The sequence below is a fragment of the Acidipila sp. EB88 genome (genome assembly GCF_003858395.1).
GTDB lineage: Bacteria > Acidobacteriota > Terriglobia > Terriglobales > Acidobacteriaceae > EB88.
In genome coordinates this window covers 1,903,159-2,017,342 of record NZ_QWEV01000005.1, presented here as the reverse complement: position 1 = coordinate 2,017,342, position 114,184 = coordinate 1,903,159, and the positions used below count along the sequence as shown (strand labels likewise).

Sequence of the window (114,184 nt, the reverse complement as noted above, 5' to 3'; positions counted from 1 at the left end):
CGTGGCGTTGCCGGCTTGAACACCCCGGTCCCAAGACGAGCCTCCGCGACGCGCACCACGGCGCCGGCCAGCGGATGCTCGCTGGCGGCTTCGAGCGCGGCAGCCGCGCGTAGCACCGCAGCCTCGTCAAAGCCAGGAGCCACGGTGAAGGAGCCGATTGATGGCCGTCCCTCGGTCAGGGTGCCGGTCTTGTCGAGCAGGACCGTGTCCACGAGCCGCAGCTGCTCCAGTGCCTCGGCCGAGCGAAACAGCAGGCCCATGCGCGCGCCGCGGCCGGTCGCGACCATGAGCGCCGCGGGTACGGCCAGACCCATCGCGCAGGGGCAGGCGATCACCAGCACCGCGACGGTGGCGGCGAATGCGTGGGGCAGCGAGGCAGCGCCACCCAGCCACAGCCACGCTGCGAAGGTAGCCCCGGCGATACCGACGATGACCGGGACGAACACGCGGCTGACCCGATCGGCGAGTTGCTGCATGGGGGCATGTGTGCCCTGCGCCTCGCGCAGAAGCTTGTGGATCTCGGCCAGTGTGCCCTGGCCTGCGCGCCGCAGCACCCGCATGCGCAGGGCGCCGCTGGTGTTGACGGTGCCGCCGGTGAGCCGGTCGCCTGCCGCCTTGTCGACCGGCATGGGCTCCCCCGTGAGCATGGATTCGTCCACGGCGGAGGCTCCGTCGACCACTTCGCCATCGACGGGGATGCGACCGCCGGGGCGCACCAGCACGAGATCGCCCGGGGCCAGCGCTTCGAGTGCGACGTCCGCGAGCGAGCCATCTGGTTCGACGCGGACAGCTACGCGCGGAGCCAACGCCAGCAGCCCGTGCAGGGCGCTCACGGTCTGTCGCTTGGCGCGTGCTTCAAGCACGTTGCCGAGCAGCACAAAGCCCAGGATCAGCAGCGCCGCGTCGTAGTAGACGTCAAGTGGCACGCCGTGCGCGGTGAACCAGCGGGGCCACAGCGTCACGGCAGAGGAGTAGCCGAAGGCAGCGCCGGTACCCAGGGCGACCAGGGTGCTCATGTCCGCGTTGCCATGCCGGAGCCCTGCCCAGGCCTTGCGGAAGAACCGGCGGCCGGCCGTGGCGAGCAGTGCGGCGGTGACGAGCAGCAGCACCGCGCGCAGTTGCTGCGCGGGAACGGAAAACAACCAGGGGAGCAGGCGCTGCGTGGCGGAGTTGATCGCGTCCATCGTGGAGGACGCGCTGATGGACAGCGCGAAGGCGAACCAGCCGGGCGAAGCCACGACCTTTTGGAATGGCGGGTGCGCGCCCATGAGCGGGATAGACACGAGCATGCTGGCGCAGCCGCAGGCCAGAGTGGCCACGGCTTGCCACCGCAAAAGGCGGTAGGCGGTCTGTTCCTGCTGCTCGGCTCGCGCCCGCTGGTCGAAAGCGCCAAGGGTTTCGCTGGAATCCGCGGAGCTATCCTCCGAGGGGGAGGCGGCAGGTGGTTCCGCGTCGTAACCGCTTGCGCGGACGGTTGCGATCAGGTCGTCAATGGACGTGTTGCCGGCGTCGAAGGCCACCGTTGCTTCGTGCAGAAGCAGGTTCACATTGGCCTGCAGCACGCCGGGCTGTTGTTGCAGGCGCCGCTCGACAAAACCCTGGCAGGCGGCGCAGCTCATCCCCTTCACCGCGAAGGTGACGGAGACCGGCTCAGCTGGAGGCATGAAGATCCGTGACATTGAAGCCGGCAGAGGCGATCGCCCCCCGGATCTCCTCGTCACACGCGGGCTCGGCCAGCACGCGCGCCTCGCCGATCTTTACCGACTCCACGCGCACGCCGGGAAGGCTGCCAAGGGCCTGGGTGACGCGACGCACGCAGGCGTCGCAGTGCATGCCATCGATCGCAAGCACCTGCACTTTGAATTCACTGGTTTCCATGAGGTGTTCTCCCCTCTGTAAGACGCTAGCATCATGAGCCCGGGTAGCGCGTGCATGCAAGTACCAACTGCAGCAGGCAGGCGGAAGCCGAAATCAGCACCCAGAGATGCCGGTGCCGGCTCTCGAGGCCATCGGCAACCACGCCGGCTATGAACAACAGCGGGTACGGCAGGAGCCACAATGGTTGCGCGGCGAAGTACGCCACCCCGAGCAACACCACAGAGGCTGCCAGCGGCGCGGTGTTGCCGAAGTAGCGAGAACGGCGTGAGACAGCCCAGAGAGCCGTCGAGGCAGCAAGCGCCAGCAGGGTGCCGGCACTGTGGAGCAGCCAGGGCCGCTGCGCAGGTGTCCAGACAATCGGTTGCGCATGCAGGAGCCCGGCGGGTGCAAGCGTGCGCAGGGCGCAGGCAAGCGCAGCCACGCCGATCCACAAGGCAAACAATGCGGGAAGCAGCGACCGGCGACCCTCCGCAAGGTACAGCATGCTGCATAGCGCCAGCGCCAGCCCCACGGCGCAGGCAAGCGGCGAGGCGGCCGCGGTAAAGGCAGCCAGCAGGGCCATGAGCACGATGCGCTTAGGCCACTTGCGGCGCGGACCCTGCAGGGCATGCGCGACGCCGATCGCGGTATAGAGCATGGCGAACAGGCCCAGCGCGGCATAGGGAGACGAGCCGGCGAAGACGAGGCGCGGCGCGGCGGCGTACAGCAGCAGCGCCACCGCAGCACCTGCCCCGCCGACTTGCCGCTTGCAGACCCACCAGAGCGAGCCGCCCAGCAGCAGGCTTGCCACCATGGCTGCGAGAGAGGCGAGCAGTGCCGTGCCGCCCTGGGCATAGGGCGCGCGCGCCAGCAGCCGCGTGGCCAGCAGGAGCAGCAGCAGCAGGCCTGCCGCCTGCGAACGTACTGGGGCTCTATGCACGCCGCGGTCCCGGGCGTGCAAGCGGGGCGTAGCTATGCGGCACTGCGTTCGATCTGCCCACCCGGTGCCCGGCTGCGCGGGTCATCCGGCGGGCTGCAGCGAGCGCAGGCGTCCGCCCACGGAGGCGATCGCGTCCTGCACCTGCTGGGAGCCGCGCTGCAGATCCTCGTCGCGCAGGGTGCGCTCGGCAGACTGAAACGTGGTGCGCAGCAGCAGCGAGTACTCTGCTGGGGCGCCCGGGGCGGCGGCGGGCTGCTCGCGGATCTCGGCCGGCTCGAACGACTGGAGATCGGGGATGCGCAGAGCCCGAACCGCCTCGGCGATGGCGCCGTACTCGACGGTCGCGGGGAGCAGAAAGGAGAAGTCGCGGCGCACGGGCTGGAAGCGCGAAAGCTCGCGCGGCATGGGGTGGCGCAGGCCGAGTTGCAGCAGGCGGTCGATGCGGAGTTCGCCAAGCACGACTGTGTGCTTGAGTTTGCGGGCGGCGGCTTCATCCGGGTGCAGCTGGCCAAAGAACCCGATGGTCGAGCCGTCGACAACCAGGCGCGCCGAGCGGCCAGGGTGCAGCCACGCCGGCAGGAGGCCGGACTCGGGCGGAAAGCGGTCGAAGTAGACGAGGCGGGTGGTGAACTGCGCGGCCAGGGCTTCCACGATGCCCTTGGCGGTATAGAAGTCGACGGGCTGGTTGTGGAGTGTGCCGATCGCGCCAAAGGCAAGCGAGGGGCGCTCGGCGACGCGGTCCGTAGGCTGGTCGGTTGCCGTCGCGGCCGTGCCGGTGAACACGGTGCCGAGTTCGAAGAGGGCGGCGTGCTCGACGCCGCGATGGAGGTTGTGGGCCAGCATGGTGAGCATGCCGGGCACGAGCGAAGGGCGCAGCATGCCGGCTTCTTCGCTGAGCGGGTTCTCCATGGGGACGGCGGTGTTGGGCTGTGCCGCGAACACCCCTGCGTCCTGCGCCGAGACAAAGGTGCTGGAGATGGCCTCGGACCAGCCGGCGCCGAGCAGGGTTTTGCGGAGAACGCGGAAAGCAGGGGCCGACGGGAGTTCGCGGACCGAGCCGGTGAACGCCGGGAGCGTGTTGAGGAAGCGGTTATAGCCGTGCACCCGGGCAATCTCTTCAAGGAGGTCGATTTCGCGTTCGAGGTCGAGCCGCCAGGAGGGCAGGGTGACCTGGAACCGTTCGACCTGGAACTGTTCTGGAGTAGACCGGACGGCGGGTGTTTCGTGGGCGGGGTCGGCAACCTCCAGCGCGCGGGCCGGGTTGGGCGACGGCACGAACACAGCGGGATCGGAGGCTGATTTCGCGGCTGCGTGCGGCCGGTCGCCGTGGCCCGGCAGTTCGCTCGCTTGCGTGGGCAAGGCCGTGTCCGCAGGCTCGTCGCCCAGGGGCAACGTGGGCTCAAAGCGGGACAAAACGGCTGGCACCGGCACCAGCATCGGCGCGGTGTGTGTGCCTTCGCTGGCCGGGGCGCCCGGCTGTTCCAGGGAGGATGGAGCAGCGGTGACCTCGCAGCCCAGGCCGGAAAGGATGGTGTGCACGGCGGCGGCAGGGATGCCCATGGGGTCGTCCGTGGGGCCAAGGATGCGGCGCACTTCGCGCATCTGCAGCGATACCGCGGCGCGCGACGCGGTACGGGCCAGCGCTGCCGGCTGCTGGATGTCGACGAACGGGCCATGGATTGCGCCGCCGGACTGGAGCAGGATGCGGCTGACCATTGCCGAGGCGGCAGGGGCAGCGTTGAAGTCCGCGCCGCGCTCGAAGCGGTGTGAAGCGTCGGTATGGAGGCCGTGCCGCTTGGAGGAGCGGCGGACTGACGCGGGGTCGAACCAGGCGGCTTCGACCAGCACGTTGCGGGTCGCGGGGGTAATCATGGAGTCCCAGCCGCCCATGACGCCGGCGATGCCGAGGGCTTTTTCTTCGTCGGCGATAACCAGATCGTCGGGATCGAGCGTGCGCTCGACACCGTCGAGCGTCCGGAGGCGCTCACCCTTATGTGCGCGGCGCACCACGATGCCGCCCTGAAGGGTGTCGAGGTCGAAGGCGTGCGTGGGCTGGCCGATCGCCTGGGTGACGTAGTTGGTGGCATCGACCGCGTTTGAGATCTGCTTCTGCTCAAGCAGGCGGAAGCGCCGGGCGACCTCGCCGGTGGAGGGCGCGATGGTGATGCCGCGGAGCACGCGCGCGGTGAAGCGGCCGCAGAGCTCCGGCGCTTCCACGCGCACGGGGAACGCTTCGCCGGGCAGCTCAGCCGGCAGGGTGAGATCGAGCGGCGCAAGCGGGATGCCATAGATCACGGCAGCCTCGCGCGCGATGCCGTAGTGGTTCATGGCGTCGACGCGGTTGGTGGTGATGTCCATCTCGAACAGCGAGCCGGCGTCAGCCCCGTGCTGCGGGGTGAGGTCGAAGACACCTTCCACCGCGATGCCGCGCAGGGTGAGATCTTCGGCGAGCTGCGCGTCGGTGGCAGTGAGGCCGGGGAGGTAGGAGCGGAGCCAGGTGGTGAGGATTTTCATAGAGTCCGATCTGTTGGTGGACGGAGGGCCCGCACTCGGAGGGCAATCGCAGCAAGAAGGCTGAACAGAAACACGTCGACCACGCCGCCAGCGCGGGCACTGGGAAGTGTTTTCGGCGTGAGCTCGTGAAATGGAAGGCTTGTTCGCTCAGGCGGCGCTCCGGTCTACGACTTCGAGCCGGGTGCCGTCTATCTTTTGCAAGTAAGCAACAATCTCAAACAGGTTCTTCGCCTGCGGATTGCCTGCCTCGGAGAACATGCGCATCAGGGCTTTTGGTGAGCGATCCAGGGCGGTTCCAAGCTGCACGAAACCCACTGTGCCGTTGATGTACTGGCGCAGCACAGACTTGCCGGTGTCCACGTCACCGGCAAGCATGGCACCGATTGCCTCGCGCAACAGAGCCCGGCGGAAATCGGGGCTGCTTTCCAGGTCGGCTTTGACTGTCTCCTTGAAGCTTCTCGTCAGTGGCATGTGCTATTCCCCTTTGCGCTGCCTGTATTCGCGCCAGAGTGCCTGCGCTCGTTCAATGTCGGCGGACTGTCGGCGCTTGGTGCCCCCAGCCAGCAATATCACCAGCGCGCCGCCATCCCGTGCGAAGTACACCCGGTAACCTGGGCCGAACGCCAGGCGCAGTTCCTGCACTCCTTCACCGACACCCTTGGCCGGAAGCGCGTTGCGGCTGAGGCGATCAAGTGCCACGGCGATGCGTGCGCGGACGGCCGGCTCGAGTGCGCTGTACCAGCGCCCAAAAGCGCTCCGGCCGCGTACATCGACATACTCAAGGAGCTCAACCACGCGTCATGGTACCACTAAAGATACCATTGCGATTCACGCGGTGATGGTACTGCAACGCAGAGCAGTACGCGCGTAGTGCAGCCGCGCTTCGCCCCCGGATCATATCGCCACGTTACCGAAACTGCTCCAGGAACCGCGCATCGCCGCCGTACAGCAAACCGATATCCGTGATGCCGTACTTCATCATGGCGATGCGATCGACGCCCATGCCGAAGGCGAAGCCCGAGATCTTCGCCGGGTCGTACGCGGGCTGCTTGCCCTGCACCGAGCGGAAGACCTCCGGGTGGACCATGCCGCAGCCCAGCAGCTCGATCCAGCCAGAGTGCTTGCACTTGCGGCAGCCCTTGCCACCGCAAAATGGGCAGGAGATCTGCACGTCGGCGCTCGGCTCGGTGAACGGAAAGAACGACGGGAAGAAGCGCGTGCGCACGGAGGGGCCGAAGAACTCGCGCATGGCGTGGTCGAGCGTGCCCTTGAGGTCGGCAAAGGTGATGTTGGTGTCCACGCACAGGCCCTCGATCTGGTGAAAGACCGGGGAGTGCGTCGCGTCGGACTCGTCGTTGCGGTGCACCTTGCCGGGGATCACGAGGCGGATGGGCGGCGGCTGCTGTTCCATGGAGCGGATCTGCACGGGCGAGGTGTGGGTGCGCATGAGCAGGCGCTCGCGGCCGGGTTTGCGCTCCTGGTTGGCGATCACGAGGGTGTCCTGGGTGTCGCGCGCGGGATGGCCGGGCGGGAAGTTGAGCGCTTCGAAGTTGTAGAAGTCGGTCTCGACCTCGGGGCCGACGCCGACCGAGTAGCCCATGCGCTCGAAGACCGCGATCATTTCGTGCATGGTCTTGATGAGCGGGTGCTCGGCGCCGAGGCGCGCCTGGGTGCCGGGCAGGGTGATGTCGATGGACTCGGCGGCCAGCGACGTGGCGCTGCCGCGGCTTTCGGCCAGGGTCAGCGCGCTTTCTATCGCGGTCTTGAGTTCGTTGAAGCGCTGACCGACCGAGCGCTTGGCATCAGAGGGAGCAGCCTTGAGCCAGGCTTCAGAGAGCGCCTTGAGACGGCCCTGCTTGCGGCCCAGCCACTCCAGACGAAACTGCTCCGCGGCGTCCGCGCCATGGAGGCGGCTGGCAGCGCTCTCAACTTCCCCGTGGAGCGTTTGGAACGCCTGCTCCAGTGCCTGTGGGGAGAAATCCGTTGGGCGCAGGGGCTGTCCCTGGGGATTTGCGGGGGTTCCGACGCTTGTGGGGTGTGCCGTGCCGGGCTGGGCGACCTCGTTCATACAGGCCAGAATAGCGCACAACGGCGGCCCGACAGAGGGTGGACGCAGCGAGGCCTTGTTGCCGCCGAAGTGTCGGGTATACTTGGAAGACCTGGTCAACGTGCGATCCACGCACCGGGTGGGCCTGTCAGGCAGGAATTGGGGTGTATTGATTTGGCAGAGGTTCGCGTGCAGGAAGGCGAGCCGCTTGAAAATGCCCTTCGTCGCTTTAAGCGCAAGGTGCAGACCGAGGACATCATTAAGGAAGTGAAGCGTCACAGCTTCTACCTGAAACCCGGTGAGAAGCGCCGCGTGAAAGAAGCGCTGGCGCGCAAGCGGAACCGCAAGAAGGCAAGAAAAGAACAGGACTAGTTTCCTGGTTCACAGCAAAGGCCCGGCGCAAGCCGGGCCTTTGCTGTGTCCTTGAGGCAGGAGCTGACCTGACTTCAGAAGTAAAAAGCAGAAGTGTCGACGTCTTAGGCTTCGCTGACCACTGCCTGCACTCCGCTGGTCATGATCCGAGACCAGAATTCTCTGAGTTCAGAGGAGTCGTGTGCCCTTTTTCCTAAGCTGTTACGGCTGTACACATAGTGCCCGCTTGGTTGCGCGGGAAATGATAACGACTGTTGCCTCGCGGATCACCGGCCGCCAGATGGCACAGTGGTTGGATCGCTTAGCACAGCTGGGTCGGAGAGAGGGACAGATGCACCGGCAGGGCGGATAAAGCTGCCGGCTCGGCCGTCAGAAACCTCGATCGCCACTGGGCCCATGGGAAAGTCAGCGCCACGTGGGAAGTACAGAATGTAGCGATCGCGCAGGAGGTCTATAAAGCGAGCCATGGTTTTAGGCAGCTGTGTCGCCCCGGAGCGAAGGACCATGCCTCCCGTAAGCTCGGTGACTACAGGCAGGTAGGATTGGATGACAGTGCTGCCGAAGAACCCATCTAGGCCCTCAAGCCCGAGCGGAAAATTCGATTCATGGACGCTGCCGCCAGGCAGCGCAGTGTGCTGATCGACCAGCCCGAAGAGGGTCACACTGTGATAGTTGGCGTACCGGCGGAGGTCGGGCCAGCGCACCGAGCTGCCACTGTCGTAACCATCGGTAAGTGCAAGCAGTACAGGACGATGGCCCGGAGGAGCGGTGATCTCCTGGCTAACGACGACCAGGGCATCCCACAGATGGACCGGTTGTGCACAGGGTGTAAGAAGGCCGGAACCACTCTCGGCCCGGTCAAGGACGTTCCGCAGGGCGATCGTAAGAGCTTGCGGATCAGGTACAGGCGAGACGACTCTGGTCCGCCAGAGCTTGCAGCCCATGCCGTAGAAGACGACACGATCCTGAGGCTGCAGCAATGGATAGATGGCCGAGATCGCCTCGTCCAGGCCGTGGAGAAAGCTGGATCGGTTTCGTGCTACGTCGATAAAAATGCCGAGTGTGATGGGATCGGCGCCTTCGCGCCGCACATAGCGCGGATGGATGATCGGACTCCCGTTAAGGCGAACACCAAACTTCTCAGGCCCGATAGGCGGTAGCGCTTTGTGTGCGCGGCTGAGCACGAGAACCGGGAGTTCGATCAGGTTGGTATAGGCATGGAGCGTAAGGGGAAGCGAGACCGCGTCCGGCGGTGGGGGAGGTACAGGAGCGGAGAGTTTAGTGGCGGACGCGTTCTGGTCAGGTTGCGAGCCAAGCGGATTGCTGCTTTGTGCCGCGAGTACAAATGAAGTCATCAGCGGGACGAGCGCGAACAGGATCAGCAGTTCCTGTCTGAGCCGGAATCTCTGACGCAGGCACGATGCTCCCGGTGCGCTTCCTTTACCGGAACTGCGGGCAGAAGCCTGCAGCGCTGTGTACAGAGATGCAATGCAGGCAGTTACTCCTGCAACTCCGAGGTAGTCCCCGCACATCATTCTGGCCCCACCTTAGCTGGGCAGAGCGAGCTTAGCAGATCGCCAGCTCATTTAACAGAAAGGCCGACGCTTGGCATTGCATCTTGCTCTTTGCGACTATGGCAGACGCAAAAAGGGACGGCCAAGGCCGCCCCCTTTTCTCCAGGCCACACCTTCTTAGAAGATGATCTTGCCACCGAACTGCAGAGTACGGTTGGTACCAGTGTTGTAGTACGTCTGCTGGAAGGAAGGATCTTCAATCTCGGGATCCGGCGTGCCGTAGAACTGCTGGTTCAGGACGTTCAGGGCCGTGAACTGCAGCTGAAGCGAAACATTCTCACGAATGGGTGTGGTCTTGAAGAGGCTCACATCAAGATCGCTGAAGTGTGTAGCTCGCAAGGTGCTGCGGCTAACACCGGCGAAGGGGTTTGTGGAACCAATGGCTGCAATGTCCGACTGGTCGTTGTGCAGCCAGCGAACCGCCTGCGGGCCGGAGATGGGTGCACCGGTGATGTAGTTGTACCAGCCGACCGGCAGTCCGACAGAGGGTGCATTCGCCGGCGAAAGGTAGTAGCCTACCGTGCCGACTGGCGCACTCGGGTTTGAAACCAACGGGCGGCAGGAATCAATCGAGCTTGAGAAAGCCGCCTGGAAGCCGCTGTCGCAATAGCTCGTCTCGTCGGTGTTCTGGTTGAAATAAAGCTGGTACGGGGTGGCAGGCTGGCCGGAATCAAACTCGTAGATACCGTTCAACTCATATCCACCGAATACCCTGCCGGCCAGGGAGTTGACGTTCTGTTTGTAGAACGGCAGGACATATGTCCCAGCGGCAGAGAACACATGAGGCACAGAGACGCCGCTCTCGCCGCGTTCCGGGATATCTGTCGAAAAGGGGTTCGGAGCGTAGGTTTCACTGTTGCCACCACCAAAGGTGCTGAACACATCCGAGGTGTTGTCGATGGTACGGCTGTAGGTGTAGTTCGCGAATCCGCTGAAACCGTGGAAGTCCTGGAGCTTTGCCTGCAGTTGCAGCCCGTTGTAGATAGAGAACGCGGTGTTGGCGAACTCACGCACAGTAGTCTGATTGCAATTTGGGCGCCCAATCCCAACCGCCGTGGTGTCCTGGCAGAACACGGAAGGAGCAATCGTATTTGGGAAAGCCTGTGCGGTCGCCAGAAGGTTGGGATTGGCGTTCAGAGCCTGAAACTGGTCAATCGAATGGTTGCCGACATAGAGAGCCGAGACCATTGCGTTGCGGCCAACTTGATAGTTCACGCCCAGGTTGAAGTTTTCGGCGTAAGGATTCTTGAAGTCCTTCGGGAAAAATGTCTGGTTGCGCTGGTTCGGGTTGGCGCCGGTCGGGAAAAGCGGCAATGCGAGCGCTCGTGTCGCCGAGCCGAGTGCTCCGGAAGGAGACTGACAGACAACCGTCGTGCCATTGCAATTGATGGTGCCCGCATCCGCTACAGGAGCTTCCTCCGCTGCGTCGATGAACATGTTGTAGAACGCAGGATCGAAGTTGATAGCGAACCCCCCGTGAATCACGAGGTGGCGATTGAAGTCAGGGTTGTAGGCGAAGCCGACACGCGGTTCGAAGTTCTTGTAGTTCGATTCTGTGGACGGGAACGTGCGCTCAGATAACGGCAGCGTCTGATCCCATAAAGCTGTCGCTGGGTTCGATTCCCGGGCCACCGTCTCGCTGTGCAGAAGGTTTCCAGCCTGGCCAAAGTACTCCCAACGAAGACCCATGTTGAGCGTCAGGCTTGGCGTCGCCTTGTAGTCATCCTGAAAATAAAGAGCGTAGTCGCTCTCCTGGAAAGGAATGGTGTAGCTGCCGTTCGTGATGTTCAGCGTCGAGGTGCCGTTGATCACGTCGCCAAAGTTGCCGTAGGTGTAGGTACCGTTGTAATTCGGCAGAAAGCCATTCGGAGAGTTCTGCTTATCGAACTCACCGCCAAACAGGATAGTGTGCTTGCCGGCTGTCCAGGTCGCATTGTCCTGCACCTGGTTGACCTTCACTACGCGTCCCTGCGGGATGTTATCCGCGTAGCCGAGTGTCAGATTGCTGTAGGAGCCATCTCCCAGATTGCCTTGGATAGCGATGGAAGAAGTACAGTCGCCGGGCGTATTGATGGTGCAATTAGAGAGCGCGCCGCTCTGGAAGGTAAGGCTGGTCTGCTGAAAGCTGTACCGGATCTGATCAGACCAGTTCGGCGAGAAAACATGAGTCCAGTCAGCACCGATCGAGTGCGCCGTGTCTGGCACGTTGTACCAGGAACCCGCAGCAATCTGCGCTGCGGTGCCATCAGTGATTGATGGATCGTCCTGGTAGAAGTAGCGAAGGTAAAGATGATCCTTGCTGGTAGGTTGCCAGTCGAGCCTGCCAAGGACCTCCTCATCATTCGTCGATGAAGCAACACTGCGCTCGACGGCCTGGAACGGGATCAAGGCGGACGTGCCGTTCAACGTCACAGTTTCATTAACGACGGGCCCATAGGCTGTTGGATTGCCTGTTGTGACTGCGTACGGCCCCGCGCTCGTAAGCGCCGCTACACCGGGGTTGTTCGGGAAGGCCGCGCTCAAAGCAGCCAGACCGGCAGGATTCGGTGTCAGGTCTGTACCGCTGACAGAGTTTCCACCGCCGAAGTGATTGCGATCGAAGTAGGCACTTCCGAAGAAAAAGAGCCGGTCCTTCAGGATCGGGCCGCCGATGGTGCCCCCAAATTTGTTCTCTACGTCGCGCGGGAGAACTACCGGGGCGCAGCCATCCGTCGCTGCATTCTGCCCAGGGGTGCAATAACCCAACAGGGGGTTCTTTTGACTATTCTCGAGCGACTGCCCGAATGAACCCTGGTAAAACTCGAAAGCTGATCCATGAAATGCGTTCGAACCGGCCTTGGTGATGTAGTTGACGACCGTGCCCATGTTGCGCCCGTACTGCGCGCTGAAGCTGTTGCTGATGACCTGAATTTCCTGGATCGCGTCTTGATTGCCGAAAAATAGTTGCGGGCCGCCGACGGAATTGTCGTTGTTTGCCTGGCCATCAAGTTCGAAATTGTTGGATCGACCACGCTGACCGTTCGCCGAGAAGCTCGCGCCATTGTTGTTCGAGAAGCTGTTGTCGTGTGTCTGTACAACGCCGGGGATTAGCAGGGCGACACGATCGAAGCCATTGTTAAGCGGGAGGTTTTCAAGCTGCTGCGTTGAAAACGTGCTCGAGACTTGAGCCTGGGTCGTATCCATCAAGGCAGTCGCTGCGCTTACCGTAACTTCCTGAGTCGAGCCGCCTGTGGTGAGAGTGGCCTTGCCAAGGTTGAGGGTGTTGCCCGAGGTAATTGCGGCATTCTGCGCGGTGAAGTCACTGAAGCCCGACGCGGAGATCGTGATCGCATACACACCGACCGGCACGTTGGTAAACGTGAAATCGCCATCTCCCTTAGAGATCGTTTCCAGCTTGATGCCCGTTGCAGCGGCAACTGCCGTAACGCGAGCTCCTGGCACGACAGCACCAGACGAATCAGTGACCGCGCCGCTGATTGTTCCAGTCGTGATGCCTTGGCCATACGCGGGAAAGAAGGATGGCAGTGGAGCGGTGGCTGCAAGCAGCAGGCCAGCGCTTACCAACAAAGTCTTAGTGGGGATACGAAGCGGGTTGCTTGGCATGTGTCTCCGGGAAGGCCACCCTGAGCCTGATTGGGCTTGCTCAGGGAGGTGAGCCTGATATGCGGAGAGTTGCTGCAATTTACTGGCCAAACTCGATTTCGAGAGATACTGCCGCATTACTGTTGATGTGGCGGCCCAGGCTACTTTGGGCTCCGTGTACCTGCATCCAGCAATATATGCGCAATAAGATAAATACAAATATTCATAGCAGAAGACCAAGCAGCTTCGAATGCGCCAAGCGCAAAGAGCCAACTAGTCCCGGCTCGGAGCACCTTTAGCTGGACGGGATACCGCAGTGTCCGCGATGCGCCCTGCACCATGTTCAGCGACACCTTCCAGACCATTCTCTGCTCCGCTCATTGTCGCGTTGGCGGCCTTGGCCTTCTTCGCTTCATGGCTGGCGAGCAGCGCTTCGAGCTGGGTAAGCAGATCGTGGGTGTTCATGGGTTTGACCAGCATCTTGTCGGCGCCTTCTTCTTCCCACTCCGAGCCGGGCAGCGGAAAGGCCGTGAGCATGGCGACAGCGGGCTGGTAAGGCGCCTTCTTGGCGGCCTGCACTACTTCCAGGCCGGCTACGTCACTTTCCATGCGCATGTCGGTGATGACCATGTCGTAGGTGTGGGCGCGGATCTTGGAGCGGCCTTCCCGGGCCGAGGCCGCGGTCTCCACGTCGAAGCCGCTGATTTCGAGCACGGCCTTCAGGGTCAGGAGGATGGTCAACTCATCGTCCACAAGCAGTATGCGGCGCTTGGTCTTTGTCTTCATAGGTTTATCCGTTTCGCGGCATGTCACAGCATCCATGAGTTTAGCAGGCACTCTCGCGGGATCCGGCGTGGCGACCATGCCGTGGAACGTACACTCGGGACATGGGCGGCTACGCCATTCACAACTTTGGGTGCCGCGCCAACGCGGCCGATGGAGACGCGATCGCCACCCTGCTGGAGCAGGCGGGAGCCGCGGCGGCCTCCTCGCGCGACACCGCGGGGGTGGTGGTGATCAACACCTGCTCGGTCACGGCCGAGGGCGAACGCAATGCCCGCGCGCTGATTCGCAGGGTGCAGCGGGAAAATGCCGCGACTCGGATCGTGGTCACAGGGTGCTACGCCCAACGCGCGCCCGGAGAACTGGCGGCTCTGCCAGGCGTGTTTGCGGTAGTGGGAAACAGCCACAAGGGCGAGGTGGCGACAGTGGCGCTTGCGGCGCTAGGACGAGCAGATGCCGATCTCACCCTGGAACGGTCTGGCCGAAAGATAAATCCCGTCGATGACCGAAGTCACCCGCTAGCCGATGCAAAACCATATATAGGTCCATCGGTCGGGATAACCGCGAGCACCCTGCCGGGGCTGGAAGTGCCGGGGAGCGACGAGCGGGAGCCGGACGAAGTTGCCCGCGGCTCGAACGGGTTCGTGCCGGTGGAGCGCCTGCTGCAGCCAGTGCATGCGCCATTTGTCATGCGCGCTGTCTCGGCCGAGCGGGCGCCCGGCCCGGAGTTGCCGCTGATCGTTGCCCAGGCCGGGGCGTTTCGCTCGCGACCTGTGCTGAAGGTGCAGGATGGCTGCGGCAACCGGTGCTCGTTTTGCGTGATCCCGGAGACGCGGGGCCCCAGCCGGTCGGTGACGCTCGAGGAGGCGCTCGCGGCCACACGCCGGTTTGCCGAACAGGGCGGGCAGGAGCTGGTGCTTTCGGGCATCAACCTGGGGCGGTGGGGACGCGACCTCGAGAAGCGCCGCAGCCTGCCGGAGCTGGTGCGGGCACTGCTGGAGGAGACGGCGCTGCCGAGTCTGCGCATCTCATCGGTGGAGCCGATGGACTGGGGCAGCGAGCTGCTGGCGCTGTATGCACGCTATGGGCAGTCAGGTGGAGGAAGCCATGCGCGGCTGGCTCCCCATGCACATCTTCCGCTGCAGTCGGGCGCGGACACGGTGCTGCGCCGCATGCACCGACGCTACCGGCCCTGGCATTACGCGGAAAAGGTCCAGCAGCTCCGCGCGCTGCTGCCGGATGCCGCGATCGGCGCGGATGTGATGGTGGGTTTTCCCGGGGAGACCGACGCGCTGTTCGAGGAGAGTCGGGCGTTTATCGCGGCACAGCCGTTTACGTATCTGCACCTGTTCCCTTTTTCACCCCGCCCCAACACGGAGGCGGAGACCTGGCACCGTGCGATGCCGGTCGAGTCTGCCCGGGTACGGCAAAGGATGAAGGCGCTTGAGGATTGGGCGGCCGCGGCCCGGCAGCGATTCGCTGGGCGGTTTGTGGGGCAGGTGCGTACTGCAGTCAGGCTGGAGGGCGGCACGGCGCTAACGGATAACTTCATCCCGGTGACCCTGCCGGGGCCGGCGGTGGCTGGTCAACGCATCGAGGTACGGATCGTATCTATAAAGGATGGCGCGATGCATGGAGTGCAGCACGTCGAAGCGGGACGAGGCGAGCTGCGGGTCGGGCAGGACTGAACCAGTTGGGGATCAGCATCTTGGAACTGAATGGTATGATGGATGCGGGGCAGTACGTCCCGTATCCAACCGGAGGCAGTCATCGATAAACGTTCGGCCAAGCAGTTCATTCGGATCAACGACAAGATCCGTGCGCGCGAAGTGCGCGTGATCGACGAAAACGGCGAGCAGCTCGGGATTCTTGTTCCCTTCGAAGCGCTCAAGCTTGCGCGCGAACGCGGCCTTGACCTGGTCGAAGTATCGCCGAGCGCGGTTCCGCCCGTGTGCCGCATCCAGGATTACGGCAAGTTCCTGTACGAGAAGGACAAGAGCGACCGCGCGGCACGCAAGAAGCAGAAGATCATCGTCATCAAGGAAGTAAAGTTCTCGGTCACGGTGGACGAGCACGATTACCAGACCAAGAAGAACCAGGCGGTCCGCTTTCTGAGTGAAGGCGACAAGGTCAAGGCCAGCCTGCGCTTCCGTGGTCGGCAGATGGCTCATCGTGATCTTGGATATAACATCATCCACCGCCTGATCACCGACATCGGCGACACCGGCACGGTGGAGTTCATGCCGCGCATGGAAGGCACCACTCTGCACGCCATCCTGGCGCCTGGCAAGAAGGTTCAGGCGGAAAAGGAAGCAGCGGCCAAGAAGGCAGCAGCGGCGATGCCGGCTCCCGCGAAGCAGCCCGAAACAGCCGAGCCAGTCGCCAACTAGGGTCTTCGGACCCGGTTTGCAGCCGCGCGGTGCAGCCAAGCCAGCGAGCCACGCTGCACTGCAAGCTGTGCTGCGTGCGCCTGCAGCCTGCATGGCTCGCGCTTAAACCGCACTTCAGGAACAAAGCCTCAAGACAGAGCGTTCAAGTGGCTATCATGCGCAAAGCTCGCTTTGTGCTGCCGCGGCCCTTGTTCTGTGCAATTCCGGGGGCGAACTGCGTTAGACTGAGCGCCTGCTGTATGCGCTGGAGGACTCACCTTGCGGTCGATTGTGATGTTGATGATTGAAACAGAACAGCCCGAAGGATTGTCCGCGCGCAAACTGGTGGTGGAGACGGCGAGGCACAATGTCCTGACCGCCTACAACAGCAAGGAAGGCCTGGACCTCCTGCACCGCTTCCCCAAGGTCGATGCGGTGCTGGTGCATGCTCAGCTGGCCAAGTGTGAAGAGATGATTGCGGAGATCCGTCGCACGCATCCCGAGATGCCGATCATCGTGGCGAGTCCCATGCTGAACGCTCACTATCCGGGGGCAACCTTTGTGATTCCCAGTCACGAGCCCGCTGCGCTGCTCGATGTGTTGAGCAAGGGACTGCACCTTTCCATCAAGAACTAGCGGGGAAGATCAGTACGAGCGGGAAAGGTGGCCTGCGCAGGTGCCGCTCGCCGGCTCCTCGTACGGGTGATCGCTTCGGGATCGCCCAATCGCTGTGTATACTGGCTGATGTTGCACCCAGCACGATTCCAAGCAGGATACCCATGCCAAAACTGAAGACCCACAAGGGCGCCGCGAAGCGCTTCTCGAAGACTGGCACCGGCAAGATCAAGCGCGGCCAGGCCAAGATGCGCCACATCCTGACGTCCAAGGCGACCAAGACCAAGCGCAAGCTGGCACACAGCACGCTGGTTTCGGATGCCGATCACGCCAAGGTCTCCCGGATGATCCCCTACGCCTGAGTCCACCTGCCCCTAGCGGGCAAGTGAGGGAGGCGCCGCGTATGCGCCGACCCCGCGTTCTCCTTTTGAGAGAGCGCGAGAGACACACAGGAAGCAGCGTGTGAAGAGGCAAAACCTGCCTCCAGCCGCGAACACCAAGACGCCTTACAAAAGGAGCACAGTATGCCACGCGTAAAACGTGGAACAAAACGCAACGACCGCCGCAAAAAGATTCTCAAGCGCGCGAGTGGTTATTTCCTCACAAAGTCAAAGCTGTACCAGGCAGCCCAGGAAGCCGTCGAGCGCGGCCTGAAGTTTGCCTACAGCGGCCGCAAGCAGAAGAAGCGGCAATACCGTTCGCTCTGGATCGTGCGCATCAATGCCGCGGCCAAGATCAACGGCATCTCGTATTCGCAGTTGATCCACGGCCTGAAGCTGGCGGCAATCGACCTGGATCGCAAGATCCTGGCGGACATGGCAGTGCGGGATGAGCAGGGCTTTGCCGCGCTGGTTGTGCAGGCGAAGGCAGCTCTCGGCACCAAGACCGCAGCCTAGCTCCACGCTGTTCGACCCAAAAGGCGCGTTCCCGCGAGGGGCGCGCCTTTGCTGTTCATGGCGACAGGTGTGGCTCGGTGCGTAGGTGCGACCAGACCGGGGAGCACGCAGGCGCAACGCCTGCCGGCAGGCTGGCATCTGTGTTGATGAGGTGTTTGACTGGCATGGCAAACGACGACAAGGTAATCAGGAATCTTATTGCGGTGTTGCGGGACGGGGAAAAGGGCTTTGCGGACATCGGCGAGCACCTGAAGCACCCGGAACACAGGTCCTTTTTTCTCGAGGAGTCGCGTGTGCGTGGGGCTTACGCGCTGGATCTGGAGCGTCACGTGAACCGCGTTTCGGATGCCGAGATCCACGAGACGGGTACGGCAGCCGGGGCGCTGCACCGCGCCTGGGGAGACCTGAAGGCGAAGCTGGGCGGCGACGATCATGCGCTGCTTGAGACCGCGGAGCAGGGCGAGGATGCGGCCAAGAAGGCGTACCAGGATGCACTGGCTGATGTGGCGATCTCGGACACGGTGCGTGCGCTGATTGCGCAGCAGTCAGAGCATGTGCAGCGCTCGCACGATCTGGTTCGCGATTTCCGCAACGCCAGCAAGGTCTAACGGCGCCACAACGATGGAATGATGAGCGCGCTTCGGCGCGCTCTCGCCATTTGGGCTCAAGCTTCAGGAGTGAAGGAGTGCTGCACATGCCCGAGTACCAGACGCTGAACGGCAGGGTTGCGACAGAGCAGGAAGCCGAGGCGCAGACGGTGATCTTCTTCGTGCCGGAGCAGCGCAGCGAGCCGTACAGCTTTGCGCATGCGCTGCCGCTGATCGCGCGTATGGCTTTGAGCGATCCCCGCGAGGGCTTCCCCCCGGTTGGTGCGCCGGTCGAGATCATCCAGGCAGAACTTGTAGATGGCAAGGATGTGGTGCTTGGGTTTCTCTACCAGGGTGAGCCAGGCCTGTGCATGCTGCAGGACGTTAACGTGGATGATGGCGTGGATGTGCCTGCAATGAAGGCCGGCGCTGCTCCAGGGAAATAACCGAAACACCTTGCTGCATACTGGTGCTGTGCTGAGGTGCTCGCAATGATCCGCTCCTACAACGGCTGCACGCCGACCATTCCGGAGAGTTGTTACATTGATCCTTCCGCGCAGGTGGTGGGCGACGTGGTGCTGGGCGAGCAGGCGAGTATCTGGATGAACGCCGTGGTGCGTGGCGACGTGCATTCGATCCGGATCGGGGCGCGCTCCAACGTGCAGGACTGCGCGGTGCTGCACGGCATGCGGCACCTGTACCCGGTGCACGTGGGCGAAGGAGTCTCGATCGGCCACAATGCCACCGTGCACGGATGCGTGGTGGAGGATCACTGCCTGATCGGGATTGGCGCGATCGTGCTGAACAATGCGCGCATCGGAGAAGGATCGATCATCGCCGCGGGAGCGGTTGTGCCGGAAGGCACGGTGATCCCTGCGCGGTCGTTGGTGGTTGGTATTCCAGGAAAGGTGCGCCGCGCCACCACCGCCGAGGATGAGGCGCTGATCGCGATGTACGCCGGGAACTACCTGGACTACTCAGCGCAGTACAAGCGCGGGTAAGTAGCTCGGGCGTTGACACCGCTGCGGCAGGGGCGCAGCCCCGGGACTAGACGCCGGCCCTGAGGTTCTCCTGGTGCGCTGACCAGCAGCCCCAGATGATGCACATGGGGTGGAGCACAAATAGTGCGATCCCGGCAGTGAGGATGCCGAGCGTGATGTAGAGGACGCCCATCACCACTGCGCCGATGATCGTGCTGTACAGCATGCCAAATGGACCCAGGAACGAAGTGAGTACCAGCGCGAGGATGACGCTCTTGCGACCTTGCATAACTGTCGGCGCCTCCGTGCGCACTGCCTTTCCAGATGGCGCGCATGCGGTCGAGGTTGCCGGCAGGGCGAAGCGCTTTTTTGACGGCTGCTAAACTGGCGGTTACACCCTCATGAGCACTTTGAAAGCAGTACGGGGCACACGCGATCTGCTGCCCCCCGAAACCGAACTCTGGAACCACGTGGAATCCACCGCGCGGCGCATTTTTGCGCGCTACAACTTTGGCGAGATCCGCACTCCCATCTTTGAAGATACGACCCTGTTCGCGCGCGGCATCGGCGAGGAAACCGACGTGGTCTCGAAAGAGATGTACACGTGGGAGGATCGCGCCCGCGCCGCGAGCGAGAAGGCGCAGTCGCTGACGCTGCGGCCCGAGAACACCGCCGGCGTGGTGCGCGCCTACATCGAGCACAAGCTGGGCGAGACCGGCCTGCTGCAGAAGCTGTTCTACATCGGCCCGCAGTTTCGACGCGAGCGCCCGCAGAAGGGCCGCTACCGGCAGTTCTTCCAGATCGGCGCGGAGGTGATCGGCCCGGCAACTGCCGGCTCGGAAAGCCCCTTGCGCGATGCGGAAGTGCTGGAGATGCTGGCTGCGTTCCTGCTGGAACTAGGGCTGCCACCGGCGAACGCCGTGGCCCCGGGCTGGCGGCTCGCGATCAACTCTGTCGGCTCGGCCGCGGACCGGCCGCGTTACGTGGCTGCGCTGCGCGAAGCCCTGCGAGAGATTGCGCCGACGATGTGCGAGGACTGCCAGCGCCGCGCCGACACCAATCCCCTGCGCGTGCTGGACTGCAAGGTGCCGGAAGACCAGCCCAAGATCGACGCGCTGCCCAAAATCGCGGACTATCTCGATGACGCCTCCACGGCGCACTTCACTGCCGTGCGTGCAGCGCTCGACGCGTGTGGTATGGCGTACACGGTGAACCCGAGGCTGGTACGCGGGCTCGATTACTACACGCGCACGACGTTTGAGTTTACGCATGACGCCGGGCTCGGCACGCAGAACGCGTTGCTGGGCGGCGGGCGGTATGACGGCTTGTCCGAGATGCTGGGTGGGCCGCGAGCGCCGGGCATCGGGTTTGCCATCGGCGCGGACCGTCTGGTGTTGACCCTGCAGTCGCAGGCTGCCGGCAGCGCAGTGGGCAGCAAGGCCGATGTCTTCATTGCGCCGGTGGGCGACGCGCAAAACCCTGCCGCGTTGAAGCTCGCGCAGGAGCTGCGCGCGCAGGGAATGCGGGTCGAGGTCGGCGACGGCACGTTCCGGGTAAAGAAGTCGTTCGAGGTTGCGGATAAGCTTGCGCGGAAGATCGTGCTGCTGGGTGAGGACGAAGTCGCGAGCGGTGTGCTGACGGTGAAGGATTTCGCGAGCGGCGAGCAGCGCAAGATGACGCAGGTGGAGTTGCTGGCGACCGCGCGGTAAGCGTGGGCGATCCAGGTGCGAGCTGGCTCCCCACGACCGCTGAAAGGCTGCCGGGAGTTGATCGGAAGAAGATTTGTTTAGGCTGCAGGACGAGGGAAGAAACGCATTGCTTGACCACTTAGGAACGCTGGAACGTACGCACACCAGTGGCGCTTTGCGCGCTGCTGACGCTGGCCAGGAAGTCACCCTGCTGGGCTGGGTGAATCGCCGGCGCGACCATGGCAACCTGATCTTTCTGGACCTGCGCGACCGATACGGCATTACACAGATCGTGCTCGACAAGGACCTGTGCCCCGAAGGCCACGCCAAGGCCGAGCATGTACGACCTGAGTACGTGGTCGCGGTGCGCGGCACGGTGCGCCTGCGTGGCGTGGGCAGCACCAATCCCAACATGGCGACGGGCGAGATCGAGATCGTTGCGCGCGAACTGCTGGTGCTGAACGATGCGAAGCTCGCACCGTTCTCGCCGGCGGAAGACGCGATCGCGAACGAGGAAGTTCGGCTCAAGTACCGCTACATTGACCTGCGCCGCGCAGAGATGCAACGCAACTTCCTGGTGCGTCACAAGGTTGCGCTCGCGGTACGCGAGAACCTCGCCGCGCAGGGTTTTCTCGAGGTCGAGACACCGTTCATGACGCGGTCGACACCCGAGGGCGCGCGCGATTACCTGGTGCCAAGCCGCGTACACGCGGGCGAGTTCTACGCGCTGCCGCAGTCGCCGCAGTTGTTCAAGCAGATCCTGATGATCTCGGGCTTCGATCGCTACTTCCAGATCGCACGCTGCTTCCGCGATGAAGACCTCCGCGCGGACCGCCAGCCGGAGTTTACGCAGATCGATCTGGAGATGGCTTACCCGCAGCAGGAGACGATCTTCCGCGTGGTCGAGGGGTTCCTCTCGGCGGCGTTTCGCGCGGTCGGCATCGAGCTGCCGACACCGTTTCCGCAGATTACGTACGACGAGTCGATGCGGCGGTTCGGCATCGACAAGCCGGACCTGCGGCTGCCCGGCCTCACCGATGTGAAGGAAGCATTCACAGCTGAGCAGCTGGGCACGCTCGCCATTACGGCAGACCTGCCGGTGATCGCGTTGCGCATCCCCAACGTGGGCGAGCTTTCGCGCAAGGATCGCGACGAGAATAAGCCGCTGTTCGATGGGCGCAAGGGCGCCGTGAAGTACATCGACGATCTGAAGCGCCTGGAAAAAGGCTTCCCTGAGGCTGCGGCGCAGGTGCGTGCGCTGGTCGGCGGCGAGGCCCAGGACCTGGTGGTGATCGTGGCGGGCGACGCTACGAAGCCGGCGGAGGGTTCGGAAACGAAATCCGAAGGCAGGCTGTCGGAGCGGGAGATACAGGTGTATTCGGCGGCGGGCGCGTTCCGTGTGGAGCTGGCGCGCAAGTACGCGGACCGGCACGGTGCGTTTGCCGAGACCGACCGCGTTGTGGCCGCTGCGGCCGCAGGCATGACGCAGACGCTGGACGGGGGCACTTCGGCCACCCACCTTGCGAGCGGCACGGCTTTCCAGCCAATCTGGGTGACGGACTTCCCCATGTTCGAGCAGGACGCGGAGACTGGCCGCTGGCTGCCTTCGCATCATCCGTTTACCTCGCCGCACGAGGCGGATATGGACCGGCTCACGAGTGACCCCGCGTCGGTGCGGGCGCAGTATTACGACCTCGCCATGAACGGGCTCGAGCTTGGTTCGGGTTCCATCCGTATTCATCGGCAGGATGTACAAGCCAAGATCTTCGAAGCGTTGGGCATGAGCGCGGAAGAGGCGAAGGAGCGGTTCGGCTTCTTTCTGGAAGCCCTGGAGTATGGCACCCCACCGCATGGAGGCATTGCATTGGGTCTCGACCGGATCGTGATGATCCTCGCTGGGGCCGGAAGCCTGCGCGAGGTGATTGCTTTCCCCAAGACGGCCAAGGCCATCGACCTGATGGTAGATGCACCGACGCCGGTGGCCCCGAACCAGCTGCGCGATCTGCATATCCGCACGGTTCTGAAGGGCTAAGCGGAGGGCGTGGGCGGAGTGGATTCCGCGCTGCTCACGCCTTCCGCGTTCTGGCTACTGCCGCAGCATCGCCGCGAGCGCCAGCACCGTTTTCCAGTTCCGAATTGTCGGGGAACCAGGCATGCTTCCAGCCGTGCACGCCGTTGCCAGCTTTGACCGGCCGGCGCCGTTCGGCAGGTACAGCAGGAGTTCCCGCGCAGAAGCTGCAATCGCTTCACCACCCACGCAGAGCGCGTTGAGCTTCTCGCGCTGCGCCGAGGCAAGCGGGTCGCGTAGGAACACGCAGTGAAGCGTTTCAAGCGCTCGGCCTGCCGGCACGAACGGATTGGTCTCGACCAGCGTGGTGATCTCAGGCAGGGTTCGCATGGTGATGGGCACGGCAAAGCCGAACAGCCGCTCGATAGCTGCCGCCAGCATGGACGAGGAGAACGCTGCCGAAACTGTGACGACGAGGTTGCCGCTCTGGATGTAGCTCACCACATCGTGGCAGCCCTGTTCCTCGGCAAGCCGGCGCAACGCGGCCATCGGCACAGGGTGCCGGCCACCGACGTTGATGCCTCGCAGCAGGATCACGGCCCGCAGCGACATGGTCCGGGAAGAAGAGTCGGGGAGCGAAACGGGGGAGGATGGCTCGCGCATGCTCACTCCCCCGGTGTGCCTTACTTGCGGCGGCCGATCTTGTAGACGATGCCGACCGCGCCGAAGAACTCGTTCTGGTTCAGGCTGGCGTAGTGTGTCGGCTGGTAGTCGGCGGTGAAGCGTACCGCGAAGCGGGGACGCACCTTGTAGTCAGCCCAGCCGCCCACCGCGTATGCAAAGGCAAGCTGGTTGTTGTACACGCCCACCTGGAAGGGCTGCACGCCTGTTCCATGAAAACCCTGATCGAAGGCGCCGTAGGCGCCGCCGACCAGCAGGTGCATGCCGGCCGCAGCCTTGGGCGACTCGTACAAGCGTGCCGACGGCCCGAACAGGAACAGGTGCTCGGACATCGAGGAGTTCACTGCGGGCACGTTGAAGCTGTTCGCCGGGATCTCGTAGGTGCCGTACAGTCCGCGTGCCGTGGCCTCGATGCCGATGGACTTGGAGATCCAGCCGGTGGCCGAACCCTGCCAGCCGAGCAGGTTAACGGCGCGTACCTGGTGGGCATAACCGGGGTTGAAGTGCGAGTAGGCAGCGCCGCCAAGGATGTCAAAGCGTTCATCCTCGGTGGTGCCAACCACGGCAGGCGCCGTGGCGGTGACCTGCGCATGGAGCAGAGAGCAGCAGTGCGTGGCACTGAAGAAAGCGCATGCGGCCAGCGTGGCCGCGCGCAAAAAAGGGTTCCGGAACGTCAACGTCGTCTCCTGAAGAACGGGCGCCCACCGTGGGCGGCAGCGTCCGTTCCAGAATACCGTGCGCAGCGTGTCTGCGCTCCCGGGTGTGCGGCGTTCTTATGCGCGAACTGCTCCCGCAGGAGCCTCTTTACAGGGTGGAGGAGGCAGCGTACTGCTGGTTCGCCACTACTCCGTCTTAATTCATCCAGGAACGATCCTTAGGATCGCGCCTGGCCCGGTTGCCGCCCGGTCGCCCCTCAGTGTCCGGGTCGACATAGCGCCCGTCACTGTCAAAGTGAACATCGCGATTCTGCTTGCGCATGTAGACCTCGAACTTTTTGGCGGCGTTGCGGCGCTTCCAGCGGTAATAGTCGTTGCGGAGGTTGAAGTAGCGCTGCGACGTGGCAGCCGTAAAGCCGCGGCGGGGAGCCGCCTTGATGTAGAGGTAGCCCGCCAGTGCACCGCCAAGCTGGCCCAGCGCATACACCCGGTTCTGGCCAAACAGCTGCGCCAGCGCAAAAAGGATGTACACGGCCACAAGGTACTTGGCCTTCATGGCAACGGGGAGAGGAAACAGTGTGAACTGCATCTCCCCGTACAGCACGCCAAAAGCTATCAGCAGGCCAAAGATGCCGCCGAATGCGCCGGTGAGCGCGCCCACATTAAGACCGCCGCTGTCTGCCGTGGCATAGGCCAGGGCGACCGTGGCGATTGCCGCACCCAGCACAGAGGCGAAGAACAGCTCGCCGACCCAGCGGCTGCCATGGTTGGCCTCGAGAAACGCCCCCAGGAACCAGAGCGAAAGCAGCTCCAGCGCGGTGCCCAGCAGGCCCGCATGCAGGAAGCAGTAGCTGACGAGCTGCCAGAGGTAGCCGTGGGTGACCAGCACCGGGGTGAGCGAAAACAGCAGCACCACATGCTGCGCCACGGCGGGAGCGGCTAGTTGCAGCAGGAGCAGGCCGAAGTAGATGCCGACATTCCAGATGACCAGTGTCCGCGTGAACCCGCGAAATTCGGGAAAGGCAAGCATTCCGGAAGAACGAAATGGCGGCATATACCGGTATTGTCGCAGGTCCTGGAGTGGACTTCACGAGCGATCCGCAGCGTGCAATCGCCCGGTCACCACGGGGCTCAGTTTGGCACCCGGATGCCATTCCCGGGAGCGAGTTCCGGGCGGAGCAGGCGAGCAGCCGTGCTTCTGAGAAGCGCGGCTGCTCGCCTGGTTCCTCCTTAGGCTGCGGGCGGGCAGTGGTTCGCTAGCGGACCGGGTATGGCACCACGGCGAGGCTGGCGTGGCCGGCCGTATCCACCGAACGGATGCCGAAGATCACGTTGTCCTTGGAGACCGGGAGGGTCGCGGTGCCTGCGCTGCCGAACTTTGCCGCCTCGGCGTGGTGCTGCCACTCGCTCGAGGAAAGCTCGCGCCAAAGCACCTGGTAGTGTGTGCCGGCCGGCGCGCTCGCTGCCGGGGTCCAGCGCAGGGTCGTGTTGTTGTCGAGGTTGCTGGTGACGATTTTGGGATCAGCCGGGGGCGCGGGCGCGGCGGCCAGCGTCGCAAGTGTGGCAGCGTTGAGGCGCGCGACGTTGGCTGCGTAGTCCATGTCGACGTACTGGATCAGGTCGCCGAACTGCACGCCGTTCTCAACACGCAGGTTCTGGTGCTGGTGGTTGAAGTCTTCGCGCCACTCGGTGAAGCGGATCGCGGTAAAGCCTTCGCCGTTGAACGAGGTGTGGTCGCCGCCGCGCAGAAACCGGTCGCGCCGCAGCTCAAGCACGGGATGAAAGTAGGGCAGGCTGCCACTGCCGGCGACCGGCGATGCACCGTGCCCGAAGTAGGTCGCGTCCACATCCGTGACGGCGCGGGCGAGTTCGCGCGAGGGTGAGTCGCTTTCGTAGCCAAGCAGCTCGACCGTCTTGACCTGGTCGGGCGTGGCCGTGGCAGGGATGCCTTCCGAGAAGATGCGCACAGCGTGCTTGTCCTGCAGGGTGTCGCCGGGGGTGGTGTTGCCGCCGACGATGTCGTTGTTGAGCACGCCTTCGAGCTCCACCTGCGCGGCTTTGAGCGTCTGGGCCAGGTGGCGGCTGCCGTTCAAGCCCTGCTCCTCCCCGGCGACTGCCGCGAAGATGATGGTGGCGGGGAAGCGCATCTTCGACAGCGCGCGTGCGGACTCGATCGAGACAGCTACGCCCGAGGCGTCGTCATTGGCGCCCGGCGCTTCGTCGGTGGTGTTCTCGTTGGTGGAGTTGCGCGAGTCGTAGTGGCCGGTGACGAGCACGGTGCGGTTGCCACCTTCCGTTCCCTTGAGCACGGCATATACGTTGGTGATCGTGGTCGGCACCGGGATGCGGCTCATGGGCTGCTCGGTAAAGGTGTCGCGCTTGACCTCGAGGCAGCCGCCGCACTCCCGGCTGATGGTGGAATACTGCGCGAAAACCCAGTCAGCGGCTGCGGTTGCGCCGGTGCCGGGCGGCAGGTTGGGCGTCATGCTCGACAGGGTGGAGCGGTTCCGGAACGCGACCAGCGCCGCGATATCGGCGCGGATGGCTCCGGGCTGGATGGTCGCGATCGCGGCCGCGATGCGTGGATCTGCCGGCAGTGCAGCGATGTGCTCGCCGCTGGCATCCAGATCGCTTGTTCCGCCGTCAGAGAGGGCATGCGCTGGGAATGCGGTGCCTGCGGAGGCGAGCAGGACCAGGCCGGCCAGAACATGCTGAAGGTTGAGACGGTTCTGCATTTGTGAAAACTCTCCTGGAGATTGTGTGTGGGAATCTTTAATGCGATCAGGAGCCGTCCCCGCGCATCTTTAGCCTGAAAGGCCGTCTCGCAAGGGGCTGCCCGGGAAGTTTCCGTACACGCGCAGCAGGGCGCGGCCATGCGACTGAATGGTCGGCACTGTTGCTCACAACCTTACACCCCACTTTGGATACCGGAGGAACTTCCATGCTTTGCGCCGAATGCGATAACCCACTGGACATTGATACTGAAGATATCGAGGAAGGCGACTCGGTCACCTGCGACGAGTGCGGCACTGAGTATGAGATCGTAGCGACAGAACCTCTCGAGTTGGCGCGCGTGGATGAAGAGATCGACGAAGACGAGCCCAAGACCACCGAAGAGGAAGAAGACTAGTGAGGGAAGCGATGCGCGAAACAACAACGAACCATCCAGAGCTGTGGGCGCGAGCAGCCCGGTCCTCTGCCCTGCTGCTGTGTTCCTTCGTGATGGCGGGGTTGTTTGTTTCTGCCATCGCAACCCCGAGTGCCTCGGCACAGGTGCAGGCCAAGGTACTCGAAGGCAAGGTGCTGGATGCCGGAACCGCGCCGCTCCCGGGCGGGATCGTATACCTGCAGGACCAGAAGACCAACGTGGTGAAAACCTTCATCGCAACCGCCGATGGCTCGTACCGTTTCGGACAGCTGCCGGCGGACACCGATTACAAAATCTGGGCGGAGTACAAGGGTGAGAAAAGCAAGGCCAAGCTCATCAGCTCCTTCGATACCAAGATGAATGTCACGGTGGACTTTCACATCGCGAAATAAGGTATGCTGCGAGCTGCGAGAAACAAAAAGGGGAGGGCCAAGCGGCTCTCCCCTTCTTTGTGGGTCGGTAGTCCGGAAACAGCAAGGGCGCTGCCTCGCGGCAGCGCCCTTGCTTGTGTTGCAGAGAAGCAGACTTAGTTGCTGTCGCGCTTCCAGTTCATCAGGTCGCCGAGAGTGGTCGTCGAGCTTGATACGGGAGCCTTGTAGGCTTCCACATCGGCGCGGCTGCCTTCTTCTCCGATTGCGCGGAGCGACAGGCCGACCTTCTTCTCTTCCGGGTTCATCTTGATGATCTTGAACTCGTGCTCCTGGCCAGCCTCGAGCGCTGCCGGCGAACCGGTGGCGTCCGTTGCTTCTGAGATGTGGCAGAGTCCTTCCACACCTTCCGCGATCTCGACGAATGCGCCGAACTGCGCGGTGCGCAGAACCTTGCCGTGCACCACATCGCCTGCGCGGTGCTGTGCAAAGAAGGTCTCCCAGACATCGGGCTCCAGCTGCTTGATGCCGAGCGAGAGGCGACGGTTCTCAGGCTCAACGCCCAGAACAACGGCGCGGAGCTTTTCGCCCTTCTTCAGCACTTCCGAAGGATGCTTGACGCGCTTGGTCCAGCTCAGGTTCGAGACGTGGACGAGGCCGTCGATGCCGTCTTCGATCTCGATGAATGCGCCGAAGTCCGTGAGGTTGCGCACGCGGCCTTCGACCACGGCACCGGTCGGATAACGCTCCGACAGGTTTTCCCACGGGTTCTCGAGCAGCTGTTTCATACCGAGCGAAATGCGGCGGTCGTTGGGGTTGACGCTGATCACGATCGTCTCGACTTCGTCGCCTGGCTTGAGCATCTTCGAGGGATGCTTCATGCGCTTGGACCAGGTCATTTCCGAAACGTGAACCAGGCCTTCGATGCCCTGCTCGAGCTCGACGAATGCACCGTAGTCGGTAACCGAGAGAACGCGGCCGCGGACGCGAGCGCCCACCGGGTAACGTTCCACGGCATCGAGCCACGGGTCAGGCGTCAGCTGCTTGAAACCGAGCGAGACGCGCTGCTTGTCCTTGTCGAACTTGAGCACCTTGACCTGGATCTCGTCGCCAACATTGACGAGGTCGCGCGGGTGGGTCAGGCGTCCCCAGCTCATGTCGGTAATGTGCAGCAGGCCATCGATGCCGCCCATGTCGACGAATGCACCGTAGTCGGTGAGGTTCTTGACCACGCCGGTGAGGATGGAACCCTCTTCGAGGTGCTCAAGCGTCTCGCCGCGCTTGGCGTTCTGCTCTTCTTCGAGCAGTTCCTTGCGGGACACAACGACATTGCCGCGCTTCTTGTTCAGCTTGATGATGCGGACCTGGATCTGGGTGCCGATGTAAGCATCGAGATTGCGGACCGGACGGATTTCGAGCTGCGAGCCAGGCAGGAACGCCTTGATGCCCACGTCGACCGTCACACCACCCTTGACGCGACCGAGAACGGTGCCAAGCACCGGGGTTTTGTCGTTTGCGGCCTTTTCGATCACGTCCCAGACACGGTGGCGCAGCGCCTTTTCGTAGCTCAGCAGGTAGCCGCCTTCGGCTTCCTCCCGCTCTACCACGACTTCGACAGAGTCGCCCGGGTTCAGCTTCGACACGCCGTTCACATCGGTGACCTGCTCGAGCGGGATACGGCCTTCGCTCTTGAGGCCAACATCGACGATCACGTCCTTGTCGGTCAGCTTGACCACGGTGCCGGTGACGATGTTGTCGTCGAACTGCAATGCAGCAGCCTCGGCTGCCTGCTCGCGATCGAAGCTCTCGAGCGCGGCGGCAAAGTCGGTAAAGTCGTCGCTCTCGCCCGTGTTTTCGTCCAGGGCAGGCGAAGAGGTCTGCGCGGTCGCTGTGTGTACAACTTCAGCAGCTTCCGGGTTATGGGTGGTTTCGATCGACTGGGCGTCCTGCTCAGTCGCGGCGGTTTCAAGGGTAGGGGTTTCGAGTTCAGTAGTCAGCGGAGTGCTCTCGGAGTAAGTGGGATTTGGGACGTCGGCCATGACAGTCGGTTCCGGGGGTGATGCCTTTACAACATGGGCAGTGCGTAAAAGCACTGCACATCGCGCACCGGGGGATCTACGTAAGTGGTGGGCGCTTTACGTATCTGATTCAACTCGGTGCCGGGTGGATGCGGAGATCACAGCCTGTGCTTGCCAGGAGCCGGAGAAGGCGGGCCCGAACCTTTGTACCTGGAGGAAGCGTACGGGTTCGAACGCGGGGTCGTGCCGGAAGATGGAAGAGGAGGCGAGCATTCTCGCAGTAGCCCGTGATGTTGGGCATGAACAGCTTATCGCCGCAGGCCCACTAAAAAGATGATAGGTCCGCCGACATAGGGTGTCAACGAAGCACAGGGTTTGCGGCCCACTCTCCACACAGTATTCATAAAGCAGGATGAAAAACGGGACAGCTAGCGGACCGCGGCGCAGATGCCCAGGATGCCCTCGCCGAACTTCGTGATCTTGGCTGGCCCCAGGCCCGCGATGGCCAGCAGGTCATCCTCCGAGCGCGGCTGCTCCTCCGCAATGGCGCGCAGGGTCTTATCCGGAAAAATGCAGAATGCCGGCTGGCCGAGCTTTTGCGCTTCCGCCTTGCGCCAGGCGCGCAAACGCTCTTCGAGCGCAGCCGCAGCGCCCGAGAGGGGTGCGTCTTCCCGGGCGCTGCCGCGGGAGTTGCCTGCCGCAGGTTTGCGCGTGCGCTTTCCTGCCGGTGCCGCGGCAGCCGAAGCACTGCCGTTCAGCTCGCGCAGCATCACGGTCTCGGCGTCGCGATCGCTGAAGGTACCGCCCTCGTGGGTGAGGCTTGCTTTGCGATAGGGGATGGTACGGCCATCCTTTTCGAAGCTCGTCTCCTCGATCCGCAGAAAGCCGGCCGCGGCCAGTGCGTTGAGCAGGTCTTCGAAGGAGTCGCGGGTCATGCCGTTTTTGGCACACAGCTCGGAATGCAGCTTGCCGGTGGACTTGGACCCGCCACCGTAGCCGCCGCCGGCGAGCGCGCCTACCACCTGGTGTGCCAGGCGCAGCTCCGACGCGTCGAGTGGGCGCGCGGTTTGCGTGAGCGAGGAGCCCGGGGCGCACACATCGCAGATGCCGCAGCCGGCGAGGCCGTCCTCGGTGTCGCCGAAGTGGCGCACCAGTTGCGTCATGCGGCAGTCGCCTGATTCGGTAAAGCGGATCACGCGATCCAACTGCGAGCCGCGATGGGTGCTCTGCACCAGGTAGGGCTTGCGCCAGTTGCCATGGCCGAGGGTGACGAACCCTTCGTAGTCGAGCACCGCGCCGCCGTGGATCAACAGCTTCTCCAGCGCCTTGTCGAGCTCTTCCTGCTCCAGGCGCATCTTGGCTCGCTTGAGCAGGTCGGGCAGTTTTTCGCGATGGATGGGGTCTTCGCCGAGCACCTTGTAGATCGCGTCGAGCCGCTCTACCGGCGGGTAGTCGCGCTCGAAAAAGAAGTCATGCTGCTTGCGATCGGCGAACGAGTGCATCAGGATGGTGCGCGATGGCAGGCCATCCCGGCCAGCGCGGCCGATCTCCTGGTAGTAGCCTTCGAGCGTGCTGGGCAGCGCAATGTGCAGCACCGTGCGGACGTTGGCCTTGTCGATGCCCATGCCGAAGGCGATGGTCGCAACCACGATCTCAAGCTCACCTGCCAGGAACGCCCGCTGCACGCGCTCGCGATGGTCGGGCTCGAGACCCGCATGGTAAGCGGCCGCCCGGAACGAGCGACCCAGTTCCCCAGCCAGCATCTCCGCATCCTTGCGCGTGGGGGCGTAGACGATCGCGGGACGCGCGGCGGGGTCGGCCAGCAGCTCGGAGGCAAACGCCGGGCGCTTGGGCTTCGGCACCTCCACGACCTCGATGGCGAGATTGTCGCGGCGAAAGCCATGGATAAATACAGCGGGCTCCCGGCCGCCGTGGCCTAGCCCAAGCTGCGCGACAATGTCGTGCTGTACCTGGGTGGTGGCCGTGGCGGTCAGCGCAATCACGGGCGAAGGCCGCAGGTTCTGCAGGTGCTGGCCGAGCATGCGGTAGTCCGGCCGGAAGTCATGGCCCCACTGCGAGATACAGTGCGCTTCATCGATGGCGATCAGCCCCGGCTTGCGCTTGGCCAGCATCTCGGGAAAACCGGGAACGCGCAGACGCTCCGGCGCGATAAACAGGAAGTCGAGCGTGCCATCGAGGTAGCCGCGGCAGGCTTCGCGGGCAGACTCACGCGAAAGACCGGAATGGATCCTGGCGACGTTGAGCCCCAATGCTTCGAGCTTGGCCGCCTGATCATCCATCAGGGCGATCAGGGGCGAGATCACGAGTGCCGTGCCGCCGCGCGCAAGCGCAGGCAGCTGGTAACAGAGCGACTTGCCGGCCCCGGTCGGCATCACCAGCAACACATCCGCACCCTCAACCGCGGCGCGGCACACGGCTTCCTGGTTAGCGCGAAAGGCACGAAAGCCGAATCGCTGCTCCAGCAGGACATGCAGGGGCAGTACGTGGGGGGATGTTGCTGCGGGCATATCTCAACTATAAGACCCTCGGGAAGAAAAGACGAAGACCGCCTGCTGGCGCATAGCGCTATTGCGGCTGGCGGTCTCCTCGAGACAAATATTTGGTAAGTACCAGAGCTTTGCTCTTGCGGCTGCCCGCCACGAAGTGGCCGCCAGCCGCGCAGGCGGCTTGTGCCCTTTCTGTCGATATACTCGCGGCATGGAACACCTTTGGACCCCTTGGCGATACAGCTACATCACCGGCGAAAAGCATGAGGACCACCGCAAGGGTGTGCCGCCGGAGCTGCGGAGCTGGCCGGGCGACCTGGACTGCGTGTTCTGCAACCTCCTGGGCTCGGTGGATCACGCGATGGGGCACGGCATGGCAGTGGACGAGGCCGAGCAGGCGGCGTTGCTGGTGTGCCGGGGCGAGCGGGTGTTCGTCTGCCTGAACCGGTTTCCGTACAACTCCGGCCACGTGATGGTTGTGCCGTATGTGCATGGCGCGTCGCTGGCCGAGCTGCCCGCTGACACCGCGGCCGATCTGATGCACTGGGGACAGGCTGCGGAACGGGCGCTGGGTGCGACGTACCATCCCGACGGCTACAACCTTGGTTTGAACCTGGGAGCGGCGGCCGGGGCGGGCGTGGCGGGACATCTGCACCTGCATGCGGTGCCCCGATGGGTCGGGGATACCAGCTTCCTCTCCACCCTGGGCGAAACCCGCACCCTGCCGGAGCCCTTGACCGTGACATGGAAGCGGCTGCGGGAAGCCTTTGCCGCGGAGCGTCCCCTCGCGTGAGGCGGGGCGCATCCTATCGACGAACCGAGTCGCTCGACCGAGTGCTCGATAGAGGGAGAGTTTCACCATGAGCGAGATCAAACCGCAGGCAGGCACACAGCACTCACTCGACAAGACGCCGGAGCACGAGAACCACGCAGCAAGCGCGCAGGCCGCGCCCACCAGCGTGGAGCCGGTAGCGCCGCAGAACACGCAGGCCGCCGGGGCATCCGAGGGCGAGCAGCGCGCCCTGCTGCATGGCAACGTCAGCGGCTCCGAGCAGAAAGGCAACGCCGAGAAGGCGAATGACCTGGCGGAGTCCATGCCTGGCGGCACGCAAGCGGGGTACCACTCCACCGGCAGCTACGCCGGCGCGGCAGATACCGAGAAGAAGTAAATCCGCACGCGTATTCATTGTTAGCCGGACTACTTTATTACCGCTGGAAGAGCCGTGGTGTCATCGCGCACGATCTTCCAGCCGGTGCCCGTGTGCTCCAGCACCAGCAGAAAGTAGCCGTCCGCGTTGCCGCCACCCTCGGCGGTGCGCTCCAGGTGGAAGTGACCCGTGGTGGTCGCAAACCGCGCGTCGAGCGGCTGCACGGCGAGCGCGGTGAAGGTGAGCGCTCCCATCTTTGCGCGGGTGCCGTAGGCCTGGCGGTACCGGGCCAGCATCGCGGCATAACCAATCCGCACATCCTTGCCGATAAACAGGATGTCTGGAGAGTTCTTGTACCCGGTGGCGAACGCGTCCAGGTCGCCGCGGTTCCAGTCTGCGGCCTGCTTTTGCAGCATCGCCTGGATCTGCCCGGCGGCAGGGCCGGACGAAGGCGCTTGAGCCTGAGCGAGCAGCGTTGCCGGGGATGCCACACAGAAGGCGAGCGCGGCGCCAAGTATGGCGAGTAGAGCGTGGCGCATGGGATTCATTCGGAGTCCTCCTGCTTCTGGGCAGCGGCAGCCAGCAGGGGCAGGTTCGCATCCGCGCCGCCGTCCTGCTCGTCTTCCAAGTCATCATCCATCTGAAAACCGGCAGGCATTTTCTTTGCCGTGCGCAGGCCCAGCTGTTTGAGCTTGCTGATGCGGCCGAGCACGTGTCCTGTGCCGCGCGCCAATTGGTTGAGCGCCTTCTCGTACGACGCATTCGCTGCGCCGATCCGCTTACCAACATCCTCAAAGCTCTCGGCAAAGGTTGCGACCTTGTCGTACAGTCCGCCAGCCTGCTTCAGGATCTCCTCCACGTTGCGCGTCTGCCGCTCCTGCTGCCAGATGTGCGCGATGGTGCGGATCACCGGAAACAGCGTGCCCGGGCTGACCAGCAGGACGTTCTTGTTCCAGGCCCGCTGCCACAGGCCGCCGTCATGCGCCAGCGCCAGCAGGTAGGCGGGCTCGATCGGCACGAACATCACCACGAAGTCGATGGACTGCAACTGGTGCAGTGTCTGGTAGCGCTTCAAAGACAGGCCGTCGATGTGGTTCTGGAGCGAGCGCGCATGCCGCTCCAGGAAGCCCTGCCGGCTGGCATCGTCGTCGCAGGCGCAGTACTCGGTGTAGCTGGTGAGCGACACCTTGGAGTCAATGACCAGGTGCTTTTCGCCGGGCAGGTTGAGGATCACGTCCGGCCGCGCCTGCCTTCCCTCTTCATTGGTGAATGAGGCCTGCACGCGGAACTGCTTGCCGTCCTGCAGGCCTGCCTCCTTGAGCATGTCGATCAGGATCAGTTCGCCCCAGTCGCCCTGCTGCTTGGACGAACCCTTGAGCGCCTTGACCAGGTTGTTGGCGTCGGCGGAGAGCTTCTCGTTCATGGTGCGCAGCGCTTCGATCTGCGACTTGAGCTCGGTGCGGCCCACCAGCCCGTCGGCCTGCAGGCCTTCGACCTTGAGCTGGAACTCGCCCAGCTTTTCCCGGAGCGGGTGCAGCACCTGCTCGATGTTGACGCGGTTGTGGTCGGTGAAGCGCTTGCTCTTGTCTTCCAGGATGCTGGCGGCGAGCTTCTCAAAGGAGTTCGCCATGTCGGCGCGGGCGCCGGCAAACAGCTCGATCCGCTCAGCATCGGCGCGGCGCATGGTCTCAATGCGCTCCGCCCCGGCAGCGCGTTCAGCGTCGAGCTCGGCTGCCAGCCGCACCCGCTCGGCATGGGCCTCGGTGAGCTGATGGCGAAGCCGGTCGGCGGTCTCGGTGGCGGTTTCGGCGTGGGCGCGCTCGCGCTGTTCGGTCCTGACGCATTGCGCCTCGAGCGCCTCGATCCGGGTGCGCAGCCCGCTGGCCTCGGCAGTGGCTACGCCCAGAGCTGCCTGCGAGTCCTCGCGAAGCCGGCGCTGCCGGAGGAGCTCTTCGGACTGCAGGGAGTGCGCCTGCTCCAACGCCTCGGCGCGGGTCACGGCCTGGGCACGTGCCGAGCGCTCGGCACCGAGCTGGCGTTCCGCTTCGAGCCGTTCCGCGCCGCGGGCTGCTTCGCCGGCACCGTGGGCAGCACGCATTCCATTGGAGCGCCCCAGCAGAAAACCGGCCAGGGCGCCGAGCAAAAGGCTGATGAGGGCAAGCAGCCAGCAAACAGGAGTCATGCTTTCGAGTGTGCCACCGGAGGGGAACAAAAGGCGAGCATGAGGGCTCTGCTGTTAGGGGCCGGCTGCCCGGGCAAGCCCGGCGAAACAGGGCTATTGCCGCGTTTCCGGGTCAGAGCAGGCCTGCGTGCGGCCCGGTCGCAGGTGTGCCGACAGGGCCCGTACGGGTGGGTGTGGGAGTGAGGCAAAGTGTGGCATTGCGGACAACATTCGGCGAATCTCCGTGGACAGGGTGCGATGCGCTTTACACCTCTTTCCACCCTCAGTAGACTTGGAGATTCGTGGGCTTGGCCGGATCTCCTCTCGCAAGGGGCTGGCATTGCAGCCACGTGACGGTTTGTTTGAGTTCAGGAACCACACACGAGGAGATGGCATGGCGGCGGTTGAAGAGAAAGTCAAGCAGATCATTGTTGAGCAGCTGCAGGTAGATGAAGCAGAAGTGACGCCCAGCGCATCGTTCCAGGAAGACCTGGGCGCTGACTCGCTCGACGTGGTTGAGCTCGTCATGCAGTTTGAGGAAGCATTCGACCTCGAGATCCCGGATGAAGACGCCGAGAAGATCAAGACGGTCAAGGATGCGACGGAGTACATCGAAAAGCATGCAAAAGGTGGCAAGTAGTTTTGCCCTGGCAACCGCGAAGAGTTGTGATCACAGGCGTTGGCCTGATCTGCGCCGTGGGCAATACCGCACCTGAGGTATGGAGAAGCCTGGAGGCAGGGCGCAGCGGCGTTGGGCCGATCACTGCGTTCGATACAACCGGCTTCTCCGTCACCTTTGCTGCGGAGGTCAAGGGGTTTGATCCCCTGGCGTTTGTGGACAAGAAGGAATCCCGCAAGATGTCGCGCTTCATCCACCTGGGTGTAGCCGCGGCAGCCGAAGCGGTCGAGCACTCCGGACTCAAGATCACCGACGATATTGCCGAGCAGGTCGGGGTGCACATCGGTTCCGGCATCGGCGGCTTCGACATCATCGAACGCGAGCATGGTGCCTACCTCCAGGGCGGCCAGCGCAAGATTTCCCCATTTTTTATCCCGGCGACGATCGCCAACCTGGCTGCGGGGCACGTGTCGATCCGCCACAATGCCAAGGGACCCAACCAGACCGCCTCGACCGCCTGCACCTCCGGCGCGCACTCCATAGGGGACTCGTTCCGCATCATTGAGCGCGGCGACGCCGATGTGATGATCGCGGGAGGCGCGGAAGCTGCCATCACGCCTATGTCGGTGGGCGGATTCGCGGCCATGCGTGCGCTCTCAACCCGAAATGACGACCCCGCGACGGCGTGCCGCCCGTGGGACAAGGATCGCGACGGCTTCGTCGTCGGCGAAGGCGCGGGCATCCTGATACTGGAAGAGCTCGAGTTTGCCAGGGCACGCGGCGCGAAGATCCTGGCCGAGGTAGTGGGTTACGGCATGAGCGGTGACGCTTTTCATATCACCGGGATGGCGCCGGAAGGCGATGGCTGCATGCGCGCCATGCGTGCCTCGCTCAAGAGCGCGGGTCTCAAGCCGGAGCAGATCGGCTACCTGAACGCGCACGCGACCAGCACGCCGCTGGGCGATGTGAGCGAAAGCACGGCGATTGCGAACCTGTTCGGCGAGCATGCCCGCAACCACACGCTGCGCGTGAGCTCGACCAAGTCAATGACGGGCCACCTGCTGGGTGGCGCGGGCGGACTCGAGGCAGGCATCACGATCTGCGCATTGCAGCACCAGACCGCGCCGCCGACGGCGAACCTGGTGACACCGGACGAAGGCTGCGACCTGAACTACGTCATGCACGGTGCGGAGAAGCTGCCGATCGAGTATGCCCTGTCGAACTCCTTCGGCTTCGGCGGCACCAATGCCTCGCTGATCTTCAAGCGCTGGACGGAGTAGCTCGCAGGCTGCGCCTGCACTGGGCCTATCAAGGGGAAGGCTTCGGCCTTCCCTTTTCCTTTCAGGTGAAGAGTGCGCCCGCGGTACCCAGCAGGATCGACACCAGGGTCCAGCCCAGCACGACCAAGGCAGCGCGGCTGCGGGAAATGCGTGCAACAACAGCGCAACCGATAATCAGCAGCCAGATCTGCCAGATCAGGAACACGTCCAGCCAGCTCAGCAGGGAAAGCGCCCAGTGCGGCAGCCCGGAACCCTGCAGGTAGTAGGCCGGGTTGCTGCCAAGCGGATTGTTGATCTGGAAGGTGTCGACGCCTGCCGTGAGGGCAAGTGTTACGGCCTCCAGCAGGCCCTTGAGCACCATAGGCAATGAAGAGAAAAAGTACACCGCAAACAGAGGCGCGAAATGCACCTGCGCCCCCAGGCCAAATCGAAAGGTCGCGAGAAACACTCCGCTGATCAGCGCCCCGGCGATCAGCGGAGCAATGACCGGGCTGATGAAGGCGATGGTGCGCGTGATACGGGCTGTAAGCGCAAGTTGCTGTTGCTGCTGCTCTGCGGGCAGAGCATCCAGGCGGGCCTGCTGCTTGGGCGACGCGGCCAGGTTGTTCTTCGCCACGGTGTCCCAGCTCACCTTTGCCCCGATCATGGAGATGGCGCCGAACCCTACGATCATCATGATGAGATACGGCAGCCACCAGCTTGTGGCCAGGCGGGGGCCGGCGAACGCCCGCGAGGGCGTGGAGAACACAAGCAGCACGCGCTGCAGAGGACTGGGATCCGGTTGCTCTTCAAATGCGGAACTTGCTTGCACGGCAGAACTCATGGGTCATCCACCTCATTGCAACTTTGCGCAAGAAGTGTAGTCGTGAGCCGCTCAGCTGGCTACTGCAAAAAACCGCGGTCTTGATTCAGAACGCGCCTTCTTACTTGCGTAATTCCGCCGAAGGCCTGCACACCCGGCAACGCAAACAGAACTGCTACCTTGGCGTTGCTTCTTTGCGACCAGAAAGGTTCTGCGTGCCTTCTTCGAAAGCTGTTTGTTCGTTGCTTTGTTTCAGTTCCATGCTGTTGTGCAACACTTTTGGCCTGGCGCAGACGGCAGCGCCCCAGCCGATCAAGGCCGCCGTACCCGCGCAGGCCGCGTCCGCTCCGGCACCCGACACACTGCTGGACGGCACCCCGGTAAAGCTCCGGCTTTCCGATACTGTATCCTCCGCAACCGCGAAGACAGGGCAGCAGATCCCGTTTGAGGTGGTGGAGGATGTGCAGGTGCAGGGCGTAACGGTGATCGCCAAGGGCGCGACCGCTCTGGCAACGGTTACCGATGCCGAGCACAAGAAGACAATGGGACGTGGCGGCAGGCTGGACCTGAACGTAGACAGCGTGCGGCTGGTCGACAACGAAAAGGCGCAGCTGCGGGCCACCGCAGGTGGCAAAGCGGGCGGACATACAGGAGCGATGACCGGGGCCATGGTTGCTACCGGTATCCTGTTTTTTCCAGCGGCGCCACTGTTCCTGTTCATCCATGGCAAAGACCTGACGCTGCCCAAGGGGCTTGAAACAACCGCCTTCGTGGATGGAGACATGCACCTGAAGCTGGCGGCGCTTACGGCGCCGGCGGCCGATACGACCCGCGCCAGCGCGGCCGCCGGGATGTCCCAGGTTTCCATTGACGCCAGCGTCCCGAACTGTGACGTGTTGATCGACGGGGCGTTTGCCGGCAACACGCCATCCGAGCTGTCGCTCACGAGCGGGAAGCACGAAGTGACGGTGCGCAAGCACGGCTATGCCGACTGGACCCGTACGCTTGCGGCCTCCGGGACGGCTGTTCGGCTGCATGCGGAACTGGAAGCCCAGGCGACCCAGGCCGTGCAGAAATAAGCGCCGGGGATGGAGAACGGGTGCCCCAGGGGGCACCCGTTTCTGCCGTCCTCAAGAACCAAAGAACCTACTTCTTGGCAGGCTCCATCATGCCCTTGTGCATGGCCGACTGCAGTGCTTCCGGCACAAGACCCATCAACGCGCCTTCGATCTTGGTGGTGAGCGACGAGGCGTACACATGCTCCTCGCCGGCGAACAGCGCCTTGAGACCCTGGCGCGCCACTTCGTCGGGCTGGTTCTGCTCCTTGCCCTCGGTCCCCACCTTGGTATCGCCCGCACCGGAAGCGTTGAAGAAATTAGTCGCGGTGGGGCCAGGCTGCAGTGCTGTCACGGTGATGCCTGTGTCCTTGAGCTCGTAACGGAGGCTCTTGGCGAAGTGGAAGACGAAGGCCTTGGACGCGGCGTAAACCGCTTCGCCCGGGGCGATCATCTCGCTCACGATGGAAGCCGTGAACAGGATGCGGCCGCCGCCGGAACCACGCATCTGCTTCACCACGTGCTTGGCCATGTGCACGGTTGCGCCGCAGTTCAGGTTGACGATTTCCAGCTCCTGCGTAAGCGGCGTGTCGGCAAACATGCCGCCCTGGCCGAGGCCGGCATTGATGCAGGCAATGGCGAGTGGCTGTCCGGCCGCTTCCACGGTATGCCACAGGTCCATGTTGCTCTGGAACTGCGTGAGATCGCCCACGTACGAGGTGACGTTGACGCCAAGCGCCTTGAAGTCTGCCGAGGCCTTTCCGGTAAGTCCCTGCTCCTCGCCGGAGATGACGAGATCGTACCCGTCCTCGGCGAGCTGCTTTGCGAGGTGGTAGCCGATGCCGCTTGATGCGCCGGTGACGAGTGCCAGTCCTTTGGAAGTCATAAGTGTTCTCCTGAAAGTGCGAAACTGTTGCGCTTAGCGAAGCCTGTTCGCGCTCATCTTTAAGATGCGGCTTCAGCATGCGCTCTCGTCCAAAGGAGAACTGGCTTGCGCCTGCTGAAAGTCGGCAGAGCCGGGGCAGGGCTCCGACACGGTGGGGCGGCCTCAAGGGAGAGACAGGCAGACGCAGCAAGGGCGCGGAAGCTTCCGCGCCCTTGCTGTGTGCCGATCCTGCGTCGTGTCGCAGCGCTTACTGCAGCAGCGGTGGCAGATCGTCCTTCAGCTCTTCCGGAGGAATGACCACGGCAGCGGCCACCTTGTCTTCCGGATCGAGGTTGAGCAGCTTGACGCCCTGGGTCGAGCGGCCGGCCGCGCGGATGGTCTTGGTGTCGATGCGGATGATCTTGCCGTACTGCGAGATCACCATCAGCTCCGAAGTTTCATCCACCAGCTGGATGGCGTTGACAGTGCCATTCTTGGTGCTGGTCTTGAGGTTGATGACACCCTTACCGCCACGGGTCTGCAGACGGTACTCGTCCACATCGGTCCGCTTGCCGTATCCGTTCGAGGTCACCGTGAGGATCAGCGAGGCGTCGCGCTTGCCGTCTTCGCCCGTGGTGCGCTCGGCAGGTGTCGCCGCCAGGCCTACCACGTAATCCTTCTTCTGGATGTCGATGCCGCGTACCCCGTAGGCAGGACGGCCCATGGAGCGGACACCGTCTTCGGGGAAGCGGATCGCGAGACCCTCATGCGTGGCCAGGAAGATGATCTGCTTGCCATCGGTGATGCGCACGCCGATCAGCTCATCGTCATCGTCGATACCGATGGCGATGATGCCGCGCGACTGCACGTTGCAGAAGTCCTTGAGCGGGGTCTTCTTGACGGTGCCCTTGCGGGTCGCGAAGAAGATGAACTTGCCGTCTTCCTCGAGGTTGCGCACCGCGAGAATGTTGCGTACCTGCTCACCGGGCTGCAGGTTCAGCAGGCTGGCCATGGACTTACCGCGACCTGCCGCACCGACGTCGGGGATCTCGTAGATCTTGAGCCAGTACATGCGGCCGGTGTTGGTGAAGCAGAGCAGGAAGGCGTGCGTGGAGTTGACGATGAGCTGCTGCACAAAGTCTTCTTCGCGCGTCTTCATGCCGATGCGGCCCACACCGCCGCGACGCTGCTGGCGATAGATCGAGATCGGCGTCCGCTTGAGGTACTGCGAGTGCGAAACGGTAACGGCAACCTGCTCGTCAGCGATCAGGTCTTCCAGCTGCAGCTCGGCGGTCTCGTCGAGGATGTGGGTGCGGCGCGCGTCGCCGTACTGATCGCGCACTGCTTCCAATTCCTTGACGATAACGTCGCGCAGCTTCTTCTCGCTGGCAAGTATCGATTCGAACTCCGCGATGTTGCCGCGGACTTCGTTGAGCTCGCGCATGATCTCGTCGATCGAGATCTGCGTGAGGCGATAGAGCTGCAGTTCCAGGATCGTGTCAATCTGACGGTAGCTCAGCACCAGCGTTGCCGGCAGGATAGTGATGCCGTCGTTGAGATACTTTGCCGGGTCGAGCGTGACGCCTTCCATGGCATTGCCGCGCACGGTGATGGTGCGGCCGGAGAAGAACTGGAAGAGGTTCTCGCGGGCATCCGGGCGGGAGGAGCTGCCGCGGATAATCCGGATCACGCTGTCGAGATGGTCGAGCGCGATCTGGTAGCCGAGCAGAACGTGTTCACGGTCACGCGCCTTACGCAACAGGAAGGCGGTACGGCGGCGCACCACGTCCACGCGGTGATCGATAAAGTGGTGAATCGCTTCGTGCAGGGGCAGCTCGCGCGGCTGGTTGTTGACCACCGCGAGAAAAATCATCGAGAAGCTTTCCTGCATTTGCGTGTGTTTGTAGAGCTGGTTCAGCACGATCTGCGACTCGGTGCCGCGCTTGAGCTCGATCACGATACGCATGCCGTCGCGATCGCTTTCATCACGCACGTCGCTGATGTCGTCAATGACCTTCTCGTGGACAAGATCCGCCACGCGCTCGATCAGCTTGGACTTGTTCACCTGGTACGGAATCTCGGTGACGATGATGGCCTGGCGTCCGCCGGAGATGTTTTCCGTGCCGACCTTGGCGCGCATCAGGAAGCGGCCGCGGCCAGTGCGATATGCGTTGGCGATGCCGCTCTTGCCGTAGATGAAGCCGCCGGTTGGGAAGTCCGGGCCCTGTACGTGCTGGAGCACTTCGGCCAGGCCGCCCTGCGGGTTCTGCACCAGTTCGATCGTCGCGTTGACGACCTCGGTCAGGTTGTGAGGCGGGATGTTGGTCGCCATGCCGACGGCGATGCCGCCCGAACCATTGACGATGAGATTGGGAATGCGTGCCGGCAGCACGGTCGGCTCCAGCGTGGACTCGTCATAGTTCGGCGTAAAGTCCACCGTCTCCATGTCGATGTCAGCAAGCATCTCGCCTGCGATGCGCATCATGCGCGCCTCGGTGTACCGCATGGCGGCTGGCGGATCGCCGTCGACCGAGCCGAAGTTGCCCTGGCCATCGATCAGCGGGTAGCGCAGCGAGAAGGGCTGCGCCAGGCGTACGAGGGTGTCGTAGATGGCGGAGTCGCCGTGGGGATGGTACTGCCCCATGGCCTGCCCGACTACCTTGGCGCATTTGGTGTACTTCTTGTTGTACTGCAGGCCCATTTCATGCAGCGTGTACAGGATGCGACGATGCACCGGCTTGAGCCCGTCACGCACCTCGGGCAGCGCGCGGCCGATGATCACCGACATCGAGTAATCGAGATACGAACGCCGCATCTCATCTTCGATATTGATCGAGATCAGTGAAGCGGCACCGGGTGCGCCCGGCGCGTTGATGCCGGAGGGTGGATCGCCAGTGCCGTTGGAGCTGTCGCCCTCGAGGGGAAGTTGCGGGTTTTCTTCGTCTGCCATAGGTAGGTCGCGTTCCGCGCGAGTCTCCCCGAAGGGTTTCCCGGGCTCAGGACGCTAACTCCATTTTAACCGACGGAAGCCCCGCAAAGTAGCACTCCGCCAAGCACTTATGGCATGCTCGCGGCCTATGCTGCGCAAAGAGGCGCGTTATACTTTGGTGGGAGATTTTGTCAATGTCAACAGCCCCTCAGATGCATGCGGAAGAGCACGACCAGGCGGATGGTTTCGGCGCGCTTGAAGAGCGCGTGATGCGGATGGTGGAGCTGGTGCGGACGGAGCGACGCGAGCGGCAGCGGGCCGAGGAAACAGCCGCGGCCCTTCAGCAACTGCTCGACGAACAAGGCGCCCAGCTGGGACAGACGCAGGATGAATTGAAGGCATTGAGCCAGGAGCGCGACCTTGTGCGTGGTCGCGTGGAGCGGCTTTTGAAACAACTGGACGACCTAGGCTAGTTTCATCCCACGCGAGAGACCAATGAGCGGGCAAAATACCAGGAACGATGGCGACTTCGTCACTGTCTCCATCTACGACCAGACCTACCACCTGCGCGGGCACGACGCTGCGTACATCGAGCGGCTCGCCCTGCTGGTAGATGGCAAGATGCGTGCAGTAGCCTCGCATGGCACCACGGTGGACTCGCTGCGTGTGGCCGTACTGGCCGCGCTCAATATCGCGGACGAACTGATGCTGACGAATGCGCGCCTCGACGCGCTGACCGGAGCCGAGCAGTCGCATCGGAGCCGGGCCCACTCGCTGAGCGGCCTGCTCGATGAAGTGCTCGAGGATAAACGCCGCACCGGTTAATGCTGTGCACCGTGCCCGGAGTTTGCTGACTGATGGTACCCAAACTTCTGCAACCAGGACCAGAATGGCGCGTCTGATGAAAAGTGGTTGCAGCGAAGGCTTTTGTGGACTTGCAAACGGACGAGCTGCGATCTAGCATCCGAGAAGCATGACTGGCCTGCAAAGCAGGTATGTTTGGTCACGCCGGTTGAACCTATAATTCATTGAACAAGGGAGCTCGACTCGACAATCGGCTCGGTGCGCAGTGTCCGCCAGTTCGGAATGCCTAAAGAGCCGCGGAGAGTTCCCACCGTCTTAGGACGGGTTCACCGGCAAGCCAGCGTACGGCCCCGCGGGTCAGTTCTGCCCTCTTCTCCAGCCCGTGCCCGGGCTTCAGACCTCGAGGTCTGACTGTGTTTCCTTTCCTCCCTTTTCCCTTCTTTTCCATCTCCATCCAGAGCCTGCTGATCGGGCTGGGCGTGCTTGCCGCGCTGCGAACAGCCGAGCGGCTGGCCTGGCGGCTGGGCCTCGCGGCGCACCCGGTCTCGACCGCTGCGCTGCTCGCAGGGGCCGGCCTGATCCTGGGTCCGCGGCTGATCCTTCTGATCGCAGGCTGGCGCGACTTCGTGGCGCATCCGTCCTGGATGCTCAGCCTGTTCCATGTGGAGGATCCACGACTTCTCTATGCGGGGGCCGTGATAGGCCTGATCGTGGCGACAGGATCGCTCATGCGCGCCCGGGTGAACGTGCTGCTTGCCGCGAACGCCCTGTTGCCCTGTGTAACGTTGCTGCTCGCGTTTGTGCACGCGGGCTATTTTGCCGAGGGCGCAGAGCCGGGGCGGATAGTCGCGGCCAGGTGGGGCGTCATCTGCACAAGGCACCTGGCCCGCACCCTGTATGGAACACCTCTGGATGTTCCGCTTGTTCCAGTGGCAGCGTACGGGTCGGCGGGTTTCGCCCTGCTTGCGCTGGGCACCGTCTGGATGGCTGCCCGGGACGAGCCACCGCCGGCACGGTGCTGCTACTCGCGGGCGTGTTGCAGGTCATCCTTGGGCAAGGGGAGCTACGCTGGGCAGGCGAACCGATGCTGCTCGGTGCATTTACCTGGGCGCAGACGGCAGGGGCGGTGAGCGCATTGTGCGGCTCGCTGCTCCTGCTGTTTCGACAGAACGAGTTTCGCTAGAACGTAGTCAGCCGCACGCGCAGAACCTGCGCGGCGCTGGTGAAGTTCAAACCATAGTCGGTCTGGTCGCCGTTCCACAGGCGGGTGCCCTTCCACTTACCCTGCTCATAGCTGCCTTCTTCCACCGAGAGCCACATGCGCTGCGACTTCTGCTCGTTCGCGGGCACAAGAGCGTTGAAGTCGACACGCGCGTGCACGCCCGTGACGAGGAACTCGTCAGGGCCAAGCTGCACCACGAGCGCTTCGCCCTCGGGCTTCGCATTGCCCGGCGCGGGTTTTGACGAGTAGAAGGTGGGCATGCCGTAGGAGACAGTGGCAGACCACCGCGCGGGCTGGCCGTCGACGGGCGCGAAGTGCAGCGTCTCGGTGTGCACATCCGGATTTTCTGCCGAACCGCGCACGCGGTCTTCACGGTTCCACTGCGCCAGTTCGCGCTGCATGGGCGCGACGATGCGGTAGTTGAGAGCAAAGGGTGCGAGGGTTTCGGTATCAATTTTTTCTGCCCCGATCGGCGCGTTGGAGTAGCCGGTCTGATCCATGCCGAACGGCGACCAGCCAAAGGCTCCGTGGCCGAGCGCGGCAAAGAAGTAGTGCGCGTACGCAGGGGCATTGCCGGTCTCGGGCACAAAGAACGGGTTCCAAGGCAGCGCGTACTGCGTGAGCACGGCCGTGTAGCTGGCATGGTCGGGCAGGTAAATATCGGGCTCGATCGCGTCGATCGCTGGACACATCGCGTGCCAGATCGGCAAGGCGTCGGCTACGGCGGCGCCACTCTCGAAGCTGCCCGGAGTGGCCTTGTGCAAGGGGTCGCTCACCGCCGCATTGACGTATAGCGGCAGTGGATACACGCGCCTGCCGGCCTCGGCTACCTGGTTGATGTAGCGGCTAACCGCCCAGGCGTGAAAGTATCCGTCGGCATCCGCGCCGAAGACCTCGCTCCAGTTGCCATGCGCGTCGGCTTTGCCCATCGCGGTGAGCACCGCCTTTGGCACGGGCTGCTCAAAAAGCCTGTTTGCCTGCGGAGAAAAATCACGCGTGTTGCCCCACATGCCTGCTTCGTTCTCGACCTGCACCATCAGCACCGTGTGCTGCGGGTCGGCCTCTTTGAGGTGCTGCATCAGCGTCGTGAAGGCCCGGGTGTCGGCGGCAAGCGTAGCCGGGGCGAATGGCGACATGGAGAAAGACTGCCGGCCATCTTTGCTGACTGCGAGTGGAAAGCGCTTTCCGTCGAGCTTGACCCACTCGGGCGCGTACCCGGGGCTGCCGTTCTTCCAGGTGCCGAACCACAGCAGGACGAGGTGCACGTTGTGCGTGCGAGCCTGCGCCAGCAGCAGGTCGATGGAAGAAGGATCGAAGCTACCCTCGGTCGGCTCGAACTTTTCCCAGTAGATCGGGGCTTCCACGGTGTTGACGCCAAGCTCTTCCATCGCGGGCCACACCCTGGGTAGCGTCGCGGTGAATGCGGAGGAATTGTTCATCTGCGCGCCCAGCATTAGAAATGGCGCGCCGTCGACGATCAACGCGGGATGGGCGCCGGTGCGGTCGATGTGCGGCAGGATGGAATCCACAGAAGTCTGTGCTGCAAGCGAAGAGGCAAGAACAGCAGGAAAAAGCACGGCGCAGCGCGCAAAACCAAGCATGCGCCCCAGCATAGCAGCGGGGCGCATGCGCTTGTTGCGGCGACAAGATGCCGGAGTTGAGAGAGCGTTACAGCCCGGTCAGTTGCGCGTCCAGAGTGCTGCCCGCGTTCTCTGCGCCGGCGACGATGCGCGCTGGCATGACCTGCTCAGCGAAGCGCTCCATTTCTTCGAGTTGCGGCGAGCTTTGCAGCAGCAACAGGTCCACACCGACTTCGGCAAACGCAGCAATCTGTTCCTTAACCTGGTCCGGTGAGCCGACCAGGCCGGAGCGCAGCCCGCGGTTCGAAACCGAGTAGTCCTCGAGTGAGATCTTCTGCTCAAGCTTGGAGCCGGTGACCCACTGCTGGTAGTTCTTATAGCCCTGCGCGGACTGCTGCACGTCGGTGATGCGGATGACTTCCTTGCGGGCCTGTTCGGGAGTGTCACGCACCACCGCATACCCGGCCACGCCGAACACCATCGGGCCGAGCCCGGCGCGTTCACGACGCTCGCGCATATCCGCGATCTTCTCGCCGACACGCGCCGGCGAGTCGCCATGCATCAGGTACGCGTCGCACTTGCCTGCGATGAGGTTCTTCGCCGTCTCGGACTCGCCACCCGCGTAGAGCGTGGGGCGCGGCTTGCGTACGGGCTTGGGTGAAAGCACATTGTCAGCAACGTTGTAGAACTTGCCTTCGTACGAGAAGCCCTGCTGCGACCAGCAGCCGTTGAGCACATCAAGCCACTCGTTGGTGCGCGCGTAGCGGTCGTCGTGCTGGTCAAAGTGCAGGCCGTACTTGGTCGCCTCATCGGCCCACCAGCTCGAGACGACGTTCAACGTCAGTCGCCCGTTTGAGATGTGGTCGATGTTGGCGGCCTGCTTGGCCAGCAGCGCGGGGTTGTGGAAGGTAGGCCGGACGGCCACCATGATCTCGAGCTTCTCGGTCACCGCAGCCAGCGCGGCGGCAGTGGACCAGGCATCGAGAGAGGGCGCTTCCACACCCTTGATGTCATTGAGATTGAGCTCGGCGATGAGCGACAGGTCGTAGCCGAGCTGCTCGGCACGCTGGGCGAGCCGCCTGGTGTAAGCCCAGCTCGCTTCCATATTCTCGTCGTCCACATTGCGCAGCCAGCCGCCGAAGACGGGCATCCAGAAGCCGTACCGCATCAGCGCACCCCGGCTGTCAGGGCAGCCGCAGCCTGCCCGATGCCCAGCTCGGCATCATGCTCAGAATGCCACTGCTTTGCGTCTGCCTTGGTGGCTTCAAGGCTGAGCCAGTCAACCAGTCGTGCGAATGGATCGAAGCCAACCACATTGACGCCATCGGCGACGAAGTTGGAAAGCGCGTTGACGTCGTAGAAGAGCGGAACGCCAGCCGCGCCATCGCGCTCGTCGATCATGTACTCCACGCCGCCAAGCTCCACGCCGGCCGCGGCCATGATGCGTTCCACATCGGCAATCACGGAGGAGGGCGGATCATAGCCTTCGACGCGGATGCCGGACTTGGGTGCATCGATGGCGCAGGCCGCCCGGTTCAGGTCGACACCGCTGGTGGTGCGGCAGATGTCGGCGGGGCACAGGTCGAAGGTCTCGCCGGTGGTGTGCACCTTGATGGCATAGAGGAACTTGCCGTCCAGCACCTCGCAGCGGACGATGTAGCCCCCTGCGGCCGGGATGAACTCCTGCACCAGTGCGGTGGAGTCGAGGCCGAACATGAGCTCACCCGCCTCGGCGGCCGCGGCGAGCTGTTCACGCGAGTCGAAGCGCTTTACCCCGGCACCGGAACCACCGATGTTGGGCTTGACCACGACCGGGAAGCGCAAACCTTCGGTCGCGTCAGCGGCCTGGGACGGCCGATGGATCACACGCGCTTTGGGGTAGGGGATGCCGAGCTCGTCCAGCATGGAGAGCTGCGAAGCCTTGGACAGTTCGGAGCGAAACGCCTCGGAGCCGTTGATCACGCGCACACCGCGTGCGGCCAGGTGGTCAAGGTAGCCCAGCGTGTAGAAGATGGTGTCGCCATGCTCGCGATTCCAGGCAGATGGGCTCATCCGGTTCACCACGAGTGAGTAGCGCTGCTCCGGCCGGTCCTCGATCGCGTAGCGATGGGAGACGGCATCCAGCTTCTCGTACGGGAGGTTGCGACGCTCAAGCTCGGCAAATAGTGGCTTGAACCAGTGCGGCTGCTCGTAATAGATGGCAATCGGCTTGGGCATGGGGTGCTGCTCCTCGGGGACCGGACCTGAGTCCGGTGCATCCACAGACTCGCAACCGAAGCACCGCGAGATCCGGAATGGAGAACGCCACCTCTCAGCGAACAAGAGGCGGCGGGATTGGAACTATGGGGCTTGAGATGCAGAAAAGCCGCCTGCTCGGAGCAGGCGGCTTTCGGGTTATGCGGCGGGCGCGTCGCCCTTGATCACAACCTTGACGTGCGCACTGACCTCGCGGTGCAGCTTCACCGGCACCAGGAACTCACCAAGCTGCTTGAGCGGTTCGGGCAGGTGGATCTTACGGCGATCCGTGGTCAGGCCCTTGGCCTCGAGCTCGTGGGCGATATCCGACGAGGTCACGGAGCCGAACAGGTGTTCGCCTTCGCCAACCTTGCGGGTGAACTCGAGCTCCACAGCGTCGTACTGCGCGACGAGCTGCTCGGCCTCGGCCTTTTCCTTGGCCGAGCGGCGGACCGCAGATTCCTTCATCTGCTCAATCACAGCCTTGTTGGCCGCAGTCGCCTGCATGGCGAGCTTACGCGGCAGCAGATAGTTCCGGCCGAAGCCGTCGGCCACCTTGACAACGTCGCCACGCTGTCCGAGGTGATCTACATCTTCCTTGAGAATGACTTCCATGGTGCGGGTCTCCTGAGTTTCGAAACGACTAGTAGCGGGCTGCGAACGGCAGCAGCGCGATGTTGCGAGCCTGCTTGATGGCGCGCGTGAGGCGACGCTGGTGCGTGGTGCAGACACCGGTCAGGCGACGGGGCGTGATCTTGCCGCGCTCCGCTACGAACTGCTGCAGCAGACGGACATCGCGGTACGGGATCGCCTCGATCTTCTCAACGCAGAACTTGCAGACCTTCTTACGACGGAAGAACTTGCGGCCACCACCGCCTGCGGGACGCGGGGGACGCGGGCCGCCGGAGGATGGTCCACCAGAAGACGGACGTGGTGCCTCGGAGGGGGAAGAAGTTGCTGTGATTTCGTCTGCCATGAATGCTGTTCCCTTCTTGCCAGCGCCTGAGCGCGGCGGCGGTTCCTGAAACTGAATCTACGGGTTAGGCCAGAGCCGGGGCTTCGGTCGCTGCGGGTGCCGGGGCGGCGGCGGGTGCTGCCGGGGCCGGGGCGGCCTGAGCGGCTTCTGCCGAGGCGCTGGGCTGGGCAGAGCGCTTGGTCTTGCTGGCACGCAGTGCGCGAACCTTCTCGAGACGCTTTTCTTCCTCGTCCATGCGCACCGTGAGGAACTTGATCACAGGCTCGGAGACGCGAAGACGACGCTCGAGCTCGGCGACCAGCTTGCCATCGGCATCGATCGTGAACAGGACGTAGTTGCCGTCGTTGAACTTGCGAACCGTGTAGGCCAGCTTGCGACGGCCCATCTTCTCGATCGAGCGCATGTTGCCGCCGCCACTGGTGACGGTGGTCTCGAAACCCGAGATGAGCTTATCCATATCTTCTTCCGACGCATCGGGACGGATGATGAACATTACTTCGTAGAAACGACCTGCGACTTCAGCCATATGTTTGCCTCGCTCCTGCCCCGCCGACTGCGCGGGGACGTGTTTCTCATGTCGTGCTGCTGCCTGGCTACTGCGCGTTCTGCTGCACTTTCGGTTGGTCCGTGCCAAGCGGCTCGCGCGGGTTGATCTTGTTCATCGCGGCTGCCACCCCTTCGGTGGCCACGATCGCGACGGCCTGGGCAGCACGGTCAAGCGCCTCGCCAAGCAGGTTGAGCTCCATTCGACGCATGGGTTGCAGCAGATAATCTGCACCCCGGCGCCCCTTGCCGATCTCTCCGTCCGGACCTACCCCGATCCGGATCCGCGCCCACCGCTCTGTACCGACCAGCGCGTTGATACTCTTGGCGCCGTTGTGGCCGCCGGACGAACCACCCGGGCGGACCCGCACCGTACCCAGTGGCAGGGCAAGCTCGTCATACAACACGAGCAGGTCCTGCTCCGGCTTTGCGTCCAACTCGCGCAACAGCGCGGCCACCGATTCGCCGCTGAGGTTCATCCAGGTTTCCGGCTTGGCGAGAACAACCTCGCGGCCACCTACCTGAACCCTGGCGGTCAATGCCCGCCCGCGCCGATTGCTGATCGGGATCCCGGCCGCTTCCGCAATGCGGTCCACGGCCAGAAACCCGGCATTGTGCGGTGTCCACTGGTACTCCGGGCCAGGATTGCCCAGCCCGACCACCAGCAACGTCGCCACGTGCTGTTACTTCTTTGCCGGGGCTGCAGGAGCAGCTGCTTCGTCGCCCTTGCCCTTCTTTGCGACTTCCGGCTCCGCGGCTGCGGCCAGTGCATCGGCCGTCGCTTCGTCTTCCTTCACGATCGCCAGATGAGCCACGGTCGCGTCTTCGTCGGTGATGAACTTGAACTTGCCGCCGTGCGGCAGGTCGGCCACGCGGATCACGTCGCCCACCTTGAGGTGGGTGACATCCACTTCAATCGAGCTCGGGATGTCGCCCGGGAGGCACTCGATCTCGACTTCACGCAGTACCTGGTCGAGCAGGCCGCCCTCGTTCTTGACGCCGAACGCGGTGCCGACAAGCACAACCGGCACTTCCGCATGCATGGCCACGTCAAGCGCAATGCGCTTCAGGTCCACATGGATCAGGCGGTCACGGATGGGCTCAAACTGCCAGTCGACGATCATGGCCTTGGCCTTGGCGCCCGCAACGTCCAGGTCGAAGATGGTGTTGTGTCCAGTATCCGAGTGCAGGATGCGCAGCATCTGCTTGGGGTCGAGCTCCACGGCCACGGCCGCTTCCTTGGCGCCGTACACCACGCCGGGCAGCTTGCCCGCTACCCGTACACGCCGTGCTGCATTCTTGTTGAACTTGCCTTCGCGGACTACTGCGGTTACCACTTCGTTCGCTGCCATGCTTGCCTTCCCTGTCCTTTCGGGCACAGTGCCCGGGCTTCATGCCCGGGCTTGCCGCTCCCTTTGTTCGACGTCAGCCGAGTACTGCTTCAGCCATGCAACGCGGTGCGTTGTTAGCTGAACAGCGTGCTGACGCTGGTTTCCATGTGAATGCTTTCAATCGCCGCACCCAGAAGCCCGGCAATGGAACGCACCTTGATCTTGTTCTGCGCCTGCGCGTTCTCCGACAGCGGAATCGAGTCACTCACCACCAGCTCCTTCAACCGGGAGTTGGCGATGCGCTCGACCGCGGGGCCGGAAAGCACGGCATGCGACGCACAGGCATAGACCGCAACCGCACCCTGCGCGAGCAGTGCATCTACTGTCTTGACCAGCGTGCCCGCGGTGTCCACGATGTCGTCGATGATCAGGCAGGTCTGCCCGCGTACATCGCCGATGACATGCATCACCTCGGTCACGTTGATATCGGTGCGCCGCTTGTCCACAATGGCCAGCGGCGCTCCCATCTTGGTCGCGAAAAAGCGCGCCCTCTCCACACCACCTGCATCCGGAGACACCACTGTCAGATTTGGCAGCTGGAGCTCGCGGAAATAACTGACCATCACCGGGCTGGCAAACAGGTGATCCACGGGGATGTTGAAGAACCCCTGGATCTGCGCGGCATGGAGATCCATGAGCAGCGCACGGTTTGCACCGGCTGTTGTCACAAGGTCGGCAACGAGCTTGGACGAGATGGCAACGCGCGGGCGGTCTTTTCTGTCCTGCCGTGCGTAGCCGTAATACGGAACCACCACGGTGATGCGCCCTGCGGAGGCACGCTTCAACGCGTCGATCATGATGAGCAGCTCTACCAGGTGGCGATCCACCGGATTCGAAGTAGGCTGCACCAGAAAAACATCCGCGCCGCGGACGTTTTCCAGAAGCTGGAAGTGCATTTCGCCATCGGCAAAGCGCTGGATCCGGGTTTCCCCGAGTGGCACCCCGATGTGTTCGCAGATTTTGGCTGCGAGCTCGGGATTGGCGCTGCCGGAAAAGATCCGGAAACGCTTGTCTTCGCGAAGGCGGGAACCTCGTTTGCGATCCCCCGCAGCCTTGTGGCTGCCATGTCCGTCACGCCCCGTGGTTTCGGGCGCGTGCATTCCATCCTCTGCTTTTGCTGACTCCACGCTCTGCTTCATGCAATCACCCTGTCGCGAGGCTGGTTATCCTCGCTCGCTGGCTATCCACTTCACCATCCCGGGGAACCGGCCGCTTTGCCGTTGCCCGCCATGGCGCTGTTGCTGTGTGTTCCTCTGACAGCTCCAGATTGCTTCTGTTGCTTCCGTCGCTTTTCTGGTACATCCGAGTTGCTGTTCCCAAACTGGCTGGGCGACTAGGATTCGAACCTAGACAAAGTGCGTCAAAGGCACTTGACCTACCATTAGTCGATCGCCCAAAAAACCTACCCGCCTGTTTATGCGGGGCAAATCCTCTTAGCCGTAGCCTGTTGCCTTACTCTGTCGCTCTACTCTTCGTGCACCACCATGCCTGACCAGTACTCGGCGCGCCCCAGAGTGCGCGTGCGCAGAGCACGAATGCCAAGCCGATTGAGTCGCCCGGCTGCCGCATCTGCCGCATCCGGCGAAGCGTACAGACCGAACACAGCCGACCCCGAACCCGAAAGCGCGCAGTACACTGCTTCGCTTGCTGATGCCGCGGCGTCGAACTGCCCGTTCGCAGGAGTGCCTGCGATCACACGCTTGATTTGTTCAAGAAGGGGATGCTGCCGGAAGACGACCTGTTCAAAGTCGTTTAGGAGTATCCCGGTCTGGACAAGCGTGGAAAGCAAGGTTCCCGCTAGGTCTCTGCTCCCTGGTGCAACCATGCCGGGCGATGCCGGGGACTGCGGATGGGGAGAAAAAACACCGGTTGCGTGCTGCTCACACCATGCTGCTGCGAGAGCTCGACTCAACTCCTTGAGTCTATCGGCGATCTGGGCTGCGGTCAAACCCTGGGCTGCGAGGCCTTCGTCCCAGGCGCGAAATGCCGCGGGCGTCGAGACCCCTTCCGCAGGCAGCGCCACCACTGCCGGGAGGTCGCCGGCGTCGGGCAGCGGTACAACTTCTTCGCCGCGGCCGACCCCGAGCACCGTGCCGCCCAGCAGGAACAGCGGCACATCGGAGCCGACTTCCTCGGCGAGGCGGAGGCGGTCGCGTCCGGCAAGCGGTGCAGCAAGCCCCTGCCGCTGCAGTTCGCGCTCCAGGCCAACCAGCGCGGCGGCGGCATTGCCGGAGCCGCCACCAAGGCCGCCCTGGATTGGCAGGCGCTTGTCGATATGCACCCTCACGGTAAGGCCTTCGCGCCCGGGGAAGGCAAGGGCCGCCGTGAGCATCCTCGCGACTGTGTTGCGGCCGTCGAGCGGGATGCGCCGGTCCGTGGCGGTGAGCCGGACTGGGTTGGCACCCTTTCCGTCACGCGTGACGGAAAGAGTCAACAGGTCATGCGCTTCGATCGTCTGGTACAGCGTCGCAAGCGCGTGGAAGCCGTCGGGCCGGGTGGGTCCGATGGCCAGCCCCAGGTTGACCTTGGCATGGGAACGAAGTGTGACCGGCATCGCCACAGTGTAGCGGGCGAGGCTGCGGATCGTGCCCGCATGCAGGCCCGGCGCCCGAGCTCCCGCGAGCACGCGGGGAGCTCTGGCCGGGTCGAGATGCGCCACCTGGTGGCGAAAACGAAGATCCAGGCCGCCATGCCAGCTTGGTTGCCGCTACACTGCCTCGTATCTGACGACCGTTGCGGCCGCCGGCTCTCACCGTGCGGGTATCTGCCCGGAAGCAGTCGCGGTCAGCGGCCTCAGCTTGCGGAGGACGGCGGGACGACTGGCGATATCTTGGAAAGGCTGCAGGCTGCTCCCCATGACCCAAAACGGAAAGCAACCCACTCATGCCACGCTGTGCCAGGCGCTCGCTGGCCTGGAGGAGCGGCTCCTCGACCCGGCGGTGCGCAAGCAGCGAAGCGCGGTGACGGCGCTGCTGACCGAGGAGTTCCGGGAGGTGGGCCGGAGCGGACGCGTGTACACTCGCGATCAGATTCTGGACCTGCTGGAGCAGGAGGCGCCCGCAAGCATCCGCATGGAGCAGTTCGCCGCCACCCCTCTGGGACCGGAAGCAGCGCTGGCTACCTACGTGAGTATCGCGAAGGATGGCACAAGAACCCACCGGTCTTCCGTGTGGCTTTACCGTGAAGGTCGCTGGCAGATGCTCTTTCACCAGGGCACGCCCGGCGCGTAGTGCGCCGCATCGAGTGCTGGCCCGCCCCCTTCCGCCACGCGATGAAGTGAAAAGTGGTTCCATGAACGGTCTCGGATGGTTGCGGGCGCTGCAACCCGGGATGAGAAGATAGGGGCGGGACTTCCTTCCGACTCATGCTGAAAGTAATTTCGACACACGTTTTTCTTCGTTCACGGCTGCATCCTGGCCTTCTCGACACGCTGGCCCGCACCGGCACCGCCGGCATCGAGATCTTCGCCGCCCGTGAACACTTCGACTACACCGACCCGTCTTCCCTCCGCGAGATCGGCGACTGGTTTCGCGCCAACCCCGTGGAGCTGTTCTCCATGCACGCGCCGCTGTACAGCGACCGCGACTCCGGACGGGGCGGTGAGCCGTCCGTCAATGTCGTGCACCAGGACAAATCGCGCCGGATCGACGCGATGGACGAAGTCAAGCGGGCACTTGAAGTCGCCGAGCAGATTCCGTTCAAGCACCTGGTGCTGCACCTGGGCGACCGCGGGGATAGCTGGAGCGCGCGCACCCTCGAAGATGCCCTGACGGCGCTTGAGCACCTGCAGACCTATGCACGCCCACTGGGCGTTCGCCTGCTCGTCGAGAACATCCAGAATGAAGTGACCACGCCCGCACACCTGCTGGAGATCCTGAACGTAGGGCACCTGGACGACATTGGCGTCTGCCTGGACGTAGGGCACGCGCACCTTGGCGACGGCGTTGCCCAGGCCATTGAGACGTTGAGCCCGCGCATCCGCACGGCGCACCTGCACGACAACAAGGGCGAGCGCGACGAGCATCTCTGGCCCGGGGACGGCACCATCGACTTCGCAGCCGCGCTGGCAGGGCTTGCCAAAGCACAGCAGCAGCCGGCCGGCATCCTTGAGATCCACCATGGTTACGGCACGGATGTCGCGCTGGTTGTGGAACGGGCCAAGGCTGCCTTTGCTGCTTTTGATGGCGCGGCCCAGCACTAGCCCCCAGGAGAGGACAGCAGCATGACAGAGCAAGACAAGGCGCTGACGGCGGATACGCAGGAGAGCACGGCAGCAGGCGCATCGGCGCAGCTGAGCACGATCGCTGCAATCGGGCGGCATGAGGGCGAAACAGTGACCCTGCGCGGGTGGCTGTACAACCTGCGCGAAAGCGGCAAGCTGCTGTTCCCGATCTTTCGCGATGGCTCCGGGACCATCCAGGGCATCGTGCCCAAGGCCGCGGTTCGTCCGGAGGTGTTCGAGGCGATCAAGGGACTGACCCAGGAATCAAGCGTGATTGTGCGCGGCAAGGTGCGCGCCGACAAGCGGGCTCCCGGTGGCTTCGAGCTGGACGTCGAGGATATCGAGGTCCAGCAGCGCGTGGCCGAGGATGCACCCTTTCCCATCTCGCTCAAGGAGCATGGTGTCGACTTCCTGATGGAGAATCGGCACCTGTGGATCCGCACGCCGCGCCAGTCGGCGATCCTGCGCATTCGTGCAGAGATCATCAAGGCAGCGCGTGATTTCCTGGACGAGCAGGGATTCACACTTACCGACCCGCCGATCCTGACGCCGGCGGCATGCGAAGGCACCAGCACGCTCTTCCCGGTGGAGTACTTCGGCGACGAAGCGTTTCTGACGCAGAGCGGCCAGCTGTATATCGAGAGCACGGCGCTCGCGCTGGGTAAGGTCTACTCCTTTGGACCGACTTTTCGCGCGGAGAAGTCGAAGACACGGCGGCACCTTACCGAGTTCTGGATGGTGGAACCGGAGATGGCCTACGCCGGCCTGGATGAACTGATGGAGCTGGCAGAGAACTTCATCTCCTTTATTGTCGATCGGGTGCTTACGCGCCGCCATGCCGACCTTGTGCTGACAGGCCGCGACGTGACCAAGCTCGCAACGATCAAGGCTCCCTTTCCGCGCCTGCGCTATGACGAAGCTGTGCGCATGCTGAACGAGGCGCATGCTCGCGGTGAGCTCGAGCAGCCGTTCGAGTATGGCAATGATTTTGGTTCGCCTGACGAGACATGGCTTTCCGCGCAGTTTGATCGACCGGTCATGGTGCATCGCTACCCTGCTGCGGTGAAAGCGTTCTACATGCAGCCCGACCCGGAAGACCCACGGTATGCCCTGTGCGTGGACGTGCTTGCTCCGGAGGGCTACGGCGAGGTGATTGGCGGCTCCGAGCGCATTGCAAGCTATGACCTGCTGAAGCAACGCATTGAAGAACACAACCTGCCCCTCGATGCGTTCCAGTGGTATCTCGATCTGCGCCGGTACGGCTCTGTGCAGCACGCAGGGTTCGGCATGGGTATTGAGCGCGCGGTGGCGTGGATCTGCGGGCTGGATCACGTGCGGGAGACGATCCCTTTTGCGCGCACCCTCAACCGGATGTATCCGTAAAAAGTGTGGGAACAGAAAAGGCCGGCTGCTCGCGCAGCCGGCCTTTTCTTTGCCTGCCTACTGTTTTGTCACTGTGAGTGTGGCAGTTGCTGTTTGTGTTGTGCCCGCGCTTTCCATGGTGATCACGAGGGGGTAGGTCTGCGGCGTGTCAACGGTTCGCGTCTCTGCGGAAAAACCGCAGCCAGTCAGAAAGCTGGTTGCCGAGAACGCCCCGGCAAGAAGCAGCGCGGTCAGTACCAGGCCGCGTCCCGCCTTGCGAAGCCGGGTTGCGCCCACCAGAGGAAGAAGCATCAGCGCCATGGCCGCCCCTGCCATCCGGATGGATCCTGGCTGCGTCGGCAGAGGCTTCTGCAGCGAGGAGACAGTGAGGGTGTGGCCGGGCATCTGCACGACCAGAGAAACTGCGTGTTCCCCGCCATCTGCCGGCAGCGTTGCCGGCGAGAAGACGCCGGTGGCACCCTGCGGCAAACCAGACACGGAAAAGGTGACGACCCCTGGGTAGATGCCGGCGGTGCCCGGGCCAGCCATGAAGGACAGGTTCACCGAGCCGCCGCTCGCCACCTGGGGCGCCGCTGTGTTGGGCATCGGCTTCAACCAGAAGCCCGCGGTGCTGAGCGCCAGCGGCAGTTCATCCGAAGAGCTGGGCAGGAAGTTGCTGTCGCCCTGGTACACGGCAACCAATGGGTTGGCTGCGTTCCAGTACGCGGGCAGTGCTGTGAGTTGAGCGACGCCGCTGGTGATCGCAGTTTCCCCGAGCAGCGTTTTGCCGTCGTAGAAGCGAACCAACCCCGTGGGAGTGCCGGTGGTAGAGGAGGCGACCTGGGCCGTCAGCAGGATGGAGCCATCCTGCGCCGCGGTGTTTGGCGCCTCGTGCATGGTGGTGGCGGTGGCTGCCTTGGCAATGGTGATGGTGCTGGGCACGATGCTCACGGTGTAGTTGTTGAGCGCACTGCCCTGCGCCGTGGCGATGATGGGATACTGACCCACCGGTTCACTCGCGCTGGCCGGAGTGCTGTATATCACCTGCACTGCTTCATTGTTGACCAGCCCGCTGACGCTGCCTGTGAGCTGAGGATTGGCGGCACCGTACGTCCTCGCAGCGGGTGCTACCTGTACCTGCAGGGGAGCAGGCGTGATCACGAGCTGCCCGCTTACAGGAGTCACCTGGTAATCCTGCAGAGTGTTGCCATGCGCGGCAGGGAGGATCGGGTAAGAGCCGACGCCGGATTGTGCCGTCGCGGACGTGGTGAAGGTCTCGGTGAAGCTGTCACCATTGGCCGCACCGACCACCGTTCCACTGAAGGCGGGATTTGCTGAGCCATAGACACGGGTCGCGTCAGCGGCTGTCACCGTGAGGGGCGGAGCCGTGATGGTGAGCACGCCATTTGAAATTGCGACCTGGTAATTGGCGCCGGCGTCACCCACGAGCGTGGGCACAATCGAATACGTCCCGGGCGCCGTGGCAGTGGTGGCAGTGGTGGCGAACTGTTCCGACAAAGCATCGCCGGCCACAGCGCCGATGATCTTGCCGGTGAAGCCTGGGTTGGGCGTGCCGTAAGCGCGGCTCACACTGTCGGCGGTGATCTGCAGAGCGGCAGCTGTGATGGTGAGACGCCCGGGCTGGACCGTTGAAGTGTAGTTTGCAATCGCTGCGCCGCTTACCGAGGGCGTGATGCTGTACGTTCCCACGGGTGAGGCCTGCGTTGCCGGCGTCGAGTAGCTTTCCGTCAGCACGTCTCCGCCAACCAGCCCCTTGATGGTGCCGGTAAGTACGGGGTTCGGGGTGCCATAGACGCGACTCACGTCGTCCGCTTCAAGCGCCAGTGCGGCGGGCGAAACAGTCAGCGTTCCATTGGTGATCGACTGGGAATAGTTCGCGAGGTTGGCTCCCGCGGCACTCGGCACAATCGCGTAGGTTGCCACCGGCGACCCCGCTGTTGCCGCGGTGGTGAAGGAGGGCGTGAAGCTATCTCCGTTCACAGCGCCCGTGATCGAGCCAGTAAACGTGGGGTTGGCAGCGCCATACGTGCGCGTCGCATCGCTGGCTTTCAGTGCCAGGGCCGCAGGCGAAACGGTGAGCGTTCCGTTGGTGACTGTCTGGGTGTAGTTTGCGGCTCCAGGTCCGCTCGCGCTGGGTACGATCGGGTACGTCGCGACCGGGGAAGAAGCCGTCGCCGTGGTGGTGAACGAAGTGGTGAAGGCGTCTCCGTTCACTGCTCCGCTGACAGCGCCGGTGAAGACGGGATTGGGCGAGCCGTAAGTGCGCGTGGCGTCGTTGGCGCTCACAGCAAGGGAAGCAGGAGATACCGTCAACGCGCCATTCACAACGGTCTGCGTGTAGTTTGCTGCGCTGGCGCCCGAAGCGTTCGGAACGATCGGATACGTCGAGACGGGGGATGCCGCGGTAGCGGGCGTGGTGAAGGACTCTGTCAGGACGTCGCCATTTACGGCACCTGTAATAGACCCCGAGAACTGCGGATTGGTCGCTCCGTAGGTCCGCGTCGCATTGTTGGCGGTGACGGTCAACCCTGCGGGTGTGACCTGGAGCACTCCGTTCTGAATGTTCTGGGCGTAGTTCGCCAGGTTAGCGCCCGAAGCAGAGGGAACAATCTTGTAACTCGCCACTGCGGAGGCAGCCGTGGCCGGAGTCTGGAACGCCTCGGTGAAGCTGTCACCAGCGACAGCCCCGGTGATGGAGCCGGCAAACTGCGGGTTTGCCGCGCCATAGGTGCGCGTTGCATTAATGGCAGCGACGTTGAGCGGCGCAGCCGTGATCTTGATGGTGGTTTGCGCCGAGGCCTTGGTGTCGTTGCTGGATGCCGGCGTGTAATTGCCGAACAGTGTGAAGCTACCCACAGCCGGCGCAAGGTAGGACTGGGTGGCGGTTCCATTGCTTACCGTCTGCGTGCCGAAGGGGCTGGTCTGGTCCGCGAAAGCCACGCTGCCACCACTTAATGAGCCCTGCGATGAGCCTGCCTGCAGCGAGGCGACCACCTGCACGGGATTGCCGTAAGTGGCCGTGGTTGGAGCAGACAGGGCAAGCGTAACCGGCACCGCCGTTGCCGTGCCCGTAAGCGTTAGGGCCTGGAGGGACGCGACAGCATTCAGGCTGGTGTCGCTGACCACCAGGTTGCCCTGCAGGGCGCCCGTTGCAGTGGGTGCAAAGTACATCGTCAGGCTGCAGGAGTCGCCCTGGTCGAGCGAGAGCTTGTTGCTGACGCACTCGTTGCCAGGGCTGCTGTCGATCGAAAAGTTGGCAGAGATGGCAGGGTTGGAACCGGAAGAGGGCTCGGGGAACTGCAGGGTGCTGTTGCCTATATTTTGCAGCGACACCGCCTGGTCAGCGCTGCTCTGGCCCACCGTGGTGCTGGGGAACTGCAACGATGGACTGTCCGCCATGTCCAGCTTGAGGATGTTGCCTGCCGTTGTGTCTGTGAAGTACACATTGCCGTTTTGATCTATAGCTACTGAGTCCAGCTCGCCGCCAGTCTTATAGAGAACAGATTCGGAGTACGCGCCATTCACAAGGGACTCTTTCAAGAGGCGATTGTGCTGGGCATCCGCAAGGTACAAGCTGCCACTTGCATCAACAACAACTTCGCGCGGAAAGTTAAGGGCACTGGTCGGAACAACGCTCTGCGTGTACACGCCGGCAAGCAGCGTCTCTTTCAGGATGCGGTTATTGCCGGTATCCGCGATATAGAGGTTGCCTTGGCCATCGACCGCGATGCCGTGGTGCTGAACAAGGCCGGAGAACGGAAGCTGGGTCAGGGTGTAACTGCCAGTGCCAGTGGGCGTCTCAAGCAGGACGTGACCGCTGCCGGTATCGGCGATGTACACACGCCCGGCACCATCCACAGCGAGCCCTTCGGGATAGTCCAGCCCCTGGGAGATCACTACGCTTTCCTGGTAGGAGCCGTTCAGCGGGACTTCTTTCAGAATGCGGCTGTGATACGTGTCATCGATGTAGACATTCCCGGCACCATCCACAGCGATGCCGAGCGGCCAATCGAGTGTGCTTTGGTTGATCAGCGTTGCGGCGGCTGCCCCTGAAGCCGACAGCTTGACCGCCTGCATGTTGTCCGTGTTCAGGATGTACAGATTACCAGCGCCATCGGAGGCAATGCCGCGCGGGTTGATCAGTCCCTTCAACACGGTCGAAACCGTACCAGGAGAAAAGCTGACCTTGGGTGCAACCCCGTTGCCTTGCACATAGCCTGTCGCCACAAGCGCGCCTGCGCTGGTGCGGAGGGTTGCCGCCCCAAAACGATCTCCAGGGGCGCCGGGGGTGAAGCTTACATCTACGGTGCAACTCTCCCCAACGGCGTACGTGTGCGTGGTCCCGTTGGTTGTGCACGTGCCGCTCTTTGCATCGGCGAAGTCCAGGCCGGGCGTGCCCTGGGTCAAGACTGCAGGTGCGCTGCCCAGCGTGCCGGCGGCGGTAAAAGTGAAGGCGAGCGAAACCGATCCAGCTGACTTGCTGCCCACAGCGATCGGGCCGAAATTGCCGCCCGGCGGCATGACCTGCTTCAACACCGCTGAGCTAACATCCGTGACGTACACGTTGCCGCTGAGATCCAGCGCCATGCCACCCGGGGCGGAGAAGCCGACGCCTACAGTCTTGAAGGTCGTGTAGCCGCCCGACGCAAACACCTCCTTCACGAGGTGGTTGGCGCAATCCGCCACGTAGAAGTTGTTGCTGCTATCCAGCACGATGCCGAGCGGCAGAGAAAAGCCGCTGCCCACGGTTTTCACCGTCGTATAGCCACCAGCCGCCATCACCTCCTTGACCACGTTGTTGCCGGAGTCCGCGACAAACAGGTTGCCGCTTGTGTCCAGCGCGATACCCGCCGGATTCTTGAAGCCACTGCCGACCGTGTTCACTGTCTTGTAACTGCTGGCGGCGGTGATCTCCTTGACCGTGCTGGCGCTGTAGTCCGCGACAAAGATGTCTCCGCTCGCATTCAAGGCAACACCTGCAGGAAGAGTGAAGCCGGTGGCCAGAGACTTGATCGTGGTGTACCCGCCGCTGGCCAGCACCTCCTTGACTGCGTGATTGCCTGAGTCGGCGATGTACAGGTTGCCGCTGTTGTCGATGGCGATGCCGGTGGGTCCGCTAAAGCCGGTACCAATATTGATCATTGTGGTGTACCCGCCCGCGGCAACAATCTCCTTCACCACGTTGTTCCTGGTGTCCGGGAGGAAGACGTTGCCGCTTGCATCGACGGCCAGGCCGTAGGGATTGCTGATGCCGGTGGCGAGAGTCTGGATAGCCCCGCTGAAGCTTGCGGTCTGGGCCTGTGCCGTCAGGGCGGCCGTTCCAAGCAACAGCGTGAGCTGCATCCCCGATGCCGCACCCCGCGCGCGCAACGAGGCGAAGCGGCTCCGCCAATCGCTGGAGATGGTCGGGAAGCGCGGCGGTGTCAATGGCAACGCGCCGCGAAGACGCGGAAGAAGGGCAAGCGTGAGGATGAAAGCAAGAAGAGCAAAGGAAGCCATGACACCCGTCCGGCAATGAGATTGTCCGCAGCAACGTCCCGGCGTCCGGCGCCGGAAGCTACTCGTTCGGGCTTAGTATCGGCAGCAGCAGCCATCTGCACCCAGGGCTTAAGGCGCTATTTCTCTGTGCGGCCGCGCGCCCTGTTCCAATTCGCTCCGCAGTACCGAAGCGGGAATCAGGCTTGCACATGCTTTCTCGGAGTGCGCACCGCGGGCCATGCGCATGCAAAGCTACTATCGAAGAGGTATGAAGAAACTGCGCGTAGGTGTTTTGTTCGGCGGCAAGAGTGGAGAACATGAAGTCTCCCTGCTCTCGGCTGCTTCCGTTCTGAAAGCGATCGATCGCGACAAGTACGAGGTGGTGCCGCTGGGCATCACGAAGCAGGGGCACTGGCTGACGGCCGGTGCGGCTGAGCGCCTCCTCGATGCCGGACCTGCCGATGCGCCGGACGCGGGCGAAGCCGCCAACGTGGAGCAATCGCTTCCAGTCACCTCGCTGGGCGCAGGGCTGCAACCATTCGGCGCGCGATCAACAGGCGCAGACGACGCCGCGGACGATGCTTCAACGCTGGACGTAGTCCTGCCGGTGCTGCACGGCACGTTCGGGGAGGACGGCACGATGCAGGGCCTGCTGGAGCTTGCGGGGATACCGTACGCCGGCTCGGGCGTGCTTGGCTCGGCAGTCGGCATGGACAAGGACATCATGAAGCGACTGTTCGCCTCGGCAGGGTTGCCGATCCCGCGGCACGTCTCCGTTCTGCGTTCCGAGTGGCAGACCCGGCCCGACGATGCTCTCGCGAAGATTCAAACAGCTCTGCGCTACCCCTTGTTTGTGAAGCCGGCGAATGGCGGCTCTTCGGTCGGCATCAGCAAGGCGCATGACCGCGCCGAGCTCGAAACGGCGCTGACCCTGGCCGCGCGCTTTGACCGCAAACTCGTGGTTGAAGAAGGAGTGGGCGGGGGTGCCGACGGCACCGGCAAAGCACGCGAACTCGAGGTTGCGATCCTGGGCAATGACGCCCCGGAAGCCTCGGTAGTGGGCGAGATCGTCCCGGGCAAAGAGTTCTACGACTACGAAGCCAAGTACCTGAGCGCCGGCTCGGAAGCAGTGATACCAGCGGAACTTTCCCCGGAACACTCCAACGCGATCCGTGCCATGGCGATCCGGGCTTTTCAGGCCTGCGACTGCTCGGGGCTGGCCAGGGTGGACTTCCTGATGGAGGGCGACCGGATCGTGCTGAACGAGATCAACACGCTGCCGGGCTTTACGGCAATCAGCATGTACCCGAAGCTGTGGGCTGCGAGCGGCCTGCCGTATCCCGCGTTGATTGACCGGCTGATCACCCTGGCGCTGGAGCGGGCAGAAGAAAAGGCAATAACCAGCTACAGCCTTTGACAAGCAAGGTTTCCCGCGTGGGGAACCTGGAGCCGACTCAAGGTGTCTACACTGCTAGACAGTTACAGGAGACCGTACCGCAATGACCCTGCTGGACGCCCCTCGCTATGACCCTCGTCACGCTCGCATCATTCGCAACAGCATCCTGATCACTATCGGCGTGCTTTTGCTGGGTGCCCTGCTCACCTTTCTTTTCTGGGATTTTCCGGAGCAGCACCGCGTCAACCACTTCTTCTCGCTCGTAGAGAAGGGCAAGATGGACGATGCGTATGCCTACTGGAACAACGATCCGGAGTGGCGACAGCACGACGATCGTTACACCGGTTACAAGTTCACCGACTTTGAGAAAGACTGGGGACCCTCCAGCGACTACGGCGTCATTCACGGGCACAAGATCGAGATCACCAAGACGGTCGGCAACGGCGTGGTCATGGGCGTCAGCATCAACAACAGCAAGACGCCACTGTTTCTGCGGGTAGACCACAAAACCAGGGAGATCGGTTTTTCGCCGGTAGAGCTGTACGTGGGACCAGACTGAGCAGCGGTACATGTCGCACCTGCTGAGATTTCAAACAAGAGAGGGGCGCATAGTGCGCCCCTCTTTTTGCTTACTGCGCTGCCAGGGCCGGGAGCGTCGCACGCACGCTGCGGGCGGCCTCGGTCATGTTACGCAGTGCAGTGCGCACCTCGGGCCAGCCGCGGGTTTTCAATCCGCAGTCGGGATTGACCCAGAGCTGGTCCGGGGTGAGCACCTCGGCGGCGATGCGGAGCTGCTGCTCCATCTCGGCCTCGGGCGGAACGCGGGGCGAATGGATATCCCACACGCCGGGACCTATGCCGTTGGGATAGCTCGCGTTGCCGAAAGCATGCAATAGCTCTCCCTTGGACCGCGCCGATTCCATCGAGATCACATCCGCATCGAGCGCCGCGATCGAGGGCAGGATCGACTCGAACTCGCAGTAGCACATGTGGGTATGGATCTGCGTTTCGTCGCGCACCGCGGAGGTGGCAAGCCGGAAGGCCTGCACGGCCCAGTCGAGGTAGCTTTCCCAGCCGCTCGAGCGCAGGGGCAGGCCTTCGCGCAGGGCGGGCTCGTCAAGCTGGATGGCGCGAATACCAGCCGCTTCCAGGTCACGCACCTCGTCACGCAGCGCCAGAGCGATCTGGTGTGTGACTTCGCTGCGCGCAATGTCGTCGCGCACGAACGACCACTGCAAGATCGTCACCGGACCGGTCAGCATGCCCTTGACCGGTCGCGTCGTCTGCGACTGCGCAAAGCCGCTCCAGCGGACGGTCATTGGGCCGCGGCGCCGCACGTCACCGTAGATCACCGGCGGTTTCACGCAACGCGAGCCGTAGCTTTGGACCCAGCCGTTCTGCGTGAAGGCAAAGCCTTCCAGCTGTTCGCCGAAGTACTCCACCATGTCGTTGCGCTCGAACTCGCCATGCACGAGCAGGTCCAGACCGGCTTCTTCCTGCTCACGCAGGCAGCGCACGGTTTCCTGCTCCAGGAACAGGTCGTAGTCGGCCTGCGACAGGTTGCCGCTGCGCCATGCGGCACGCTGCTTGCGCACCTCTGCCGTCTGCGGGAAGGAGCCGATCGTGGTGGTCGGCAGCAGGGGCAGTCCAAGCGCGGCGTTCTGCTGCTTGATGCGCACGGCATACGGCGTCGCGCGTTTGAAGTCCTTCGCAGCAAGCGCTCCCAGGGCCGCACGCACGGTCTCGTTGCGGCTTGACTCGGCGCCGGCCCGGGAGGCGATGGCCGCACGATTGATCGCGTGCTCCGCGGCTGCCTGGTCTGCGCCGCTCGCGAGAGCGCGCAGCTCGTCGAGCTTTTGCACGGCAAACGCTAGCCAGGATTGCACCACCGGCTGCAGGCGCGATTCGCCACGCGCATCCACGGGCACGTGCAGCAGGGAGCAAGAAGGAGCAAGCACCACGCGCTCCGCACCCAGGGTCGAGACCGCGGCCTCGATCAGCGCGCGCGAACGCTCAAAATCGTTAACCCAGATGTTGCGGCCGTCCACCAGGCCGAGCGAGAGCGCCTGCCGGGGTCCCACGAGCGCCAGGGCGGTGACAAGCTGCTCGGGCGCACGCACCAGATCCAGGTGCATACTCGCGACCGGCAACGAAAAGGCAAGCGGGAGGTTTTCTTCAAGCGCGGCGAAGTAAGTGGTGAGGTGCAGAGGCAGACCCACCGCGGCCAGGTGCGCGAACGCATCGGCGTAATGCGCAGCGATGCCCAGCGGAAGGTCCGTGGACAGGCATGGCTCATCGATCTGCACACTCTCCGCACCGGCAGCCTTGAGCGCGGCAAGCAGTTCCACATAGGCACTCAGCAGCTTGGGCAGCAGCGACCACACGTCGAAAGCCGGGTCCGCAGGCTTGCCCAGCAGCAACAGCGTGCATGGCCCGATCAGCACCGGACGCGTGCGGATGCCGAGCGCCGCCGCTTCCTTGAACTCGCGCACGGCCTTGCCAGGGTCTGCCTTGAACGAAAGCCCGGCAGACCACTCCGGCACCAGGTAGTGGTAGTTGGTGTCGAACCACTTGGTCATTTCCATGGCGGTCTGTTCCTGGCTGTTGCGCGCCATGGAGAAGTAGCTCGCCAGGCTCACGGCACCCGCGCCAAACCGCTCGGGCGTGGCGCCGAGCGCGACCAGCATGTCGAGCACGTGGTCGTACAAGGAGAAATCATTCGAAGGGATATGCGTGATGCCGGCGGCCTGCTGCAGCTGCCAGTGGCGCGCGCGCAGGGTGGCAGCCGTGGCAGCGAGATCGTCCTCGCTGCGGTCTCCACGCCAGAAGCCTTCCAGCGCGAACTTGAGCTCGCGCTGGGCACCCATGCGTGGGAAACCAAGCGCGCTGATTTGTAACTCTGTGTTGGACATAGATATGGGTTCCCTGTCTGTAAGTCGAGACGCAAGAAGGAACCACCCGTGCGCAGGCTTTTTCACGTGAACTGGCGCGAAAAAGCATCAAGTCACGGCCCAATCCACGAGGCGCGAGGCTCACTCAGGCGCACACCCGCAGCATCTGCGTTGGCGGCGGCAGGCCGGTATTCGGACTTTGGGCGACCTACTGGCGGACCGCTTCCCACCCTTGTTCCGGGCAGTGCGTGAGGCTCCTGCCTCGTGCCGCGTTCGTTCCCATCACCGCTGCGGGACAGTGCCGGATGTACGCCGGCTTCCCGTTTAACGACGCCCGTAGGCGCCGCACCTGCACCCCTAAAGTGTAGCCTACCCCGCGGCCTCGCCGGGCCCAGCGTCAGCCGTGTACCAGCCAGTCATACTGCTCATCGCTCAGTGGCACAACGGACAAGCGGAACTGCCGGAACAGGATGGAGTCTGCAAACACTCCGGCGTCGCGCATCTGCTGCAGGCTGCGGCCCGCTTTGAAGCGCTTGCCCGGCTTGATGCGCACCAGCGGATTCTTCTTGTCGCTGCCATCGACCGAGACGACCGAAGCAGTGCCGACTGCTTCCTTGCCGACGTTGGAGTGGTAGATCACCAGCTTCTCGCCCTTGTGCATGCTGGCGAGATAGTTGAGCGCCTGGGCATTCTTGATGCCATCCCACACGGTCTCGCCATCGCGCACAAGGTCGTCGTAGGAGTACTTGTCCGGCTCACTCTTCAACAGGTACGGCATACTTGCTCCTTGTGGCAGCGCTCTGCTTTGGTTAGGCGTGATACCACCGGCTGAAGCCATACGTGCCGTACAGCAGGAGCAGGAGGCCTACGGCAATGACGATGCCACGGCGGGTGCGCGTTGCCTGCGCCTTGCGTCGTTCGATCTCGATCGGCGCAACCCCGGCCTCATGCACAAAGACCCGGCTGGTAAAGCCCATGACCATCAGGTAGATACCGGCCACAACATACACCAGGTTGGACATGGGCTCTCATTTCCGCCCGCCGGGCAGCTCACAGCGCGTACGGCTAGCGCAGGCCCACGATCTCACCCTGCGCATCCACGTCGATGCCCATGGCGCGCGAGGCCTTGGGCAGCCCCGGCATGAGCATCATGTTGCCGGCGATGAGCACCACGAATCCCGCGCCCGCGGAGAGCACGGCGTTGTTGATCTTGAGCCGCCAGCCGGTGGGCGCACCCGCGAGCTTGGGGTCATCCGAGAGCGAGTACTGGGTCTTGGCGATGCATACCGGCACCTTGCCGAAGCCCCACTTCTCGAACCGGGCCAGTGCCGCCTTTGCCGTGTCGGAGTAGTCCACACCTTCGGCGCCATACACCCGCATGGCCACGGCTTCGATCTTCTCCTCGAGCGTGCTGTCGAGCGAGTAGGTGGGCGTGAGCTTCGGCGCGTCGCCATCGGTGGCTGCGAGCACAGCGCGGGCCAGGTCGGCCGCCCCTTCGGCTCCGCGGGTAAACGCCTCGGTAAAGGCATTGGGCAGCCCGTTCTGATCGCACCACCCTTTGAGGCGTGCCAGCTCCTCGTCGGTGTCCTTGGGGAAGTGGTTGATGCCGACCACAACAGGAAGACCGAAGCCACGCAGGATCGAGACGTGCTTGGCCAGGTTGGTGAAGCCGCGCTCCAGTTCGTCCTTGCCCTGCTCTTCCGGCATGGCCTGGCCCTGATTTTTCAGGCTTTGCGCGGTGGTCACCAGCACTGCCGCAGAAGGCGCAATACCGGAGATGCGCGTCACGATGTCCATGTACTTCTCAAGGCCGAGATCGGACGCGAAGCCGCACTCGTTGACCGCGTAGTCGGCGAGTCGAAGTGCGATCTCCTGCGACACGATGCTGGAGGTGCCGTGCGCAATATTGGCGAACGGCCCCGCGTGCACAAACGCGGGCGTGCCGGAGGTCGTCTGCACCAGGTTGGGCTCGATCGCCTCGGCCAGCAGGGCCATCATCGGGCCCACGGCATCGAGGTCGCGCGCACGCACGGGCTCGCCCGTTTTTGTCTCGGCGACGATGATGGCGCTGATGCGTTCGCGGAGGTTTTCACGGTCTGTCGCCAGCGCCAGGATCGCCATGATCTCGGAAGCGGCCGTGATCACGAATCCCGAGTTCTGGTTGGAGCCTTCGCGGGGCGCGGAGCCGTCCTTCTTGGGTCCGGCGACGTTGGTGGTGATGCGGCGCAGGCCGCGATCGTTCATGTCCAGTGCGCGGGGCCACGTCACGGTTGCCGGGTCGATGCCGAGATCGTTGCCGTGGAAGATGTGCGCATCGAGCAGGGCGGCGAGCAGGTTGTGCGCCGAGGTGATCGCGTGAAAGTCGCCGTGGAAGTGGAGGTTGATCTTCTCGCTCGGCTCAACCTGCGAAAGGCCGCCGCCTGCCGCGCCGCCCTTCATGCCGAAGACCGGGCCAAGCGAAGGCTCGCGCGAGGTGAGCACCACGCGCTTGCCCGTGCCCTGCAGAACATGCTCCAGCCCCTGGGTCAGGCCGATCGACGTAACGGTTTTGCCTTCGCCCGAGACCGTGGGCGTGGTGGCGGTGACGAGGATGAGCTTGCCCTTGCGCGGGAATGCCGGGTCGTCCAGCAGCCCGAGCTTGACCTTGCCACCGTAACGGCCAACCTGCTCGAAGTACTGTTCGGGAACGCCAAGCTTTGCGGCAACTTCGGCAATCGGGAGGAGTTGGGGCTTCATCGGAACTCTCTTTCTCGGTATCTGTTGGTTGTCGCGGCTATTGTTCGAGCGAGGCAAGGCTCTTGGCAAGGCTGGCGGAGTCTTCCACGTTGAGCACGCTCAGCGAGCGGTCGATCTGCCGGAGCAAACCACCCAGCACCTTGCCGGGACCCACCTCGATCCACTGCACAGGCGCGAACCGGGTTTGGACGGCTTCCATGCATTCCACCCAGCGCACGGCGCCCGTGACCTGCTGGACCAGGGCTCGGCGCAAAGCATCGCCCTGTTGTTCCGGCTGTGCCAGCACGTTGGGCACCACCGGTACCTGGGCATCCTGAAATGGCAACCCGGCGAGCAAGGGCGCAAGCCGATCCTGCGCGGGCTGCATCAATGCGCAGTGAAAAGGGGCGCTTACGGGAAGCGGCACCACGCGCTTGGCGCCGGCTTCCTTTGCCAAGGCACCAGCCTGGGCGACGCCGTTCACGGTGCCCGAGATGACAATCTGCGTCGGGGCGTTCAGGTTGGCAGCGGAAACAGTCTCGCCGGTCGCGGCAGAAGTAGCCGCGCATGCCTCGATTACGGCTGCGGCTTCCAGACCGAGCACGGCAGCCATGGCTCCCTGCCCTGCCGGCACCGCTTCCTGCATGTACGTGCCGCGCGCGTGCACGGCCTGGACAGCATCCCGAAACGTGAGCACTCCGGCTGAAACCAGCGCCGCGTATTCGCCGAGCGAGTGCCCTGCCACCACTGCAGGCTGGATACCATGCTCGCGCAACACCCGGTCGGCTGCCACAGACACCGTCACGATTGCCGGCTGGGTGAAAGCGGTCAGCCGCAGCCGGTCTTCCGGTCCATCGAAGCAGAGCGAGGAGAGCCGGAAGCCCAGAGCCTCGTCGGCTTCCTCAAACACGGCGCGGACCGCAGCGAAGTTGTCGTTGAGTTCGCGGCCCATGCCGACCGCCTGCGAACCTTGTCCTGGGAAAAGAAATGCAAATGCTTGCGTACTCATGCCCCTCTATCTGAACCGATCACACCCGGCGATGCAAGGCAGGGGCGTCCAGGGGCGCTCCACCATGCGTGCCAGGGCGTCCCCGCGCGTGCCAGAGAGCGCCTTCCAAGGGATCGACCGCGCTTTGCTGCAGCACGATTCCGGGGAACTCTGCGGCCAGCGAACGATGCATCGCGTCGCGCACCTCGGCGATGTGGCTTAGGATTCCTCCCACGAACGCCACTTCCGGAGCGCGAAAGGGAACGCGGTCGGCAGCCTCCAGCGCCTCGACCTTGCGGATCACCGCGGCCACCAGCGCCGCGGCATCTTCACCTGCCCGCTGCAGCACCGCGCCGGCCAGCGCGTCGCCGGAGCGTGCGGCGGCCACTGTTGCCGGCACCAGTGCAGCCGAGTGGAAGGTGAGGCTGTTGGCGGCGCCGATGATGTCTTCCAGATCGCGCAGTTCCAGCGTCTCGAGAAACCGCTGCAGCAGCGAAGGCAGGTGCTCCCTGGTGATCGGGATCGGCACGCCATGGGGGCTGACGGCGTCAGCGCTGGAAGGTTTTGCCGCGTCGATCGCGCGGAAGCAGGCGCGCAATGCCTCGGTGCCGATCCAATGGCCGGAGCCTTCGTCGGACAGCGCCGGACCCCATCCCCCGGCGTGCACCATCGCGCCCGAGCGGGCACGCCCCACCATGTTGGAGCCGGTGCCGGCGATCGCGAGCACACCGCGCGCGCCCTGAAAGGCCGCGTCCAGCGCAATCACTTCATCCCCCAGCAGCACGGTTTCGCCGCCAACCACTTCGCGAAAGGAAGAAAGCAGCCAGTCGCGAACCACGGGCGCGGAGATGCCGGAGGTACCGATACAGGTGCACGCCACGTTGCCATGCAGGGTCCGTCCGCTCGCCGCCTTAAGGGCAGCAAGCAGAGCCTGCAGGTTGGCCATGGCTTCCTCGGGTGGCACGCGCAGCGTCTTGATACTGCCGGCGGTGGTACGTGCAAGAACCTGATTTTCGTCGGCCACCAGCGCAGCCGTCTTGGTACCACCAACATCAAACGCAAGGTACAGAGCCATAAAGCCAGTATGCCCGCGCGGGCATCGATTGCACAGGCAGTCCACGGCAATCGCGCGGAAGGCGGCTGATGCAGAAGGAGTAACAATCGTGAAAAGTAAGCCCCACTTGGCATTTTTACTCGCCCTTGCAGCTCTTCCAACGATGGCCGGAGCACAGGACCCGAAGCAGGACCCAAACGCGGCTGCCATGAACACTACGCAGCTGAAGCAGCAGGCCGCCCAGAACAAGGAGCAGGCGAAAACAGCGAAAAACCAGCAGAAGCTCAGCAAAAAAGCCGCCAAGCAAAGTGACAAGGCAGCCAAGAAGGAAGGCAAGGCCGCGAAAGATCAGCAGAAGGCTGCCAATGCCAACGCGGCTGCACAGCAGCCCCAGTAAAGACACGAGCAGTTATGGCGGAAACAGAAAGGCCGCGCATAAGCGCGGCCTTTTCTACAGCAGGAGAGTCATCAGACGGCCAGCCCGGCTTCGATCAGACCGTTCAGCCCAGCCTGGGCAAACTCCGCGGCTACCCGGATCCCGTTCTTGATGGCGACATCGTTGGAAGAACCGTGCCCGACGATACACACGCCACGCACCCCCAGCAGTGGTACGCCGCCGTACTCGGATGGATCCATCTTGCGCTTAAAGGTGGCAAATGCCTTGCGCGAGAGCAGCGCGCCTACCTGGGCGGTCACGGTCTTGCGCAGGGATTCCCGAAGCATGTCGCGTACCAGCCGGCTTAAACCTTCACTGGTCTTCAGGGCAACGTTGCCGATGAAGCCATCGCACACGATCACATCGGCATGGCCGTTGTAAATGTCGCGTCCTTCCACGTTGCCGGTGAAGTGCAGAGGCAGCGCCTTGAGCAGCGGGAAGGCCTCGCTGGTCAGCTCATTGCCCTTGCCTTCTTCTTCCCCGATCGACAGCAGGCCAACACGCGGACGCGCGATTTTGAGCACGGTTCGCGCATACAGCTCGCCCATCACGGCGAACTGGGCGAGATTCTGCGGTTTGCAGTCGACATTGGCTCCTACGTCCACGAGCACGCAAGGGGTTCCGGCCGCCGTCGGGAGGATGGCGGCAAGCGCGGGACGATCTACTCCAGGCAGGGTGCCGAGCACCATCTTGGCCGTGGCCATGGCGGCGCCGGTATTGCCGGCAGTCAGAAAGCCGGCGGCCTTGCCCTCGCGGACGAGCTTAAGCCCGACCCGCATGGAGCTGTCTTTCTTGTTGCGCACAGCCTGCGCGGCTTTTTCGTCCATGGCGATATGCTCGCTCGCATGAACGATCTGGATCGGCAGCCGTTCGCCCCGAAGCGCCTGTTTAAGGAGCGGTTCGAGGCGGTCCTCAGGACCTACCAGAAAGATCTGGACTGGCAGGTCGCGGGCAGCCTGAATGGCACCGGCAATTTCAGGATCCGGAGCCTTGTCGGCTCCCATGGCATCGACGGCGATGTCGGTCAGCATGTATAGGGTGGCTTAGCTGGCTTCCTTGACTTCAATCACGGCGCGGCCCTTGTACGTACCGCATTTGGCACAGACGCGGTGGGGCAGTTTGCGCTCGTGACAGTTCGGGCACTCGGAGAGGCCGGTTGCGGTCAGGAAGTCATGGGAGCGACGCTTGGAAGAGCGGGCCTTGGAATGGCGGCGTTTCGGATTAGGCACGGCGAGATCCTTTCACAATCCAACTCACACAGCAGGCGCACACATGACCGCTCACAGTACAAGGAGCGGCATGGTTCAGCGCTGCTGCAGGCGCTGGTACTACTTTAAGAGGTCTTAATCCGGCTGCGCAGGTCCCCGAGCGCTGTCTACCGTGGATCTGCAGGTAATTCCTCGCAGGAGCAGGGGGCAGTGTTTCGGTTAGCGCCGCAGCGCGGGCAGATTCCTTTGCAATCTTCGCGGCAGAGTGTCCGTGCCGGCAGGGAAAGCAGCACCTGTTCGCGCAGAACATCCTCGAGCAAAAGACTACCGTCCTGATAATAGCCGATTTCGGTCTCGGATGCCCCGATGGAGTGCTCCCGGTCATCCCCATCTACACCGAGCGGCCGAAAAAGCACATCGTACCGGCCCTTCAGGTGGTGCTCCACGGGATCGAGACAGCGTGCGCAGGGCACCTCAAATAGCCCCTCGTAGGTGCCGCGCAGCCGAATATCCTGCACGATCTCCTTGGGTCCGCGATGTTCTTCGAGCAGCTCGGCAAGCCCGGCGGCCTGGAACGGCCCCTTCTGCTCAACATCCTCGCCGAAATCCATGCCTGCGGGTGAAAACGACGTGTCGTATTGAAGCGGCTCGCGCTCAAGATCGGAAACAGTGATCAACATAAGGCGCCCCAGACAAACTTAAACGTACCTCTTAAGCCTATGGCCCCCTGCCACCGTGGTCAAACACGGCCCCCTGTGCCACGGGTCATGCCCGCTCACCGCCCTTGCTGTTGCTCCTGACTACCTTGCCCTCAAAGTAGGAGGCATTCGCCATGTGGCAGGCCGTGGCGGCGTGGTGGCCGAACACCACGTCCTCCACGGGCGGCGTGCGCGTACGCACCGAGCTGAAGAAGTTCTGAAGGTGCGGGTGCAGGTCGTCCCAGCTTTGCCCATGCCAGACAGTGGTTTCGTTTGCGACATGCGCTGTCAGTTCCGGGTCGTGCTCGGCATGCCACTGCCGCTCGTACTCGGCATGCATGGCGGCCGGCCATCCATTCAGGCCGTAGTCCGGCGAGGTATCCACGCCAGACTGGGGCGAGAGACTGACGGCGCTGCCCGATACTTCCAGCACGCCTTTCGAACCCAGGATGCGCGTCACTTCGGGCGTCTCGGTACCCTGGCTCAGCCGGATCGAGACCGGCACCTCGCCGTAGGAGAACGTGGTGGTCTGCACATCCGGCATGTCGCGGCCGTCTTTCCAGCGCCGGATCCCGCCGATGCTGTGCGCCTGGTCGGGCGCCGCGTTGATGCCGGTGATGCACTGCATGCCGCTGAGCAGGTGCACCATCAGGTCGCCCGCCATGCCCGTGCCATAGGCGCGGAAGCAGCGCCAGCGCGAGAAAGCTACCGGGTCGAAGGGCCGCTTCGGCACGGCGCCCTGCCACGCTGCCCAGTCGAGGGTCTGCGCCGACAGGTCGGGCGGGATCGGGTACTGCCACGCGCCGCCGGGCGAGTTGCGGCCCAGCTGGAGCTCCACCTGGAGCAGGTCGCCGACGGCGCCCTCCCGAAACAACGATTGCGCCTTGAGGAACAGCGCCGACGAAACCCGCTGCGACCCCACCTGCACAAAGTGCCTGCTGTCCGTCACGGCCTGGACCATCGCCTGCCCGTCGGCGATGGAGTGCGACATGGGCTTTTCGCAATACACGTCTTTTCCCGCTGCCAGCGCATCCACGGTGACCTGCCGGTGTGCGTGGTCAGGCACTGCCACGATCACACATTCGATGGTCCTGTCGTCGAGCAGTTCGTGATAGCTGCGCGTGGTGCGCGTGCCGGCGCCGGCGATCTCGCGCGCGAGGGTGTGGCGGCCGTCATACAGGTCAGCCACCGCGACACACTGCGCCTGGGGCATGCTCATCGCCGCGCGCAGCAGAGAAGAGCCCTGGATGCCGAGGCCGATGCTGGCGAATCGCACCGGGTTGCCGGCGGGCACAGATGGAGGCACAGGCTGCTGTGCGAGCACGAAGTGGCGGCCCGGCAACACGGAGGCGAGCGCTGTGCCGCCTCCTGCCTGGAGAAAGCTTCTACGGGAAACCTGGGGCACCGGGGCCTCTTCTTTAAGCGGGGATGGAATGCGCATGCGGTTGGCGGCTTCAGCGTTCCCAGCCGGACAATCGCGATCACTATAAAGCACAGAAGCAGGCGCCCGCTGCGCCGCGCGCGAGGCCCGACGCTCCCGGCAGTGACGGAGGCATGCCAAATCGCTTCGCAATCCGGGGCAGCTGCGCTATGTTGGCGCATGAGTCTCTCCCGGCTGCTCCCTGTTCGCTGTGCCGCGGCACTTGCGCTTTCTTTCCTGCTTACCCCCGTGGTGCTTCCTCCTGCGCTGGCGCAGGAGCATCCTGACGCCCCCGCAAAGTCCGCGCCTGCTCCAGACGCGAAGGACGCCAAAACCGATGCACTGCCACCCCTGCCGGCGGACGCCTCGGTCGCGCAGACCGTGACAGTCGGCGGCAGGACACTGCACTACACGGCCACGGTGGGCATCATCCCGGTCTACAGCCGTCTCGATCCGGCTAAGCCCGAGACCAAGACCGGCGAGGTTGTGGTTACCTCCTACCTACTCGATGGCGCAGGCGACAGGATGGACCGGCCCGTGACCTTTGCCATGAACGGCGGCCCGGGCGCATCGTCCGTGTACCTCAACCTCGGCGCCATCGGCCCCAAGCACATCCAGTTTGCGGAGCAGGGCGACAGCCCGTCGGATCCGGCTCGGCTCACCGACAATCCCGGCACCTGGCTGCCCTTCTCGGACATGGTGTTTATCGACCCGATCGGCACGGGCTTTTCCCGCTCGCTCGTCTCCGCGGCGGACACCCGGAAGCTCTTCTACTCGACCACGCCGGACATCGAGTACCTGTCGCGCGTGATCTACGACTGGCTGGTCAAGAACGGCCGTCTGCAATCGCGCAAGTACCTGATCGGGGAAAGCTATGGCGGGTATCGCGGACCGCGCGTCACCCACTACCTGCAGGCACAGCTGGGCGTCGCGATGAACGGGGTCGTGCTGGTTTCGCCGTACCTCAATCCGTGGATCGAAGGCAATGGCGAGATTTCGCCGCTGCCCTGGATGATGAGCCTGCCTTCCATCGCCGCGGCGCACCTGGAGCGCGAGCACCAGCTCACCCCTGAGCACATGGCCGACGTCATCGCGTACACGCGCGGCGAGTATGCGACCGACCTGATGGCAGGCCGTTCCAATCCGGAAGCGACACCGCGCATCATCCGCAAGGTCACGGACATGACGGGCCTCGATCCCGCATTTGTGAAGCACTCCGGGGGCCGCATTGAAATTGGCGCCTACCTGCGCGAGGTGCATCGCGAGAAGGGTGAAATCGGCTCGGTGTACGACTCCAACGTGACCTCGCCCGATCCCTTCCCGTTTTCGCCGGACCAGGATTCAAATGACCCCATCCTGGAGTCGATCATCGCGCCGACCACCACCGCCATGGTGGACTGGGTGACACGCGTGGTTGGCTGGAAGACCACGGCCCGCTATAACGCGCTCTCCTACGACGTAGGCGAAAACTGGGATCGCGACCGCGTGCTGGAGCGCGGCTCCACGCACGACCTGCGTGAGGCCGTGGCCGCAGACCCGAAGCTGCGGGTGCTGATCGCGCATGGCTGGGACGACCTGAGCTGCCCATTCATGGGCTCGGTGCTGACGGTGGACGAGCTGCCCGCGGCGATGGTGGAAGCCGGAGGCGACCCGACCCGCGTGGCAGTGCATGAGTACCCGGGCGGGCACATGTTCTACACCCGTCACGACAGCCAGGCTGCGTTCGGCAAGGATGTGGAAGCGATGTTCGCGGCACACTAAGGCCGGGATTGCAGTGGCGGCCGACGGTTCGGATCAGCAGCAGGAGGCTGCTTCCGGAATGGTGGCCGCCCTGCATCGACTCTCAACGCGCGCGTGCACTGGCCGGGTGCGGGCGCTTACCGGCCGGGTCTCACTGCAGGCTCTTGAGGCGCTGCCACTCCTGCTCTGCGTGCGACGGAACCGGGCTGGACTGGAAGATCCGGATTCCGGCGACGCCCGCGGCGCCAGCTTCAACACAGGCCGGAGCATTGCGGGTGGTGACCCCGCCCAGGGCAAACACCGGCATCGACGCAGCCGCTAAGCAGGCACGCTGGAGCGCAGCCAGCCCGGTGCCTGGTTGCACCATGGCTCCATGCATCGTCTTTCCAAACACAGGCGCCCACAGCGCCGCAGCCGCCCCGGCATCGCGCGCCGCTTCGATCTCGCTGAGCGTATGGCAGCTCACCGTCACGATCGCTCCCAGGGCAAGCGCGGCCTCGATGCCGGGGCTTGTGGTGCTGCCCGGCAGGTGCACACCGTCGGCCCCGCAGCCAAGCGCCTCCCGGGCGGGCATGCTGTTGATGACGAGCTTCGTTCCGGAGCCGCCCGCCCGATCGGCCACCCTGCGCGCCAGGAGGCGCATGTGCTCCGCGGCAAGGTCCTTCTCCCGAAGCTGGATCCACTCAATCCCGGCTTCGACCCACTGCACGACCTGGGCCAGGAGCGCCTGCTCCCTCTCTGGTTCGGTTGAGCCCAGCATCGAGCGGTCGGTGATGGCATAGCGTTGCATGCTGCTATCCAAACAGAAAAGCCCCGCCGGGGTTGATCGGGATGCGATCAGGGGCGGGGCTTTGTCACAGGGGTGGAGCTTACAGAGAAGCGGCTACTTGTACGACCGCTGGTAGGTCCGGGTCATGCGGTCGTGCCAGCCCAGCTTGTCCTCGTCCAGAATGGCCCACAGAACACCGAGCCCGAGGGGCAGAAGTGCCAGAGCAGTCGCCGGGACACGGCGGCGCAGGGAACGGCGGGTGGGGTTTTCATCACTGAACGTGCACAGAGCGATGTGCGCGTACCGCATGCCCGGGGTGCTGCCACCGCCGAAGCTCATGAACAGCCAGCCGTAGAACGCTGCCAGCGTTCCCAGCACTACGAGGCCCGCGACCACAGCGGCCTTGCCGGTGGGGGCGTGCACGGTGCAGAGGCTGAACACCAGCATCGAAATCAGGAAGCAGACCGAGACAATGGCGCCATCGATCAGGGCTGCCATCAGGCGATCCGTCAGCGGCGCCAGGTCGTGCAGGGGCGGCGCTGCCTCGGCTTCGTACCCGTGTTCGGGGCGGCGACCAGCCGGCTGGGATGTGGGCTGCGGCTCATCCTGCTGCGGATGCTGGCCCAGACGGATGGACTGCCAGCCGCTTTCACTTGCGGTCGCACGCCGGGTAGCCGTGGCTTCCCGCGTGCCCGGGGACCTGCCTGCCGCGTCGGCGTACGCATCCGCATAACGGTCTGCCTGGAAACCAGCCCGGCGCCGCGAGGTATCCCGCGCCTGGTCATCGTCTAAACGGTGGTCCGGCTCTCGCTCCATGGCGGCATAGATGCCTGGCGCGCCGGACGGAGTCTCATTGCGCATGCGCGTTTCCGCAGAATCTTCCGCGAGGAGCAGCGTGTCGACTTCAAAGATGCGCAGACGGCCGCCGGCGGGCTCCTGTTCCGACAAGGGACCCTCAGCAAGGCGGGGGCGCTGCTTGCGCGGTGCGATCAGCTCGCGAGGGAACTCGATCAACTTGGCCGGTAGACTTTGCGCCGCGGGCACCACCGCCTCGGCGAAGGCGTCCACCAGCGAGCGCGCACGCTCCCCCATGATGGAGCGCGTTGCGGTACGAGAGGGTGCGGCCATGCGCTCCGGCAGCGGGGTATGGTGCTCCACGCCTGCGGCGACGGGCCGGGGGCTCGCATAAACATTGCCGGGGAATTGCGACGGCACGGCCGCGCCTGCATGCGGGGCAGCATCGGTTGCAAGCAGCGCCGGGCTCGTCGCGGTAAAGAAGGAATCGGCACAGATATCTCTGCCGCTGCGTGCAGGAGAACTGGAGGTTGCGTCGGCTTCGGCGCTGCGCTCTGCTTCATCCGCAGCATGGAGCGCGACCTGAAGTGTGACCTGGCGAACCATTGCCTGGTGGTTTTCCCAGCCGACCAGGGCTGCCTCGGCCGCGGCTTGAGCTTCCACTGCAGCGGTCGCTGCCGATTGGGCTGCAGCCGCGGCGGCCGTGGCACTGGCGGCCAGCAGGTCCTGGTACGACGGCGCGTTGTTGTAGCGGGCGGCGACCCGTGCCGCTACTCGCGAAGCAGCCGAACCTGCTGTGCCTGTGGTCGCCGGGTTGTGGCGTGCGCTGCCTTGCGAGGCGTCTGCTTCTCCCCGTCGCTCGCGGTGCTCGCGCAGGCGGGCGTTGATCTCGGCCTTCCAGTCGGGCACGGCGTTAAGCGAGGGAGGCAGGCCGGAAGCAGGGACGGCAGAGTGCAGCAACGATGCAGGGGTGCTCACGAGTAGGATCCTTCTTCCTTAACCCTGTGCCGAACAGGAGCACAAGAACAGGCAGCGCCAGGTTGAAGACATGGAAAGCGAGAGGTTAAGTCGCGGACAAATCCCACCGGTTGCGCCGGCGCTACTGCCGGAACGGCCTGCAACGAGTTGTCCAACCAGAGCCCTGCAGCTTCGCAGTGCCGCTGCCCGTCCTTAGCGTTTGCTATGCTGAGGATGCCTGCCGCAATGAGAACCCGCACAATCTGGTGTATCACGCTGATTTTGCTGTGTCACCACTCCCTGTTCGCCGAGGGAGTGACCACGCAGCTACCCCCCGATTCACCTCGCGGCGCTGGATACGAGCAGCAAGCCGGGGCGGTCCCCCAGGCCACCGCCGCACCCGATCCCCAGGCCACTCCTCAGTCCAAGCCCTCCCCGGTCCTGCCAGGCGCGATGCCTGACACCCCGCTGAGCCCTTCCACCGACCCGGCCTTTGCACCGCCTGCGTGGCAGGAGCTGCCGGACGTGCCTGACGCCGCAGCGGTCGGGATTACGGACGCGGTGGAACCAGACCCGACTCCCTTGCCGCCGCCCCCTCCGCCTTCGCTCGCGAGCGACGTCATCGACACCGGCATTGCCGTGCCCATTGATGCGCCGCCCCCTGGCACCCCGGTGCATATCGAGGCCAATCAGCAGAGCAAGACCGGTGACGTGTACGCGCTGGATGGCGACATCCTGATCCTGTACAAGAGCTACCGCATCCGCGCCGACCATGCGACCTACAACCGGGCGACCTCGACCGTGGACGCGCGCGGACATGTCACGGTCGACGGTGGGCCCTCCGATGAACACCTGGTTGCCGATCACGGCACCATGAACCTGGAGCAGCACACCGCGCACTTCTACGACGCGGTGGGCACCCTTGGCGTCCGCTCGATTACGCATGGCCGCTACACCTTCACAGCGCCCAACCCGTTTGCGCTCACAGGGCGCGAGCTCCTCGAGCTGGGCCCGGGGCGCTACCAGGTGTTGCGCGGCACGCTGACCAGCTGCCGCCTGCCCAACCCGGACTGGCTGCTGATTGCCCGAAGCATCCTGGTCGACAACAACACGGCGCACACACGCAACGCCACCTTCACCCTGTTCCACCTGCCCCTGTTCTTTCTGCCCTACGCCTCGCACCCCGTGGAGCAGCAGCATCGGCAGTCCGGCATCCTGCTGCCGGTGTTCGGCAACAACACGCAGAAGGGCTTCATCCTGGGCGAGTCGGTGTACCTCGTGCTGGGGCGCAGTGCCGATGCCACCATCGGCGCCGAGTACTTCTCACGTCGTGGCTACGCGCCGTTCGGCCAGATCCGGTATCGCGGCGCCGGTGAGGACTTCGCCAGCATGCGCTACCGGGCCCTGCTGGACCGGTTGCCCGGCACCGAGAACCAGGGCGGCGTAGACGTGGTCGCCGACGCGCGCAGAAAGCTGGACGATCACACCCGAGCCGTAGTGGACATGGAGTACCTGAGCTCGTACGTGTACCGCGAGGCCTTCGAGGAGAACTACTCCAACGCCATCAACTCCGAGGCCAAGTCGTCGGCGTACGTGACGCGCGAGGAGAACGGGCTGGCGGCGAGCGGGCGCTTCGAGCGCTACCAGAACTTTCGCAGCGCCACGTCCGGCGACGAGATCCGCGTTCTGCATGTGCCGGAGCTTCACTTCGACATGCTGGACCATCCCCTTGGACGAACCCCGCTGTTGCTCGGTGGCGAAGCTTCTGCGACGGCGCTTTCCCGCTCCGAGCCGGGCTTCCAGACAAGCCGCCTGCTGCCCAGGCTCGACCTGTATCCACACCTTGCGCTTCCGCTGAGCAGCGGCGGCTGGACGCTGCGCGCCGAGGCGGGCGGACGCGATACCTTCTACGGCAAAACGCAGGAGCCCGGGCTCCCGGGCAATGTGCCTGTGGCAGAGCTGGGTCAGACCCTGAACCGCGCCGCGTTCACCAGCGATGTCACCTTCCGGCCGCCGGTGCTCGAGCGGGATTTCAGCAGCCGGCTGCTGCAGCGGCTTTTCGGGGACATGAACGGCACGGGCAGCGGCGTTGAGCTTCGCCACACCATCGAGCCCGAGCTCTCCTACCACTACGTCACCGGCGTGCACCACTTTGCCAGTACCATTCGCTTCGACTCCACGGACATCCTGGCTGATACGAACGAGCTCGAATACGGGCTTACCCAGCGGCTCTTTCTGCGGCACCTGCACCAGCACCCCTGCAAGGGCGATGAAGCACTGGGACCGAACAAGATGTGCGGTGGCGGCACCTCCGACTGGCTGACCTGGACAGTGCTGCAGCGGCACTACTACAACACCAACTTCGGCGGAGCGGTGGTTCCGAATGAGCGCAACGTGTTCGCATCCACGCTGGATCTCAGCGCGGTCGCCTTCATCACGTCGCCCCGTAACAACTCACCGATCATTTCGCGGCTGCGGCTACGGACCACCAGCGCGACGGACCTGCAGTGGGACGTGGACTACGACGCGCGCACCGGGCGGCTGCAGTCGAGCAACCTGTTTGCCACCTACCGGCTAAAGCAGTACTTCTTTTCCGTCGGCGATTCGCGGCTGTTCAACCTGATCCAGAACCCCACGACACTGCCGGATGCGCCCACGCCCAATCCGAACGCAACCAGCGCCCTGCCGAACTTCAACCAGCTGCACCTGGCCGCTACCTATGGTTCGCCCACCAAGCATGGCCTGTCTGCCGGCATGAACCTGGGCTACGACCTGACCCTGCAGGAGACGCAGTATCTGGGCGCGCAGGCCGGCTACAACCGGGACTGCTGCGGCTTCGCATTTGAGATGCGCCGCTACTCGCTGGGCACTGTCCGCGACGACACCCAGTACCTGTTCTCCTTTACGCTTGCAGGCGTAGGCTCGGCAGGTTCCCTGAACCCGGTCAACCGCGTTTTCTAGCCGCTACGCGTACTGCTCGCGGCTTCTGCTTTCCCGGGCTGCTCCCTGGCGGCTCCTTTCTTCATCCAACAAAAGGAAAAGGAGTTGTTTTCTCTATGGAAAAGCGCGCTATTGGACAATCGCCCCTGCAGGTCACCCCGCTGATGCTGGGCGGGAATGTATTTGGCTGGACCGCGGACGAGCAGACGTCGTTCCGGATCCTGGACCGGTTTGTGGATGCAGGCGGCAACTTCATCGATACGGCGGACGTGTACTCGCGCTGGGCCGAAGGGCATACAGGCGGCGAGTCGGAGCGCATCCTGGGCAAGTGGTTCCGGCAGAGCGGCAAGCGCGACAAGGTTGTGCTCGCAACCAAGGTCGGCATGGACATGGGCGACGGCAAGCAGGGGCTGAAGCCGGCGTACATCCGGCAGGCGATCGAGGCTTCGCTGGAGCGGCTCCAGACCGACCGCATCGAGCTGTACCAGTCGCACAAGGATGATGAGGCGACCCCTTTGCCTGACACCCTTGCCGCCTATGGCGAACTGATCGCCGAAGGCAAGGTCATCGCCATTGGTGCGTCAAACTACAAGGCGGATCGCCTGCGTGCCGCGCTCGAGCTGGCCAGCACCCGTGGCCTGCCTCGTTATGAGAGCCTGCAGCCGCACTACAACTTGCTCGAACGCGGCGAGTACGAGAACACGCTTGCGCCCGTGGTGAACGAGTTCGGCATCGCTGTGGTTCCTTACTTCTCACTGGCGGCCGGTTTTTTGACTGGCAAGTACCGCTCTGCTGCCGACGTGGAAGGCAAGGCTCGCGGCAAGATGGTCGGCAAGTATGCCAATGAGCATGGCTTCGGCGTGGTCAAGGCATTGGACGAGGTAGCCAGCGAAGTAGGTGGCAACCCAACGCAGGTGGCACTTGCCTGGCTGATGGCGCGTCCCGGCATCACGGCTCCGATCGCCAGCGCTACGAGTCTTGAGCAACTCGAGGACCTGCTGAAGGCGGTGGAACTGAAGCTGCCGACCGAGGCCATCGAGAAGCTCAACGAAGTGAGCCAGCCGGCGGTTGTTGCGTAAGAAACATCCTGGCAGCCAGCCGTAGGCAAATGCGGCTGGCTGCGGGACGCATTGGGAGTTACGTTGCGTGCACCGCGCGGACGTGGTGCCTGTGGTGCAGGCTGAGGCGAGTCCGGTCAGGCGAATGCCTGCTTTGCGGCCCCGGCTCCTGCATTTACGACGCCTGTCCGCGCTGTTCTGCCCCGCAAAGGCACCCATGCGGTCCCTGGGAGATTACCTGCACTGCAACCGTCGCCACGTGCTCCTGGCGCACGTCACCGGGTCCTGGCCCCGCCGGGACTGCGCAACTGCAGTGCGATAATCAAAAGACGTCTTTGAAGGGGCTATCCCATACTGTTCTCCAGCTATCGCTCGCATTTCACCCATTTGCTACTCGCGACCTTGTGTCTTGTTCCCGTGGCCGGCTGTCGCGCGCAGGCAGCAGCCGGCAGTGCGCTGACGCCCCAACAGCAGCGTCGCGTCGACCTCCTGGTGCGATCGCAGCTGAGCGTGCCGGCAGACTGGGAAGTGGCGCCCGAGGGGCGGACCCCCAGCAACATCCCGGGTTTCGACACCCTGCGCATCGAGTTCTTCGCGGCAGCAGACCCGGCGCATAAGCAGCCGGTGGACTTCCTGATCTCGAAAGACGGCAATACCCTCGCGCGCCTAGCGAAGTACGACCTGGCCGCCCTCCCGGGCATGAACATTCCCGCGAGCGGCCGTCCCATGCGTGGAAACCCTGCCGCTAAGGTCGAGATCGTCAACTTCGACGATCTGGAATGCCCGTACTGCGCCCGGATGCACGCGGAGCTTTTCCCGCAGACCCTGGACCACTACAAGGATTTGATCAAGGTCGTGTACAAGGACGATCCACTCGTGGAGATCCACCCGTGGGCGCTGCATGCCGCGGTGGACGCGAACTGCCTCGCTTCGCAGAACAGCACCGCCTATTGGAACTACGTGGACTACCTGCACACCCACGGGGAAGACATCACCGGTCCGGATCGTGACCCGGCCAAGTCGTTCGCGATGCTGGACAAGGTAGCGCGCGATCAAGGCGCGCGGAGCCTCCTGAACAAGGCGACGCTGGACAGCTGCCTGACCCGGCAGGATGATTCCTCGGTGCGAGCATCCATGAAGGAAGCCGAAGAGCTGAAGATCGACGGCACGCCGGCCCTCTTTATCGACGGCGAGCGCGTCTCCGGGGCGCAACCGCTCCCGTACCTCTGGGCCGCCATTGACAGGGCCCTGCGCGCGCAGGGCATCACCCCGCCGCCTGAGCCGGCTGCTGCGCCGGAGCCCGCTGCCGCGCAGGCAACAGGCAAGAGTCAGTAGTGCCCCAGCGCCCGCTTGCAACAACGGTGCGGGCTGTGCGGCCGCCGACCACCGTGGCCCATGCTTTGATATGGCAGTGCGCAGCACGCGCAAATGCGTCTGCAAAAGGAGACCTGGTGCCAGCAACCCCTTCCCTCGTGCTTCGCCGCACTTCTGCAGCCGGTGGTACAGCGTGCCTTCTGCTCGCACTTCTTCTGGCTGCAGGCTGTTCACACAGCCACTCCGCGGATGTGTTGGCCAAGGTCAATGGCAAGCCCATCGCGGCCAAGGACGTGCAGACGCTGTATGAAAACTCGCTCGGCGACAACAAGCAGCAGCCGTCCAAAGAGCAGGAGAACATCGTCCGTCTGAATATCGTTCGTCAGCTCGTGGACGAGGAGATCCTTTCGCAGCGGGCAGCCAAGCTGAATCTCACGGCGACCGACGAAGAAGTCGAGTCGCAGATCAACGAGATGAAGGCGCCATTTACGCAGGAAGAGTTCAACAAGCGCATGGCCGAGAAGCACCTCACCCTGGATGATCTGCGTCACGACATTCGCCGCGCCAAGACCACCGAGAAGCTGCTGAACAAGGAAGTCAACTCCAAGGTCAACATTGCGGATGGAGACATCTCGGCGTACTACAACGCGCACAAGGCCGACTACGACCTAGTGGAGCCGCAGTATCACCTGGCCCAAATCGTGACCACGGGCATGCCTGCGCCCGCCGGGCAGAACAACGGGGTCGGCAACCTGCAGAACAGCAAGGCCACCAGTGACGCCGAGGCCAAAAAGAAGATCGAGATGCTGCACAACCGGCTCGAGAGCGGCGAAGACTTCGGAACACTCGCGGCCAACTTCTCCGAGCGGCCGGACAATGCTTCCAGTGGCGGGGACATGGGCTTCTTCCAGGAGTCGCAGTTGAGGGCGGATATGACGGTCTACGATGCTGTTTCGAAGCTCACTTCAGGACAGATCACCGAGCCGCTGCCTTTGCTTGATCCGACCACGCGCAAGCCCATCGGGTACGCCATCTACCGGCTGATGGACAAGGAAGCTGCCGGGCAGCGCGATCTGAATGACCCGCGCGTGCAGCAGTCGATCCGGCAGCAGCTACGGGAGACACGCTCGCAGCTGCTCAAGAACGCCTACCTGGAAGTGCTGCGCGACCAGGCCAGGATCGAGAACTACTTCGCGGAAGAGATCTTTAAAAACGGCGGCAACTAGGCCGAGCCTGCGCGCCGGTGAAGTGAAGGAGGCATCATGCGTTTCGGCATTCTGGGTTTCGGACATCACGCCGCAAAACGGCTGGTCCCTGCTTTCAAGGGCGCCCATACGGCACGCCTTGAAGGCTTGTGGCGGCGCGATCCCGTGAAAGCTGCTGCCGACGCAGCGAAGTTCTCGGTGCCGCAGGTGTTTGCTTCGGCGGAAGAGCTTTGCACGTCACCGCTGATCGACGCAGTGTTCGTAGTTTCTCCGGACGCGCTTCACCTGGAGCATGTGCTGCTGGCGCTCCGCGCCGGCAAGCCGGTGCTGTGCGAAAAGCCGCTGGCGATGAACACAGCGCAGGTGGAGGAGATGCTGGTTGTCGCGGAAGCGGCCGGTGTGTTGTTCGGCGTCGCACAGAACATGCGCTACAACCTCTCCATCGATCTGATGCGGCGCTGGGTCGAGGAAGGCCGGATCGGCAAGCCCCAGCTTGCCCATGCACAGTTCTGCTACGACACTGCCAGGAGTCCCCGCGCCTGGATCAACGACCCCTCTCTTGCGCTGGGCGGCCCCATTGGCGATGTCGGTATCCACTGCATCGATGCGCTCTGCTACGTGCTCGGTGAACCCGTCAGCGAGGTCAGCACCATGGCGCATCGCGATGCAGCCTCCGGCGAAGTCGAATCGCATGCAATCGTGAACCTGTCGTTTGACTCCGGAACCCTGGCGACGGTCACCACGACCACACGCGCGGCGTATCGTTCGCTCATCGAAATTACCGGCGAAAAGGGCTCGCTGAGTTGCGAGGACGCACTGACCATCGACCACCCGGTTTCGCTGGTGCAGCGTGAAGCGGGCCGTATCGTACTGGAGCAGCCCGTCTCCAATGCGGACGCGTTCTCCCGCATGCTGGACGGATTTGCCGAAGCCGCTGCCGGAGGGGACATACCGTACCGTGCGCCCGCGATGGAAGGTCTGCAGAACCAGAAAGTGCTCGACGCGGCGTATCTTTCCTGGCGCGAGCGACGCCTCATTCGCGTCCCCTAGTCGTATCAGCCCGCGGAGTCTCCCGGACCCCCAGAATAAGCAGGCCTATCACTTACAACAGAAAGGCCCCGGGGATCCGGGGCCTTTCTGTTGTCCGCAGAGCCGGCTTGCCTGCTCTACTTGTCCATGACAATACCGCCGCTGCTCTTCTTTTCTTTCTCGATCTCGTTCTGTTTGCGCGTGCCCATTGCCTTGTCGCGCCAGTCATCCGCCTGCTTGATGTCCGCAACCTGGGCGTTGGTGTCACCGCAGTCCGTGTCCGCCTTACGGCGATACATCAGGTTGAGGTACGACATCGCGTCATCATACGAAGGGCGGAGTTCGACGGACTTATGCAGATACTGCAATCCCTCGTCCACCTGCGCCGTATTGTCTTTCTTGATGGTGGCGCAGGAACCCTTGGGCAGCTTTGCATTGCCCTTGCCATCATCCTGCAGACCGGCGGCAGCCAGTACAGTGACTGCGTTCTTGTAGGCATCCTTCCAGTCGATAACGCCGATGGTATACGGCGCTTCCGGATCGGTCGGATCAGCCTTCATGACCTTCTGCTGCCATTCCTTGGCGAGATCCATTTTGCCCGTGCTGAAGTACAGGCTGGCGATACCTTTCAGACTCGTAACATCGTCGGGGTGCTGATCCAGCACCATCTTGTAGCTATCGATAGCGAGCTGGGCCTTCTTCAAATTCTCAGGCGTCGTGAGGTCCGGCACTACCTGCTGCGCATACGCGGTCGCAAGAAAAATCCGCGTCATGGGATAGGCAGGGTCCAGGTTCACAGCGTTCTGGAAATGATTGATGGCTTCTTCAAACTTAGCCGCCTTGTAGGCTTGGACGCCCTTGTTGAGCTGATCCCGGGCCTCCAGACGCTTGCACCCGGTCGAGTTGACCAACAGCAACAACGCAGCCGCGGCCAGCACCGGAACACGTGCGATTCGATTCATTCTGTCTCTCATCTCCTTCGATCGGCAGGGCGGCCCTGACTTGGGTGCAGCAGCTTCAGTGAGGCGGGTTACCGCGAGACATCTGCGCAGCGCTTGATATTCGTTTACACCATGCCGGATCTCTGGGGAAATCCGGCGTGGCAACACAGATACTAACGCGTTCACCGGCGCACTGGCGAACGAAAGCGGGCCTACTGGCCCGCCTGGATCTTCGGAGTGATCAAGCCGATATGGTCGACACCCACAGCCTTGCCAAGGTCAACGACCGCAGCCACGCTCTGGAAGTTGATATCGGGATCGCCCTTCACAAACATGATCTTCTGCGCGCGCACCGAGTAGATCTCGTTGAGGCGGGCCTGCAATGACTGGAACGGCACCGTGTCTTCGTTGATCTTGTAGGTTGGCTCGCCCTGACCACTGCCAAGCACCTGCACCACGATGGTCTTGTCGTTGACCTGCTCGTTCTTGTTCTTCGGCGGCTGTGGAACCATTGCGTCGAGACCGTGTGGGGTGACCGGCACGATGACCATGAAAATGATCAGCAGCACCAGCAGTACATCGATCAGCGGAGTTACGTTAATGTCGGCGCTTAGCCCACCCGGACCGCTGCCGCCTCCCATTGCCATAGCTATTTCCTCACTTCACTTGAATTGCCAGAGTCTGGATCGATCACTGTATGGCGAGGCGCGATACTCTGCACCCGGTTTGAGGCCGAGGCTACATGCCGCCTGCGCCCGGAGCTCCATGCTGATCGGTCAACAGACCCACTTCCTCAACACCAGCCGTACGCACTGAATCGATTGCGTCTTCCACGCCACCGTAGTGAGCACGGGCGTCTGCGCGGAAGAATACCATCTTGGTCGGCTTGTCCTTGAGCAGATCCTGCACGCTCGAACCGAGCTGGTCGATTGCGACCTGGTTCTGTCCCAGGAACACCTTGCCATCCCGCGTGACGGCGATGGTGACGGCGTCTTCCTTGCTCGCGTCCTCCATAGCAACCGCGTTCTTGGAGTTGACCAGGGTGACGTTGACCTTGTTGTTGAGCATCGGGGTGATGACCATGAAGATGATCAGCAACACCAGCATCACGTCGACCATCGGGGTCACGTTGATGTTGGAGTTGACCTTCTTGCCTTCGTCACGATTTACGAGTGCCATATACTTTGCTCTCCCTCGGCACAGCTTTCACAACCGGCTGACCGGCAGCTGCGTGCTTCTTGCTGCCAGTCAGCGTCTCGTGCGCTTGCAGGGTAAGGCCGTGGTTAGCGGCGGTTCTGCTTGAGGAAGTAGTCGACGAGCTCGCTCGAAGAGTTATCCATCTCGACGTCGAACGCCTCAACCTTGTTGGTGAAGTAGTTGAAGGTCATAACGGCCGGGATGGCGACGAGCAGACCGAAAGCGGTCGTAACCAGCGCTTCCGAGATACCGGACGCGACCGCGCCGATACCGGGGGTCTTCTGGACTGCGATCTCCTGGAAGGCCTTGAGAATACCGGCAACCGTACCGAACAGCCCGACGAACGGGGCCGTGGAACCGATGGTGGCCAGGCCACCCAGACCGCGCTTCAGCTTGGCATGCACGATGGCTTCCGAACGCTCGAGGGCACGCTTCGAAGCTTCCACCTGCTCCACCGTGACCACGCCGCCGCCGTAGTTGCGGAACTCCTGCAGGCCAGCAGTGACAACTTCCGCCAGGTGCGACTTCTTGTTGCGATCGCCAACCTTGATCGCCTCTTCCAGCTTGTTCTCGCGCAGGGCGCCGGCAACGCGGGGAGCGAACTCGCGCGACTGCTTCTTGGCTGCCGAGAAGTACAGGAAGCGATCGATCATGACAGCCAGCGACCAGATGGACATGATGAAGAGCACCGCGACCACGCCAAGGGCGACAGGGCCCATGTTGTGCGCAAGCTCAATGGGCGAGAAGCCAGCGGTCGGCGCTGCGTCCTGAAACCAGAAACCAAGTGCTGCCGGATTTGCCGCGAACTGCGAGAGGTGAGCGAGAATCACTAGAATCATCCCTCCTGGGGATACATATCGTGGTTGCTACTTCTGAACCAGAGTTATACAGGAATGCGCACAAAGCTTGCTGCTCGATTCCCTGCCTGCATGTCGAGGGTGGGACAGCGCGTCCATGCGAGCGACGCTGTCCCACGGAAAACTAGCCGCCCAGCGTGAAGGTGACGTTGACCTGGGTCTGCACTTCCACCGGATCGCCGTTCAGAAGATACGGCTTGTAACGCCACTGCCGCACCGCTTCGATGGCCGACTGCGCCAGCATCTGGGGACCGCTCACAACCGTCAGGTTCTCGATCGTGCCGGTCTTGGAAATCGTGGCCGAGAGCACCACCGTGCCCTGAATACGGGCAGCCTTGGCGATCGCCGGGTAGGTCGGGTCAGGACGCGAGAGCACGTTGCCAGCCATGACGCCGGAGGAGACCGTCATCTTCTTCGGCGGGGCCGGCTTGGCAGCCACCACAACGGGCGGGCCGCTGCCGATGCCGCCAAGGATGCCAGCGCCGGTCGGGCCACCGGAGTCGCCCATGCCGGCGACAGACGGACCGGATGGCGGAGGCGCCGTATCCGGAGCTACCTTGATCACCTTGGGGATCTTGGGCGGTGCCTGCATTTCATCCATCTGCGGCACTACCTTTTCGATCTTGACCTGCGGTGGCGGTGGCGGCGGGGGTGGGGGCGGCGGCGGCGGCGCGACCAGCATGGTCGTCATCGCTTCCTTGGGGAGCGCCTCGGGATTGAGCAGAGGGATCAGGATCAAAGCAGCCACCACAGCCGTCCAGAAACCAATTCCGGCGAAAGTGTAGTACTTGCTCTTGGTCTTGAGTCTGCCGCCCGACTCCATCATTGAATCTTCAAACATGGCGGAACCTCGAGAGGAACAAAAAGACTGGTGGAAAGATAGACACCGGCAGGGGCTGGTTTTGTTCCCAACTTTTTTCGGCTGTCATTTCGGAGGCTTTGGCATTCCCGGCATGCCTGCTGGAAGCGCTATACCCAGTTTGGAATACGAAGTTTGTACCACACGACGTGTACAGCTGAAAACAACGGGCTGCCGCAGGGCGCGGTGGCCGCGTCGAAACAGCGCGCTCAGCTGTACCTCAGGGAACACTGCATGCCGCCATGCGGCACAAGCACAAAGGCCAACCCGGGGCGGGGTTGGCCTTTGCTTGTTGCAGTCAAACGATGCGCTGATGCCGTTGCGCTGCGCTTTCAGCGCTACGCCTTGGCGCGACGTGCAGCCGGCAGCTCTGCCGCACGGCTCGAACCGGCGCGCCGCTCCTGCCAGGCCACCAGCATCGGGGCGGCCACCGCAATCGAGGAGTAGGTCCCGATCAGGATGCCGACCACCAGTGCGAACGAGAACGGATGCAGCACATCGCCGCCGAACAGGTACAGCGAAAGCGCCGTCAGGAACGTCAGGCCCGAGGTCAGCACTGTCCGGCTCAACGTCTGGTTGATGGAACGGTTCACCACGTCGGCAAGCGGCTCCCGGCGCGCCTGGCGCAGGTTCTCGCGGATCCGGTCGAACACCACGATCGTGTCGTTCATGGAGTAGCCGATCAGCGTCAGGATGGCAGCGATCACTGTGAGCGAGACCTCCTGCCCGGTCAGCGAGAAAGCGCCGACTGTGATCAGCGTGTCGTGGAACACCGCCACGACCGCAGCCACGCCGTAGATCAACTCGAAGCGGAACCACAGGTATACCAGCATGCCCAGCAGCGAATACAAGGTGGCCAGCAGCGCCTGCTTGCGCAGCTGCTTGCCGACCTGCGGCCCCACGATCTCCACGTTGCGTACGTTGAAGCCCGAGAGGTAGCCACCCTGGCGCAGTGCCGCAACGACCGGTGCGTCGGCCACGCCGTTCAGACTCTCGATCGAGTCGAGCAGACCGCCGTGCGCCTTGTCCTTGAAGTCGGCAATGGCCTGTGCCTGCGCCTGGTACTTGGCGGCGGCAGCCTCCGTGTCGAGATGCTCCGGATTGGCCTGCTCGAGAAATGCCGCCAGTGAAGCGCGCCCGGCGTTGTCGAGGTCAAGCTTGCCGGCGGCGGCCTCGGTACTGGCAGCAGAGTAGTGCCGCTCCAGTGTGGACACGATCGCGGCGCGGCCCTGGTCAAGCGCAGCCTCGCGCGTCTGCTCCTGCGCCAGGGTGATCAGCACCTCGTTGTTGGCAGCGACGCCGTACGGCTGGATGCGCGGGTCTTTGAGACCTGCCGTGCGAGCAGCCGAGCGCAGGCGGCCCGTGTCGGGCGTCTGCGCGAAACGGATGCGCACCACCGTGCCGCCCTTGAAGTCGACATCCAGCGGCAGCCCGTGCCAGAACAGCAGGGACAGCACACCAGCCACGGAGAAGAGGAGAGAAAAGCTGAGGAAGTACCACTTCTTCCCCAGCCAGTCGATGCGAGAGTTCTGGAACAGTTCCACGGAGTTCCTGCTTTAGCGAGATGTATCGCGCTGGAGCATCGCTCGTGCCGCGGCGACGGCGAGCGGCCGGACGGGACTTCGCTGAAGCCCGCGAACAGCAGCTGCACGGTCGAGGCTGCACGAGCAATGCGTTAAATACGGTTCTTGACAGCCTTGATCACAAATTGTTCCACCACAAAGGATGCTGCCGCCATCGCCATGCCAGCGGCAAACACCAGGGCTCCACGCCCAAGAACAGAAGGATCCACAGCGGTTGCTTTTTCGTTGCTCATATGGAAATTGCCTCTCCGCGCGAACGGCGGTTCACGTTGGCGTCGAAGATTGTCCGCGACACAAACACTGCCGTGAAGATATTCGCAAAGAGACCAAAGGTAAGCGTTATGGCAAAGCCCTTGACAGGGCCTGAACCGAAGATGAAGAGGATGGCTGCCGAGACAATGGTGGTGACGTGGGTGTCGACGATGGTGGTCCAGGCGTGGGCAAAGCCCTGGTCGACCGAGGCCGAAGCGCTCTTGCCGGCGCGCATCTCTTCGCGGATGCGCTCAAAGATCAGCACATTCGAGTCCACGCCCATGCCGATCGTCAGGATCACGCCCGCGATGCCAGGCAGCGTCAGCACGGCATGGGTATAGCCCATGAAGCCGAGCAGAATAATCAGGTTGAGCAGCAGGGCAAGGTCCGCATTGATGCCGGCGCCCCGGTAGTAGATCAGCATGAACGCCATTACCGCGAGCATGCCGACCACCGAGGCGAGCACGCCCTGGCGGATCGAATCGGCGCCGAGCGACGGGCCAACCGAGCTCTCCTGCAGGTAGTGGATCGACGCCGGCAGCGCGCCGGTACGCAGCAGCAGCGCCAGCTCATCCGACTGCGTCTTGTTCATGGAGCCGCCGGAGATCGTGCCGGTGTCGCGGATCTGGTCGTGGATGTTGGCCACTTCACGGATCTTGTTGTCGAGCACGATCGCCAGTCCCTTGCCCTTGTTCTGCTGGGTAAAGTCGGCGAAGTGGTTTCCGGCCGCCGTGGTCAGGTAAAAGGTGACCTGCGCTTCGTTGGTGTTCTGGTTGGTGCCGGACTGCGCATCGCGAATGTCCGTGCCGGCTACTTCCGGCGCCTTCTTGAGCAGGTACACCTGGTCGCCGGACTCGGCGCTCGATGCGCCCGGCTCGGCATGCACCATTTCCTGGTCGAAGGGCAGCGTGCCGCCAAGCGACTGCACCGCAGCGGCTTCCGTCGGGAATGGTCCGCCATTGACGAGGTGGATCTCGAGGCGGGCGGTGGACTGGATCACGTCCTTGACGCGTGCGGGATCGTCGATGCCCGGCAGCTCCACCAGGATCTGGTTGGAGCCGACGTTGTACTCCTGGATGGTCGGCTCAGACACGCCAAGCGTGTCCACGCGGGTGCGGATCACGTCCACAGCCTGCTGCAGGGTGTTTTCCTTGAGCTCGGCGACAGCGCTCTGCTTCATGGACGCGGTGATCACGCCACCCGCATTGGCGAACTCATACTGCGCGCCATACCGGTTGCCCAGCACGGTGAGCGCACTCTGCACCTTGTCGGGGGCGATGCCGGACAACTGCACCACGGCGGGCTGCTTGAGGTCAGGCTTGTTGCCGGTCGCCTCGAAGCCGGCCGAGGCCAGGTCGGTCTGCATGCGCGCGAGGTCCGAGTCGGTCGTGGTGCCCACGGCTTCGTCCACCATGACCTGCAGGATCAGGTGCGTGCCGCCGCTCAGATCAAGCCCGAGGTGAATGCGGCGGAGCAGCGAGGCTTTGAGCGCGGCCGGGCTGATGCCCTGCGGAATGCCGATGATGCCGAAAACAAAAACCAGCAGGGTGGCGATGATGAGAAGGAGGCGGGTGCCAGGTCTGTTTCGCATGGGCTTGGATAGCAGCAGGCGCTACCGCTTCTCCTCTTCCGTAGTCACGGAGGCGATGGCAGAGCGCATGATTTCCAGCTTGATATTGTCCGGGGCCACCCGGATCTGCAGCACATCCTCGCGCAGCGCGACGATGGTGCCGCGAATGCCGCCGGTGGTCGTGATGCGATCACCCGGCTTCAGGTCGTTCAGCATCTTCTGCCATTGCTGCTGCTTCTTCTGGTTAGGACGCATGAGCAGGAAGTAGAAAACGACCGGGATCAGCACCAGAGGAAGAATGGAGTTCAGGGCGGGAGGCAGGGAGATTGCGGCGAGCGCGAGAGCGAAATCAGAGGTCAAAGCGCGTTCCTTCAAGGTTCCCTGCGGCGGCAAAGCACAGCCAGCACAGGGCGAGTTGCCACACGAATGGCGGTGGGCCTGCGCTGCAGGCAGGCGCGCAAACAGGCACGCCTGTGCCACGAGGCACAGCGGGCGCCCAAGCCACTAGCATCGCTGAGTGGGGGGTGGGTGTCAAGGTTGTACGCAGCGGCCGCCGCAGGTGCGGGTCAGTCGCAGGCTCAGGCCGTAAACACGCGGAGATACAGCAGGCCGCCAAGCAGGCAAAGGAACTCCGTGCAGAGCGTCAGCTCGGCATATATAGGCAGGGTTCCGGAGGCTCCCACCGCAAAGCGCACCATCAGCGCCAGCAGCAACACCATGGCAGCCACCGCGACCGTGACGCCGAAGCCCGGGTGCCGGCGGGCGGGCCGGACGCTGCGTGGGGGTGTGGCAGCGAGCGAGGCGGCTGCAACCCGTGCCGCGAATCCGGCGGGCAGGGTGACGGACGGACGGCGCCCGAGGGCACGGGTAAGCTGTGCCTCGTCCTGCTTTGCGTGCTGATCCTCCAGCTCACTCATACGCGCACTCCTTTCCCCTCGACTTGCAACAACCCGCGGAGACGGCTGCGGGCCCGGTGCAGGTGCGTGCGCACCGTATTGATCGGCAGCGCCAGCGCGGCGGCAATCTCCTGGTAGCTCTGCTCTTCCTGATGATAGAGCACCAGCACTGCCCGCTCTGGCTCGCTGAGCTGCGCCATGGCAGCCTCCACCGCCTGCTGAAACTCGCGCTCCTGCAGCTGCTGCTCCGCGTTGGCACCCCCATGCGCCAGCCGGTCTTCCCAGCAAAAGCCATCCTGGTCCGCCACTGCATCGAGCGGCTCGCTGAGCGAGACGGTGCGGCGTTGCTGCTGGGCGCGCTGCCTGCGCGCATCATGCGCCACGTTGACCACGATGCGGTACAGGTAGGTCCGCACCTGCGCTTCGCCGCGGAAGCCCTCGAGCCCGCGGAACAATCGCAGAAAACACTCCTGGGCCAGGTCCTGCACGCCTTCCTGCGTGCCCAGCAAACGCACCAGCAGGCGCGCCACCATTGCCTGGTGCTCGCCAACCAACTGCTCGAGTTCGGAGGCGGTGAGCAAGCGCGGTTAGACCTTGCGGAGCGGGATAAGTTTCAAGGCGTGGGCTGAAACTCCGCCGGGTGCGCGCAGTCTAACCACGCCATCCCTGATTTCGCACCAGTTTTCAGGAGGAGGTCTTTCCATGCACGGACTCGACAGCCCCTTCATCGTCCCGCTCGGCGCCTTTGCCGTGGCCATCGTCGCCATCATTGCCGGGGCGGCCGGCAAGATACGCAACCAGCAGTTGCGCGCGGACCAGCGCGTGGCCATGCTCGCCCACGGTATTCCGCTGGCCGAGATCGAACGCGTGCTGGGTACAGCGCAAGGCGAAACGCAGCAGCCCCCCACCCCCTGGAACGCGGCGCGCTCCGCCGCCATGATCCGCCGCACGGCCATCATCCTGATCGCCAGCGGCCTCGGCATCGTGGCCTTCTTTGTGGCGCTGGTGGCCATTCTGCACGACAGCGAGGTGTACTCGGGCGCGGCGGTCGGGCTGATCCCCTTCGCGATCGGCGTTGGCTTCCTGTTCGATTACCACATGCAGAAGCGCGACATGAGCCGGCTTCAGGAGGAGAGTGAACGCTCCATCTCGTGAGTTCGTGAGGCAGCGAGTTCGGCCCGGACGCACCGCATCGTCTCGAGGTAGAAGGCGAGGTTGTGCACGGAGTTCAACGTGGCCGCCAAGGGTTCGCCCGCCGCGAACAGGTGCCGCAGGTAGGCACGGGTGTAGCGCCGGCACACGGGACAGCCACACTCCGGGTCGGCTGGTCCCTGGTCTTCGGCAAAGCGGCGGTTCTTGATGTTCAGGCGCCCCTCGGAGGTAAACAGCAGCCCGTGCCGGCCGGCGCGTGTCGGCAGCACGCAGTCCATCATGTCGACGCCCATGCGGGCGTACTCCGCGATCTCCTCGGGATAGCCCACGCCCATGACATACCGGGGCTTGTCGGCTGGCAGATAGGGCAGGGTCGCGGCAATGATCTCGAGCGTGCGCTCGCGTGGTTCGCCCACGGCCAGGCCGCCGATGGCGTACCCAGGGAAGTCCATCGCCACCATGCGTTCGGCAGCTTCCCGCCGCATCGACGGATACATGCCGCCCTGCACAATGCCGAACAGGCTGGGCCTTGCCTCGGGCGCGACCACGGGACCAGGCCGGCGACGTCCGGAAGCATCGGCACTCCACCAGGGAGCCTCGTGCTTGTGCGCCTCCCAGTAGGCGAGCGAGCGTGCAGCCCAGCGCATAGTCAACTCGAGCGAGGCGCGCGCGCGGGCTTCGTCGGCCGGGTACTCCAGGCACTCGTCGAAGGCCATGGCAATATCCGACCCAAGCGCCAGCTGCACGGCCATGGAGTGTTCGGGCGAAAACATGTGCTTGGAGCCGTCCAGGTGCGAGGAGAAGCGCACGCCTTCTTCCGAGATCTTGCGCAGGGCAGACAGCGAAAACACCTGGTAGCCACCGGAGTCGGTGAGGAGGGGGCGATCCCAGCTCATGAATCGGTGCAGGCCGCCCATGCGCTGGATCGCTTCGTGCCCGGGGCGCAGGTAGAGATGGTAGGTATTGCCGAGGATGATGCCGGCTCCGGGCTGCTCACCGGCTGCCACGGCCTCGTCGGTACCCAGCGTCTCGAGCGTGTCCTGCGGCACGGCCTTGACCGTGGCAGCGGTGCCGACCGGCATAAACACCGGGGTTTCCACCGTGCCGTGCGGCAGGTGCATGCGACCCCGGCGGCCGCCCGCGGGGCTCGTGGCGGCTACTTCAAAAAGCAGACTCATGCTTTCGAGTCTAAGGGTTCGCCCCGCGACTCCGAGCTTCCGCAGGGCACGCATCAGTCATGCGCGGTATCAACGTGCTTCCATAAAGTGCGTCAACATAGCGCGGCAACAAAGGGCGTTCAACGATCGGAGCGGCGACGCTCCCAATGCTCTTCGTGGCGATCATCCCGAGAGAGCACGTCTCGCACAGCACCGGTGGCCGGGTCCCGCTCAAAGATCAGCCGGCTGGTACTCCCGCTTGGGAAGAAGAAAGTATTGGCACTCTCGGGCAGCAGTTCTGCGACCTCGCCGATGCGATTGCGCTGAAACAGCTGATCGCCCGTTCGAAACACCGTGATCTGGAGAACGCCGCCATCGTCATATTCGCCGACGTATGCATCGTAGACGGCCGGGTTGATCCTGGCCGGGACTGGATGCACCGGCACCAGCGTGCGCTCGGCAGACGGTGCGAGATGGGCGTCGGAGGTGAGCGAGTGCGAAAGCAGCCAGTGCGGGAGCTCGGTGTTGGCGTACGCCTTGTCCCAGACCGAGTGCCGCACCGCAGCGTACTCGGAGAAGCGCACGATGCCGTCGACCGACTTCAACGCGTCGAACATCAACTCGCTCTGGCGCGGACTCACGACCGGGTCATCAGCCCCGTGAAACATCCACACCGGCTCACGGCGCAGCACACGTGCATACTCCTCGGGCAGGGTGGTCTGGTCATTCCAGCGCGAAGGCTGGTACGACCAGAAGATACCGCCGCAGACAGGCACAATCGCGGCAAACGTGTGGGGGTTGTCGCGCGCAACCTCCCAGACGCCGTAGCCGCCGAGCGAAAGCCCTGTCAGGTACGTGCGGTCGGGGTCGCCGTTGAACTCAGCCGTCTCGGCACGCAGGGTGGACATCGCCACCTGCATCATGTCGGGATCCGTCCAGTGATGGTGGTTGAACGGTACCTGCGGCATCACCACAATGAATGGCCAGCGCTCAGGATGCAGCCGGATGGCTGCCGGCAATCCAATCTGTGTCTGGTCCAACCCCTCGACTCCGCGCTCGCCCGAGCCGTGCAGAAACAGGATGATCGGCCACTTCTGCTCTTTCCTCCAGGTCTCCGGGAGGTACACCACGTAGCGGTGGGTCACTCCGTCCACAAGGATCGTGCGGTTCAGAAACCCTGTGTCCTGCATATGTTTGGCAGCCTGGGCAGAGTGCGTGCACAGCAGGGTGAGGAGCACGAGCATGCATCGCTGAAGCGATCGGAGAAGCATGCAGCGAGCATAGCAAGGAGCCTCTTGTGCCGAGAAGCCGGTTGCACTTTGCTAAACACGTGAACCGCATGCTGGCGCGTGCATCTCGATGCATCCAGACTTGAGCCGGGCTCAAGATAGGTGGGACTGCTAAGCGGCAAGGTAGTGCAGCTTGCGTTCTCCACTGATCAGGAGGAGGAGCCGGCGCGGGTGATATACCTGCAGCCATGTGGCACATTCGCACTCCTCTCCTGCTCGTATCGATGGGCCTCGCCTGCGGCGCCTCCCTGCTGGCACAAACCGGCGCGCGCGATGCACAGATACGCAGGCAGGCACACGATGCCGACACACTGGCCTGGTGGCATCGCACCGAGCAGCTGGCAAATGACACCATGGCAGGTCGAGAACCGGGGACCGCAGCCTACGATCGCGCAGCGCTGCTGGTCGCAAACGAGTTCAAGGCAGCGGGTCTTGAGCCTGCCGGTGAGGCGGGAACTTTCTTCCAACCGGTTCCCCTGCTCAAGCTCGACCTCGATCCGGCGGGCACAGAGTTTCACGTGGAACGGCCCGGCACCGCATCGCTGCCGCTGCGATCCCTCGAGCAGATCGCTGTGCGCCTGGGGCCACAAACCCCTGCATCGTTTCGAGCGCCGCTGGTCTGGGCCGGCTACTGTGAGGCGGCACAGCTGGCCGATGCGTCTGCCGCTGGCTTGCTCGCCGGGGCAATCGCCGTATGCTTTCGCCCGCATCTTGGCCATGCCGACCCTGGCAGCAATGCCGCGCTGCTCAAGGCCCATGTGGCCGCGGTGATGTGGGTGGACGATCCCTCGGAGCCGCTGGAGCCGCCGCGCTGGCCGCTGCCCGCCGCGCGAGTAGTGACGCTGGCGCAGGACACCTCCGCAGCGGGTACCGGCCCTGCGCTGCTGACTCTCCGGCTGAACTGGGAGGCGCTGCCGTCGGTGCTGCAAGGCAGCCAGCACACGGCGCAGGAACTGCTCGCCGCGGCCCGGACGCATGCACCCTCGCCGAGCTTCGCGATGAACACCACGCTTGCCGCTCACCTCCACATCACCACGCAGCGGTTTACCGCAAGCAACGTGCTGGCCGTGCTGCCCGGGACCAGCAAGACAGGCGAGTATCTCGCGGTGTCTGCGCACCTGGACGGTTATGGACGCGGCGAACCGATTGGCGGCGACGCTATCTACAACGGCGCCCTGGATGACGCCGCCTACGTTGCCCTGCTGGAGCAGCTTGCCGCCCGACAACATGCGCAGGGCTTTGCCCGCTCGGTGCTGTTCTGCGCGTTCACGGCCGAGGAAGAAGGGCTGCTTGGCTCGGAGTGGTTTACGCAGCACCCCACCGTGCCGGGCATTGTGGCAGATATCAACCTGGATCAGCTGCGGCCATTGTTTCCGCTGCGAATCCTGACCACGCTCGCGGTAGACGACTCGACACTGGGTGGTGTGGTGCGAGCGGTGGCAGCCGCGCGACACGTAGAGGTCCGGGCCGACCGCGAGCCGGAACGCGGGCTGTTGCACCGCTCGGACCACTGGCCCTTTATGCAGACCGGCGTGCCAGCGGTCGGCTTCATCTTCGGCTATGACCCGGGGACCGAGGCCGAAAGCCGCTACCGCACGTGGTACCGGGTGCAATACCACCGGCCGCAGGACGACCTCGCCCAGCCCATTGACTTCCGGGCAGCACGGGACTTCAACGCTTTCTTCTACGCGCTGGTTGCGAAGGTGGCGGACGATCCAGCTCGACCCACATGGCTGCCGGCCGGGGCAAACGATCACCCGGCGACGCCGGGCGCGTTCTGAGTTTATTTCAGCGTTCGCTGTTTTCTAGAAGGTGGTCTAGCGTGTGCGTTGATACAGCCTGCGCCTGAACGCGCGCACCGGGGCTCGATCCAACGTGCGCGAAGCTAGGTGGCGAGCTCTTCCTGCAGGGCCGCAAGCGTTCGGTTCAGTTCCTTGTCGCTGCGCCGCTGGTCCTCGATCTTGCCGATCGAGTGCATCACGGTGGTGTGGTGCTTGTTGCCGAACTGCCGGCCGATTTCGGGCAGGCTCGCTTCGGTCATCTGCTTCGCGAGATACATGGCGATCTGTCGCGGCACCACGACCTTGCGCGAGTTGTTGCGCTCCTTCAACTCGGTAATACCCTTCATCGCGAAGTGGCTTGCCACCGCACGCTGGATCGCCTCGATCGTGATCTTGCGCACCTGCGTATCGATGAACTGCTTCAGGCAGAGCTGTGCCGTGGTCAGCGAGATCTCTACGCCGTGCAGCTTGCACCAGGCCAGCAGGCGGGTCAGTGCGCCTTCGAGTTCGCGCACGTTGGTACGCACATTGGAGGCAACAAACAGGGCCACATCGGTGGGCAACAGGCTCTCTTCGGACTCCGCTTTTTTGTGCAGGATGGCGACGCGTGTTTCGAGGTCGGGCGGCTGGATATCGGCGATCAGGCCCCACTCGAAGCGCGAGCGCAGGCGATCTTCAATCTTGATTTCCTTGGGCGAGCGATCACTCGCGATCACGATCTGCTTGAGGCTTTCGTGCAGCGCGTTGAATGTGTGGAAGAACTCCTCCTGCGTGCGCTCCTTCTCCGTCAGGAACTGGATGTCATCGATCAGCAGCAGGTCCACCGAGCGGTACTTGTCGCGGAAGCTCGTCATCTTGTCGTAGCGCAGCGAGTTGATCATCTCGTTGGTGAACTTCTCGCTGGACACGTAGCAGATGGTGGCGTTGGGCTGACGCCGCTTCATCTCGTGACCGATCGCCTGCATGAGGTGCGTCTTGCCAACACCGACCCCGCCATAAAGGAACAGGGGGTTGTAGGCCTTGGCCGGGGACTCGGCGACGGCTGCCGCAGCGGCACGTGCAAACTGGTTGCCGGTGCCGCCTACGAAGGCGTCAAAGGTGTACTTGGGATTGAGTTGGGCGGCGCTGTTCCAGTCAAAACGCCCCTGTTGCGGGGAACCCTGCTGCGCCCCTTGCGGTACGCCGGCGCGTGCTGACACAGAAGTCAGGGCTTCTGTCGAGTCCGGACCATTTCCCAGATCGCGCCTTGCCTGCACGGGCGCCGGCGGAAACCGTTCCTCATCACCGGCTTCGAGCTTGGCTGGCTCCGCAGCCTTCTCTGGCACGACAAAATCAACGCGTTCAAACGGAAGACGCAGTGTGTCGAGCGCCTCGCCAATGAGATCGGCATAGCGGTCGCCGATGCCCTGGAACTTGGCCGAGGGCACGCGCACGATCAGGACATTGCCGTCGGTGTGGCTGAACAGGGTTGGCTTGAACCACGTCTCGTATGCCTGCCGATTGATCTTCTTCTGGAGCGCGCCGAGAATGCGCACCCAGGGGTTGAGCGGAGCGGCGGGTGAGACGGGATAGAAGCTCATTCCAGAAGTCCTTACAAACAAAATCAGGTGTTGCAGCTACGCCTACGGCCGATCCCTGCTGCCCCCGTACGTCGAGTCGGCTGCGAGAAGCAAGCCGTGATCCGGCGAAAAAGAGGAAACGTACCCCCACTTCTCCGTAGGGGGAAAAGGGGTGGGCATACACGCGGCGAGTTGTGGAACGAGGCAGAATGGCGTCAGGAGCAATGCGTCTTACTCGATATGCAGCGACCTTGCAGCAGCCATGGATCGTTCGAAGCGAGGCTCAGACTAGCACAGTGGCAGGGGGCTTTGGCGCTTGTTTTCGAGCCATTTCTGTGCTCCCTCCGGGTTTGCACAACGCATGGTGAAGACACACGGAAGCCGCCCTGCGCAGGTCGGAAAGCATGGCTTTTGCTCGCGAAAACGCTGGTGCAGGGCTGCAAGCGCGCGTATGATGCGGCCCGGTGAATCCAGCTCCGCCCTGCTGATAAGGCTGATGCAGCCGGGGGCGTTGTGGGGGGTTCGCGGGTGCAAGCCACGAGGGCGCGTGTGCCCGGTCCGATCGCTATTGCGGCTCAGGTTCGCCGCGGCTTGAGAACCATCCATTCCCACTTGCCTAGATCCGGGCGTCCTGCGCTATACTCAAGGTTCGTCCCCGGGCCTCGGTTCTCAGCCTCCCAGAGCGGACCAAACTGAGCCAAGGAGCTTCCAACACATGCCAAAGCGCACATTTCAACCTAATCGCCGTCACCGTGCCAAGACCCATGGCTTCCGCACCCGCATGAAGACAAACAGCGGCGCTGCCGTTCTGAATCGTCGCCGTGCCAAGGGCCGCCACAAGATCGCCGTGTCCGCCGGCTTCCGCGACTAGTCAACGAGCCGACGCTGTTGCATCGGGGAAGACTTGGCGCTGCCGGTCTTCCGCCTGAATCTGCTACCTGCGCATGGTGTGACTCGTTGTCATCCTTAGCTCTGGGGACGGTTCAATTTTTCTACGGTGTATGCCCTATACGCCAGCAATCCGCAACGCCAGCACAGGCGGTCGTGAACATGCCCACATCCTTCCAACAGACCCGGCTGCGCAAGCATGCGGACTATGGTGTGGTGTATGGCACCAGCCGTAAGCATCAGAGCCCCTCGCTCAGCTACTTTTATCGTGCAGCGCTGATGCCGGTGAGTGATGCTCCAGCGACCTCTTCACGGATCGGCATCACCGTCCCCAAGGTGCTGGGTGCCGCACCGCTGCGCAATCGGCTGAAGCGCCGCCTCCGCGTTGCCGCCCGCGTAGCCCTGCACCATCTCCCCGCTGGTACCGATGTGGTTCTGCATCCTCGCCCCGTGCTGGCGACCATGCCGTTCACTATCCTCCAGCAGGAAATAGACTCCGTCTTCCTCGCGGTCGCGCGTCGCATTGCCCAGGGAGCCCCGAACACGCCACTTCCGCGCCAGCCCCGCAAGGGCGCGAAGGCCGGCGCTCGCTCCAAGCCACAGCCCACTTCCCTAAACACAGCGAAGCCGTGAGCAAACCAGGACCGGGCAGCAAGCACGGGATCATCGACGCGGCCTTCAAGCTGTACAAGGTCGTTCTCTCGCCGGTTCTGCATGCGTTTTCTCCAGGACGGGGCGGCTGCTGCTACCAGCCCACCTGCTCGGAGTACGCAGCCCTGGCGTGCGCCCAGCATGGCATGCTGCGGGGTGGAGCCATAGCCGGATGGCGCCTGCTTCGCTGCAACCCCGCCTCGCGCGGAGGCTGGGACCCGGTGCCGCCAGCGGCGCCGCGCCCGGCTCGTACCCACGCCCAGTAGCATTTTAAAGCTGCTACGCAGGCACGCAGGTACCATAGAGGTGCACGGCGCGCGCGCGACCTTTCAGCGACCCTCTCGAGATTAGGAAGAACCACCCTTGGCAGAATTTAAGAACCCGAACCAGCAAAGCACAGGCGGCCCCGGCTCCACGGGCGGCAACTCGCTGATGATGTACTTCTCGTTGTTCCTGCTTGTGTTCCTGGGGCTGCAATACTTCCGTGGGAAGTCCACCCCGGCCCCCGCGCACCCGCAGAGCACCAGCAGTGCAGTCGCAGCGCCGACCCAGGCTGTGCCCACTCCGATCGCGGCGACAGCAACGCAGTCCGATGGAACTCCGGCGATCCAGGCGACGGCAGCCACGACCACGGTGGTGGAGAACGCCCTGTACCGGATCACCCTTTCGAATCGCGGGGGCGAGGCTACCTCCTGGATTCTGAAGAACTACAAAGACATGGAGACGGGCAAGCCCCTTGACCTGGTGAACCGCCAGGCGTCGGCCCGCTACGGTTACCCCCTGTCGCTGTACACCTATGAGCCGGCGCTGAACACGCAGCTTTCGCAGTCGCTCTTCGTCCCTTCAAACGCCAGCGCAACGCTCGCAACGCCAGGAACGCTGACGTACACCTATGCCGCCAATGGCATGCAGGTGAAGAAGACGTTCAGCTTCGACAACACCTACGTTGTGCATGCCACTGTGTCCGTCACCAGGAACGGGGCGCCTGTTGCCGCAGCGCTTGCGTGGCCTTCCGGCTTTGGCGATCAGCAGACGCTGCCGCAGTATGCGAGCGCGAGCTTCGATGCGAGCCTGAACGGCAAGGCTGCGCAGACAGACATCAAGAAGATCTCCGGCGGTAACACGCTGCGCGGCAACTATGACTGGGGCGGCGTCTCCGATCTGTACTTCGCCGCAATCTTTCTGCCGGACCACCCGGCGAACGCCAGCCTGATCACGCTGCATAACTCGGTCAGCGTTGCCAAGAACGTGAAGAAGCCGAACGACGGTGAAACCTCGCCCGCACCCGTGCTTGGTGCAGCGCTTGTGGATGCCTCGGGAACACTCGACACCCGGCTCTTTGTCGGCCCCAAGACGCTGGGCGCCCTTTCTGCCGTGCATGGAGTAGACGGCGGCCCAAGCCTCGACAAGATTGTTTCGTTCGGCTGGTGGTCCATCCTGTCCACGCCGCTTTTCCTGCTGCTGCGCTGGCTGCATGATCACGTCATCGGCAACTGGGGCTGGTCCATCCTGATCCTGACTGTGCTGCTGAGCCTGCTAACGCTGCCGACACGCATTGCCATGATGCGTTCGTCGATGAAGATGCAGCGGATCCAGCCGCAAATGGATGCCATCAAGAAGCGCTACGCCCAGTACAAGGCCACAGACCCGAAGCGCCAGGAGATGAACCAGGAAATCTTCAAGGTGCAGAAGGACAATGGCGTGAACATGTTCGGCTCGTGCCTGCCCATGCTCATCCAGTGGCCGCTGCTGTTTGCCTTCTACCGCATGCTCTCCAACGTCATTGAGCTGCGCCAAGCGCACTGGCTCTGGGTGCCGGACCTGAGCTCGCCCGATCCGATCCACCTTCTGCCCATCTTCTTCGTGGGCTCCATGTTCCTGGTGCAGTGGCTTACCCCCTCGCCCGGCGTGGACCCGCAGCAACAGCGCATGATGGCGATTACCATGCCTGCAGTCTTCGGCTTCATGACCTGGTCCATTGGCGCAGGTCTTGCGCTGTACTGGGCTGCTTCCAACCTGCTCGGCATCCTGATCCAACTGGGAATGAACAAGACCGCCATGGGCCGCGAGATGCGGGAACTGGCGTTGCGCCGAGCCGCGAAAAAGAACGGCAAGACGATCAACGCAAAAATCGTAAGCCCGCGCAAAGCATAACCGCAGTACTATTTGTGACTCGAGAGGCCTTCGCTACCGGCGAGGGCCTCTTTGTTTGTGCTGTATTCGATACACTAGCCTTGTGCCGATCGCCGACTACCAATCCGCTGCGGAAACGATCTCCGGCTTTTTAAAGCTGCTGACCACGAGTGGCGGCATGCGGCTGAGCTACCGCATCACCGCTGGCCCAGATGCCGCTGACCCTGACGGCTTCGAGGCACGCGAGATCTACGTGGAGATCGATGGGCCCGATGCGCCGATGCTGGTAGAGCGAAACGGGGAACTGCTGCGCGCCATGGAACACCTGGCCGCGAAGCTGATTCATCTTGAAAGCGAAGAGCACGACAAGCTTTCGTTCGACGCCGGAAACTTCAAAGGACTGCGTGCACGCGACCTCCGACTGAAGGCGCAGACGGCAGCCACGCAGGTGCAAGGTACAGGGCAGCCTTACGCGTTTGCACCCATGACGTCGGGGGAGCGGCGCCTGCTGCACCTTGCTTTCCGCGATCTGCCCGATGTACAGACGGGCTCAGTGGGCGAAGGCAGCCAGCGCATGCTGGTTGTGTATCCACTGCACTTCGACCGCGCGACGTACACCCCGCCGACACCTCTGCCTTCGAGCCGCGCCTACTCCACGGGTGGAAACCGAGTTCGACCAGGTGGCTCCGGCCGCCGTCGCTAGGCCGTCTTCGCCAGCAGCTATTCAGCCATGCGCGTGTTTGTTCACGGTGGCGGGCATGTACGGCGTCGGAACCGGCTGGCTTCAACCGTGAGGGCTGTGCATGCTGCCAGTGTCTGAAGATTCGGTGCGCGACACCATCGTGGCCATTGCCACGCCAGCAGGACGCGGCGGCATCGGCGTCATCCGTGTCAGTGGCACCGCGGCGTGCGCGCTTGCGGCCACACTGGTGCGCGGGTCGTCCTCACTGTTTGTGCACCAGCGGGCTCGCTTCTGCTATCTGGTGGACCCAGAAACAGAGCAGAAGCTCGATGAAGCTGTCGTGACTTACTTTGAGGCGCCCCACTCGTACACGGGTGAAGACATAGTGGAGATAGCCGCGCATGGGTCGCCGGTGCTGCTTGACCATATCCTGCTTCGCCTTATGCAGGCAGGCGCCCGCCTGGCTGAACCGGGTGAGTTTACCGAGCGCGCCTTTCTATCGGGCCGCCTTGACCTGATGCAGGCCGAGGCCGTGCGCGACCTTGTGGACGCACAAACGCTGCTTCAGGCGCAGGTCGCTGCGCAGCAGCTGGGCGGCAGCCTGTCCCGGCGCGTTGCCCCGTTGAAGCAGGAGCTCATTGCGCTGATCGCATCGCTGGAAGCGGGCATAGATTTCGCAGAAGATGACACTCCCGTACTTGCATCTTCTGTAATTGCCACCACGTTGGTGGCAATTACAGAGCCCTTGCTCCAGTTAGAGCGATCGTTTGAACAAGGGCGGCTGCTTACACATGGCGCGACTCTAGCCATCGTGGGGCGCCCCAATGCCGGCAAGAGTTCCCTGTTCAATCGACTGCTCGCGCGCGAGCGCGCCATCGTCACCGCCGAAGCGGGCACAACGCGTGACACGGTGCATGAGCATATCTCGCTTGGCGGCTTCCCCATTGAACTTGTGGATACCGCGGGCCTGCGGCACGCCACCAGCGAGGCAGAGCGCCTGGGCATTGAAAAGTCGAGAGAGGCTTTTGCCGACGCGACGCTGGTGATGCTGGTCCTGAGCAGTGTAGACCCGGTCGAGTCGGAGGATCTCGCACTCCTACGTGCCGCGCGCGACAGGCGACTGCTGGTGGTCCTGAACAAGTGGGACCTGTTACAAGGCGACCGGGCGAAGGAGGCTGCCGCGCTCACGGAGGTGCAGGCGCACGCTCCCTGGGCAGAGGTGCTCGCCGCTTCTGCCCTGACGGGAGAGGGAATCGAGCCGCTGCGGGATCGCATGCAGGCGATGCTGATTGGTCACAGCGCAGTGACCAGTGAATCGCCGCTGCTTACCAACAGGCGGCAGCACGCCGCGGTGAAGCAGGCGCACACCGCGCTCGAGTCCGCGCACACTGCCAACGCAGCCGGTACACCGCACGAGGTTTTCCTGCTCGACCTCTACTCGGCACTGCAGTCGCTCGACACCCTGACCGGGGCAACGACTCCGGATACTGTGCTGCACCTCATCTTTTCCACCTTCTGCATCGGCAAGTAGAGGGCGCTCCCGGCAGCCGCTTCATTAAGCACAGAAACTCTCTGCTGGGCTGTCGCGTACAACTTCTACACCTGAGACTCACCACTTGCTGCAATCGTGAGACGAGGCTCCTCGTTGGAACGAGCGGTCATCGCACACGCTCCAGCGCCACTGCTGTGCTGTCGTAGTCGCCACGCAGTTTCAGGTTTACCCCGGCGCCCATCAGCACAGAGCCCGACACGGTGGCTTCGCCCGCATACTTGTCCGGGTCCAGCGCGTGCACGTGGTACATCGCATCCGGATCGAGCCCTCGCAGGTGAACAGCGGCGTAGGGCAATGCGAAACGCTGGCTGTGCACATACGCCAGCAGCACTGCCTGCGAGCCATCGTCGGCCACGTACTCCATCTGCGACGTGTCGCCGGCAAGCGGCGATGCAAGCCGATACAGCTTGCCCTGCTGCACAGTGGTGCGAACGGTCTTGTAGAACTCCGTCAGCTTCGCCGACAGCGCCATGTCCGCGTCGGAAAACTTCGTCAGGTTCGCGCCGATACCCAGCGCGCCCTGCATCGCCACCACAAAGCGGTATTGCAGAGGCACCATGCGGTGATCCATGCTCGGCACATCCGTTACCCACGCAACCATGGTCTGCGGCGTGTACGCCTGCGTGTAGCCCCACTGGATGTCCTGCCGGTCCAATGCGTCCGTATTGTCGCTCGGCCACACCTCGTCCGTGCGCTCGAGGATGCCAAGATCCACTCGTCCGCCGCCGCTCGAGCACGACTCAATTTCCAACTTCGGATGCTTGGCCCGCAGCCGGTCGATCACCTCGTACAGGTTGCGTATCGACTGGAGATAGATCGCTTTCTCGGCATCCGGATTGGGATGTTCCGGGCTTGAGCCGGGAGCCGTGTTCCAGCCCGGCTCCGACCAGATGCGGTTGTAATCCCACTTAAGAAATGCAATGTCGTTCTCGCTCACCAGCTTGTCGAGCCAGGTGAACATCCACTCCTTCACATCGGTGCGCGCCAGGTTCAGCATCAACTGGTTGCGCATCTCCGTCCGCTGCCGGTCAGGAAAGTTCATGGCCCAGTCAGGATGCTGTCGATACAGGTCGCTGTCCGGGTTCACCATCTCCGGCTCCACCCAGATGCCAAAGTCCATGCCCAGCGCATGCACGCGATTAATGATCGGCTTGAGCCCTTGCGGAAACTTCTTCGGCGTCACCGTCCAGTCACCCAGCCCGGCATGGTCGTCGTCGCGCTTGCCGAACCAGCCATCGTCAATCACGAACCGCTCCACACCTGCCTTGGCCGCGCGCTCGGCCAGGGCAATCTGCGTGTCGGCAGTGAAGTTCATCTCGGTGGCTTCCCACGAGTTATAGATAATCGGCCGCGGCTTCGCTTCGCGCGCTTCTCCGCGCTTCGGCAGGATCTCCTGCAACTGGAACTGGCTCAGGATGCGCGATGCCTGTCCTTCGCCTCCATCGGTGTACCCCGCGTAGAACTTCGGCGTCTCCAGCGACGCACCGGCGGCAAGCGTCCAGTGGAAGTCGAACGGGTTGTAGCCGCCCGTGACGCGCGGCTGCTCGAGCGAAGTGTACTCGGTGACAATCTGCCAGTTGCCGCTCCAGCCCAGCTCGCCAAACCACACGGGGCCCGTCTCCTCCGTCGTCTCCCCTTGCTTGCCGATCGAGAACCACGGGTTAGCCTCGTGCGAGGTGTGCCCCGTGCGACTCTCCTGCACGCTCTTGCCTGTCTTCAGCGGCTCCTCGTTCAACTGGAACTCGCCACCCCACATGCCCGTGAGCCAGCGATGCGAGTACCCGGTGCCTGCCGGCAGATTCCACGTGGCCGAGGCCGCGTTTTCGATGCCGAAGCTGCCCTTGCCGATGTTCTCGATACGCGACCAGCGCGCCAGCACTCCCTCGGCATAGGCCTGGTAGTACAGGTGCACGCGCAGTGGCTGCGCTGTGTCCTTCAGCACGATCTCGAGCTTTGCTCCATCCACCCTGGCGGACTCGTAGTGCAGCACCAGCGTGCGGTCACCGTTCAGCGAGTTCACCTTGAGCGCCGTCTCTGGAAAGATGCCCGCGCCGTAGGCCGGGTACTCCTGCGGCGTGGTTGCTGCGGGTGGGTACTGAGACGCTCGCTCCGGCAGGCTCCTGGCGACAGGCACTACGGCCCCGTCACGCAGCAAGGGCCCCCAGTACAACGTTTGCAGAATGCCCTGCTCGTTGACACCCACCACGTAGGTCATTTTGCCCGCGTTCAGGTACCACTGCTGACGGTCCGCCTGCGCACGAACCGCGCTCTGCGCCAGCAGCGGGCAGGGCACAAAGCAGGTCAACGAAACAACACAGGAGCAGGCACCGGCCACGAGCACTTTCAACACTGTCTTCCTCCGCGCAGCAAATCTTACGAGCACTCTATGCACTCCCGTGAGCAGAAGCAACGGGCTTGCCGGATTCGCAGAAAACGCACTGCCCCGTCAAGCGGCGAGCTGCTTCGTGCAGGCCGATTCCCCCGAGAAGCCATCGCTTGTGCACTTCCGGTCTGCGGCCTGCCATGCCTGCATGCGGTTCCTCGTTCAGGGCTGGCCAAACACCCGCTCCGTTCCCGGCAACATTTCCACAACAGCCCCCGTCTTCATAGCAGCCTGCGTTGCCACGCGCAAAGCTGGCATGGGGACTAGACTGAAGCACTCACCACAGGACAGGACGCGCAGGATGATTGCAACAACAACAAGCGAACCGGACCTGCAGATGAAGAGCGGCACGCGCCTGTTTCGCGCCACCGCGTTCACGTTCATGCTGCTGTGTTGCCTGCTCTTTGTGGCTCGGGGCTATCACGACGAGCGACTGGCCGACCATCAGCGCGACTTCAAGCAGCCCTTCTCGAGCGCGCGCTGCCTGCTTACCGGCTGTAACCCATACAGCGAAACAGACACCCGCATCGCCTATCTCAGGGCGGGCGGCATCAATGACGATCCCATTGTGTTTGCGCCGTACTCGGCACTCTACCCGCCTTTTTCCCTCGCGCTGCTCGCTCCGCTGGCCGCTATTCCCTATCCCGTGGCACAGGCTCTCTGGTTGTGGGGTTGTGCCGGCCTGTTCTCGGTCGCCTGCCTGCTCACGGCCGACCTTTGCGGCCGGTTTCACTCAGGCTCCACGGTACTGTGCCTCGGGTTCTTCGTGGTCACCAGCACCATCCTGCTGATGGAGGGCCAGGTCTCGACCGTGGCTATTTCTCTCCTGGTGATCGGCCTGTGGTGCTTTCTGCGTGGGCGGCAGCCGTGGCTTACCACGCTGTGCTTTACGGTCGCGCTCGCCCTCAAGCCGCATGATGCGCTGCTGCTGGTTCTTTATTTCGGCTTTGCCGGGCCGCGCGCAAGGGTCATCCTGCGACGCACGCTGGTGCTTACCGGTCTCGTCGTGGTCGCGGGATGCACCTGGTGCTCCGTGCACGCGTCGTCCCGTTTCTGGATGCACGACCTGCTCCGCAACTTGTACGGCAACTCGGGGCCGGGCGGCGTGAACGAGCCGGTGCAAGCCAACCCGCAGGCAGGCTATCTGGTCAGCGCGCAGGCTATCTTCGGCACCTTCTCGAGTCATCCCCTCGTCTACCACACCGGCGCCTATCTCCTCACGGCCGGGCTGCTTGCCCTGTGGCTGCAGCCCGTCCTAGCCTTGCGAGGCAGCCTGCACAAGCATCTGCTGGCCATTGCGGGCCTGGCCTGCATTACACTGCTTCCCGTGTACCACCGGCAATATGACACCCGGCTGCTGCTGCTCATCTTTCCCGCGGTCGCCATGCTAGTGGGCACCCGGCACCGTTTCGCTACCATGGCGGTTACACTTGCTGCTGCCGCCGGCGTGCTGACGGCCTACCCGCTGCTGCGGCGCGTGCTCGATCATCCCGCAAGGGTGGAAGCCGCTGGCCGGCTCCAGACGCTTTTGCTTTACCGGCCGCTTCCCCTGGTCACGCTTGCGCTCGCCCTGTTTTTTGTCTTCACCCTGCGCGCCTTCTGGCATGCAGAACAGGCGCAGCAGGGCTAGTGGGGCTACTTCCCGGGCGACGGGGTCGCGGGCCATTCGATCCGCACCGCCTGCGGTTCTGCCCGATTGGTGAAGCGCAGCAGCAACGTGCGGCCACCCTGGCTGTACTGATCCGGCGCAAGCGGCTTGTTGTCGACCAGGATGCGCGAAGGCAGCGTTGTTGCAAGGATGCGAACCACGGCATCGGTGTCCTCGATGCCATCCGCGCGAAAGTCCAGAGTGTGAGCCGTAGCATGCTCCCCGGTGATCCTGGCGGATGCTGCAAGAACAGCAGGCAGGCCAGCCGGGAAGTAACTCACGTCGAGAAACAAGGCACGCCTGCCCGGTGCGATGGTCGCCTCGCCGCTCTCGTCCAGACCGGCGCGAAACAGGTCGACCAAGTCACCGTGAACAATGGTGGAAGTCGCCAATGGTGCTGCCGCCACCTTGTTTCCTGCATCCTGCGATAAGCCTGCAGCGACTACAAACGGCCCCCTACGCAGCACAAGGGCGGGGCTCGCGGTCAGTGCAACCTTGCCTGCTGCCGCTGCCGTGTGAACCAGGGTGAGAACAGCATCGGAGCCACTGCCGCTGTATGCCATGGCGGTGGGGCTCTGCGGAGAGTAGAGCACGATGCCTTTGCCCACATGCTGCGCACCCACGGGATCAGGAGCAAGGCCGAGCAATTCAAATAAGTGCGCACGCGGTGTGGCGTAGTGCAGCGCGCCCGTGTTCCACCACCCCTCGACCTTGTTGTACGGATCGTGGTCGTTGTCCACGACAAGCAGGACACCACCGGCCCGCACCCATTGGGCAAGCGACGCGTGAAACGCCGCAGAGGGAGGTTTCTGTCCTTCGTAGGTGAGCAGCAGCATGCGGTATGGAGCAAGGGCCTTTGTGGATGCGGCGCCGACAGAAGTGTCTTCCATGGCGACTGGCTCCACGGGCATGCCGCGCTTGAGCAAAGGCATGGCAAGGCCATAGAAGTTGCTGAGGTCGGGATCGGACGGCTGCGGCTCTGCGCGCTGGAACATCAACGTATCCGAGACCAGTACGCCGAGGCCCATCGTGCCCGCCTGCTCCCAGTGCGCATCGCTGTACTTCCCCATGTCGCCCAACGCATGAAAGACGGCCTGCAGTTCGGTTGCATAGGCGGGAGGAATCGGCGTCTTCGGCGGGGCAGGTTGAGACGAGGTCGGCTCGGCGGAGGCGTACAGTGCAGTCCGGTCGAAGATGCGGTTCGGCCACGGCAGCACCTCGTAGCGTGCCACCGCTGATTGCAGCAGAGAAGCCGTCAAGGTGCTTTCCCAGTTCTGCTGGTAGTCGGTCCACGAGTGATTGGGGTTGTCCTCGATGGGATCATTGAGGTACCAGATCGGCTTGCCGGATGAGCGGGCAATGTTCTGGAGTGCGCCGTACTCAAGAAAAGCAGTCTCGAAGGTGCGCTCGCCGGCGACGCCGTTGTACACGTTGGGCGCGCGGGCAGTGCCCGTCCACACCTGCGCGATGAATCCATCCACGCCGGCACCTAGCAGCGAGGACTCGGGACTCACAATATGCCACTGCGCATAGTTCAGCAGGGAATGCGTGGCCACATAGCAGGGGATGACCCGGTTGTGCGCCTTGCCGTAAGCGCGCACAGCATCAAAGACCTGCTGCAGGGTGCGGCGATATAGGAAGTACTTCAGCTCCGATGC

The 114,184-nt window shown here is 63.5% G+C and carries 102 protein-coding genes, 1 tRNA gene, 1 other RNA gene, 1 pseudogene and 1 riboswitch (2 of these 106 running past the window's edge); of the genes and pseudogenes, 43 read left to right on the top strand and 62 right to left on the bottom strand.

The genetic code is table 11. The features are described 5' to 3' along the window. The 7 genes from D1Y84_RS09060 to pheS form a co-directional block, all read right to left on the bottom strand. On the bottom strand, positions 1-1,664 hold the 5' portion of the coding sequence (locus tag D1Y84_RS09060) for a cation-translocating P-type ATPase (RefSeq protein WP_158615401.1). The gene continues 814 nt to the left of window position 1, outside the view; only the first 1,664 of its 2,478 coding nucleotides appear in the window; it begins with the start codon at positions 1,662-1,664; its stop codon lies beyond the left edge, outside the window. Next, complete coding sequence (locus tag D1Y84_RS09055; protein WP_233581299.1) at positions 1,651-1,878, bottom strand: heavy-metal-associated domain-containing protein; 228 nt, start codon at positions 1,876-1,878, stop codon at positions 1,651-1,653. Before D1Y84_RS09055 ends, D1Y84_RS09060 begins: the two co-directional genes overlap by 14 nt. A 31-nt stretch (positions 1,879-1,909) precedes the next feature. Next, positions 1,910-2,797, bottom strand: a complete 888-nt coding sequence (locus D1Y84_RS09050; RefSeq protein WP_124848222.1) for a hypothetical protein — start codon at positions 2,795-2,797, stop codon at positions 1,910-1,912. An 81-nt stretch (positions 2,798-2,878) separates the two neighbouring features. Beyond that, entirely contained in the window at positions 2,879-5,311 is a 2,433-nt protein-coding gene (locus tag D1Y84_RS09045) for a phenylalanine--tRNA ligase subunit beta (protein ID WP_124848221.1), read from the bottom strand. A gap of 147 nt (positions 5,312-5,458) precedes the next feature. Next, positions 5,459-5,782: a transcriptional regulator gene (locus tag D1Y84_RS09040; RefSeq protein WP_124848220.1), complete on the bottom strand. Its 324-nt coding sequence runs from the start codon at positions 5,780-5,782 to the stop codon at positions 5,459-5,461. 3 nt (positions 5,783-5,785) lie between these two features. Continuing rightward, positions 5,786-6,106 carry a type II toxin-antitoxin system RelE/ParE family toxin gene (locus D1Y84_RS09035; RefSeq protein ID WP_124848219.1) on the bottom strand — a complete coding sequence of 107 codons (321 nt, stop codon included), beginning with the start codon at positions 6,104-6,106 and terminating at the stop codon, positions 5,786-5,788. Between the two features lie 112 nt (positions 6,107-6,218). Beyond that, positions 6,219-7,478, bottom strand: a complete 1,260-nt coding sequence (gene pheS / locus D1Y84_RS09030; protein WP_233581298.1) for a phenylalanine--tRNA ligase subunit alpha — start codon at positions 7,476-7,478, stop codon at positions 6,219-6,221. A 54-nt stretch (positions 7,479-7,532) separates the two neighbouring features. Between pheS and rpsU the strand changes: the two genes are divergently transcribed. Next, entirely contained in the window at positions 7,533-7,730 is a 198-nt protein-coding gene (gene rpsU, locus D1Y84_RS09025; protein ID WP_117299977.1) for a 30S ribosomal protein S21, read from the top strand. Between the two features lie 266 nt (positions 7,731-7,996). Here the strand turns inward: rpsU and D1Y84_RS09020 are convergent, their stop codons facing one another. The 3 genes from D1Y84_RS09020 to D1Y84_RS09010 all read right to left on the bottom strand — a co-directional run bounded on the left by D1Y84_RS09020 (position 7,997) and on the right by D1Y84_RS09010 (position 13,672). Then, positions 7,997-9,085, bottom strand: coding sequence for a hypothetical protein (locus D1Y84_RS09020; protein ID WP_124848218.1), 1,089 nt, complete (start codon positions 9,083-9,085; stop codon positions 7,997-7,999). 336 nt (positions 9,086-9,421) lie between these two features. Then, positions 9,422-12,907 (bottom strand): TonB-dependent receptor domain-containing protein, encoded by a 3,486-nt coding sequence (locus tag D1Y84_RS09015; RefSeq protein WP_255424342.1) that lies wholly within the window; start codon positions 12,905-12,907, stop codon positions 9,422-9,424. Positions 12,908-13,159: 252 nt separating this feature from the next. Further along, positions 13,160-13,672, bottom strand: coding sequence for a response regulator (locus D1Y84_RS09010; RefSeq protein ID WP_124848216.1), 513 nt, complete (start codon positions 13,670-13,672; stop codon positions 13,160-13,162). Between the two features lie 101 nt (positions 13,673-13,773). Between D1Y84_RS09010 and D1Y84_RS09005 the strand changes: the two genes are divergently transcribed. From D1Y84_RS09005 to D1Y84_RS08970, 8 genes and pseudogenes are all read left to right on the top strand, one after another. Continuing rightward, complete coding sequence (locus D1Y84_RS09005; protein WP_124848215.1) at positions 13,774-15,357, top strand: MiaB/RimO family radical SAM methylthiotransferase; 1,584 nt, start codon at positions 13,774-13,776, stop codon at positions 15,355-15,357. Positions 15,358-15,399: 42 nt separating this feature from the next. Beyond that, a pseudogene (gene infC, locus D1Y84_RS09000) lies at positions 15,400-15,963 on the top strand (translation initiation factor IF-3); the annotation flags it as partial. A 375-nt stretch (positions 15,964-16,338) separates the two neighbouring features. Further along, positions 16,339-16,674 (top strand): hypothetical protein, encoded by a 336-nt coding sequence (locus D1Y84_RS08995; protein ID WP_124848213.1) that lies wholly within the window; start codon positions 16,339-16,341, stop codon positions 16,672-16,674. 143 nt (positions 16,675-16,817) lie between these two features. Then, entirely contained in the window at positions 16,818-17,015 is a 198-nt protein-coding gene (gene rpmI / locus D1Y84_RS08990) for a 50S ribosomal protein L35 (protein ID WP_124848212.1), read from the top strand. A 162-nt stretch (positions 17,016-17,177) separates the two neighbouring features. After that, positions 17,178-17,549: a 50S ribosomal protein L20 gene (gene rplT, locus D1Y84_RS08985; RefSeq protein WP_124848211.1), complete on the top strand. Its 372-nt coding sequence runs from the start codon at positions 17,178-17,180 to the stop codon at positions 17,547-17,549. A 164-nt stretch (positions 17,550-17,713) separates the two neighbouring features. Continuing rightward, positions 17,714-18,157 (top strand): PA2169 family four-helix-bundle protein, encoded by a 444-nt coding sequence (locus D1Y84_RS08980; RefSeq protein ID WP_199726380.1) that lies wholly within the window; start codon positions 17,714-17,716, stop codon positions 18,155-18,157. Between the two features lie 86 nt (positions 18,158-18,243). Continuing rightward, complete coding sequence (locus tag D1Y84_RS08975; protein ID WP_124848209.1) at positions 18,244-18,582, top strand: hypothetical protein; 339 nt, start codon at positions 18,244-18,246, stop codon at positions 18,580-18,582. Between the two features lie 45 nt (positions 18,583-18,627). Then, complete coding sequence (locus tag D1Y84_RS08970) at positions 18,628-19,137, top strand: gamma carbonic anhydrase family protein (RefSeq protein ID WP_124848208.1); 510 nt, start codon at positions 18,628-18,630, stop codon at positions 19,135-19,137. 46 nt (positions 19,138-19,183) lie between these two features. Here D1Y84_RS08970 and D1Y84_RS08965 read toward each other — a convergent pair whose 3' ends face one another. Next, positions 19,184-19,405, bottom strand: a complete 222-nt coding sequence (locus tag D1Y84_RS08965; RefSeq protein ID WP_124848207.1) for a hypothetical protein — start codon at positions 19,403-19,405, stop codon at positions 19,184-19,186. Between the two features lie 112 nt (positions 19,406-19,517). Here D1Y84_RS08965 and hisS point away from each other — a divergent pair, with 112 nt between their 5' ends. Beyond that, the gene (gene hisS / locus D1Y84_RS08960; RefSeq protein WP_124848206.1) at positions 19,518-20,825 is read left to right on the top strand and encodes a histidine--tRNA ligase; all 1,308 of its coding nucleotides are present in this window, start codon (positions 19,518-19,520) and stop codon (positions 20,823-20,825) included. A 73-nt stretch (positions 20,826-20,898) separates the two neighbouring features. After that, complete coding sequence (gene aspS, locus D1Y84_RS08955; protein ID WP_233581297.1) at positions 20,899-22,836, top strand: aspartate--tRNA ligase; 1,938 nt, start codon at positions 20,899-20,901, stop codon at positions 22,834-22,836. A 54-nt stretch (positions 22,837-22,890) separates the two neighbouring features. Here aspS and D1Y84_RS08950 read toward each other — a convergent pair whose 3' ends face one another. From D1Y84_RS08950 to D1Y84_RS08935, 4 genes are all read right to left on the bottom strand, one after another. After that, the gene (locus D1Y84_RS08950) at positions 22,891-23,475 is read right to left on the bottom strand and encodes a DUF1697 domain-containing protein (RefSeq protein ID WP_124848204.1); all 585 of its coding nucleotides are present in this window, start codon (positions 23,473-23,475) and stop codon (positions 22,891-22,893) included. Between the two features lie 20 nt (positions 23,476-23,495). After that, a complete protein-coding gene (locus D1Y84_RS08945; RefSeq protein ID WP_124848203.1) occupies positions 23,496-24,170 on the bottom strand; it encodes a hypothetical protein in 675 nt (224 codons plus the stop codon). Positions 24,171-24,345: 175 nt separating this feature from the next. Further along, complete coding sequence (locus D1Y84_RS08940) at positions 24,346-25,203, bottom strand: rhomboid family intramembrane serine protease (protein ID WP_124848202.1); 858 nt, start codon at positions 25,201-25,203, stop codon at positions 24,346-24,348. A 202-nt stretch (positions 25,204-25,405) separates the two neighbouring features. Then, a complete protein-coding gene (locus tag D1Y84_RS08935; protein WP_124848201.1) occupies positions 25,406-26,884 on the bottom strand; it encodes a M20/M25/M40 family metallo-hydrolase in 1,479 nt (492 codons plus the stop codon). 206 nt (positions 26,885-27,090) lie between these two features. Between D1Y84_RS08935 and D1Y84_RS08930 the strand changes: the two genes are divergently transcribed. Further along, on the top strand, positions 27,091-27,279 hold the full coding sequence (locus D1Y84_RS08930) for a hypothetical protein (protein ID WP_124848200.1): 189 nt from the start codon (positions 27,091-27,093) through the stop codon (positions 27,277-27,279). A gap of 11 nt (positions 27,280-27,290) precedes the next feature. Continuing rightward, positions 27,291-27,689: a carboxypeptidase-like regulatory domain-containing protein gene (locus tag D1Y84_RS08925; protein ID WP_124848199.1), complete on the top strand. Its 399-nt coding sequence runs from the start codon at positions 27,291-27,293 to the stop codon at positions 27,687-27,689. 134 nt (positions 27,690-27,823) lie between these two features. Here the strand turns inward: D1Y84_RS08925 and D1Y84_RS08920 are convergent, their stop codons facing one another. Beyond that, positions 27,824-29,704 (bottom strand): 30S ribosomal protein S1, encoded by a 1,881-nt coding sequence (locus D1Y84_RS08920; protein WP_124848198.1) that lies wholly within the window; start codon positions 29,702-29,704, stop codon positions 27,824-27,826. A gap of 407 nt (positions 29,705-30,111) precedes the next feature. Further along, complete coding sequence (locus tag D1Y84_RS08915; protein ID WP_124848197.1) at positions 30,112-32,211, bottom strand: ATP-dependent DNA helicase RecQ; 2,100 nt, start codon at positions 32,209-32,211, stop codon at positions 30,112-30,114. Between the two features lie 190 nt (positions 32,212-32,401). On the opposite strand from D1Y84_RS08915, the gene D1Y84_RS08910 reads away from it, so the two are divergent. Continuing rightward, on the top strand, positions 32,402-32,983 hold the full coding sequence (locus D1Y84_RS08910) for an HIT domain-containing protein (RefSeq protein WP_124848196.1): 582 nt from the start codon (positions 32,402-32,404) through the stop codon (positions 32,981-32,983). 67 nt (positions 32,984-33,050) lie between these two features. After that, positions 33,051-33,359 carry a hypothetical protein gene (locus D1Y84_RS08905; protein WP_124848195.1) on the top strand — a complete coding sequence of 103 codons (309 nt, stop codon included), beginning with the start codon at positions 33,051-33,053 and terminating at the stop codon, positions 33,357-33,359. Between the two features lie 29 nt (positions 33,360-33,388). Here the strand turns inward: D1Y84_RS08905 and D1Y84_RS08900 are convergent, their stop codons facing one another. Then, positions 33,389-33,886 carry a DUF4440 domain-containing protein gene (locus D1Y84_RS08900; RefSeq protein ID WP_233581296.1) on the bottom strand — a complete coding sequence of 166 codons (498 nt, stop codon included), beginning with the start codon at positions 33,884-33,886 and terminating at the stop codon, positions 33,389-33,391. Continuing rightward, positions 33,883-35,520, bottom strand: coding sequence for a DNA recombination protein RmuC (gene rmuC, locus D1Y84_RS08895; protein WP_124848194.1), 1,638 nt, complete (start codon positions 35,518-35,520; stop codon positions 33,883-33,885). The genes D1Y84_RS08900 and rmuC overlap by 4 nt, the downstream gene beginning before the upstream one ends. Positions 35,521-35,893: 373 nt before the next feature. Here rmuC and D1Y84_RS08890 point away from each other — a divergent pair, with 373 nt between their 5' ends. Beyond that, the gene (locus D1Y84_RS08890) at positions 35,894-36,139 is read left to right on the top strand and encodes an acyl carrier protein (RefSeq protein WP_124848193.1); all 246 of its coding nucleotides are present in this window, start codon (positions 35,894-35,896) and stop codon (positions 36,137-36,139) included. A 26-nt stretch (positions 36,140-36,165) separates the two neighbouring features. Beyond that, a complete protein-coding gene (gene fabF, locus D1Y84_RS08885) occupies positions 36,166-37,398 on the top strand; it encodes a beta-ketoacyl-ACP synthase II (protein WP_233581295.1) in 1,233 nt (410 codons plus the stop codon). Positions 37,399-37,459: 61 nt separating this feature from the next. On the opposite strand, the gene D1Y84_RS08880 is transcribed toward fabF, so the two are convergent. Then, positions 37,460-38,221, bottom strand: coding sequence for a YIP1 family protein (locus D1Y84_RS08880; protein WP_124848191.1), 762 nt, complete (start codon positions 38,219-38,221; stop codon positions 37,460-37,462). A gap of 239 nt (positions 38,222-38,460) precedes the next feature. Here D1Y84_RS08880 and D1Y84_RS08875 point away from each other — a divergent pair, with 239 nt between their 5' ends. Beyond that, positions 38,461-39,279, top strand: coding sequence for a PEGA domain-containing protein (locus tag D1Y84_RS08875; RefSeq protein ID WP_233581294.1), 819 nt, complete (start codon positions 38,461-38,463; stop codon positions 39,277-39,279). Between the two features lie 67 nt (positions 39,280-39,346). Here the strand turns inward: D1Y84_RS08875 and D1Y84_RS08870 are convergent, their stop codons facing one another. Together D1Y84_RS08870 and gyrA are read right to left on the bottom strand one after the other, a co-directional pair. Further along, the gene (locus D1Y84_RS08870; protein WP_124848190.1) at positions 39,347-40,141 is read right to left on the bottom strand and encodes an SDR family oxidoreductase; all 795 of its coding nucleotides are present in this window, start codon (positions 40,139-40,141) and stop codon (positions 39,347-39,349) included. A gap of 247 nt (positions 40,142-40,388) precedes the next feature. Beyond that, entirely contained in the window at positions 40,389-43,070 is a 2,682-nt protein-coding gene (gyrA, locus tag D1Y84_RS08865; RefSeq protein WP_124848189.1) for a DNA gyrase subunit A, read from the bottom strand. Between the two features lie 173 nt (positions 43,071-43,243). On the opposite strand from gyrA, the gene D1Y84_RS08860 reads away from it, so the two are divergent. From D1Y84_RS08860 to D1Y84_RS08845, 4 genes are all read left to right on the top strand, one after another. Beyond that, on the top strand, positions 43,244-43,522 hold the full coding sequence (locus D1Y84_RS08860; protein ID WP_233581293.1) for a hypothetical protein: 279 nt from the start codon (positions 43,244-43,246) through the stop codon (positions 43,520-43,522). Positions 43,523-43,544: 22 nt separating this feature from the next. Further along, entirely contained in the window at positions 43,545-43,874 is a 330-nt protein-coding gene (locus tag D1Y84_RS08855) for a cell division protein ZapA (RefSeq protein WP_124848188.1), read from the top strand. Positions 43,875-44,025: 151 nt separating this feature from the next. Continuing rightward, positions 44,026-44,216, top strand: a non-coding RNA gene (gene ssrS / locus D1Y84_RS08850) — 6S RNA. A gap of 50 nt (positions 44,217-44,266) precedes the next feature. Beyond that, positions 44,267-44,983, top strand: a complete 717-nt coding sequence (locus D1Y84_RS08845) for a prolipoprotein diacylglyceryl transferase family protein (RefSeq protein ID WP_158615399.1) — start codon at positions 44,267-44,269, stop codon at positions 44,981-44,983. 49 nt (positions 44,984-45,032) lie between these two features. Here D1Y84_RS08845 and D1Y84_RS08840 read toward each other — a convergent pair whose 3' ends face one another. The 11 genes from D1Y84_RS08840 to D1Y84_RS08790 all read right to left on the bottom strand — a co-directional run bounded on the left by D1Y84_RS08840 (position 45,033) and on the right by D1Y84_RS08790 (position 54,426). Beyond that, entirely contained in the window at positions 45,033-46,703 is a 1,671-nt protein-coding gene (locus D1Y84_RS08840) for a DUF5597 domain-containing protein (RefSeq protein ID WP_233581292.1), read from the bottom strand. A gap of 40 nt (positions 46,704-46,743) precedes the next feature. Continuing rightward, complete coding sequence (locus tag D1Y84_RS08835; RefSeq protein WP_124848186.1) at positions 46,744-47,823, bottom strand: LLM class flavin-dependent oxidoreductase; 1,080 nt, start codon at positions 47,821-47,823, stop codon at positions 46,744-46,746. Continuing rightward, positions 47,823-48,872: a RimK family alpha-L-glutamate ligase gene (locus D1Y84_RS08830; protein ID WP_124848185.1), complete on the bottom strand. Its 1,050-nt coding sequence runs from the start codon at positions 48,870-48,872 to the stop codon at positions 47,823-47,825. The genes D1Y84_RS08835 and D1Y84_RS08830 overlap by 1 nt, the downstream gene beginning before the upstream one ends. Before the next feature lie 177 nt (positions 48,873-49,049). Next, entirely contained in the window at positions 49,050-49,505 is a 456-nt protein-coding gene (gene rplI, locus D1Y84_RS08825) for a 50S ribosomal protein L9 (RefSeq protein ID WP_124848184.1), read from the bottom strand. Positions 49,506-49,533: 28 nt separating this feature from the next. Beyond that, the gene (gene rpsR / locus D1Y84_RS08820) at positions 49,534-49,866 is read right to left on the bottom strand and encodes a 30S ribosomal protein S18 (RefSeq protein WP_124848183.1); all 333 of its coding nucleotides are present in this window, start codon (positions 49,864-49,866) and stop codon (positions 49,534-49,536) included. A 64-nt stretch (positions 49,867-49,930) separates the two neighbouring features. Further along, positions 49,931-50,392 (bottom strand): 30S ribosomal protein S6, encoded by a 462-nt coding sequence (gene rpsF / locus D1Y84_RS08815; protein WP_124848182.1) that lies wholly within the window; start codon positions 50,390-50,392, stop codon positions 49,931-49,933. Positions 50,393-50,459: 67 nt separating this feature from the next. Beyond that, complete coding sequence (pth, locus tag D1Y84_RS08810; RefSeq protein WP_233581291.1) at positions 50,460-51,086, bottom strand: aminoacyl-tRNA hydrolase; 627 nt, start codon at positions 51,084-51,086, stop codon at positions 50,460-50,462. A gap of 6 nt (positions 51,087-51,092) precedes the next feature. Further along, a complete protein-coding gene (locus D1Y84_RS08805) occupies positions 51,093-51,761 on the bottom strand; it encodes a 50S ribosomal protein L25 (protein WP_124848181.1) in 669 nt (222 codons plus the stop codon). Between the two features lie 113 nt (positions 51,762-51,874). Then, the gene (locus tag D1Y84_RS08800; RefSeq protein ID WP_199726457.1) at positions 51,875-52,900 is read right to left on the bottom strand and encodes a ribose-phosphate pyrophosphokinase; all 1,026 of its coding nucleotides are present in this window, start codon (positions 52,898-52,900) and stop codon (positions 51,875-51,877) included. 222 nt (positions 52,901-53,122) lie between these two features. Beyond that, positions 53,123-53,196 (bottom strand) — tRNA-Gln (locus D1Y84_RS08795). A 69-nt stretch (positions 53,197-53,265) separates the two neighbouring features. Beyond that, entirely contained in the window at positions 53,266-54,426 is a 1,161-nt protein-coding gene (locus D1Y84_RS08790) for a 4-(cytidine 5'-diphospho)-2-C-methyl-D-erythritol kinase (protein ID WP_370245740.1), read from the bottom strand. A 229-nt stretch (positions 54,427-54,655) separates the two neighbouring features. Here D1Y84_RS08790 and D1Y84_RS08785 point away from each other — a divergent pair, with 229 nt between their 5' ends. The 3 genes from D1Y84_RS08785 (at position 54,656) to asnS (ending at position 57,405) form a co-directional block, all read left to right on the top strand. Continuing rightward, on the top strand, positions 54,656-55,030 hold the full coding sequence (locus D1Y84_RS08785; protein ID WP_124848179.1) for a DUF4440 domain-containing protein: 375 nt from the start codon (positions 54,656-54,658) through the stop codon (positions 55,028-55,030). A gap of 134 nt (positions 55,031-55,164) precedes the next feature. Further along, positions 55,165-56,001, top strand: a complete 837-nt coding sequence (locus D1Y84_RS08780) for a sugar phosphate isomerase/epimerase (RefSeq protein ID WP_124848178.1) — start codon at positions 55,165-55,167, stop codon at positions 55,999-56,001. 21 nt (positions 56,002-56,022) lie between these two features. Further along, complete coding sequence (gene asnS / locus D1Y84_RS08775; RefSeq protein ID WP_124848177.1) at positions 56,023-57,405, top strand: asparagine--tRNA ligase; 1,383 nt, start codon at positions 56,023-56,025, stop codon at positions 57,403-57,405. Positions 57,406-57,462: 57 nt separating this feature from the next. Here asnS and D1Y84_RS08770 read toward each other — a convergent pair whose 3' ends face one another. After that, positions 57,463-62,904: an MBG domain-containing protein gene (locus D1Y84_RS08770; RefSeq protein ID WP_124848176.1), complete on the bottom strand. Its 5,442-nt coding sequence runs from the start codon at positions 62,902-62,904 to the stop codon at positions 57,463-57,465. A gap of 247 nt (positions 62,905-63,151) precedes the next feature. Here D1Y84_RS08770 and D1Y84_RS08765 point away from each other — a divergent pair, with 247 nt between their 5' ends. Further along, entirely contained in the window at positions 63,152-64,300 is a 1,149-nt protein-coding gene (locus D1Y84_RS08765; RefSeq protein WP_124848175.1) for a D-alanine--D-alanine ligase family protein, read from the top strand. An 82-nt stretch (positions 64,301-64,382) separates the two neighbouring features. Next, positions 64,383-64,838: a hypothetical protein gene (locus D1Y84_RS08760; protein WP_124848174.1), complete on the top strand. Its 456-nt coding sequence runs from the start codon at positions 64,383-64,385 to the stop codon at positions 64,836-64,838. A gap of 70 nt (positions 64,839-64,908) precedes the next feature. Here the strand turns inward: D1Y84_RS08760 and metE are convergent, their stop codons facing one another. The 6 genes from metE to D1Y84_RS08730 all read right to left on the bottom strand — a co-directional run bounded on the left by metE (position 64,909) and on the right by D1Y84_RS08730 (position 71,948). Then, the gene (metE, locus tag D1Y84_RS08755) at positions 64,909-67,191 is read right to left on the bottom strand and encodes a 5-methyltetrahydropteroyltriglutamate--homocysteine S-methyltransferase (protein ID WP_124848173.1); all 2,283 of its coding nucleotides are present in this window, start codon (positions 67,189-67,191) and stop codon (positions 64,909-64,911) included. A 144-nt stretch (positions 67,192-67,335) separates the two neighbouring features. Further along, positions 67,336-67,538: riboswitch (cobalamin riboswitch) on the bottom strand. 29 nt (positions 67,539-67,567) lie between these two features. Beyond that, positions 67,568-67,948, bottom strand: coding sequence for an EVE domain-containing protein (locus tag D1Y84_RS08750; protein WP_124848172.1), 381 nt, complete (start codon positions 67,946-67,948; stop codon positions 67,568-67,570). A gap of 31 nt (positions 67,949-67,979) precedes the next feature. Then, positions 67,980-68,192: a hypothetical protein gene (locus D1Y84_RS08745; RefSeq protein WP_124848171.1), complete on the bottom strand. Its 213-nt coding sequence runs from the start codon at positions 68,190-68,192 to the stop codon at positions 67,980-67,982. Between the two features lie 43 nt (positions 68,193-68,235). Further along, positions 68,236-69,906, bottom strand: coding sequence for a formate--tetrahydrofolate ligase (locus tag D1Y84_RS08740; RefSeq protein WP_124848170.1), 1,671 nt, complete (start codon positions 69,904-69,906; stop codon positions 68,236-68,238). Between the two features lie 37 nt (positions 69,907-69,943). Continuing rightward, on the bottom strand, positions 69,944-70,894 hold the full coding sequence (gene fabD, locus D1Y84_RS08735) for an ACP S-malonyltransferase (protein ID WP_124848169.1): 951 nt from the start codon (positions 70,892-70,894) through the stop codon (positions 69,944-69,946). Between the two features lie 19 nt (positions 70,895-70,913). Next, positions 70,914-71,948, bottom strand: a complete 1,035-nt coding sequence (locus D1Y84_RS08730; protein WP_158615398.1) for a BadF/BadG/BcrA/BcrD ATPase family protein — start codon at positions 71,946-71,948, stop codon at positions 70,914-70,916. A gap of 142 nt (positions 71,949-72,090) precedes the next feature. On the opposite strand from D1Y84_RS08730, the gene D1Y84_RS08725 reads away from it, so the two are divergent. Continuing rightward, positions 72,091-72,324, top strand: coding sequence for a hypothetical protein (locus D1Y84_RS08725; RefSeq protein ID WP_158615397.1), 234 nt, complete (start codon positions 72,091-72,093; stop codon positions 72,322-72,324). Positions 72,325-72,395: 71 nt separating this feature from the next. Here D1Y84_RS08725 and plsX read toward each other — a convergent pair whose 3' ends face one another. The 4 genes from plsX to D1Y84_RS08705 form a co-directional block, all read right to left on the bottom strand. Further along, positions 72,396-73,394 carry a phosphate acyltransferase PlsX gene (plsX, locus tag D1Y84_RS08720; protein ID WP_124848166.1) on the bottom strand — a complete coding sequence of 333 codons (999 nt, stop codon included), beginning with the start codon at positions 73,392-73,394 and terminating at the stop codon, positions 72,396-72,398. 12 nt (positions 73,395-73,406) lie between these two features. After that, the gene (rpmF, locus tag D1Y84_RS08715; protein WP_124848165.1) at positions 73,407-73,592 is read right to left on the bottom strand and encodes a 50S ribosomal protein L32; all 186 of its coding nucleotides are present in this window, start codon (positions 73,590-73,592) and stop codon (positions 73,407-73,409) included. Between the two features lie 146 nt (positions 73,593-73,738). Further along, positions 73,739-74,182, bottom strand: a complete 444-nt coding sequence (locus D1Y84_RS08710; RefSeq protein ID WP_233581290.1) for a DUF177 domain-containing protein — start codon at positions 74,180-74,182, stop codon at positions 73,739-73,741. 154 nt (positions 74,183-74,336) lie between these two features. Then, positions 74,337-75,710 carry a Gfo/Idh/MocA family protein gene (locus D1Y84_RS08705; protein ID WP_124848163.1) on the bottom strand — a complete coding sequence of 458 codons (1,374 nt, stop codon included), beginning with the start codon at positions 75,708-75,710 and terminating at the stop codon, positions 74,337-74,339. Between the two features lie 159 nt (positions 75,711-75,869). Here D1Y84_RS08705 and D1Y84_RS08700 point away from each other — a divergent pair, with 159 nt between their 5' ends. Further along, on the top strand, positions 75,870-77,450 hold the full coding sequence (locus tag D1Y84_RS08700) for a S10 family peptidase (RefSeq protein ID WP_124848162.1): 1,581 nt from the start codon (positions 75,870-75,872) through the stop codon (positions 77,448-77,450). Between the two features lie 130 nt (positions 77,451-77,580). Here D1Y84_RS08700 and D1Y84_RS08695 read toward each other — a convergent pair whose 3' ends face one another. Then, positions 77,581-78,219 (bottom strand): thiamine phosphate synthase, encoded by a 639-nt coding sequence (locus D1Y84_RS08695; RefSeq protein ID WP_124848161.1) that lies wholly within the window; start codon positions 78,217-78,219, stop codon positions 77,581-77,583. A 93-nt stretch (positions 78,220-78,312) separates the two neighbouring features. Then, positions 78,313-79,971, bottom strand: a complete 1,659-nt coding sequence (locus D1Y84_RS08690) for an RDD family protein (RefSeq protein WP_124848160.1) — start codon at positions 79,969-79,971, stop codon at positions 78,313-78,315. 225 nt (positions 79,972-80,196) lie between these two features. On the opposite strand from D1Y84_RS08690, the gene lptD reads away from it, so the two are divergent. From lptD to D1Y84_RS08665, 5 genes are all read left to right on the top strand, one after another. Next, positions 80,197-82,911: an LPS-assembly protein LptD gene (gene lptD, locus D1Y84_RS08685; RefSeq protein WP_158615396.1), complete on the top strand. Its 2,715-nt coding sequence runs from the start codon at positions 80,197-80,199 to the stop codon at positions 82,909-82,911. Between the two features lie 95 nt (positions 82,912-83,006). Continuing rightward, entirely contained in the window at positions 83,007-83,969 is a 963-nt protein-coding gene (locus tag D1Y84_RS08680; protein ID WP_124848158.1) for an aldo/keto reductase, read from the top strand. 396 nt (positions 83,970-84,365) lie between these two features. Next, the gene (locus D1Y84_RS08675) at positions 84,366-85,283 is read left to right on the top strand and encodes a thioredoxin domain-containing protein (protein ID WP_233581289.1); all 918 of its coding nucleotides are present in this window, start codon (positions 84,366-84,368) and stop codon (positions 85,281-85,283) included. A 116-nt stretch (positions 85,284-85,399) separates the two neighbouring features. Further along, positions 85,400-86,488, top strand: coding sequence for a SurA N-terminal domain-containing protein (locus D1Y84_RS08670; RefSeq protein WP_233581288.1), 1,089 nt, complete (start codon positions 85,400-85,402; stop codon positions 86,486-86,488). Between the two features lie 36 nt (positions 86,489-86,524). Further along, a complete protein-coding gene (locus D1Y84_RS08665; protein WP_233581287.1) occupies positions 86,525-87,517 on the top strand; it encodes a Gfo/Idh/MocA family protein in 993 nt (330 codons plus the stop codon). Positions 87,518-87,633: 116 nt separating this feature from the next. Here D1Y84_RS08665 and D1Y84_RS08660 read toward each other — a convergent pair whose 3' ends face one another. The 11 genes from D1Y84_RS08660 to D1Y84_RS08615 all read right to left on the bottom strand — a co-directional run bounded on the left by D1Y84_RS08660 (position 87,634) and on the right by D1Y84_RS08615 (position 96,232). Next, positions 87,634-88,458, bottom strand: a complete 825-nt coding sequence (locus tag D1Y84_RS08660) for a tetratricopeptide repeat protein (RefSeq protein ID WP_124848155.1) — start codon at positions 88,456-88,458, stop codon at positions 87,634-87,636. A gap of 191 nt (positions 88,459-88,649) precedes the next feature. Further along, positions 88,650-89,084, bottom strand: coding sequence for a biopolymer transporter ExbD (locus D1Y84_RS08655; RefSeq protein ID WP_124848154.1), 435 nt, complete (start codon positions 89,082-89,084; stop codon positions 88,650-88,652). 91 nt (positions 89,085-89,175) lie between these two features. Further along, complete coding sequence (locus tag D1Y84_RS08650) at positions 89,176-89,616, bottom strand: biopolymer transporter ExbD (protein ID WP_124848153.1); 441 nt, start codon at positions 89,614-89,616, stop codon at positions 89,176-89,178. 104 nt (positions 89,617-89,720) lie between these two features. Beyond that, complete coding sequence (locus D1Y84_RS08645; protein ID WP_124850020.1) at positions 89,721-90,464, bottom strand: MotA/TolQ/ExbB proton channel family protein; 744 nt, start codon at positions 90,462-90,464, stop codon at positions 89,721-89,723. A 151-nt stretch (positions 90,465-90,615) separates the two neighbouring features. Continuing rightward, positions 90,616-91,332, bottom strand: coding sequence for an energy transducer TonB (locus tag D1Y84_RS08640; RefSeq protein ID WP_124848152.1), 717 nt, complete (start codon positions 91,330-91,332; stop codon positions 90,616-90,618). A gap of 356 nt (positions 91,333-91,688) precedes the next feature. Beyond that, entirely contained in the window at positions 91,689-92,894 is a 1,206-nt protein-coding gene (gene secF, locus D1Y84_RS08635) for a protein translocase subunit SecF (protein WP_124848151.1), read from the bottom strand. Between the two features lie 131 nt (positions 92,895-93,025). Further along, complete coding sequence (locus tag D1Y84_RS17905) at positions 93,026-93,166, bottom strand: hypothetical protein (protein WP_158615395.1); 141 nt, start codon at positions 93,164-93,166, stop codon at positions 93,026-93,028. Next, positions 93,163-94,776, bottom strand: coding sequence for a protein translocase subunit SecD (secD, locus tag D1Y84_RS08630; RefSeq protein ID WP_124848150.1), 1,614 nt, complete (start codon positions 94,774-94,776; stop codon positions 93,163-93,165). Before secD ends, D1Y84_RS17905 begins: the two co-directional genes overlap by 4 nt. A 21-nt stretch (positions 94,777-94,797) precedes the next feature. Next, positions 94,798-95,115 carry a preprotein translocase subunit YajC gene (yajC, locus tag D1Y84_RS08625; RefSeq protein WP_124848149.1) on the bottom strand — a complete coding sequence of 106 codons (318 nt, stop codon included), beginning with the start codon at positions 95,113-95,115 and terminating at the stop codon, positions 94,798-94,800. 218 nt (positions 95,116-95,333) lie between these two features. Further along, positions 95,334-95,672, bottom strand: a complete 339-nt coding sequence (locus D1Y84_RS08620; protein ID WP_124848148.1) for a hypothetical protein — start codon at positions 95,670-95,672, stop codon at positions 95,334-95,336. Beyond that, on the bottom strand, positions 95,669-96,232 hold the full coding sequence (locus tag D1Y84_RS08615) for an RNA polymerase sigma factor (RefSeq protein WP_233581286.1): 564 nt from the start codon (positions 96,230-96,232) through the stop codon (positions 95,669-95,671). The genes D1Y84_RS08620 and D1Y84_RS08615 overlap by 4 nt, the downstream gene beginning before the upstream one ends. 121 nt (positions 96,233-96,353) lie before the next feature. On the opposite strand from D1Y84_RS08615, the gene D1Y84_RS08610 reads away from it, so the two are divergent. Then, positions 96,354-96,806, top strand: a complete 453-nt coding sequence (locus D1Y84_RS08610) for a hypothetical protein (protein ID WP_124848147.1) — start codon at positions 96,354-96,356, stop codon at positions 96,804-96,806. Here D1Y84_RS08610 and D1Y84_RS08605 read toward each other — a convergent pair. Both D1Y84_RS08605 and D1Y84_RS08600 read right to left on the bottom strand, forming a co-directional pair. Beyond that, entirely contained in the window at positions 96,776-97,981 is a 1,206-nt protein-coding gene (locus D1Y84_RS08605) for a tRNA guanosine transglycosylase (RefSeq protein WP_124848146.1), read from the bottom strand. The genes D1Y84_RS08610 and D1Y84_RS08605 overlap by 31 nt on opposite strands. A 119-nt stretch (positions 97,982-98,100) precedes the next feature. Next, a complete protein-coding gene (locus D1Y84_RS08600) occupies positions 98,101-99,204 on the bottom strand; it encodes a prolyl oligopeptidase family serine peptidase (RefSeq protein ID WP_158615394.1) in 1,104 nt (367 codons plus the stop codon). 233 nt (positions 99,205-99,437) lie between these two features. Between D1Y84_RS08600 and D1Y84_RS08595 the strand changes: the two genes are divergently transcribed. Then, positions 99,438-101,030, top strand: coding sequence for a M28 family peptidase (locus D1Y84_RS08595; RefSeq protein ID WP_124848144.1), 1,593 nt, complete (start codon positions 99,438-99,440; stop codon positions 101,028-101,030). A gap of 104 nt (positions 101,031-101,134) precedes the next feature. Here D1Y84_RS08595 and dnaA read toward each other — a convergent pair whose 3' ends face one another. Continuing rightward, on the bottom strand, positions 101,135-102,610 hold the full coding sequence (dnaA, locus tag D1Y84_RS08590; RefSeq protein ID WP_124848143.1) for a chromosomal replication initiator protein DnaA: 1,476 nt from the start codon (positions 102,608-102,610) through the stop codon (positions 101,135-101,137). Between the two features lie 694 nt (positions 102,611-103,304). Between dnaA and rpmH the strand changes: the two genes are divergently transcribed. The 6 genes from rpmH to mnmE all read left to right on the top strand — a co-directional run bounded on the left by rpmH (position 103,305) and on the right by mnmE (position 108,474). After that, positions 103,305-103,460 carry a 50S ribosomal protein L34 gene (gene rpmH, locus D1Y84_RS08585; RefSeq protein WP_124848142.1) on the top strand — a complete coding sequence of 52 codons (156 nt, stop codon included), beginning with the start codon at positions 103,305-103,307 and terminating at the stop codon, positions 103,458-103,460. A 179-nt stretch (positions 103,461-103,639) separates the two neighbouring features. Next, on the top strand, positions 103,640-104,110 hold the full coding sequence (gene rnpA, locus D1Y84_RS08580; RefSeq protein WP_124848141.1) for a ribonuclease P protein component: 471 nt from the start codon (positions 103,640-103,642) through the stop codon (positions 104,108-104,110). Continuing rightward, entirely contained in the window at positions 104,107-104,394 is a 288-nt protein-coding gene (yidD, locus tag D1Y84_RS08575; RefSeq protein WP_233581285.1) for a membrane protein insertion efficiency factor YidD, read from the top strand. The genes rnpA and yidD overlap by 4 nt, the downstream gene beginning before the upstream one ends. Positions 104,395-104,491: 97 nt before the next feature. Then, complete coding sequence (gene yidC, locus D1Y84_RS08570; protein WP_124848140.1) at positions 104,492-106,282, top strand: membrane protein insertase YidC; 1,791 nt, start codon at positions 104,492-104,494, stop codon at positions 106,280-106,282. An 82-nt stretch (positions 106,283-106,364) separates the two neighbouring features. Then, a complete protein-coding gene (locus tag D1Y84_RS08565) occupies positions 106,365-106,964 on the top strand; it encodes a R3H domain-containing nucleic acid-binding protein (RefSeq protein ID WP_233581284.1) in 600 nt (199 codons plus the stop codon). A gap of 100 nt (positions 106,965-107,064) precedes the next feature. Further along, positions 107,065-108,474: a tRNA uridine-5-carboxymethylaminomethyl(34) synthesis GTPase MnmE gene (gene mnmE / locus D1Y84_RS08560; RefSeq protein WP_124848139.1), complete on the top strand. Its 1,410-nt coding sequence runs from the start codon at positions 107,065-107,067 to the stop codon at positions 108,472-108,474. Between the two features lie 127 nt (positions 108,475-108,601). On the opposite strand, the gene D1Y84_RS08555 is transcribed toward mnmE, so the two are convergent. Further along, positions 108,602-110,845, bottom strand: a complete 2,244-nt coding sequence (locus D1Y84_RS08555; RefSeq protein WP_233581283.1) for an alpha-galactosidase — start codon at positions 110,843-110,845, stop codon at positions 108,602-108,604. 334 nt (positions 110,846-111,179) lie between these two features. Between D1Y84_RS08555 and D1Y84_RS08550 the strand changes: the two genes are divergently transcribed. After that, entirely contained in the window at positions 111,180-112,508 is a 1,329-nt protein-coding gene (locus D1Y84_RS08550; protein WP_158615393.1) for a glycosyltransferase family 87 protein, read from the top strand. A 5-nt stretch (positions 112,509-112,513) separates the two neighbouring features. Here the strand turns inward: D1Y84_RS08550 and D1Y84_RS08545 are convergent, their stop codons facing one another. Then, positions 112,514-114,184, bottom strand: partial view of a hypothetical protein gene (locus tag D1Y84_RS08545; protein ID WP_124848137.1) — the 3' portion only. It continues 555 nt past the right edge of the window; the window shows 1,671 of its 2,226 coding nt (coding positions 556-2,226); its start codon lies beyond the right edge, outside the window; its stop codon occupies positions 112,514-112,516.

Bases quoted from the DNA above. Each gene is read 5' to 3' on its own strand.
- D1Y84_RS09055 (WP_233581299.1), bottom strand. From the start codon at position 1,878: ATGGAAACCAGTGAATTCAAAGTGCAGGTGCTTGCGATCGATGGCATG.
- D1Y84_RS09045 (WP_124848221.1), bottom strand. From the start codon at position 5,311: ATGAAAATCCTCACCACCTGGCTCCGCTCCTACCTCCCCGGCCTCACT.
- D1Y84_RS09040 (WP_124848220.1), bottom strand. From the start codon at position 5,782: ATGCCACTGACGAGAAGCTTCAAGGAGACAGTCAAAGCCGACCTGGAA.
- D1Y84_RS09020 (WP_124848218.1), bottom strand. From the start codon at position 9,085: ATGACTTCATTTGTACTCGCGGCACAAAGCAGCAATCCGCTTGGCTCG.
- D1Y84_RS09015 (WP_255424342.1), bottom strand. From the start codon at position 12,907: ATGCCAAGCAACCCGCTTCGTATCCCCACTAAGACTTTGTTGGTAAGC.
- D1Y84_RS09010 (WP_124848216.1), bottom strand. From the start codon at position 13,672: ATGAAGACAAAGACCAAGCGCCGCATACTGCTTGTGGACGATGAGTTG.
- D1Y84_RS09005 (WP_124848215.1), top strand. From the start codon at position 13,774: ATGGGCGGCTACGCCATTCACAACTTTGGGTGCCGCGCCAACGCGGCC.
- D1Y84_RS08995 (WP_124848213.1), top strand. From the start codon at position 16,339: ATGATTGAAACAGAACAGCCCGAAGGATTGTCCGCGCGCAAACTGGTG.
- rpmI (WP_124848212.1), top strand. From the start codon at position 16,818: ATGCCAAAACTGAAGACCCACAAGGGCGCCGCGAAGCGCTTCTCGAAG.
- rplT (WP_124848211.1), top strand. From the start codon at position 17,178: ATGCCACGCGTAAAACGTGGAACAAAACGCAACGACCGCCGCAAAAAG.
- D1Y84_RS08980 (WP_199726380.1), top strand. From the start codon at position 17,714: ATGGCAAACGACGACAAGGTAATCAGGAATCTTATTGCGGTGTTGCGG.
- D1Y84_RS08975 (WP_124848209.1), top strand. From the start codon at position 18,244: ATGCCCGAGTACCAGACGCTGAACGGCAGGGTTGCGACAGAGCAGGAA.
- D1Y84_RS08970 (WP_124848208.1), top strand. From the start codon at position 18,628: ATGATCCGCTCCTACAACGGCTGCACGCCGACCATTCCGGAGAGTTGT.
- D1Y84_RS08965 (WP_124848207.1), bottom strand. From the start codon at position 19,405: ATGCAAGGTCGCAAGAGCGTCATCCTCGCGCTGGTACTCACTTCGTTC.
- hisS (WP_124848206.1), top strand. From the start codon at position 19,518: ATGAGCACTTTGAAAGCAGTACGGGGCACACGCGATCTGCTGCCCCCC.
- D1Y84_RS08950 (WP_124848204.1), bottom strand. From the start codon at position 23,475: ATGCGCGAGCCATCCTCCCCCGTTTCGCTCCCCGACTCTTCTTCCCGG.
- D1Y84_RS08940 (WP_124848202.1), bottom strand. From the start codon at position 25,203: ATGCCGCCATTTCGTTCTTCCGGAATGCTTGCCTTTCCCGAATTTCGC.
- D1Y84_RS08935 (WP_124848201.1), bottom strand. From the start codon at position 26,884: ATGCAGAACCGTCTCAACCTTCAGCATGTTCTGGCCGGCCTGGTCCTG.
- D1Y84_RS08930 (WP_124848200.1), top strand. From the start codon at position 27,091: ATGCTTTGCGCCGAATGCGATAACCCACTGGACATTGATACTGAAGAT.
- D1Y84_RS08925 (WP_124848199.1), top strand. From the start codon at position 27,291: ATGCGCGAAACAACAACGAACCATCCAGAGCTGTGGGCGCGAGCAGCC.
- D1Y84_RS08920 (WP_124848198.1), bottom strand. From the start codon at position 29,704: ATGGCCGACGTCCCAAATCCCACTTACTCCGAGAGCACTCCGCTGACT.
- D1Y84_RS08915 (WP_124848197.1), bottom strand. From the start codon at position 32,211: ATGCCCGCAGCAACATCCCCCCACGTACTGCCCCTGCATGTCCTGCTG.
- D1Y84_RS08910 (WP_124848196.1), top strand. From the start codon at position 32,402: ATGGAACACCTTTGGACCCCTTGGCGATACAGCTACATCACCGGCGAA.
- D1Y84_RS08905 (WP_124848195.1), top strand. From the start codon at position 33,051: ATGAGCGAGATCAAACCGCAGGCAGGCACACAGCACTCACTCGACAAG.
- D1Y84_RS08900 (WP_233581296.1), bottom strand. From the start codon at position 33,886: ATGAATCCCATGCGCCACGCTCTACTCGCCATACTTGGCGCCGCGCTC.
- rmuC (WP_124848194.1), bottom strand. From the start codon at position 35,520: ATGACTCCTGTTTGCTGGCTGCTTGCCCTCATCAGCCTTTTGCTCGGC.
- D1Y84_RS08890 (WP_124848193.1), top strand. From the start codon at position 35,894: ATGGCGGCGGTTGAAGAGAAAGTCAAGCAGATCATTGTTGAGCAGCTG.
- D1Y84_RS08880 (WP_124848191.1), bottom strand. From the start codon at position 38,221: ATGAGTTCTGCCGTGCAAGCAAGTTCCGCATTTGAAGAGCAACCGGAT.
- D1Y84_RS08875 (WP_233581294.1), top strand. From the start codon at position 38,461: ATGCTGTTGTGCAACACTTTTGGCCTGGCGCAGACGGCAGCGCCCCAG.
- D1Y84_RS08870 (WP_124848190.1), bottom strand. From the start codon at position 40,141: ATGACTTCCAAAGGACTGGCACTCGTCACCGGCGCATCAAGCGGCATC.
- gyrA (WP_124848189.1), bottom strand. From the start codon at position 43,070: ATGGCAGACGAAGAAAACCCGCAACTTCCCCTCGAGGGCGACAGCTCC.
- D1Y84_RS08860 (WP_233581293.1), top strand. From the start codon at position 43,244: ATGTCAACAGCCCCTCAGATGCATGCGGAAGAGCACGACCAGGCGGAT.
- D1Y84_RS08855 (WP_124848188.1), top strand. From the start codon at position 43,545: ATGAGCGGGCAAAATACCAGGAACGATGGCGACTTCGTCACTGTCTCC.
- D1Y84_RS08840 (WP_233581292.1), bottom strand. From the start codon at position 46,703: ATGCGCCCCGCTGCTATGCTGGGGCGCATGCTTGGTTTTGCGCGCTGC.
- D1Y84_RS08835 (WP_124848186.1), bottom strand. From the start codon at position 47,823: ATGCGGTACGGCTTCTGGATGCCCGTCTTCGGCGGCTGGCTGCGCAAT.
- D1Y84_RS08830 (WP_124848185.1), bottom strand. From the start codon at position 48,872: ATGCCCAAGCCGATTGCCATCTATTACGAGCAGCCGCACTGGTTCAAG.
- rplI (WP_124848184.1), bottom strand. From the start codon at position 49,505: ATGGAAGTCATTCTCAAGGAAGATGTAGATCACCTCGGACAGCGTGGC.
- rpsR (WP_124848183.1), bottom strand. From the start codon at position 49,866: ATGGCAGACGAAATCACAGCAACTTCTTCCCCCTCCGAGGCACCACGT.
- rpsF (WP_124848182.1), bottom strand. From the start codon at position 50,392: ATGGCTGAAGTCGCAGGTCGTTTCTACGAAGTAATGTTCATCATCCGT.
- D1Y84_RS08805 (WP_124848181.1), bottom strand. From the start codon at position 51,761: ATGGCAGCGAACGAAGTGGTAACCGCAGTAGTCCGCGAAGGCAAGTTC.
- D1Y84_RS08800 (WP_199726457.1), bottom strand. From the start codon at position 52,900: ATGCACGCGCCCGAAACCACGGGGCGTGACGGACATGGCAGCCACAAG.
- D1Y84_RS08785 (WP_124848179.1), top strand. From the start codon at position 54,656: ATGACCCAAAACGGAAAGCAACCCACTCATGCCACGCTGTGCCAGGCG.
- D1Y84_RS08780 (WP_124848178.1), top strand. From the start codon at position 55,165: ATGCTGAAAGTAATTTCGACACACGTTTTTCTTCGTTCACGGCTGCAT.
- asnS (WP_124848177.1), top strand. From the start codon at position 56,023: ATGACAGAGCAAGACAAGGCGCTGACGGCGGATACGCAGGAGAGCACG.
- D1Y84_RS08770 (WP_124848176.1), bottom strand. From the start codon at position 62,904: ATGGCTTCCTTTGCTCTTCTTGCTTTCATCCTCACGCTTGCCCTTCTT.
- D1Y84_RS08765 (WP_124848175.1), top strand. From the start codon at position 63,152: ATGAAGAAACTGCGCGTAGGTGTTTTGTTCGGCGGCAAGAGTGGAGAA.
- D1Y84_RS08760 (WP_124848174.1), top strand. From the start codon at position 64,383: ATGACCCTGCTGGACGCCCCTCGCTATGACCCTCGTCACGCTCGCATC.
- metE (WP_124848173.1), bottom strand. From the start codon at position 67,191: ATGTCCAACACAGAGTTACAAATCAGCGCGCTTGGTTTCCCACGCATG.
- D1Y84_RS08750 (WP_124848172.1), bottom strand. From the start codon at position 67,948: ATGCCGTACCTGTTGAAGAGTGAGCCGGACAAGTACTCCTACGACGAC.
- D1Y84_RS08745 (WP_124848171.1), bottom strand. From the start codon at position 68,192: ATGTCCAACCTGGTGTATGTTGTGGCCGGTATCTACCTGATGGTCATG.
- D1Y84_RS08740 (WP_124848170.1), bottom strand. From the start codon at position 69,906: ATGAAGCCCCAACTCCTCCCGATTGCCGAAGTTGCCGCAAAGCTTGGC.
- fabD (WP_124848169.1), bottom strand. From the start codon at position 70,894: ATGAGTACGCAAGCATTTGCATTTCTTTTCCCAGGACAAGGTTCGCAG.
- D1Y84_RS08730 (WP_158615398.1), bottom strand. From the start codon at position 71,948: ATGGCTCTGTACCTTGCGTTTGATGTTGGTGGTACCAAGACGGCTGCG.
- D1Y84_RS08725 (WP_158615397.1), top strand. From the start codon at position 72,091: ATGGCCGGAGCACAGGACCCGAAGCAGGACCCAAACGCGGCTGCCATG.
- plsX (WP_124848166.1), bottom strand. From the start codon at position 73,394: ATGCTGACCGACATCGCCGTCGATGCCATGGGAGCCGACAAGGCTCCG.
- D1Y84_RS08710 (WP_233581290.1), bottom strand. From the start codon at position 74,182: ATGGATTTCGGCGAGGATGTTGAGCAGAAGGGGCCGTTCCAGGCCGCC.
- D1Y84_RS08705 (WP_124848163.1), bottom strand. From the start codon at position 75,710: ATGCGCATTCCATCCCCGCTTAAAGAAGAGGCCCCGGTGCCCCAGGTT.
- D1Y84_RS08700 (WP_124848162.1), top strand. From the start codon at position 75,870: ATGAGTCTCTCCCGGCTGCTCCCTGTTCGCTGTGCCGCGGCACTTGCG.
- D1Y84_RS08695 (WP_124848161.1), bottom strand. From the start codon at position 78,219: ATGCAACGCTATGCCATCACCGACCGCTCGATGCTGGGCTCAACCGAA.
- lptD (WP_158615396.1), top strand. From the start codon at position 80,197: ATGAGAACCCGCACAATCTGGTGTATCACGCTGATTTTGCTGTGTCAC.
- D1Y84_RS08680 (WP_124848158.1), top strand. From the start codon at position 83,007: ATGGAAAAGCGCGCTATTGGACAATCGCCCCTGCAGGTCACCCCGCTG.
- D1Y84_RS08665 (WP_233581287.1), top strand. From the start codon at position 86,525: ATGCGTTTCGGCATTCTGGGTTTCGGACATCACGCCGCAAAACGGCTG.
- D1Y84_RS08660 (WP_124848155.1), bottom strand. From the start codon at position 88,458: ATGAATCGAATCGCACGTGTTCCGGTGCTGGCCGCGGCTGCGTTGTTG.
- D1Y84_RS08655 (WP_124848154.1), bottom strand. From the start codon at position 89,084: ATGGCAATGGGAGGCGGCAGCGGTCCGGGTGGGCTAAGCGCCGACATT.
- D1Y84_RS08650 (WP_124848153.1), bottom strand. From the start codon at position 89,616: ATGGCACTCGTAAATCGTGACGAAGGCAAGAAGGTCAACTCCAACATC.
- D1Y84_RS08640 (WP_124848152.1), bottom strand. From the start codon at position 91,332: ATGTTTGAAGATTCAATGATGGAGTCGGGCGGCAGACTCAAGACCAAG.
- D1Y84_RS17905 (WP_158615395.1), bottom strand. From the start codon at position 93,166: ATGAGCAACGAAAAAGCAACCGCTGTGGATCCTTCTGTTCTTGGGCGT.
- secD (WP_124848150.1), bottom strand. From the start codon at position 94,776: ATGCGAAACAGACCTGGCACCCGCCTCCTTCTCATCATCGCCACCCTG.
- D1Y84_RS08620 (WP_124848148.1), bottom strand. From the start codon at position 95,672: ATGAGTGAGCTGGAGGATCAGCACGCAAAGCAGGACGAGGCACAGCTT.
- D1Y84_RS08610 (WP_124848147.1), top strand. From the start codon at position 96,354: ATGCACGGACTCGACAGCCCCTTCATCGTCCCGCTCGGCGCCTTTGCC.
- D1Y84_RS08605 (WP_124848146.1), bottom strand. From the start codon at position 97,981: ATGAGTCTGCTTTTTGAAGTAGCCGCCACGAGCCCCGCGGGCGGCCGC.
- D1Y84_RS08600 (WP_158615394.1), bottom strand. From the start codon at position 99,204: ATGCTCGTGCTCCTCACCCTGCTGTGCACGCACTCTGCCCAGGCTGCC.
- D1Y84_RS08595 (WP_124848144.1), top strand. From the start codon at position 99,438: ATGTGGCACATTCGCACTCCTCTCCTGCTCGTATCGATGGGCCTCGCC.
- dnaA (WP_124848143.1), bottom strand. From the start codon at position 102,610: ATGAGCTTCTATCCCGTCTCACCCGCCGCTCCGCTCAACCCCTGGGTG.
- rpmH (WP_124848142.1), top strand. From the start codon at position 103,305: ATGCCAAAGCGCACATTTCAACCTAATCGCCGTCACCGTGCCAAGACC.
- rnpA (WP_124848141.1), top strand. From the start codon at position 103,640: ATGCCCACATCCTTCCAACAGACCCGGCTGCGCAAGCATGCGGACTAT.
- mnmE (WP_124848139.1), top strand. From the start codon at position 107,065: ATGCTGCCAGTGTCTGAAGATTCGGTGCGCGACACCATCGTGGCCATT.
- D1Y84_RS08550 (WP_158615393.1), top strand. From the start codon at position 111,180: ATGATTGCAACAACAACAAGCGAACCGGACCTGCAGATGAAGAGCGGC.